The sequence below is a fragment of the Erythrobacter tepidarius genome (assembly GCF_002155695.1).
In the GTDB taxonomy this organism is placed as follows: Bacteria; Pseudomonadota; Alphaproteobacteria; order Sphingomonadales; family Sphingomonadaceae; genus Erythrobacter; species Erythrobacter tepidarius.
Window position 1 is genome coordinate 57,504 of sequence record NZ_MUYJ01000009.1, and the last position, 106,679, is coordinate 164,182.

The 106,679-nt window shown below is 66.6% G+C and carries 113 protein-coding genes, 1 tRNA gene and 1 pseudogene (1 of these 115 only partly in view); 57 read left to right on the plus strand and 58 right to left on the minus strand.

Features of this window, described 5'->3' with window-relative positions; translation table 11 throughout:
* Positions 1-725, minus strand: partial view of a S41 family peptidase gene (locus BZF61_RS10090; RefSeq protein ID WP_086618975.1) — the start only. The gene continues 736 nt to the left of window position 1, outside the view; only the first 725 of its 1,461 coding nucleotides appear in the window; it begins with the start codon at positions 723-725; the stop codon falls past the left edge of the window.
* Between the two features lie 248 nt (positions 726-973).
* Here BZF61_RS10090 and BZF61_RS10095 point away from each other — a divergent pair, with 248 nt between their 5' ends.
* Positions 974-1,561 carry a YbhB/YbcL family Raf kinase inhibitor-like protein gene (locus BZF61_RS10095; protein WP_086618977.1) on the plus strand — a complete coding sequence of 196 codons (588 nt, stop codon included), beginning with the start codon at positions 974-976 and terminating at the stop codon, positions 1,559-1,561.
* 31 nt (positions 1,562-1,592) lie between these two features.
* The gene (locus BZF61_RS10100; protein ID WP_086618979.1) at positions 1,593-1,844 is read left to right on the plus strand and encodes an SWIB/MDM2 domain-containing protein; all 252 of its coding nucleotides are present in this window, start codon (positions 1,593-1,595) and stop codon (positions 1,842-1,844) included.
* 52 nt (positions 1,845-1,896) lie between these two features.
* Here the strand turns inward: BZF61_RS10100 and BZF61_RS10105 are convergent, their stop codons facing one another.
* Positions 1,897-2,292, minus strand: a complete 396-nt coding sequence (locus BZF61_RS10105) for a DoxX family protein (RefSeq protein ID WP_086619141.1) — start codon at positions 2,290-2,292, stop codon at positions 1,897-1,899.
* Positions 2,289-2,768, minus strand: a complete 480-nt coding sequence (locus BZF61_RS10110) for a cupin domain-containing protein (protein WP_086618980.1) — start codon at positions 2,766-2,768, stop codon at positions 2,289-2,291. Before BZF61_RS10110 ends, BZF61_RS10105 begins: the two co-directional genes overlap by 4 nt.
* A gap of 52 nt (positions 2,769-2,820) precedes the next feature.
* On the opposite strand from BZF61_RS10110, the gene BZF61_RS10115 reads away from it, so the two are divergent.
* Entirely contained in the window at positions 2,821-4,122 is a 1,302-nt protein-coding gene (locus tag BZF61_RS10115) for a dipeptidase (protein WP_086618982.1), read from the plus strand.
* Here BZF61_RS10115 and BZF61_RS15765 read toward each other — a convergent pair whose 3' ends face one another.
* The 6 genes from BZF61_RS15765 to BZF61_RS10140 all read right to left on the minus strand — a co-directional run bounded on the left by BZF61_RS15765 (position 4,123) and on the right by BZF61_RS10140 (position 10,416).
* Positions 4,123-4,284, minus strand: a complete 162-nt coding sequence (locus tag BZF61_RS15765; RefSeq protein WP_158094089.1) for a hypothetical protein — start codon at positions 4,282-4,284, stop codon at positions 4,123-4,125.
* Between the two features lie 84 nt (positions 4,285-4,368).
* A complete protein-coding gene (dapD, locus tag BZF61_RS10120; RefSeq protein ID WP_086618983.1) occupies positions 4,369-5,205 on the minus strand; it encodes a 2,3,4,5-tetrahydropyridine-2,6-dicarboxylate N-succinyltransferase in 837 nt (278 codons plus the stop codon).
* Positions 5,206-5,267: 62 nt separating this feature from the next.
* Positions 5,268-6,338, minus strand: a complete 1,071-nt coding sequence (locus BZF61_RS10125) for a phosphotransferase family protein (protein WP_086618984.1) — start codon at positions 6,336-6,338, stop codon at positions 5,268-5,270.
* Complete coding sequence (locus BZF61_RS10130; RefSeq protein WP_086618986.1) at positions 6,338-7,426, minus strand: Zn-dependent alcohol dehydrogenase; 1,089 nt, start codon at positions 7,424-7,426, stop codon at positions 6,338-6,340. Before BZF61_RS10130 ends, BZF61_RS10125 begins: the two co-directional genes overlap by 1 nt.
* 143 nt (positions 7,427-7,569) lie before the next feature.
* Positions 7,570-8,907: an acyl-CoA dehydrogenase family protein gene (locus BZF61_RS10135; protein ID WP_086618987.1), complete on the minus strand. Its 1,338-nt coding sequence runs from the start codon at positions 8,905-8,907 to the stop codon at positions 7,570-7,572.
* A gap of 75 nt (positions 8,908-8,982) precedes the next feature.
* Complete coding sequence (locus BZF61_RS10140) at positions 8,983-10,416, minus strand: MFS transporter (protein WP_051220900.1); 1,434 nt, start codon at positions 10,414-10,416, stop codon at positions 8,983-8,985.
* Positions 10,417-10,631: 215 nt separating this feature from the next.
* Between BZF61_RS10140 and BZF61_RS10145 the strand changes: the two genes are divergently transcribed.
* The 3 genes from BZF61_RS10145 (at position 10,632) to BZF61_RS10155 (ending at position 13,903) form a co-directional block, all read left to right on the plus strand.
* Positions 10,632-11,825, plus strand: coding sequence for an acyl-CoA dehydrogenase family protein (locus BZF61_RS10145; RefSeq protein ID WP_086618988.1), 1,194 nt, complete (start codon positions 10,632-10,634; stop codon positions 11,823-11,825).
* Positions 11,826-11,935: 110 nt separating this feature from the next.
* Positions 11,936-13,075 (plus strand): acyl-CoA dehydrogenase family protein, encoded by a 1,140-nt coding sequence (locus BZF61_RS10150; protein WP_086618989.1) that lies wholly within the window; start codon positions 11,936-11,938, stop codon positions 13,073-13,075.
* A 3-nt stretch (positions 13,076-13,078) separates the two neighbouring features.
* Entirely contained in the window at positions 13,079-13,903 is an 825-nt protein-coding gene (locus tag BZF61_RS10155) for an SDR family oxidoreductase (RefSeq protein ID WP_086618990.1), read from the plus strand.
* Between the two features lie 110 nt (positions 13,904-14,013).
* Here the strand turns inward: BZF61_RS10155 and BZF61_RS10160 are convergent, their stop codons facing one another.
* The 13 genes from BZF61_RS10160 to flgB form a co-directional block, all read right to left on the minus strand.
* Positions 14,014-14,988 (minus strand): flagellar motor protein MotB, encoded by a 975-nt coding sequence (locus BZF61_RS10160; RefSeq protein ID WP_086618991.1) that lies wholly within the window; start codon positions 14,986-14,988, stop codon positions 14,014-14,016.
* Between the two features lie 9 nt (positions 14,989-14,997).
* Positions 14,998-15,861 (minus strand): flagellar motor stator protein MotA, encoded by an 864-nt coding sequence (gene motA, locus BZF61_RS10165; RefSeq protein ID WP_086618992.1) that lies wholly within the window; start codon positions 15,859-15,861, stop codon positions 14,998-15,000.
* Between the two features lie 24 nt (positions 15,862-15,885).
* Positions 15,886-16,806: a flagellin N-terminal helical domain-containing protein gene (locus BZF61_RS10170; protein ID WP_086618994.1), complete on the minus strand. Its 921-nt coding sequence runs from the start codon at positions 16,804-16,806 to the stop codon at positions 15,886-15,888.
* Between the two features lie 16 nt (positions 16,807-16,822).
* The gene (flgK, locus tag BZF61_RS10175) at positions 16,823-18,166 is read right to left on the minus strand and encodes a flagellar hook-associated protein FlgK (RefSeq protein WP_086618995.1); all 1,344 of its coding nucleotides are present in this window, start codon (positions 18,164-18,166) and stop codon (positions 16,823-16,825) included.
* Positions 18,166-18,483 (minus strand): hypothetical protein, encoded by a 318-nt coding sequence (locus tag BZF61_RS10180; protein WP_086618997.1) that lies wholly within the window; start codon positions 18,481-18,483, stop codon positions 18,166-18,168. Before BZF61_RS10180 ends, flgK begins: the two co-directional genes overlap by 1 nt.
* Positions 18,480-19,547: a flagellar basal body P-ring protein FlgI gene (locus BZF61_RS10185; RefSeq protein WP_425429621.1), complete on the minus strand. Its 1,068-nt coding sequence runs from the start codon at positions 19,545-19,547 to the stop codon at positions 18,480-18,482. Before BZF61_RS10185 ends, BZF61_RS10180 begins: the two co-directional genes overlap by 4 nt.
* A gap of 62 nt (positions 19,548-19,609) precedes the next feature.
* Complete coding sequence (locus BZF61_RS10190; RefSeq protein WP_245804579.1) at positions 19,610-20,296, minus strand: flagellar basal body L-ring protein FlgH; 687 nt, start codon at positions 20,294-20,296, stop codon at positions 19,610-19,612.
* Positions 20,297-20,337: 41 nt separating this feature from the next.
* Positions 20,338-21,129: a flagellar basal-body rod protein FlgG gene (gene flgG, locus BZF61_RS10195; RefSeq protein ID WP_086619004.1), complete on the minus strand. Its 792-nt coding sequence runs from the start codon at positions 21,127-21,129 to the stop codon at positions 20,338-20,340.
* A 25-nt stretch (positions 21,130-21,154) separates the two neighbouring features.
* Positions 21,155-21,901, minus strand: coding sequence for a flagellar basal body rod protein FlgF (locus tag BZF61_RS10200; RefSeq protein WP_086619007.1), 747 nt, complete (start codon positions 21,899-21,901; stop codon positions 21,155-21,157).
* 6 nt (positions 21,902-21,907) lie between these two features.
* Positions 21,908-22,723, minus strand: coding sequence for a flagellar hook-basal body protein (locus BZF61_RS10205; protein WP_086619009.1), 816 nt, complete (start codon positions 22,721-22,723; stop codon positions 21,908-21,910).
* 29 nt (positions 22,724-22,752) lie between these two features.
* Positions 22,753-23,076 carry a flagellar hook assembly protein FlgD gene (locus BZF61_RS10210; protein WP_086619011.1) on the minus strand — a complete coding sequence of 108 codons (324 nt, stop codon included), beginning with the start codon at positions 23,074-23,076 and terminating at the stop codon, positions 22,753-22,755.
* A complete protein-coding gene (gene flgC / locus BZF61_RS10215) occupies positions 23,073-23,492 on the minus strand; it encodes a flagellar basal body rod protein FlgC (protein ID WP_086619012.1) in 420 nt (139 codons plus the stop codon). Before flgC ends, BZF61_RS10210 begins: the two co-directional genes overlap by 4 nt.
* Positions 23,489-23,845, minus strand: a complete 357-nt coding sequence (gene flgB / locus BZF61_RS10220; RefSeq protein WP_086619013.1) for a flagellar basal body rod protein FlgB — start codon at positions 23,843-23,845, stop codon at positions 23,489-23,491. Before flgB ends, flgC begins: the two co-directional genes overlap by 4 nt.
* A 251-nt stretch (positions 23,846-24,096) precedes the next feature.
* Here flgB and BZF61_RS10225 point away from each other — a divergent pair, with 251 nt between their 5' ends.
* Positions 24,097-24,771, plus strand: coding sequence for a MotA/TolQ/ExbB proton channel family protein (locus BZF61_RS10225; RefSeq protein WP_086619014.1), 675 nt, complete (start codon positions 24,097-24,099; stop codon positions 24,769-24,771).
* Positions 24,768-25,226, plus strand: a complete 459-nt coding sequence (locus tag BZF61_RS10230; protein ID WP_086619015.1) for a hypothetical protein — start codon at positions 24,768-24,770, stop codon at positions 25,224-25,226. The genes BZF61_RS10225 and BZF61_RS10230 overlap by 4 nt, the downstream gene beginning before the upstream one ends.
* Positions 25,227-25,229: 3 nt before the next feature.
* Here the strand turns inward: BZF61_RS10230 and BZF61_RS10235 are convergent, their stop codons facing one another.
* Entirely contained in the window at positions 25,230-26,324 is a 1,095-nt protein-coding gene (locus BZF61_RS10235) for a GGDEF domain-containing protein (protein ID WP_086619016.1), read from the minus strand.
* Between the two features lie 172 nt (positions 26,325-26,496).
* Between BZF61_RS10235 and BZF61_RS10240 the strand changes: the two genes are divergently transcribed.
* From BZF61_RS10240 to BZF61_RS10270, 7 genes are all read left to right on the plus strand, one after another.
* Entirely contained in the window at positions 26,497-27,033 is a 537-nt protein-coding gene (locus BZF61_RS10240) for a flagella basal body P-ring formation protein FlgA (RefSeq protein WP_245804580.1), read from the plus strand.
* Positions 27,034-27,111: 78 nt separating this feature from the next.
* Positions 27,112-27,411 (plus strand): flagellar biosynthesis anti-sigma factor FlgM, encoded by a 300-nt coding sequence (locus BZF61_RS10245; protein WP_086619019.1) that lies wholly within the window; start codon positions 27,112-27,114, stop codon positions 27,409-27,411.
* A gap of 3 nt (positions 27,412-27,414) precedes the next feature.
* Positions 27,415-27,753: a flagellar protein FlgN gene (locus tag BZF61_RS10250; RefSeq protein ID WP_245804581.1), complete on the plus strand. Its 339-nt coding sequence runs from the start codon at positions 27,415-27,417 to the stop codon at positions 27,751-27,753.
* Positions 27,754-27,859: 106 nt separating this feature from the next.
* The gene (locus BZF61_RS10255; protein WP_245804582.1) at positions 27,860-28,858 is read left to right on the plus strand and encodes a transglycosylase SLT domain-containing protein; all 999 of its coding nucleotides are present in this window, start codon (positions 27,860-27,862) and stop codon (positions 28,856-28,858) included.
* Positions 28,855-30,978: a flagellar biosynthesis protein FlhA gene (locus BZF61_RS10260; RefSeq protein ID WP_245804583.1), complete on the plus strand. Its 2,124-nt coding sequence runs from the start codon at positions 28,855-28,857 to the stop codon at positions 30,976-30,978. Before BZF61_RS10255 ends, BZF61_RS10260 begins: the two co-directional genes overlap by 4 nt.
* Positions 30,975-31,724 (plus strand): sigma-70 family RNA polymerase sigma factor, encoded by a 750-nt coding sequence (locus BZF61_RS10265; RefSeq protein WP_086619022.1) that lies wholly within the window; start codon positions 30,975-30,977, stop codon positions 31,722-31,724. Before BZF61_RS10260 ends, BZF61_RS10265 begins: the two co-directional genes overlap by 4 nt.
* A 404-nt stretch (positions 31,725-32,128) precedes the next feature.
* Positions 32,129-33,091 (plus strand): bile acid:sodium symporter family protein, encoded by a 963-nt coding sequence (locus tag BZF61_RS10270; RefSeq protein ID WP_086619025.1) that lies wholly within the window; start codon positions 32,129-32,131, stop codon positions 33,089-33,091.
* Position 33,092: 1 nt separating this feature from the next.
* Here the strand turns inward: BZF61_RS10270 and BZF61_RS10275 are convergent, their stop codons facing one another.
* The 3 genes from BZF61_RS10275 to BZF61_RS10285 are packed head-to-tail and all read right to left on the minus strand — an operon-like array spanning position 33,093 to position 37,161.
* Positions 33,093-34,379, minus strand: coding sequence for an acyl-CoA dehydrogenase family protein (locus BZF61_RS10275; protein WP_086619027.1), 1,287 nt, complete (start codon positions 34,377-34,379; stop codon positions 33,093-33,095).
* A complete protein-coding gene (locus tag BZF61_RS10280; RefSeq protein ID WP_245804584.1) occupies positions 34,380-35,747 on the minus strand; it encodes a phosphotransferase in 1,368 nt (455 codons plus the stop codon).
* Positions 35,734-37,161: an aldehyde dehydrogenase family protein gene (locus tag BZF61_RS10285; protein WP_086619030.1), complete on the minus strand. Its 1,428-nt coding sequence runs from the start codon at positions 37,159-37,161 to the stop codon at positions 35,734-35,736. The genes BZF61_RS10280 and BZF61_RS10285 overlap by 14 nt, the downstream gene beginning before the upstream one ends.
* 193 nt (positions 37,162-37,354) lie before the next feature.
* Between BZF61_RS10285 and BZF61_RS10290 the strand changes: the two genes are divergently transcribed.
* Positions 37,355-38,059 carry a glutathione S-transferase family protein gene (locus BZF61_RS10290; RefSeq protein ID WP_086619032.1) on the plus strand — a complete coding sequence of 235 codons (705 nt, stop codon included), beginning with the start codon at positions 37,355-37,357 and terminating at the stop codon, positions 38,057-38,059.
* 42 nt (positions 38,060-38,101) lie between these two features.
* Positions 38,102-38,968, plus strand: a complete 867-nt coding sequence (mtnP, locus tag BZF61_RS10295; RefSeq protein WP_086619033.1) for an S-methyl-5'-thioadenosine phosphorylase — start codon at positions 38,102-38,104, stop codon at positions 38,966-38,968.
* 18 nt (positions 38,969-38,986) lie between these two features.
* Here mtnP and gmk read toward each other — a convergent pair whose 3' ends face one another.
* From gmk to BZF61_RS10310, 3 genes are read right to left on the minus strand one after another with little or no spacing between them, the layout of a single operon-like run.
* Positions 38,987-39,637: a guanylate kinase gene (gene gmk, locus BZF61_RS10300; protein WP_086619035.1), complete on the minus strand. Its 651-nt coding sequence runs from the start codon at positions 39,635-39,637 to the stop codon at positions 38,987-38,989.
* 42 nt (positions 39,638-39,679) lie between these two features.
* Positions 39,680-40,066, minus strand: coding sequence for a hypothetical protein (locus BZF61_RS10305; protein ID WP_086619038.1), 387 nt, complete (start codon positions 40,064-40,066; stop codon positions 39,680-39,682).
* Between the two features lie 5 nt (positions 40,067-40,071).
* Positions 40,072-40,551: an SspB family protein gene (locus tag BZF61_RS10310; protein WP_086619039.1), complete on the minus strand. Its 480-nt coding sequence runs from the start codon at positions 40,549-40,551 to the stop codon at positions 40,072-40,074.
* A gap of 146 nt (positions 40,552-40,697) precedes the next feature.
* On the opposite strand from BZF61_RS10310, the gene hisB reads away from it, so the two are divergent.
* The 13 genes from hisB (at position 40,698) to pal (ending at position 49,087) form a co-directional block, all read left to right on the plus strand.
* On the plus strand, positions 40,698-41,306 hold the full coding sequence (gene hisB / locus BZF61_RS10315; RefSeq protein ID WP_086619042.1) for an imidazoleglycerol-phosphate dehydratase HisB: 609 nt from the start codon (positions 40,698-40,700) through the stop codon (positions 41,304-41,306).
* Positions 41,299-41,595: a YciI family protein gene (locus tag BZF61_RS10320; RefSeq protein ID WP_211276761.1), complete on the plus strand. Its 297-nt coding sequence runs from the start codon at positions 41,299-41,301 to the stop codon at positions 41,593-41,595. The genes hisB and BZF61_RS10320 overlap by 8 nt, the downstream gene beginning before the upstream one ends.
* Positions 41,588-42,214, plus strand: coding sequence for an imidazole glycerol phosphate synthase subunit HisH (hisH, locus tag BZF61_RS10325; protein ID WP_086619044.1), 627 nt, complete (start codon positions 41,588-41,590; stop codon positions 42,212-42,214). The genes BZF61_RS10320 and hisH overlap by 8 nt, the downstream gene beginning before the upstream one ends.
* A 13-nt stretch (positions 42,215-42,227) precedes the next feature.
* Positions 42,228-42,959, plus strand: a complete 732-nt coding sequence (hisA, locus tag BZF61_RS10330) for a 1-(5-phosphoribosyl)-5-[(5-phosphoribosylamino)methylideneamino]imidazole-4-carboxamide isomerase (RefSeq protein ID WP_086619045.1) — start codon at positions 42,228-42,230, stop codon at positions 42,957-42,959.
* Positions 42,956-43,720 carry an imidazole glycerol phosphate synthase subunit HisF gene (gene hisF, locus BZF61_RS10335; RefSeq protein WP_086619047.1) on the plus strand — a complete coding sequence of 255 codons (765 nt, stop codon included), beginning with the start codon at positions 42,956-42,958 and terminating at the stop codon, positions 43,718-43,720. Before hisA ends, hisF begins: the two co-directional genes overlap by 4 nt.
* A 15-nt stretch (positions 43,721-43,735) precedes the next feature.
* A complete protein-coding gene (locus BZF61_RS10340; RefSeq protein ID WP_086619049.1) occupies positions 43,736-44,050 on the plus strand; it encodes a phosphoribosyl-ATP diphosphatase in 315 nt (104 codons plus the stop codon).
* Positions 44,051-44,066: 16 nt separating this feature from the next.
* Entirely contained in the window at positions 44,067-44,444 is a 378-nt protein-coding gene (locus BZF61_RS10345; RefSeq protein ID WP_086619051.1) for a histidine triad nucleotide-binding protein, read from the plus strand.
* 200 nt (positions 44,445-44,644) lie between these two features.
* On the plus strand, positions 44,645-45,094 hold the full coding sequence (locus BZF61_RS10350; RefSeq protein WP_086619054.1) for a YbgC/FadM family acyl-CoA thioesterase: 450 nt from the start codon (positions 44,645-44,647) through the stop codon (positions 45,092-45,094).
* 5 nt (positions 45,095-45,099) lie between these two features.
* The gene (gene tolQ / locus BZF61_RS10355; protein ID WP_245804585.1) at positions 45,100-45,804 is read left to right on the plus strand and encodes a protein TolQ; all 705 of its coding nucleotides are present in this window, start codon (positions 45,100-45,102) and stop codon (positions 45,802-45,804) included.
* Entirely contained in the window at positions 45,804-46,247 is a 444-nt protein-coding gene (locus tag BZF61_RS10360; RefSeq protein ID WP_086619057.1) for an ExbD/TolR family protein, read from the plus strand. Before tolQ ends, BZF61_RS10360 begins: the two co-directional genes overlap by 1 nt.
* 12 nt (positions 46,248-46,259) lie before the next feature.
* Complete coding sequence (locus BZF61_RS10365; protein ID WP_086619059.1) at positions 46,260-47,078, plus strand: energy transducer TonB; 819 nt, start codon at positions 46,260-46,262, stop codon at positions 47,076-47,078.
* Positions 47,075-48,484 carry a Tol-Pal system beta propeller repeat protein TolB gene (tolB, locus tag BZF61_RS10370; protein ID WP_086619061.1) on the plus strand — a complete coding sequence of 470 codons (1,410 nt, stop codon included), beginning with the start codon at positions 47,075-47,077 and terminating at the stop codon, positions 48,482-48,484. Before BZF61_RS10365 ends, tolB begins: the two co-directional genes overlap by 4 nt.
* An 84-nt stretch (positions 48,485-48,568) precedes the next feature.
* On the plus strand, positions 48,569-49,087 hold the full coding sequence (gene pal, locus BZF61_RS10375) for a peptidoglycan-associated lipoprotein Pal (RefSeq protein WP_086619153.1): 519 nt from the start codon (positions 48,569-48,571) through the stop codon (positions 49,085-49,087).
* 3 nt (positions 49,088-49,090) lie between these two features.
* Here pal and BZF61_RS15770 read toward each other — a convergent pair whose 3' ends face one another.
* Positions 49,091-49,252, minus strand: coding sequence for a hypothetical protein (locus BZF61_RS15770; protein ID WP_158094090.1), 162 nt, complete (start codon positions 49,250-49,252; stop codon positions 49,091-49,093).
* Between the two features lie 198 nt (positions 49,253-49,450).
* Here BZF61_RS15770 and BZF61_RS10380 point away from each other — a divergent pair, with 198 nt between their 5' ends.
* Complete coding sequence (locus BZF61_RS10380) at positions 49,451-49,984, plus strand: J domain-containing protein (protein ID WP_086619063.1); 534 nt, start codon at positions 49,451-49,453, stop codon at positions 49,982-49,984.
* Between the two features lie 7 nt (positions 49,985-49,991).
* Here BZF61_RS10380 and BZF61_RS15605 read toward each other — a convergent pair whose 3' ends face one another.
* The 7 genes from BZF61_RS15605 to ruvA all read right to left on the minus strand — a co-directional run bounded on the left by BZF61_RS15605 (position 49,992) and on the right by ruvA (position 57,125).
* Positions 49,992-50,192 carry a hypothetical protein gene (locus BZF61_RS15605; RefSeq protein WP_143737005.1) on the minus strand — a complete coding sequence of 67 codons (201 nt, stop codon included), beginning with the start codon at positions 50,190-50,192 and terminating at the stop codon, positions 49,992-49,994.
* A gap of 28 nt (positions 50,193-50,220) precedes the next feature.
* Positions 50,221-51,054, minus strand: coding sequence for an SDR family NAD(P)-dependent oxidoreductase (locus tag BZF61_RS10385; RefSeq protein WP_086619065.1), 834 nt, complete (start codon positions 51,052-51,054; stop codon positions 50,221-50,223).
* Positions 51,055-51,111: 57 nt separating this feature from the next.
* Positions 51,112-52,458, minus strand: a complete 1,347-nt coding sequence (locus BZF61_RS10390; RefSeq protein ID WP_086619066.1) for a cystathionine gamma-synthase family protein — start codon at positions 52,456-52,458, stop codon at positions 51,112-51,114.
* Between the two features lie 167 nt (positions 52,459-52,625).
* The gene (locus BZF61_RS10395; protein WP_086619068.1) at positions 52,626-54,062 is read right to left on the minus strand and encodes an SLC13 family permease; all 1,437 of its coding nucleotides are present in this window, start codon (positions 54,060-54,062) and stop codon (positions 52,626-52,628) included.
* A gap of 194 nt (positions 54,063-54,256) precedes the next feature.
* Positions 54,257-55,387 carry a DUF547 domain-containing protein gene (locus tag BZF61_RS10400; RefSeq protein WP_086619070.1) on the minus strand — a complete coding sequence of 377 codons (1,131 nt, stop codon included), beginning with the start codon at positions 55,385-55,387 and terminating at the stop codon, positions 54,257-54,259.
* A gap of 230 nt (positions 55,388-55,617) precedes the next feature.
* Complete coding sequence (infC, locus tag BZF61_RS10405; protein WP_211276762.1) at positions 55,618-56,097, minus strand: translation initiation factor IF-3; 480 nt, start codon at positions 56,095-56,097, stop codon at positions 55,618-55,620.
* 416 nt (positions 56,098-56,513) lie between these two features.
* Positions 56,514-57,125: a Holliday junction branch migration protein RuvA gene (gene ruvA / locus BZF61_RS10410; protein WP_086619072.1), complete on the minus strand. Its 612-nt coding sequence runs from the start codon at positions 57,123-57,125 to the stop codon at positions 56,514-56,516.
* A 179-nt stretch (positions 57,126-57,304) separates the two neighbouring features.
* On the opposite strand from ruvA, the gene aroC reads away from it, so the two are divergent.
* From aroC to BZF61_RS10455, 9 genes are all read left to right on the plus strand, one after another.
* Positions 57,305-58,381: a chorismate synthase gene (gene aroC / locus BZF61_RS10415; RefSeq protein WP_086619073.1), complete on the plus strand. Its 1,077-nt coding sequence runs from the start codon at positions 57,305-57,307 to the stop codon at positions 58,379-58,381.
* 270 nt (positions 58,382-58,651) lie between these two features.
* Positions 58,652-59,218, plus strand: coding sequence for an alkyl hydroperoxide reductase subunit C (gene ahpC / locus BZF61_RS10420; RefSeq protein WP_086619074.1), 567 nt, complete (start codon positions 58,652-58,654; stop codon positions 59,216-59,218).
* A gap of 215 nt (positions 59,219-59,433) precedes the next feature.
* Positions 59,434-61,023, plus strand: a complete 1,590-nt coding sequence (ahpF, locus tag BZF61_RS10425; RefSeq protein WP_086619075.1) for an alkyl hydroperoxide reductase subunit F — start codon at positions 59,434-59,436, stop codon at positions 61,021-61,023.
* Between the two features lie 169 nt (positions 61,024-61,192).
* Positions 61,193-63,397, plus strand: coding sequence for a catalase/peroxidase HPI (gene katG, locus BZF61_RS10430; protein WP_086619077.1), 2,205 nt, complete (start codon positions 61,193-61,195; stop codon positions 63,395-63,397).
* A gap of 173 nt (positions 63,398-63,570) precedes the next feature.
* Positions 63,571-64,404 (plus strand): cupin domain-containing protein, encoded by an 834-nt coding sequence (locus BZF61_RS10435; RefSeq protein WP_086619078.1) that lies wholly within the window; start codon positions 63,571-63,573, stop codon positions 64,402-64,404.
* Positions 64,401-65,603 (plus strand): GNAT family N-acetyltransferase, encoded by a 1,203-nt coding sequence (locus BZF61_RS10440; RefSeq protein WP_086619080.1) that lies wholly within the window; start codon positions 64,401-64,403, stop codon positions 65,601-65,603. The genes BZF61_RS10435 and BZF61_RS10440 overlap by 4 nt, the downstream gene beginning before the upstream one ends.
* 59 nt (positions 65,604-65,662) lie before the next feature.
* Positions 65,663-66,565, plus strand: a complete 903-nt coding sequence (locus BZF61_RS10445) for an SPFH domain-containing protein (RefSeq protein WP_086619082.1) — start codon at positions 65,663-65,665, stop codon at positions 66,563-66,565.
* A gap of 10 nt (positions 66,566-66,575) precedes the next feature.
* The gene (locus BZF61_RS10450; protein ID WP_086619083.1) at positions 66,576-66,791 is read left to right on the plus strand and encodes a type II toxin-antitoxin system antitoxin; all 216 of its coding nucleotides are present in this window, start codon (positions 66,576-66,578) and stop codon (positions 66,789-66,791) included.
* A complete protein-coding gene (locus BZF61_RS10455; protein ID WP_143737007.1) occupies positions 66,784-67,107 on the plus strand; it encodes a hypothetical protein in 324 nt (107 codons plus the stop codon). Before BZF61_RS10450 ends, BZF61_RS10455 begins: the two co-directional genes overlap by 8 nt.
* Here BZF61_RS10455 and bchJ read toward each other — a convergent pair.
* From bchJ to hppD, 3 genes are all read right to left on the minus strand, one after another.
* Entirely contained in the window at positions 67,104-68,066 is a 963-nt protein-coding gene (bchJ, locus tag BZF61_RS10460) for a bacteriochlorophyll 4-vinyl reductase (protein WP_143737009.1), read from the minus strand. The two genes, BZF61_RS10455 and bchJ, sit on opposite strands and share 4 nt — an antisense overlap.
* A 239-nt stretch (positions 68,067-68,305) precedes the next feature.
* Positions 68,306-68,869, minus strand: coding sequence for a VOC family protein (locus BZF61_RS10465; RefSeq protein WP_086619085.1), 564 nt, complete (start codon positions 68,867-68,869; stop codon positions 68,306-68,308).
* A complete protein-coding gene (hppD, locus tag BZF61_RS10470; RefSeq protein WP_086619086.1) occupies positions 68,866-69,981 on the minus strand; it encodes a 4-hydroxyphenylpyruvate dioxygenase in 1,116 nt (371 codons plus the stop codon). The genes BZF61_RS10465 and hppD overlap by 4 nt, the downstream gene beginning before the upstream one ends.
* 124 nt (positions 69,982-70,105) lie before the next feature.
* Between hppD and BZF61_RS10475 the strand changes: the two genes are divergently transcribed.
* Positions 70,106-70,633, plus strand: a complete 528-nt coding sequence (locus BZF61_RS10475) for a VOC family protein (protein ID WP_086619087.1) — start codon at positions 70,106-70,108, stop codon at positions 70,631-70,633.
* Positions 70,633-71,271: a carboxymuconolactone decarboxylase family protein gene (locus BZF61_RS10480; protein WP_086619089.1), complete on the plus strand. Its 639-nt coding sequence runs from the start codon at positions 70,633-70,635 to the stop codon at positions 71,269-71,271. Before BZF61_RS10475 ends, BZF61_RS10480 begins: the two co-directional genes overlap by 1 nt.
* On the opposite strand, the gene BZF61_RS10485 is transcribed toward BZF61_RS10480, so the two are convergent.
* Both BZF61_RS10485 and BZF61_RS10490 read right to left on the minus strand, forming a co-directional pair.
* Positions 71,261-72,787 carry an acetyl-CoA acetyltransferase gene (locus BZF61_RS10485; protein ID WP_245804591.1) on the minus strand — a complete coding sequence of 509 codons (1,527 nt, stop codon included), beginning with the start codon at positions 72,785-72,787 and terminating at the stop codon, positions 71,261-71,263. The genes BZF61_RS10480 and BZF61_RS10485 overlap by 11 nt on opposite strands.
* A gap of 1 nt (position 72,788) precedes the next feature.
* Entirely contained in the window at positions 72,789-74,057 is a 1,269-nt protein-coding gene (locus tag BZF61_RS10490; RefSeq protein WP_086619092.1) for an acetyl-CoA C-acetyltransferase, read from the minus strand.
* An 88-nt stretch (positions 74,058-74,145) separates the two neighbouring features.
* Here BZF61_RS10490 and BZF61_RS10495 point away from each other — a divergent pair, with 88 nt between their 5' ends.
* Both BZF61_RS10495 and BZF61_RS10500 read left to right on the plus strand, forming a co-directional pair.
* Complete coding sequence (locus tag BZF61_RS10495) at positions 74,146-74,946, plus strand: crotonase/enoyl-CoA hydratase family protein (protein ID WP_086619093.1); 801 nt, start codon at positions 74,146-74,148, stop codon at positions 74,944-74,946.
* Positions 74,947-75,007: 61 nt separating this feature from the next.
* A complete protein-coding gene (locus tag BZF61_RS10500; RefSeq protein WP_086619095.1) occupies positions 75,008-76,171 on the plus strand; it encodes an acyl-CoA dehydrogenase family protein in 1,164 nt (387 codons plus the stop codon).
* A gap of 94 nt (positions 76,172-76,265) precedes the next feature.
* Here the strand turns inward: BZF61_RS10500 and BZF61_RS10505 are convergent, their stop codons facing one another.
* A complete protein-coding gene (locus BZF61_RS10505) occupies positions 76,266-78,824 on the minus strand; it encodes a TonB-dependent receptor (protein ID WP_245804586.1) in 2,559 nt (852 codons plus the stop codon).
* Positions 78,825-79,211: 387 nt separating this feature from the next.
* Here BZF61_RS10505 and BZF61_RS10510 point away from each other — a divergent pair, with 387 nt between their 5' ends.
* The 4 genes from BZF61_RS10510 (at position 79,212) to BZF61_RS10525 (ending at position 83,599) form a co-directional block, all read left to right on the plus strand.
* A complete protein-coding gene (locus BZF61_RS10510) occupies positions 79,212-80,720 on the plus strand; it encodes a flavin-containing monooxygenase (RefSeq protein ID WP_086619096.1) in 1,509 nt (502 codons plus the stop codon).
* Positions 80,721-80,880: 160 nt separating this feature from the next.
* Positions 80,881-81,642 carry a competence/damage-inducible protein A gene (locus BZF61_RS10515; RefSeq protein ID WP_086619098.1) on the plus strand — a complete coding sequence of 254 codons (762 nt, stop codon included), beginning with the start codon at positions 80,881-80,883 and terminating at the stop codon, positions 81,640-81,642.
* 67 nt (positions 81,643-81,709) lie between these two features.
* On the plus strand, positions 81,710-82,687 hold the full coding sequence (locus BZF61_RS10520; RefSeq protein ID WP_086619100.1) for a polysaccharide deacetylase family protein: 978 nt from the start codon (positions 81,710-81,712) through the stop codon (positions 82,685-82,687).
* 12 nt (positions 82,688-82,699) lie between these two features.
* Positions 82,700-83,599: a GNAT family N-acetyltransferase gene (locus BZF61_RS10525; protein ID WP_086619102.1), complete on the plus strand. Its 900-nt coding sequence runs from the start codon at positions 82,700-82,702 to the stop codon at positions 83,597-83,599.
* Here the strand turns inward: BZF61_RS10525 and BZF61_RS10530 are convergent.
* The 6 genes from BZF61_RS10530 to BZF61_RS10555 form a co-directional block, all read right to left on the minus strand.
* Entirely contained in the window at positions 83,588-83,875 is a 288-nt protein-coding gene (locus tag BZF61_RS10530) for a hypothetical protein (RefSeq protein WP_086619103.1), read from the minus strand. The genes BZF61_RS10525 and BZF61_RS10530 overlap by 12 nt on opposite strands.
* A gap of 289 nt (positions 83,876-84,164) precedes the next feature.
* The gene (gene rplA / locus BZF61_RS10535; RefSeq protein WP_086619104.1) at positions 84,165-84,857 is read right to left on the minus strand and encodes a 50S ribosomal protein L1; all 693 of its coding nucleotides are present in this window, start codon (positions 84,855-84,857) and stop codon (positions 84,165-84,167) included.
* Positions 84,858-84,861: 4 nt separating this feature from the next.
* Entirely contained in the window at positions 84,862-85,293 is a 432-nt protein-coding gene (gene rplK, locus BZF61_RS10540) for a 50S ribosomal protein L11 (protein ID WP_086619105.1), read from the minus strand.
* A 371-nt stretch (positions 85,294-85,664) separates the two neighbouring features.
* Positions 85,665-86,201: a transcription termination/antitermination protein NusG gene (gene nusG, locus BZF61_RS10545; RefSeq protein WP_086619107.1), complete on the minus strand. Its 537-nt coding sequence runs from the start codon at positions 86,199-86,201 to the stop codon at positions 85,665-85,667.
* Between the two features lie 53 nt (positions 86,202-86,254).
* Positions 86,255-86,485 carry a preprotein translocase subunit SecE gene (secE, locus tag BZF61_RS10550; protein ID WP_086619109.1) on the minus strand — a complete coding sequence of 77 codons (231 nt, stop codon included), beginning with the start codon at positions 86,483-86,485 and terminating at the stop codon, positions 86,255-86,257.
* 269 nt (positions 86,486-86,754) lie between these two features.
* Positions 86,755-86,830 (minus strand) — tRNA-Trp (locus tag BZF61_RS10555).
* A gap of 93 nt (positions 86,831-86,923) precedes the next feature.
* On the opposite strand from BZF61_RS10555, the pseudogene aat reads away from it, so the two are divergent.
* Positions 86,924-87,514 (plus strand): annotated as a pseudogene (aat, locus tag BZF61_RS16005) (leucyl/phenylalanyl-tRNA--protein transferase); the annotation flags it as partial.
* Positions 87,515-87,579: 65 nt separating this feature from the next.
* On the opposite strand, the gene BZF61_RS10565 reads toward aat, so the two are convergent.
* The 4 genes from BZF61_RS10565 to BZF61_RS10580 all read right to left on the minus strand — a co-directional run bounded on the left by BZF61_RS10565 (position 87,580) and on the right by BZF61_RS10580 (position 89,979).
* The gene (locus tag BZF61_RS10565) at positions 87,580-88,209 is read right to left on the minus strand and encodes a DUF2155 domain-containing protein (RefSeq protein WP_086619112.1); all 630 of its coding nucleotides are present in this window, start codon (positions 88,207-88,209) and stop codon (positions 87,580-87,582) included.
* An 8-nt stretch (positions 88,210-88,217) separates the two neighbouring features.
* Positions 88,218-88,646, minus strand: coding sequence for an NADH:ubiquinone oxidoreductase subunit NDUFA12 (locus BZF61_RS10570; protein WP_086619113.1), 429 nt, complete (start codon positions 88,644-88,646; stop codon positions 88,218-88,220).
* A 182-nt stretch (positions 88,647-88,828) separates the two neighbouring features.
* Entirely contained in the window at positions 88,829-89,344 is a 516-nt protein-coding gene (locus BZF61_RS10575; protein WP_245804587.1) for a DUF192 domain-containing protein, read from the minus strand.
* Positions 89,338-89,979, minus strand: coding sequence for a regulatory protein RecX (locus tag BZF61_RS10580; protein ID WP_086619115.1), 642 nt, complete (start codon positions 89,977-89,979; stop codon positions 89,338-89,340). Before BZF61_RS10580 ends, BZF61_RS10575 begins: the two co-directional genes overlap by 7 nt.
* A 143-nt stretch (positions 89,980-90,122) precedes the next feature.
* On the opposite strand from BZF61_RS10580, the gene BZF61_RS10585 reads away from it, so the two are divergent.
* The gene (locus BZF61_RS10585; RefSeq protein WP_086619117.1) at positions 90,123-91,856 is read left to right on the plus strand and encodes a fatty acyl-AMP ligase; all 1,734 of its coding nucleotides are present in this window, start codon (positions 90,123-90,125) and stop codon (positions 91,854-91,856) included.
* 418 nt (positions 91,857-92,274) lie between these two features.
* Here BZF61_RS10585 and BZF61_RS10590 read toward each other — a convergent pair whose 3' ends face one another.
* A complete protein-coding gene (locus BZF61_RS10590) occupies positions 92,275-93,792 on the minus strand; it encodes a TIGR00341 family protein (RefSeq protein WP_086619119.1) in 1,518 nt (505 codons plus the stop codon).
* 175 nt (positions 93,793-93,967) lie between these two features.
* Here BZF61_RS10590 and BZF61_RS10595 point away from each other — a divergent pair, with 175 nt between their 5' ends.
* The 5 genes from BZF61_RS10595 (at position 93,968) to BZF61_RS10615 (ending at position 99,598) form a co-directional block, all read left to right on the plus strand.
* Positions 93,968-95,179 (plus strand): toxic anion resistance protein, encoded by a 1,212-nt coding sequence (locus BZF61_RS10595; RefSeq protein ID WP_086619120.1) that lies wholly within the window; start codon positions 93,968-93,970, stop codon positions 95,177-95,179.
* A complete protein-coding gene (locus tag BZF61_RS10600; RefSeq protein ID WP_086619122.1) occupies positions 95,180-95,986 on the plus strand; it encodes a hypothetical protein in 807 nt (268 codons plus the stop codon).
* A 3-nt stretch (positions 95,987-95,989) separates the two neighbouring features.
* A complete protein-coding gene (locus BZF61_RS10605; protein ID WP_086619124.1) occupies positions 95,990-96,289 on the plus strand; it encodes a polyhydroxyalkanoic acid system family protein in 300 nt (99 codons plus the stop codon).
* Positions 96,290-96,467: 178 nt separating this feature from the next.
* On the plus strand, positions 96,468-97,055 hold the full coding sequence (locus tag BZF61_RS10610; protein WP_086619125.1) for a biliverdin-producing heme oxygenase: 588 nt from the start codon (positions 96,468-96,470) through the stop codon (positions 97,053-97,055).
* A complete protein-coding gene (locus BZF61_RS10615) occupies positions 97,052-99,598 on the plus strand; it encodes an HWE histidine kinase domain-containing protein (protein WP_086619126.1) in 2,547 nt (848 codons plus the stop codon). The genes BZF61_RS10610 and BZF61_RS10615 overlap by 4 nt, the downstream gene beginning before the upstream one ends.
* Positions 99,599-99,625: 27 nt before the next feature.
* Here BZF61_RS10615 and BZF61_RS10620 read toward each other — a convergent pair whose 3' ends face one another.
* From BZF61_RS10620 to BZF61_RS10630, 3 genes are all read right to left on the minus strand, one after another.
* Positions 99,626-100,435, minus strand: coding sequence for a class I mannose-6-phosphate isomerase (locus BZF61_RS10620; protein WP_245804588.1), 810 nt, complete (start codon positions 100,433-100,435; stop codon positions 99,626-99,628).
* Entirely contained in the window at positions 100,432-101,475 is a 1,044-nt protein-coding gene (locus BZF61_RS10625; protein ID WP_086619128.1) for a mannose-1-phosphate guanylyltransferase, read from the minus strand. Before BZF61_RS10625 ends, BZF61_RS10620 begins: the two co-directional genes overlap by 4 nt.
* Positions 101,476-101,579: 104 nt before the next feature.
* Complete coding sequence (locus BZF61_RS10630; RefSeq protein ID WP_245804589.1) at positions 101,580-102,326, minus strand: energy transducer TonB; 747 nt, start codon at positions 102,324-102,326, stop codon at positions 101,580-101,582.
* 171 nt (positions 102,327-102,497) lie between these two features.
* Here BZF61_RS10630 and BZF61_RS10635 point away from each other — a divergent pair, with 171 nt between their 5' ends.
* On the plus strand, positions 102,498-105,362 hold the full coding sequence (locus tag BZF61_RS10635) for an ATP-binding protein (RefSeq protein WP_158094092.1): 2,865 nt from the start codon (positions 102,498-102,500) through the stop codon (positions 105,360-105,362).
* Between the two features lie 66 nt (positions 105,363-105,428).
* On the opposite strand, the gene BZF61_RS10640 is transcribed toward BZF61_RS10635, so the two are convergent.
* Entirely contained in the window at positions 105,429-105,860 is a 432-nt protein-coding gene (locus tag BZF61_RS10640; protein ID WP_086619131.1) for a hypothetical protein, read from the minus strand.
* Positions 105,861-105,927: 67 nt separating this feature from the next.
* Between BZF61_RS10640 and BZF61_RS10645 the strand changes: the two genes are divergently transcribed.
* Positions 105,928-106,679, plus strand: a 752-nt coding sequence (locus BZF61_RS10645) for an IS5 family transposase (protein WP_086616887.1), incomplete at its 3' end; no start/stop codon positions are given.

Consider the following 106,679-nt stretch of genomic DNA (forward strand, 5'->3'; position numbering starts at 1 on the left):
CGCAGGTTGATGTAGCCAACCCGCTTGCCGCCATCATTGAGCACCAGCGCACCATAGCGATCGGAGACCGGATCGAGCGCAAACTCGGTCTTGGTCACGGCGCGCTCGATCGTCGGCCCGCCGGGCTGCGGGATGAAGCGCAGCACCCGGGTGGTGCCGGCGGTCGAAGGGCCGAGAGCATCGACCACCGCCTGCGGCCCGCCGCTCGCCATCAGGCTTGCGACGCTCTGGAGATTGTTACTGGCGGTGCCGATGGCGACAATCTCTGTGCCGCGATCAAGCCCGGCGGCAAGGCCATTGGCGCCTTCGAAAGCCTCGGTCACAAACACGCGGTTGGCATTGGTGTCATAGAACAGACGGATGCCGAAGCCTGCCGAGGCACCCGAATTGATCAGCGCGTTTTCTTCCGCGATCGAGGTGGCGAAGGTGAAGAAGCGGTCACGGTTCTGGGCGCGGGCCGGGGCGACCCGGGCGTCGAGATAGGCCTGGAGATCGTTGAAGCTCGCCGGATTGACGGGCGCGAGCAGGTCCGGGAACAGGTACCATTCATTGAGCACCCGGTCGGCGAAGTCTTGCTGTGCGCGCAGGGAACATGCCGAACTGGTCGGGGTCGGGGTCGGATTCGGGGTGCCGCCACCGGTTGGTGGCGGTGCCGAACCGCCCCCGCCGCAGCTCACCAGCGCGCAGGCAATGATCGTACTGAGCACGGTGCGGGCGGCGTTCATGGCAGAATACGACTCCGGCAAAGGCAAGGCGGGCAACGGTGGCACCGGCATAATCCGGCACCCCGCCATGGATGCAATGTCTTGGCGCCGATAGCAAGCCGCGCGAATGCGCGGCTGCAAAACCCGTTTCCGTGCTGTTTTTGCCTGCATTTGCAGGGTTTTCCTCAGAATCCGGCGAAAACCGCCCGGCCAAGCCTCGTCTCGCGCTGCCGAAAAGACTAGCACGGGCAGCATGAAGCGACAGAATCATGATTGACTTTCCCGCCTGGCTCGCCGCCCACGTTCCCGCGCCCGCACGCCATCCCGGCCTTGCGGTGGCAGCGCTTGGCTCGGCCCAGACACTCGGGCGCGGGGGGTTTGCGCTGACCAGCCCGGCCTTTGCCGCGGGTGAGGAGCTGGATGGCAGCTTCACCGCCACGGAGGAAGATGCGGTCGCGCCGCCGCTCGAATGGAGCGCGCCGCCACCGGGTTCGCAGGAGCTGGTCGTCATCGTCGAGGATGCATCGGCGACGAACCCCGAACCGCTCTGCCACTGGCTGGTCTGGGGCCTCGCCGGTCAGCGCGGCAAGCTGCTTGAGGGTGAGGTGCCCCCGCGCACGGGCAAAAACGCTTTCGGCAATTCCGAATGGCTGCCGCCCGATCCCCCCGAAGGCGAAACGCGCCATTACCTGTTCCAGGTTTTCGCTACCGATCTGCCACTGGTGCTGATGCCGGGTGCTGGTCGGGCGGAGCTGCTCGCATCACTGCAGGGCACGATTACGGCTTGCGCGGTGCTCCATGCCACCTTTACCGGGAGCATGGACGAAGATGCGGACTGGGAAGACGACGATTTGTGATCAACCTGCCATCAAGACAAGGGAGTAGAAAATGGCTGGATCGACCAACGCACTGCAGAAGCCGGTAAAGCTTTCGGGGGAACTCGAAGCGCTGATCGGCAAGGGCCCGATGACCCGCGCCCAGGTGACCTCGAAGGTGTGGGATTACATCAAGGCCAATGGCCTTCAGGACAGCAAGGACAAGCGCCAGATCAATCCCGATGCCAAGCTCGGCGCGGTGATCGGCAAGGATCAGATCTCGATGTTCAAGATGACCGCTGCGGTCGCAAAGCACCTGAGCTGAAATTGACGCCCCGCCGCTGGGTGGGATGCGCGACAAACGGCGCGCGGGGTGCTCAGCCCTCGTGCGCCGTTTTGCTTTCGCGTGACACCCACAGCGCGAGCCAGATGATCACCGGCTGCGCGATCATGCGCGGGACGTGGTAGGCAAGGCCAAGCCCGCCATCGTCGCGCGCCATGTCGATGATGAAGTGATTGATGTTCGCCGGCCACACGCACAAGGCATAAAGCGCCAGCCCCCAGCCCGCCGCGCGGCGCAGGGGCGGCGAGAAAGGCTGTACCAAGCCGATCGCGCCCAGGATTTCGGCCACGCCGGTCCACAGCACCACCGCCTCGGGCGCGGGCACCCATGCCGGCATGATCGCCAGGAAAGGCGCAGGCCGCACCAGATGGATGACACCGGCAACGAGATAGAACGTCGCCAGCAGCCAGCGCAGGGCAGTACGGGTCACCTGATCGGTTCCTCGCCCGGCTCCCACCCTGGCGGGGCGAGGGTGAAGCCAGCGAAGTCGAAACCCGGCACCACCACACAAGACACCAGGCTGTAGCCATGCACCGGCGTGCCGTGCGGGCGGGCCGCTTGCCATTCGTGCGGCGCCACAAGGCCCTGCAACCGTTGCCCCGCTCCCACGTCCGCCCCCAGCACCACCGACCGCACCGGCCCGGCATCGCTTGCCGCCAGCCGCAGTTCGACGGGATCGCCCGCCTGCCACAGCCACAGCTCGGTCGCATCGACCCGGTGCCAGTGCGAGGCCTCGTCGGCCTTGAGCAAGAAAATGATTGCAGTGCCCTCGGCCCGGCCAGGCGCACCGGCATCGCCCTGCCCCGCAGCGCAGGCCGCACCACGCCAGGTCTCACGATACCAACCGCCTTCGGGGTGCGCGGCAAGGCCCAATTGTTCGATCAGGTTTTGCGCGCTATCGCTCATCTTGGCCTCGCTTAAAGCCCTTCGGCCTGCCTTACCGGGAGTTTTTCCAGACATGCAAGCCACTGCCCCGCGCGTTTTCCTCGCTCTTGCCGCCGCGCTGATGCTGGCCGCGCCCGCCGCCGGGCAGAAGAAGGTCAGCGAGGAGCAGGCGGTCGCCACCGCACGGGCCGCGCTCGAGGCGGCGCCGGTGTTCGACGGGCATAATGACACTCCCGGCCAGCTGCGCACGCGGCGCAACAACCAGATCAACGACTTCGACTTCACCGACACGACCGCCACCGCCGATCCGGCGACCGGCAAGGGCGCGATGCATACCGATCTCACCCGGCTCAAGGCGGGCAAGGTCGGGGCACAGTTCTGGTCGGTCTATGTCCCGCACAACGCCAACGAGGCCGCCGCGGTTCAGCAGACCATCGAGCAGATCGACGTCACCAAGCGCCTGATCGCGCGCTATCCGCAGGCGATGCGCTATGCCGAGACCGCCGATCAGGTCGAAGCCGCGATGCGCGACGGCCGCATCGCCTCCCTGCTGGGGATGGAGGGCGGCTATTCGATCGGCTCCAACCTTGGCGTGCTGCGCCAGTTCTATGCGCTGGGCGCGCGCTACATGACGCTCACCCACAACAGCAACACGGCTTGGGCCGATGCCGCAACCGACGATCCCAAGCACGGCGGGCTGACCGATTTCGGCAAGGACGTCGTGCGCGAGATGAACCGGCTGGGGATGCTCGTCGACCTCAGCCATGTCAGCGAAAAGGTGATGCACGACGCGCTCGATGTGGCGCGTGCGCCGGTGATCTTCAGCCATTCGGGCGCACGCGGCGTGACCCCGCATCCGCGCAACGTGCCGGATTCGGTGCTGGCGCGCCTGCCCGAGAACGGCGGAATCGTGATGGTGGTGGCGCTGCCGCGTTTCATCAATGAGGAGCTGCGCCAGTGGGACGCACGCCGCAACGCCGAGATCGCGCGGCTGCGGGTGGTGCACCTTGGCAATCCCGAGGCGGCGGCGGCGGCGATGGACGCGTGGCTGGCGAGCAATCCCGAGCCCAAGAGCACCATCAGCGATGTCGCTGATCACATCGATCACATCCGCAAGGTCGCCGGCGTTGAACATATCGGCATCGGCGGGGACTATGACGGGATGCCGATCGGGCCGGTGGGGATGGAGGATGTCAGCGGCTACCCTGCGCTGTTCGTGGAACTGGCGCGGCGCGGCTATTCGCAGGCCGAGCTGGAAATGATCGCGAGCCGCAACGCGCTGCGCGTGCTGCGCGCGGCCGAGGCCTATGCTGCGAGCGTGGCGGACGAGCTGCCGATCGAAACCCCGATCAACCCGCCGACCAAGCCGGAATAATCAATGGCTGGCCCGGGCCAGCGCGGGGATGATCCACACGAGACTCATCGCGATCACCGCAAAGCCGAGGCTGAAGGCCAGCACATAGCGCAGGCCGGTATTGCTGACAGCCCCGCGCGCGGCCTCGTCCTTGATGCGGATCGCTTCGTTCTGATCGGCCATTCGGCGCACTCCCGACAATTGTTGACGTTACGGAAACACCTTCCGTAACGGCAATCAACTACACAGGCGCCAAATGGTTCCGCGTCAGTCCCTGAGCAGTTCGTTGATGCCGGTCTTGGAGCGGGTCTGGGCGTCGACGGTCTTGACGATCACCGCGCAGTAGAGACTGGGACCGGGGCTGCCGTCGGGCAGGGGCTTGCCGGGCATCGAGCCGGGGACGACGACGGCATAGGGCGGGACTTCGCCCATGTAGACCCGACCGGTGGCGCGATCGACGATCTTGGTCGATGCGCCGAGATAGACACCCATCGAAAGCACCGCGCCTTCGCCCACACGCACGCCTTCGGCGACTTCCGCGCGCGCGCCAATGAACGCGCCGTCACCGATGATCACGGGCTCGGCCTGAAGCGGTTCGAGCACACCACCGATCCCTGCGCCGCCCGAAATGTGGACATTGGCACCGATCTGGGCACAGGATCCGACCGTTGCCCAGGTGTCGATCATCGTGTTCTCGCCAACGTAAGCGCCGATGTTGACGAAGCATGGCATCAGCACCACGCCCTTGGAAATATGCGCGCCGCGACGGACAACCGCGCCCGGCACCACCCGGAAGCCGGCTTGCTTGAAACGGTTCTCGCCCCAGCCGGCGAACTTCAGCGACACCTTGTCATAGGCCGGCGCGCCTGCCGCGCCGCCATCCATGACGCGGTTGTCACTGAGCCGGAAGCTCAGCAACACCGCCTTCTTGAGCCATTGGTTGACAGTCCAGCCGCCTTTTCCGTCAGGCTCGGCCACGCGCGCCTCGCCGCTGTCGAGCAGCGCCAGCGCATCGGCAACCTGATGGCGCACCTCGTGCCCCGGCGTAATCTCGGCGCGGTTCTCCCAAGCCTCTTCGATGGCAGCGATCAGCGTATCACTCATGGCGTTCTCCGGCGGACAATTGCGCCAGCGCGCCTAGCCGCGCAGGAGAGCCTCGGCAAGCGTCACGCAGGCATCCCCGCCGCCAGCGCGAACTGGTAGGCGCGCTCGGCCAGCGGTCGCACGCGATCGCTCATCGCTTGGGCGTGGGCGCTGGAAGCGGTGCCGTCGATCACCCGTTTCTTGATGCCCTGCATAATCCCGGCGAGGCGAAACAGGTTGTAGGCGAAGTACCAGTCCATGGGCGGCACCGGAAAGCCGGTACGCGCCACGTAGCGATCGACCGCTTCCTGCTGCGAGGGGATCCCGAGCGCGGCGATATCCAGCCCCAGCAGCCCCGCGCGGCCATCGGCGGGGTTGTGCCAGTTGAGCATCAGGTAGCTGAAATCGGCAATCGGATCGCCCAGCGTCGACAGCTCCCAGTCGAGCACGGCGATGATGCGCGGTTCGTGCTTGTGGAAGATCACGTTGTCGAGCCGGTAATCGCCGTGGACCACGCTGGAACGGTGCTGCGGCGGGACGGTCTGCGGCAGCCATTCGATCAGGCGCTCCATCTCAGGCATGTGCTCGGTTTCGGAGAGCTTGTACTGCTTGGTCCAGCGGGCGATCTGGCGTGCGCAATAGTCGGTCGGCTTGCCATAGTCGCCCATCCCGATCGCGTCGGGCTGGTGGAGATGCAGATCGGCGATGGTGTCAATCAGCGCGTTGTAGATCGCGCGGCGCTCGTCCGGGGTCATGCCCGGAAGCGCGCCGTTCCACAACGAGCGGCCATCGGCCATGCTCATAACGAAGAACTTCGCGCCGATGACATCGACATCCTCGCACAGGCCATAGGTGCGCGGTACCGGGAAGCCGGTGGGATAGAGCCCGGTCATCGCGACATATTCGCGATCGACCGCGTGGGCCGAGGGCAGCAGCTTGCCGAAGGGCTGGCGGCGCAGCACGTAGGACGTCTTGGGCGTGTCGATCCGGTAAGTCGGATTCGACTGGCCGCCCTTGAACTTGGTATAGCTGATCGGCCCTTCGAAGCCTTCGACATTGGCCTCGAACCAGCGGGTCAGTGAAGCGAGGTCGAGCGCGTCCTTCCCGGTCACCTCGACCGTGCCGACCATCTCCTTGTCGAAATCGATTTCCATCAGTCGAACACCACAACAGTGCGGGCCGAATTTCCGGCGCGCATGGTATTGAAGCCTTCATTCACCTGGTCGAGCGCAATGCGCTCGGCGATGATTGTGTCGAGATCGAGCAGTCCGCGCAAATAGAAGTCGACGAGGCGCGGCAGGTCGACCGGGAAGTGGTTCATCCCCATCAGCGCCCCCATCAGCTTCTTGCCGCTCAGCAGATCGAAAGCCGAAAGCCCAACCTTGCAATCGAGCGGCATCATGCCGAGGATCACGGCCGTGCCCCCGCGCCGCAGCGAGGCGACAGCAAGATCGGCGGAGGCCGGCCGACCGACCGCCTCGATCCCCCAGTCGACCCCGCCGTTCGAAATGGCGATGATCTGCTTGGCCGCATCCGGATCAAGCGCATCCACGGTGTGGGTCGCGCCCAGCACTTCGGCCAGCGCACGCTTCTCGGGCAGCGGATCGGCGGCGATGATCTTGCCTGCTCCGGCGATCTTGGCCGCGTTGATCGCGGCCAGACCCACGCCGCCGCAACCGACCACCAGCACGGTTTCGCCGGGGGTCACCTTGCAGGCGTTGAAGATCGTGCCCGCGCCGGTCGTCACCGCGCAGCCGAGCAGCGCGGCGCGATCGAACGGCATCGCCTTGTCGATCGCGACGCAGGCGTGCTCGTGGATCAGCATTTGCTCCGACAGGGCGGAGAGGTTGAGCATCTGGTTGACCGGCGCCCCATCGGCAAAGGCGATGCGCGGCGTCTCGCCCTTCTGACGACGGGTATCGCCACCAAGGCACAGCGCCATGCGGCCCGTCACGCAGAACTCGCAGTGGCCGCAGAAGGCCGAAAGGCACGAGACGACGTGATCACCCGGCTTCACGGTGCGAACCTCGCTGCCGACCGCGCGCACGATCCCCGCCGCCTCGTGCCCCGGAATGCAGGGCAGAGCGTGGGGATAGTGTCCGTCGATGAAGTGCAGATCCGAATGGCACAGCCCGCAGGCCTTGGTGTCGATCAGCACCTCATGCGGGCCGGGCTCGGCATAGGTCACTTCGGCAATGTGAAGGCCCTGGCCAGGGGTTTCGAGGATTGCGGCTTTTGCCATGTCATTTCCTTGTCCATTCCCGCCTGCGGGAGGCGAGCGAGACGTGGGCCTGCCTCGCAAGTCCTGTTCGCTGCGGGGTGGTCCCTTGCGGGCCCATGCCCACCCCCGCCCCTTCCCGCACAAGGGAAAGGGGAGACTCTTGCCTAGCGCGCCACGCCCATGTCGCCCGAGCTGAAGCTCTGGCCGTCATTGGCGGCGCGCCCGTGGTTGCCCCGCAGGGCGTTGGCGGTCGGGCCGGGGACGGGCGCGTGCTTGGCGAATTCCATCTGGGCGATCGAGCGAGCGTGGACTTCATCCGGCCCGTCGGCAAGGCGCAAGGTGCGCTGGTGGGCATAGGCCGAGGCGAGGCCATAGTCCTCCGACACGCCGCCGCCGCCATGGGCCTGGATGGCATCGTCGATGATCTTCAGCGCCATGGTGGGCGCCTGCACCTTGATCATCGCGATTTCCTGCTTGGCGGCCTTGTTGCCGACCTTGTCCATCATGTCGGCAGCCTTAAGGCACAAGAGCCGGGTCATCTCGATATCGATGCGCGCGCGCGCCACGCGCTCCTCCCAAACCGAGTGCTTGTAGATCGGCTTGCCGAAGGCCTCGCGCTCCTGCAGGCGGCGGCACATCTTGGCCAGCGCCTCTTCGGCCACCCCGATGGTACGCATGCAATGGTGGATGCGGCCCGGCCCGAGCCGCCCTTGCGCGATCTCGAAGCCGCGGCCTTCGCCCAGCAGCATGTTGGTGACGGGGACGCGCACGTTGACCAGTTCGACTTCCATGTGGCCGTGTGGTGCATCGTCATAGCCGAAGACCGGCAGGTGGCGGATGATGTTCACACCGGGGCTGTCGATCGGCATCAGCACCATCGACTGCTGGGCGTGGCGCTGGGCGCTGAAATCGGTCTTGCCCATCACGATCGCGATCTTGCAACGCGGATCGCCGAGGCCCGAAGACCACCACTTGCGCCCGTTGATAACGTAGTGATCGCCGTCGCGCTCGATCCGGGTCTCGATATTGGTCGCGTCCGACGAGGCGGTGTAAGGCTCTGTCATCAGGAAGGCCGAACGGATCTCGCCGTTCATCAGTGGGCGCAGCCAGGCTTCCTTCTGCTCACGGGTGCCGTAGCGGTGGAACACCTCCATGTTGCCGGTATCGGGCGCCGAGCAGTTGAACACCTCGCTCGCCCAGCCGATGCGGCCCATCTCCTCGGCGCACAGGGCATATTCGAGATTGGTCAGGCCCGGCCCTTCGAATTCGAAGCTGTCATCGACATGGTGATGGCTGTCGTTGCGCGGCGGCATGAACAGGTTCCAGATGCCTTGCGCCTTGGCCTTGGCCTTCAGCTCCTCGACGATCGGGAGCACCTTCCAGCGCTCGCCCGCGCGGTCCTGTTCCTCATAGGTCTTCATGTTGGGGCGCACATGCGCCTCGATGAAGTCGCGCACGCGGTTGCGCCAATAGACCTGCCGCTCGGTAGGCTCGAAATCCATGAAAAGTCCTCTCGTCCGTGATTGCCATCGAATCCGCGCCCGAGCGTGGCAGAGCATCCGCCGGGCGCCAAGCTCTCATTTGTGCGGCGGCGCCCGCGTCGCCCCGAGCCGGGCGAGGCGATCGGCATGGTCCGCCTCGCCCAGCGGAAAGCGCAGGAACACCAGCACCGCCCCGCTCACCAGCATCGCGGTGAGCAGGGTGTAGAGCAGCATCAGCCGCTCGATCACCGTGCCATCGACCGCGCCGGGCTGGGCATTGGCGGGAAAGCCCACCGCGCTGATCAGGCTGCCGGCGGCAAAGGTGCCAAGCCCGGTGACGCATTTCTGCATGAACAGCATCCCGGCAAAGAACAGGCCTTCCTCGCGGTGGCCGGTCTTGATCTCCGAATCCTCGACCACATCGGCCAGCATCGATCCGGTGAGCATCATCGGGCACACGCCGATGCCGGTTGCCAGCGTGGCAAAGCCGAGGAACAGCGGCAGCGTGGCCGGCTCGCCATTGGCCGGAAACAGGCCGGCAAGGCGCAGCACATAGGGCGCAAGGCCGATGGCCATGGCCAGCGCCGCCATGATCGCCGCGGCGTTCTTCTTGCCCCAGCGGCGCGAGACGATCGGGGCGAGCACGAAGCCCATCACCACCCCGGCAAGCAGGGTGACCGGCCACACCGCCAGCGCCCAGCCGGGAAACTCCCACACATAGGTCTGCATGTAGGTGCTGGTGGCAAAGTTCAGCCCCTGGTTGGCATAGGCAAACACCCCGGCGCCCATCAGCGTGAGGAAGGCGGGGTTGCGCAGCGTGCGGCGCATCGCCTTGAGCTCCTCTGCCAATGGCAGGCGCGGGGGCAGCTTGGCCGGGGGCCGGGCGAGCGCGCGATGGGTGCCGAGCGAGACGGTGAGGATCGCCACGGTCATCAGGATCACGCCGGCCCAGGCATAGGCATCATAGCCCTCGCGCCGCAGCAGCCCGGCCGGCTGCTCGGGCGTGGGCGCGAGGAACACCCCATAGGCGAGGAACAGCAGCAGCAGCCCGCCCGCCCAGCCGAACAGGAAGCGGTAGCGGATCACATCGGTACGCTCGTGATAGTCCTGGGTGATCTCGGGCAGCATCGCGAGCGAGGGCACCTCGTTCAAGGCGATCGCGGTGCGCACCAGGATTGCCGCGCAGGTGAGATAGACCAGCATCGCGGTCTCCCCCCAGGCGGGGGGGTGCCAGAGCATGAACCACGACAGGCCCACCGGAAGGATCGAGGCATAGAGCCAGGGGTGGCGCCGCCCCCAGCGGGTATTGGTGCGGTCGCTCAAATGGCCGATCACCGGATCGATGAAGGCATCGATCACCAGCGCCACCATCACCGCCAGACCCACGAGGTTGGCGGGAAGGCCCATCACCTGATTGTAGAAGATCAGCAGGAACACGGCAAAGCCGTTGTCCTTGATCCCATAGGCAACGGCCCCGGCGCCATAGGCGAGCTTGAGCCGATAGGGCACCTTGGCATCAGCCGCGCTCATCCGCGCGCCGCCCCACGGCCCTGTGCCGCCCGTGCGAATCCTCTCACCATTCCCTCTCCACTTTCGGTTGCAATGCTAGACCGATTGACCCCCGCGTCAATCGCGCCGCGCCTGACGCTACGGCATCGCCGGGCGGGAGATCGGCGCTTGCAGCCGCCGACAAATTGCCACTAACGTAAGCGTCAAGTGAGGCCCGAGAGAGAGGAGAATCGGCCATGGCCGACCTGGAGACGTTCCGCGCCGAAACCCGCGCCTGGCTCGAGGCGAATTGCCCGCCGGAAATGCGCGAGCCGGTGCGCGACGAGGATGACATCTATTGGGGCGGCCGCCGCGCGCGCTTCAAGAACGCGGCGCAGCAGGCCTGGCTCGAGGCGGCGATCGCCAAGGGCTACACCGTGCCCTCGTGGCCGAAGGAATATGGCGGGGCGGGGCTTTCGCCGGCCGAGGCCAAGGTGCTGCGCGAGGAAATGGCGCGCATCAATGCCCGCCCACCGCTCAGCTCCTTCGGCATCTGGATGCTTGGCCCGGCGCTGCTGCATTTCGGCACCGAGGGGCAGAAGCGCCGCTTCCTTAACGAGATTGCCCGCGGCGAAATCCGCTGGTGCCAGGGCTATTCCGAGCCCGGCTCGGGCAGCGACCTGGTCAGCTTGCAGACCTTTGGCGAGGACAAGGGCGATCACTGGGTGGTCAATGGCCAGAAGATCTGGACCAGCTATGCCGATCAGGCCGACTGGATCTTCTGCCTGGTGCGCACCGACAAGACCAACAAGTATCAGGGCATCACCTTCATGCTCTTCGACATGGCGAGCGAGGGGGTGACGACCAAGCCGATCAAGCTGATCAGTGGCTCCTCGCCCTTCTGCGAGACCTTCTTCGACAATGTCAAGGTGCCCAAGTCCTATGGCGAGGACGTGCCGGCCTATGTGGGCGAGATCAACCGCGGCTGGGACGTGGCCAAGTATCTGCTCGGGCACGAGCGCGAGATGATCTCGGGCGCCGGCGGGAGCGAGCGGGCCGCGGCGATCGGCGCGGCGATGAAGCGCCTTGCGGCAAAGAACGGCGATGAAATCGATCCGGTCTTGCGCGCCGAGCTCGCCATGTTCGATGTCGATGCGCTGGCCTATGCGGCGATGGGCGAGAAGTTCCTGGACGAGATCAAGGTCGGCAAGGCCCATCCGGCCCAGCCCAACATGATGAAATATGTCGGCACCGAGCTGAACAAGCGTCGTCACGAGCTGATGATGGCCGTCGGGGGTTCGCGCTCGCTCGAATGGGAGAGCGAGGAGACCGGCGGGGGCAAGCCGGCCCGTAACTGGCTGCGCACCAAGGCCAACTCGATCGAGGGCGGCACCTCGGAAATCATGCTCAACGTGATTTCCAAGCGCATCCTCAACCTGCCGGGTGCCTGAGACAACATAACAGCAATTCGTCATCCGCGCCGGCGCGGGGATCCATTCTGCCGAGCAAGTGCGAATGGCCCCCGCCGGAGCAGCGCTGACGCAACCAGAGGAGGGAACCAGTGCCCCTGTATCACAACGAAGACCAGGCGATGCTCGCCGACACTGCGCGCAGCTTCATGGCCGAGGAAGGCAATATCGCCAAGCAGCTGCGCCACTGGCGCGACCTGGGCTGCAAGGACGGCTTCGGCCACGCCCTGTGGAAGCAGATGGCCGAAATGGGCTTCACCGGGATATTGGTGGACGAGGCCGATGGCGGGCTCGGCATGGGCCATGTCGAGGCGGGGATCGTGCTCGAGGAAATCGGCCGCAACCTCACGCCCTCGCCGTTCCTGACCTCGTCGGTGCTGGCCGCGACCGCGCTCAAGCACGCTTCGGCGGAGTTGAAGGGCCGTTATCTGCCGGGCCTGATTGCCGGCGACAGCGTATTCGCGGTGGCGATCGACGAGACCGCCAAGCACCGCCCCTCGCGCATCGCCACCCGCGCCGAGAAGTCGGGCAACGGCTTCCGCCTGACCGGCTCCAAGAGCTTCGTCATCCACGGCGGCAGTGCCGACATGATCGTGGTCGCCGCGCGCACCTCGGGTGCGGATGAGGATGACGAGGGCATCACCTTGTTCGCCGTGCCCAAGGACGCGCGCGGCTTGTCGCACGATCATGTGCGTCTGGTTGACAGTTCGATGGCAACCCATACCAAGTTCAATGGTGTCGAACTCGATGGCGATGCCGTGATCGGCGAGATCGACGGCGGGCGCGCCGTGCTCGACGCGATGCTGCTCGCAGGCCGCGTCGGCGCGGCGGCAGAAGGGGTGGGCGTTGCCCGCGGCGCGATGGACATGACCATCGACTATCTCAAGCAGCGCAAGCAGTTCGGGCGTTTGATCGGCGAATTTCAGGCGCTCCAGCATCGCGCAAGCCACCTCTATTCCGAGGTCGAGATTGCCCGCGCGGTGACAATCAAGGCGCAGCAACTGCTCGACGCCGGCGCCGAAAGCGCCGATCTGATGGCCAGCGTCGCCAAGGCCAAGGTCGCCAAGGCCGCGCGGCTGGCGGTGCAGGAAGGTGTGCAGATGCACGGTGGCATCGGCATGACCGACGAATACGACATCGGCCTTTACATGAAGCGCGACCGCGCGCTGGCCGAATTCCTGGGCGATGCCTATTTCCACGCCAACCGCGTGGCGACCTTGAGCGGATACTAAATCATGGACATTCAATCACTTTTCAGCCTCGAAGGGCGCATTGCCCTCGTCACCGGCGGCAGCCGCGGGATCGGCAAGATGTTCGTCGAAGGCCTCCTCGCGGCAGGCTGTGCGCGAGTCTACATCTCGGCGCGCAAGATCGAGCAGATGCAGGCAACCATCGATGAGTTCGGCGCCGACGCCCAAGGAAATCCAAGGGTGATCGGCATCCCTGCCGACCTCAGCCAGATGGACGGGATTGTCAGCCTCGCCAACGAAATGAAGGCGCGCGAAAGCCGGCTCGACATCCTCATCAACAATGCCGGGGCGGCCTGGGGCCAGCCCTATCTGGAGTTCAGCGAAGCGGGCTGGCACCGCACCATGGACCTCAACGTCAAGACCCCGTTCTTCCTCACGCAGAAGCTCCATGATCTGTTGGTCGAAGGTGGCAAGCAAGGCCATCCGGCCAAGGTGATCCACGTCTCCTCGATCGACGGCCTGCGCATCAACCCTTGGGAAACCTATGCCTACCAGGCCAGCAAGGCGGGCGTGATCCAGCTCACCCGGCGCATGGCCGCGCGGCTGATTCAGGACAATATCGTCGTCACCTCGATCGCGCCGGGGGCCTTCCCGTCCGAGATGAACCGGGCCGCCAAGAACGCACCCGAGACCAGCGCCGCCGGAATCCCGGCCAAGCGCATCGGCACGCCGGAGGACATGGCCGCGGCCGCGATCTACCTGTGCAGCCGCGCAGGCGACTACGTCGTGGGCGAGACGCTGACGGTCGACGGCGGGGTGGTCAACGCCCACCTACCGAGCCACTTCGCCGATCCTTCGGGCGGGCATTGATTCTGCTTCCGGAGGCGCAGGCCACCACGGGCACCGGACATTGCGGAAGGCGCCTGGGCATTGCCAGCGCGTGACACGATTCGATTCTGGCGCGCTGGAAAACGGCGTGGCTAGGGCTCCTGCGGCCGGGCGGGGGTGACCTGCGCGGGGCGCTTGGTGATCGCTCCGGCTGCGGCGCTGCGCACGGGCCCGCTTCGTCCGCCGCCACCCGCTGCGCCGTCGAGCAACAGCAGCGAGATGCGGCGGTTCCTCGGATCAGCGGGATTTTCGGCGACAAGCGGCTCCGTGTCGGCCACGCCCTCGATCCGGGCGATGCGCGTCATCGGCACGCCGCCCAGCACCAGCGCCTGCCGGGTGGCCTCGGCGCGGCCGGTCGAGAGCGACCAATTGTTCGCCGTGACCCCGCTGCGCCATGGCAGTGAATCCGTGTGGCCGCGCAGGATCAGCGGCGCGCGCTCGTCCGCGAGGGTCTCGGCCATGACCTCCAGCAGGCCGCGCGCTTGCTTGGTCAGGATCGTCGTGCCCAGTTCGAACATCGAGAAATCGGCATTGTCCATCAGGTCGATGCGGATCCCCTCGGGCGCGCGCATCACCCGCACCTGACGCGCAAGGTGCGAGAGCTGGCGGCGCTGGACCAGCTTTTTGTCGATCTTGTCCCGCAATTCCCTGAGCTTTTCGGAGTCGAGTTCACCGCGACCGCCGCCCTCCACCGGCCCGCCGGTGACCCCGCGCGGGATCGTGATCGCGCGCGTGCCGGTCTGACCCATGGCATTGGGATAGTTGTCGGCGTCGGTGATCGAGGATCCGCCCAGCAGCCCGTCCGAACCAGCGCTTTCCTGACGCAGCTTCACCAGCGTGGGCGTAAAATAATCGGCGATGCCCTTGCGCTGTTTTTCCTCGGTCGCACCCAGCAGCCACAGAAGCAGGAAAAAGGCCATCATTGCGGTGACGAAGTCGGCATAGGCGACTTTCCACGCCCCACCGTGGTGCCCGCCCGCGACGATGGTCACTTTCCTGACGATGATCGGCGCCGGAAGCGTGGCCGCCGCGCCCTCGCCGGATTGAGTGGGATCGGACAGGGCCATCGTGCCGCCCTAGCGCCCGCGCATCATGTCGAGCAGATCGGTCAGCTTCGGGCGATGCGCGGGCGGCAGGCCCGAGCGCGCGGCCTCCAGCACCAACGGCTGCGGATAGCCGTGCAGGTTCGCGATGATCACCTGCTTGATCGAATGGAAGATCTGCTGGTCATGGGTGTTGATCTGCCTGAGCCTGCTGCCCAGCGGCGAGGCGAAGCCATAGGCGAGCAGCACGCCGAGGAACGTCCCCACCAGCGCCGAACCGATCATGTGGCCGAGGATCTCGGGCGGCTTGTCGATCGCGCCCATGGTCTTGATGATCCCCAGCACCGCTGCGACGATCCCCAGCGCGGGCAGCGCGTCAGCGAGCGACTGGATCATGTGCGCCGGTTCGTCCAACTCGTGCAGCTGGGTCTTGATTGCATTGTCGATCACCTCTTCCACCGCATGGGTATCGAGCGTGCCGGATGAGACCACTATCAGCGTCAAGGGATCGCAGATCATCGCCGTCACGGCGGGATCTTTCTGCAAGCGCGGATATTCGGAGAAGATCGCCGAGGAACCCGGCTCGGTGACATGGCTTTCGAGCGCCACGGCCCCTTCGGCACGCAGCAGCTTCATCAGCTTCGATGTCAGCGCGATCGCATCGATGTGATCCGCATCGGTGTATTTCGGCCCTTTGAATACCTTGACCAGACCTGCACCCAGCAGTTTGATTTCGTGCATCGAATTGCCGATCACCGTCGCACCGACCGCGGCACCGCCGATCATCATGAATTCGAACGGCAAGGCCGCCAGCACCGGGCCGATCGCGCCCCCCGCAAGCAGGAAGCCGCCGAACACCATCACCAGCAGCACGACAATTCCGATGGCTACGAACACGTGTGACTTCTCCCTTGCAACCTGTCAGCGCAGCGCGTTGAACAGCGAGAGCGAACTCACCCGCGCGAAGGCGGCCTGGCTCGCCTCGAGTGCGGTGAGCGATTGCTGGAGCCGCGCGATCGCTTCGGCGATCTCGGTATCGCCCACCCGGCTGCGGCGCTCGGCCAGCGTCACGCCGCGATCGGCCTGCTGCTCCTGCACCTGTTCGACCCACGCCATGCGGGTGCCGAGGATCGTCTGCGCGCGACTGGTGGTATCAAGCGCGGCATCGATCCCCTCTAACGCGGCGAGCGCAGCCCCGGCCGGATCGGGCGAGCCGCCATTGAGGGCCGCGACGAGTCCGCCAAGCACGGCAAAAGCGCTGGTGGGCATTCCGCCTGACACGAATTCGAACACCTCGCTGCCGGGCAGGCCGCGCTCGATCGCTGTGCCAGGTGCAACCGGCACCGCCCCGCTTTCGGGCGTACCGGCATAGCTGACATTGCCGGAGCCATCCCGGACAAAGGCCGGATCAGAGGACTGGCCGGCAAACAGCGGCTCACCCGTCAGCGTCGTGCCATTGGCGCGGCTGAACAGCTCCTCGTTGAGCTGCTGGAGTTCGAAGGCGATCGCCCGCCGCCCGTCCGCGCCGGTGGGGGTGCTGGCCGCCTGTACTGCCAGCTCGCGCGCGCGCTGGAGCAGTGCCGTGACGGCTTCGACTTCGGTCGAGGCAGCGGCCAGATCTTCTCCGAGCCGCGCGGCATTTTCGCGTTCCATGGCGGCCAGCGCATCGCGCCGCGCGAGGCTGCGCAGTTGCGCGGCAGCGGCGGGATCGTCCGAGCCGCGTTCGAGGCGCTGGCCAGTGGCGATCTGCGTTCGGGTGCGTTCGATTGCCCCGCGCAGCTCGGCCATCTGGGCGAGCGAGCGGTTGAAGAAGGATACGGTCGAAGTGCTGACGAAACTCATGGCGCGCGGCTCCCGATCACCTGAGGCCCAGCAGGGTGTCGAAGATTTCGGTGGCGACCTGGATCACCCGGCTGTTGGCCTCGAAGGCCTGTTGCAGCCGCACCAGATTGGCGGCCTCGGTATCGAGATCGACCCCGGTCTCGCGCAGCAGCTCGGCCTCGGCGCTGGCCGCGACGACGCCGAGGCCTTCGCGGCGCGTGTCGAGCGCGGCGACGCGGCTGGAGAGCCCCAGCAGCAGCGCGTCGGCTCCGGCGGCGGGACCGGTTTCGGCCCCGAGCGCCCCGAGCAGCGCGCCAAGATTGGCGGTATCGCGGCTGCCTGCGGGCGCCCCTGCGGGTGCTGTGGCAAGCCCTTCGGCCGTCGTCAGCGCAAGGTCGATATCGGCCGCGCCCGAACCGGAAAAAAATTGCCCGCCCGGGTTGCCGGCCGCGTCCACGCCCGCGGCTTGGGCGGCATTGGCGATGGCGATCACCGAAGCGGCGAGGCCATCGATCCCGCCCTGGAGCCTGGCCATCTCCGTCAGCGCCGCCGCGCGTCCGGCCATGGCCCCGCCCGCAGGGGCAAAGGGGGTGCCGCCCAGATCGAAGGCAAGCGTGCCGTCAGGATCGAGACCGAGGGCAATGTTTGCAGCCACGCCGCCGGTCACCAGCGCGACTGCCGGAACGCCATCGATGATGACATCGGCGGTGCCGTTGGGGTTGATGGTGGTGGCGATGCCAAACTGTTCGGCCAGCCCGCGCAGCGCCTTGTCGCGCGCATCGAGCAGCGCCGCGTGCCCCGCCGTGCCCTCGCGCGCGGCAACCAGCTTGCGGTTGACCTCGGCCAAATCGGCGGCGCGTGCGTTGACGCTCAGCACTCCGGCCGCCGCCTCGGCCTGCACGAGGCTGCGGGCATTGGCGAGCGTGCCGCTGGCGACGCGGAAATTGCCCGCCATCTGGCGCGCGCTTTCGAGCGCGGCAATCCGCAGCGCAGGTTCGAGCGGATTGCCTTCCAGCCGAGTGAGCGCAGCTTCGAATTCAACGAGTCCGGTGAACAATCCTGATGTTTCAAGCGCGCTCTCGGCCTCGCGCAGGGCGAAGAATTCGGCTTCGGCTGCGGCCAAAGCCGCGGAGGCATCGCGCGCTTGGCGCTGCACCAGCGCGCTTTCGGCGCGTATGACCACGCCGGGACGGATGCCGCCGAGCGAATCCGCCGAGGCGCCGATGCCGATATTGCCGGTCATCACCAGCTCGCCCTGGGTCAACGTGCGCCGCGAATAGTCAGGGTTGACCGCATTGGCGATGTTCTGCGCGGTCAGCTCGAGGCTGAGGCGAGATGCGGTGAGGCCCGAGCGGCCGATGGTGAAGATCGCAGAAGGCATTAACCGTCACCCCTGGCAGGAAGATATTGCGCGAGGCTCGCCTCGATACTGCGGGCAAATCCGAAGGCGCCGCTGGCGGCGGCGAGATCGGCAAAGTGTTCGTCGCGCATCGCCTCGAACTGCTGCATCCCCCCGCCGGTGAGCGGGGTTTCCTCGGCGAAGCTGGCCGCGCGCGCGCTGGCGAGCAGCGTGCGGATCATGATCGCCTCGAAGCCTTCCGCGGCCTTACGCAGCTCGGCGCGCTCTGGCGAGAGCGCCGAGCTGCTTGCGGGGCCAAGCGCACGAGAAACGGGGAGGGAGGCGAACAGGCCGGTCATAGCACCACCATTTCGGCCTGCAACGCGCCTGCCTGCTTGAGGCTTTCGAGGATCACCACCAGATCGGACGCGCCGACGCCCAGCAGGTTGAGCGCATCGACGATCTCGGAGAGCGAGGCTGCACCGGGCATGTAGGCAACCCTTTGGGCGGTTTCCTCTACGGTGATGTCGGTCGCCTCCTCCACCACGGTCTGACCGCGGCTGAAGGGGGCGGGCTGCACCACCACCGGGTTCTCCTCGATCCGGATCACCAGCTTGCCGTGGCTCACCGCGGCAGGCGAGAGTTGCACCGCATCATTGATCACCACCGTGCCGGTGCGGCTGTTGACGATCACCCGCGCCGCGACGGGTGCGGGGGTGACGGCGAGCATCTCGATCTCGGCCATCACCGCCGAACGCGGATCATTGCCCTGCGGCAGGGCGAGTTCGATGCTCACCCCGTCGGCGATGGTGGCAATGCCCGGATAGCGCGCGTTGATCGCATCGCGGACGCGCGCAGCGGTGAGAAAATCGGCCTGGTGCAGGTTGAAGCGCAAGGTGGGGGACTGATCAAACCCGGTTGATACCGCGCGCTCGACCGTGGCCCCACCGGCGATCCGGCCAACGGTTGCGACATTGACCGAGACCTGCGAGCCGTCGCGCCCGGTGACGCCAAGCCCGCCGACGGCGACATTGCCCTGCGCCATGGCATAGATCTGCCCGTCCGCGCCATAAAGCGGGGTGAGGATCAGCGCCCCGCCCCGAAGGCTCAGCGCCTGACCCAGCGTCGAAACGGTGATGTCGATCCGCTGCCCCGGCTTGGCGAAGGGCGGCAATTCAGCGGTGACGATCACCGCGGCGGCATTGCGCAGGATCGGGCTGATCCCGGGCGGCAATTGCAGCCCGAGCCGGCCCGAGACGCCCTTCATAGCCTCGGTCACATATTGCAGGTTGTTATCGCCCGTGCCCTGAAGGCCGACGACAACGCCGTAGCCGGTCAGCTGGTTGGCGCGCAGCCCCTCGAACTGGCCGAGGTCGCGGATGCGCTCGGCCGCGGCAGGCGCGGGGACCTGCCCGGCGATCATCGCGATCAGCAGGTAGAGGATCGGGGCGAGGATGCGGATGCGGTTCATGGGTTGCGGCTCCCTCAGAACGGCGAGATCATGTTGAAGAAGCGGCTGAGCCAGCCCGGACGGCTCGCCTGCTGCACCGCACCCTTGCCCGAATAGATGATCCGCGCATTGGCGACCTGCGAGGAGGCGAGGCGGTTGTCGGCGTCGATGTCGATCAGGCGGATGCGTCCGGCGAACTGCACCCATTCATCGCCCTGACTGAACATCATCTGCTTTTCTCCGACCACTTCGGCGGTGCCGTTGGGGTATATCGCGGCGATGGTCACCGCGACGGCACCGTTGAGGCGGCTTTGCTGCGCGGCATTGCCCCCACCACTGAACGACCCTTCGGCCGCGGCTTTAAGGGCTTCGGGGTTGAGGAAATCGAGCGGGCCAGCGGCAGGCGGCGTGATTCCGAAGCTGCCCGAGCGGTTGGTGGCGCCCGAGGTGCTCTTGGTGGTGGTGGTCGCCTCGGTGAGGATGATCGTCACCATGTCCCCGAGCTGGCGCGCGCGGGTGCCGGTGACGAGTCCGGCATAGCCGCTGCCAGCCTGGAAGATCGCGCCTGGGCTTGTCGCTGGAGCCACCGGCCGAGGCCCGACGACCAGCAGCGGATCCCCCGCACTTGCGGCCACCAGCGGCGCGCCGGGCGGCGGCGGGGCGGCAAAGCCGGCCTGCGGCCCCGGCCCACCCAACCCGGCGCAGGCGGCAAGCCCCGGCACAGCGACAAGGAGGCAAAGATTTCGGCCCTGCATCATGTCCCTCACAGCGTCTGGTTGGCGTTGCGCAGCATCTCGTCGACCGCGCTCACCATCTTGGAATTGATCTCGTAGGCGCGCTGGGCCTCGATCATCTCGACCAGCTCCTCGACCACGTTGACGTTCGATTGTTCGAGCATCCCCTGACGGATCTGCCCGCGCCCGTTCTCGCCCGCAAAGCCCAGCTCCGCAGGGCCGCTCGCGGCGGTTTCGACGAGGAAGTTGTCGCCGATCGCGCGCAGACCCGCCGGGTTGACGAAGCTCGCCACGGTCAGCTGGCCGAGCAGCGTCGGCGCGGCATCGCCGGGGGTCAGCGCGCTCACCGTGCCGTCAGGGGCGATGGTGATCGATTGCGCGCCGGCCGGGATCTGGAGCGGCGGCTGGAGCGCATAGCCCTGCGCGGTGACCAGTGTGCCATCGTTCGAGAGGGTGAAATTGCCCGCACGGGTAAAGCCCATCTGCCCGCCCGGCGGCAGCTCGACCTGGAAATAGCCGGGGCCATCGAGCGCCAGATCGAGCGGGTTGGCGGTGTTGTTGAGCGTTCCCTGCGCTTCGATCCGGGTGGTGCCCAGCAACTGCACCCCGGTGCCGAGATTGAGACCAACGGCAAAGGCGGTCTGTCCGGTGGATTGCTGTCCGGCGACACGCTGCTCCTGATAGGCGAGCGTGGCGAAGTCCGCGCGGTCGCGCTTGAAGCCAGTGGTGCCGATATTGGCGAGGTTGTTGGCGATCACGCGCATCCGTGCGTCCTGGGCCTCAAGGCCGGTGCGGGCGACGTGCAGGGCGGAGGTGGGCATGGGCGTTCTCCTGTCAGGTCAAAGGTCAGCGCAGCGTCATCAGGCTGCTGGAGGCTTCATCGAGTTCGCCCGCGGTGGCGATGATCTTGGCGCGCTGTTCGAAGGCGCGTTGGGCCTCGATCATCTGCACAAGCGTGTCGGCGGTCTCGACATTGGACATCTCGAGCGCGCCGGGTTTCAGCCGCGCGGTCGGATCGGGGGGCAGGACGCCGCCACCCGGCACCTTGAGGAAGCTGTCGATGCCCTTGGCGAGCGGGCTGCCCTCGGGATCGACCAGCCGCAGCTTGTCGATCGCCTCGGCGGGCGCGTTGGGGGCTGCCGGATCGCGCGCCATGATCGTCCCGTCGGCAGCAATCGTGATGCTGAACCCGGGCGGCACGGTGATCGGGGCGCCGCTTTCGCCCAGCACGGCCAAGCCCTCGCCATTCTCGATCACGCCCGAGGCTGCAACCTTCAGATCGCCGCGGCGGGAATAGACTTCCCCCTGCCGGTCGGGCGCCTGGAAGGCGAGCAGCGCCCTGCCTTCGAGCGCGACGTCGAGCGGATTGCCGGTCGGCACCGTGCGACCTGCGCGCATGTCCGCGCCGCGCACATTGCCGCGCGCCATCGCGCGGGCTTCGAGCGAGCCGTCCTTGAGCGTCGCCGGAGTGACCGCGAAGACTTCCTGGCGAAAGCCCGGCGTGCTGGCGTTGGCGAGATTGTTCGCCACGACTCGCTGCCGGTCCATCGCCGCGTTCATCGCGGTCATGGCGGTATAGATCAGCCGGTCCATCGAGGATTACTGCTGCCGCAGGTTGATGACCGTGGTGGAGATCTGGGTCGCCGTGTCGATCGCGCGGGCGTTGGCCTGGAAGTTGCGCTGCGCCGTGAGCAGCGCGACCATCTCCTCGGCCAGATCGACATTCGAGCGTTCGAGCGCCCCGCTGATCATCTCGCCATTGTTGCCGATGCCGGGATTGCCGAAAATCGGCGGGCCGGATTCACCCGAGGCCTGCCACTTGGTCTGGCCGATCGCGCGCAGGCCACCGGTCGCGGCGAAGGTGGCAAGCGCGATTTGGCCGACCGGGGTCGTGGTGCCGTCGGCATAGGCCGCTCTGACGATCCCGCGGTTGTCGATCGTGACATTCGCCAGCGCCAAGCCCGATCCGTTGGTGAGCGGCACGACCACGCTGGCCGGCACCGTCGAGGTCGGCACGCCCGCCCCGTCCACGGGAAAGGCCTGCAGCCGGTTGCCGCCGGAATCCTGCAACTCGCCATTGGCACGCAGCTGGAAATTGCCATTGCGGGTGAAGCTGAGATCACCCGACAGGGGGTTTTCGAGCGCGAAGAAGCCGTCACCGTCGATCGCGACATCGAGGCTGCGGCCAGTCTGTTCGAGCGGGCCAAGCGCGAAGTCCTGGGTGATTGCCGCCACGGTAGCGCCTATGCCCGGCGTGCGGCGCGGATCGCTCGGCGCGCCGCTGGCGACGAGATCGGCGAATTGCGCCGAGCTCTTCTTGAAGCCCACGGTTTCCGCATTGGCGATATTGTGGGCAATCACCCGCAGGTCGGTGTCGGCGTTCTTAAGGCCGCTGAGGGAGGTGTAGAAAGACATGGCTGGTTGATCCTTGTGTTGGCAATGGGTCAGGGTTGAGCGGAGCTGGTGGACGCGGCCGGCTGGAGCGCGGCCTCTTGCACCGCGATCAGCCGATCGAGCTTGGCCGAGATGGCCTCGAGCGTGGCCCCGCTCGCGGTGGTCGCGGCGAGCGATGAGAATTGCGCCATCTGCGCCAGCATGGCCTCGTTATCGGCCGGCTCGAGCGGGTCCTGAAATGTCAGCTGGGTGGTCAGCAACCGCAGGAAATCGCTGCCGTCGAGCGTTGCCAGCCCCCCGCCCGACAGGCGCGAAGGCGTGTTCAGCCGGTCAAGCGTCGCCTGCGTGCCGGGGGTGATGGGGGTATCGGTCATGACTGGCTCCTCAGGGTTTCGAGCATCAGCTGCTTGGCGGTCTGGAGCGCCTGAACGATGTTCTGGTACTGGCGTGCGCTGTCCAAGATCTCGACCATCTCGGCGGTCTCATCGACCGGGGCTTCGAACACGTTGCCTTGCGGATCGGCGAGCGGGTGCGAGGGATCGTAGCGCTTGGTCGGGGCAGTCTCGGCGCGCACCAGCCCGCTGGCGGTCACCCCGGCAAGGCCCGAGGCGCGATCGAGCGCGACCGCGAACACCGCGCGGATCGGGCGATAGGCCCCTTCCGCGGTGGAGGAGACCGAGCCGGCATTGGCGAGGTTCGATGTCGCCGCGTTCATCCGTACCATCTGTGCGCTCATCGCGCGGGTGGTGAGCGAGAAGAGCGTCATGGGTTCGCGCTGGGGCATGGTCATTCGCCCTTCAGCGCGCGGGTGATGGTGTTGACCTTGCCCTGCACGAAGCTGAGCGTGGCCGAATAGGCGACCGCGTTCTCGGCAAAGGCCACCTGTTCGCGATTGAGTTCGACGGTGTTTCCGTCGAGCGAGGGCATGGTCGGCGTGCGCCACACCAACCGCACGTCATCTCCCGCGACCGTCGCATCGCCGCGCGCGCGGGCGAGCCGGGCATCGAGCGCGGCGTTGAAGTCGATGTCGCGCGCCTTGTAGCCGGGGGTCGTGGCGTTGGCGATGTTGGACGCGATCAGGCCCATGCGCTGCGAACGCAAGGTCAGCGCCGCGCCGTGGATACCGAAAAGTCTCTCGTTCATGCGGGTCTCCGCTGGTTCGTGCAGCCATCCCGCCGGCCGGGGCGCGACGGGTGCGTCGCCGGTGCAGCAGGAAGCGTGCCAATCTGCGCGGCGCGGGGGGCAGGGCCTGGGTGAGCGCGGCAGGGCGGCAAGCGCTTGCCGCAAGACCGGCAAACCCCTGCCGAAACTACGTAAGTCCGGGCGCCACGCTTAATCGGCCCGGATCGCGGACGTTCTGGCAGGGCAAAGACCGCATCTGCGAGGGGTTCACGATGCCGACGACTGCCAGCTCCCTGTTCGACCCGGGGGCCTTGACCATCGTGGTTTCGGGGACCGTGCTTGCCTGCGCCGCACGCTGCGGCTGGCGCGATTTCGGCGCGGCGCTGCGCGAGGCGAGCAGGCTGCTCCAACCCGCCTTCGACGAGGAGGCCAACCGCAAGGCGCTGGCGCAGGCGATCACCGCGATCCGCCGCGACGGATCGCATCGCGCCAACCCTGCCTTGCCGCCCGATCGCGCACTCGGCTTGATGCTGGAAACCTATCTGCGCCACGGCACGCTCGAAGCGCTGGGCCGTGTCCGCCGGGCCGAACGCGCGCGGGACGAGGCGCGGCGGGTCTCGGCCACGCAGGTGTTCGTGTGGGCCGGAGAGCTGGCGCCGGTGTTCGGGCTGATTGGCACGCTCTACGGCTTCACCCGGCTCGCCCCGGCAAGCGGCCCCGAGGCGCTCGCGGCAACCATGGCGGCAATTGCCACGGCGGTGCTTTCGACGCTCTACGGTGCGCTGCTTGCCCACCTGCTGTGCCATCCGCTGGCGGGCGCGATCGAACGCCGCGGACTGGCGCGCGCGCAAAGCCGCGAGGCTTTGGCCGACTGGTTTGCGGAAGAGATCACCGCGTCCTCACTGTCGCTGGGGGATGCCCGTCCGCACCTGCGGGGTGTGGCATGAACGCGGCAGCGCCGGTGCATCCCAAGGGCGGCAGCGGGAGCAGCAGTTGGCAGCTGATCCTTGCCGATCTGGCGCTGATCCTGTTCCTTGTCACTCTAAGCGCGCTTCCTCGGACCGCGGCCGACGCTGCACCGGGCCTCGCCGACCGACTCGCCCCGGCCCAGCGGCCCCGTGCCGAGATTGCCGCCGCGCAGGCGCTTTATCGGCCCGTGGCGGGCGGGCCGAGCCTCGGCGAATGGCTCGCGAGCCAGCCGCACGATCCGCGCGCGACGCTGACGATATTCGCGCTGCATCCGGCAGGCGGCGAGGCGGCGGCATGGGAAGCCGCGCGCCGGCTTGCAGCTTCTGCCCGCAGCAGTGGAGTGCCGGTGCGCACAATCATCACCAGCGCCGCAAGGGCCGATCTTTACGCCAGCCTCGCCTATGACGCCGAGGTCAGCACGACCGGCGGATAGGAACTAACCCATCATCACCCGGTTGCGACCTTCCTGCTTGGCCCGGTAGAGCGCGGCATCGGCCCGGGCAAGAGCGCTGCGGGTATCGGCATCCTCGGTCACTTCGGCGACCCCGGCAGAAAAGGTCACCCGCCCGAACGGCTTGCCGGTCTCGCGGTTTATCAGCTGGCGTGCGGCCTGCGCGCGGCGGATCGCATCCAGTCTCGTGCATGCCGCCGCCTTGTCCATGCCGTAGAACAGCATCACGAACTCCTCGCCGCCGTGACGGGCAACGAAGCAGGCGTCACCCGCGTGCTCGTTGAGTGTCGCCGCGACTGCGCACAGCACGCGGTCGCCGGCGCTGTGGCCATGGGTATCATTGATGAGCTTGAAGCGGTCGACATCGCAGAAGGCAAGGCTCAGCGCCTCGCCCTTGGCGCGTGCCTCGAGCGCCGCCGAAACCAGCCGGCGTTCGAAAGCGCGACGGTTGGGCAGGCCGGTGAGATGATCGATATCGGCCTCCATCCGCGCCTTGGCGAGGTTTTCGCGCAGGCGATCGGTTTCCTCCTGGCTGCGCGCCATCGCGGCTTCGACCTGCTCGATCCGCGCCAGCATCGCGCGCGACAGATCGAGCACCTGCGCCAGTTCGCCGGCGACGGCCGGCGGCACCGCGACTTCGGCAATCGCCTCGATCTGTGCGCCCAGCGCGCCGCGGTGATCGCTGGTCTCGCTCTGCGCCGAACGCGCGGTCTGGGCAAAGCGCATCAGTGAATACTCGAGCTTGTCCATCAGCGCTTCAAGCGCGGCGATGCGCGAGTGGTTGTCAGGATCGAACCGCCCGAGCGTGTCGAGCCAGCGCTGGTCGATCGGCTCGCCGGCGATCTCGCGCGCGGTGAAGGCCTGCGCCAGTTCGGGGTGTGATCCCGACAGGCCGCCGCAGATGGTGGCCAGATTGCTGGCGGTGACGGGAAGATCATGCGTCTCCACGAACTGTGCGATCCGGGCCAGCAGCGCACGGCGCGCCTCCTTGGCGCGGCTTGGACCGGTGCTGTCCTGCGCCGCGGTATCAGCCTCGGCAAAGCGCGCGGGACGGGCAAGAATGCGGGAAGCGAAGGTCATGGCGAACCCCTGATGCAGGCCTGTGGTGTCTGCCTGTGGCGATAGCGCAGCCCATGCTTAATCCGGGCCATGCGAGGCCCTCGGGAAACTGCCTAGGCGCCAAAAGTCGCTGCTTGGCATGGCCCTTGCTGTGCCGAGATCATGATCTCTGGTGCATCACAGGAGTACACCGATGGAACTGACCAACCCCTGGGCCGATGGCTGGCGCCTTGCCCCGCTTGCACTGACCATGCTGCTGCCGCTGTGCGACAGCCCGGCGCGGGCCTCGGACTTTACCGATCCGGCGATGATTGACCGCGCGGTGGCGGCCTTTACCGGCGCCGAGCCCGGCACGCCAGGTGGCGCGCGGATGCCGGTTGACCGGCGACTGCGGCTGGCCGTCTGCGCCGCGCCGCTGGCGGTGGCCTGGCACGGCACGGCGCACTCCGCGGTCAGCGTCGAATGTGCCGGCCCGCACAGCTGGCGGATTTTTGTCGCGGTGAATGGCGCAGGGTCTGCCGCGCCGGGACATGCCGCCGCCCCGGCGGTCAAGCGCGGCGATGCGCTTACCATCATGGTGCGCGGGCGCGGGTTTTCGGTGCAGCAGGCGGGCGAGGCCATCGAAGGCGGGATGGTGGGCGACTGGATCTTCGTGCGCACCGCGCGCAAGGCCGAGCCCGTGCGCGCCCGCATCGAACGCCCCGGCCTCGCGGTGATTCCCGTCAGCTGAGAAATTCCTTGCAAGGCTCTTAAAGCCGGCCTCCGTCTGCCGTTCTGCCTGACACGAATTCCACGAAGGACAACTGCCATGCCCTCTGTCGAACTGAGCAAACTGCAAGGGATCGCCGCGCCGCGTGCCGTCTCGACCAGCGAACGCGCGCAGATCGAGACCCGCGCGGGCGCTGCCTCCCGTCCTGCGGCCGCTCCCGCTGGGGTAAGCGTCGAGGTCGGCGGCGCGGTGGATGTCGTGCGCCCCCCGGTCGATGCCGAGCGCGTCGCCGAAATCCGCGCCGCCTTGCAGGATGGCTCTTACCCCCTCGTGCCGACCAAGATCGTCGATGCGATGATCGCGGCGCAGGTGAGTTTCTCCGTGCCGGTGAAGGCCTGATCCGTGGCTGGTGCTGCCCTGCCCGATCGCAGCGCGCTCGTCGCCAGCCTGCGGCAGATGATTGCCGTGCTCGAAACCGAGCGGCAAGCGCTTGCCGCGCTCAATGCCGACGCATTGATCTGTTCGGCGCGCGACAAGCAGGCGCTGTGCGATGCGCTGGCCATGATCGACCCGCAGGCGCTTGATGCCGAGACGCGCGGTCTCGCCGAGACCGCGCGCCACCTCAACGAGGTCAATCGCCGGGTACGCAACCTGCTGGCCGCCAATGTCGCCGCGCGGCTCGACGCGCTGGGCGGTGTGCGCCGTGGGCCGCGCGCGACCTATGCGCCGCTGCGGGTTTAGGTATTCGCACTAGGGTTCGAAGGCCGCCCATCTGGCATGGCGCTTGCTGTCTTTCGCCTGAAGGCGTCGCCCCCGCGGCGCACGAGCAATCAGGCGGAACCACGCATTGAGCACCTCTATCCCTACCTACTTGCCCTCGGGCTCGATCCGCAGCGGCTTTGAAGCTGCCGCGCGCGCACACGAGGCGGCGCGCGGCGGCACGGGCAGCGCGGTGCGCCAGATCGCGCCGCAGCGCGCCCCAGGCAGCCCGGTCGAAGCTGCAATCGCCCGCGCGGCCGAGAGAACCAGCGTCGATTTCGGTTACCTGCTTGCGCAGGCGGAGGTCGAGTCCGGCATGGATCCTGATGCCCGCGCCAGCACCTCGAGCGCGACCGGGCTCTACCAATTCATCGAAAGCACCTGGCTCGACACGCTGAAGAAGCACGGTCCGCGCTTCGGTCTCGGCGCTCTGGCAGACCAGATCGGCGTGACCGCCTCGGGCAGGGCCTATGTCGCCGATCCGGCGCAGCGGCAGGCGATCCTCGCGCTGCGGGCCGACCCGGAGGTTGCCGCGCTGATGGCGGCAGGCCTCGCCGAGGACAACCGCGCGCAGCTCGCACCGATCCTTGGCCGTCAGCCCGGTCACGCCGAGCTTTACCTCGCGCATTTCCTCGGTGCGAGCGGGGCGGCGCGGTTCCTTTCGGAAATGCAGGCCGATCCCTTGCAGAGCGCCGCCACGCTGTTCGCGCGGCCCGCGGCAGCCAACCGCGCGATCTTCTACGCCCCTGACGGCTCCCCGCGCAGCCTTGCGGGTGTGATGGAGGTGTTGGCGGGCCGACTCGAACGCGCGCTCGACCGGGCTGGGCGCGGCCAAACCTTGCGCTTCGCCCGCGCCGACTACGGCCCGCCCGCCCTGCCCGCGGCATCGCCCTCCCCGATCGCGGGCGAGGCCGTGTTCGGCTCCGGCCCCGCGCCCGCGCTCACCGTGCCGCTGCGCTCCGCCGCCTCCCCGCAGCGCCGCGTGCCGATGTCGCAGGTTCTGGGTGCGGCGTTCGGCCATGATGCCAGCGCCACGCCCGCACAGGTCCGCCGTGCCTATCAACAGCTCAGGGCGTTCGGACTATGAGCGCCGCCACCCGCTCCGCGCCGCTTTCCCGGCTGACCGCCATGCCCTCGGCGATGGCATTGCCGGTCGGCATCTTCGCGCTGCTGGCACTGATGGTGCTGCCGATCCCGGCGCTGCTGCTCGACGTGTTCTTCGTGCTCAACATCGCGATTTCGATCGCGGTGCTGATGGTCGCGCTCAACGCCCGCCGCCCGCTCGATTTCTCCTCCTTCCCCTCCGTGCTGCTGTTCGCCACCCTGCTGCGCCTGGCGCTCAACGTCGCCTCGACCCGCGTGGTGCTGGTCCACGGGCACGAGGGCGGTTCAGCGGCCGGGCACGTGATCGAAAGCTTCGCGGCGTTCCTGGTGGGCGGCAATTTCGCCGTCGGCCTGTTCGTCTTCGCGATCCTGATGATCATCAACATGATCGTCATCACCAAGGGCGCAGGCCGTGTATCGGAAGTCTCTGCGCGCTTCGTGCTCGACGCACTGCCGGGCAAGCAGATGGCGATCGATGCCGACATCGCCGCCGGGCTCATCACCGCCGACGAGGCGCGCGAACGCCGCCGCGAGGTGACAATCGAGGCCGATTTCTACGGCTCGATGGATGGTGCCAGCAAGTTCGTGAAGGGCGATGCGATTGCCGCATTGCTGATCCTCGGGGTCAACATCATCGCCGGTTTCGCGCTGGGGATGATCAGCCATGGCCTGACGGCTGCCGAGGCAGGCGAGGCCTATGTGACGCTGGCGGTGGGCGATGCGCTGGTGGCGCAGGTGCCCGCGCTGCTGCTCTCGATTGCCGCCGCCGCGATCGTCACCCGGGTCGCCGACAACCGCGACCTGTCCGGGCAAATCGGCGGCCAGTTCGCCGATCCGCGCGGGTGGTTGCCGGTGGCGCTGATCCTCGGCGCGATCGGCCTCGTTCCGGCCATGCCGCAGACGATCTTCCTGCCCGGTGCCGCGATCACCGGCGCGATCTGGTGGCAGCTGAAGCGCCGCGCCGATCGGCCCGCGCCCCCGCCCCAACCAGTCGCCGAACCCGCCCCCGATGCCATCCAGCTTGCTGACGTGTCGGATCACACCCTTGTCACCATCGAGCTGGGCTTCGGTCTCGTCGGCCTCGTCGACGAAGCCCAGGGCGCCCCGCTGATCGCGCGCATCACCGGCATCCGCAAGCAGCTGTCGCGCGATCTCGGCTTCGTCCTGCCGCAGTTCCGCATCCGGGATTCGCTCGATCTGGGGGCGCAGGACTACGTCGTCCTGCTCGGCGGGGTAAGCATCGCGCGCGGGGCCGTGCGCCCGGGCAAGCTGCTCGCCATCGACGCGGGCGAGGTGCGTGCCGGCCATGGGCTTGCTGGCGAAGCAACCCGCGACCCTTCCTTCGATTGCCCGGCCCTGTGGATCGCACCCGCAGCCCGCGACCACGCGATTGCCGAGGGCTTTCTGGTGGTCGACCCGGCCACCGTCATCGCCACCCACGCCAATCAGGCGCTGACGGCCGAGGCGCACCAGTTGCTCGGGCCCGACGAGGTGCGCGAATGGCTCGACGGATTGAAGGCCCATGCGCCCGCGCTGGTCGAGGCGGTAACCCCGGATCCGCTCGCGCTGCCCGCGCTCACCCGCATCCTGCGCGCGTTGCTGGCCGACGGGATCGGGCTTGCCCATCCCCAGCCGCTGTTCACCGCGCTGGCGCTGGCGCTGCAGAAGACCCACGATTTCGAGGCGGTAATCGATGCCGTGCGCGCCGACCTCGGCGCACGGTTGATCGCCCGCATCGCCGCGCCCGGCGAGCCGCTTAAGGTGGTGACGCTGGATGCCGGACTCGAGAGCGCGATCCTTGGCGGGATGGTGGACCCGGCCACCGGCCAGCCGCTGATCGAGCCGGATTGCGGGACGATGATCGTGCGCGAGATCAACCGGATCGCCGATGCCGAAAAGGGCGCAGTGGCGCTGATCGTCCAGCCGCCCGCCCGCCGTGCGCTCGCCGCACTGTTGCGCCCGCGTGCGCCGCGCTGCCTTGTCCTGTCGATTGCCGAACTCCCGCCAACCCAACCTATCGCCGTGGTCGGCGTGATCGGTGACGCAGGCCAGCGCGAAGCCCCGGCGCTGCCCGTTCCCGAAACGATGGAACCTGCCCGATGAAGCATGATCATACCGCCTTTGCCGCGTCCTATGTGGCGCCCTATTCGCCCGACCGCGCCGCAGTGGAGGACCGGGTGCGCCGTTTTCTCCCGCTGGTGCGCCGCGCCGCTTGGCATATTCACGGCGGCGGCCGGGCGGAGGGGCGCGGCGGGCTGGAGATCGACGATCTGGTGCAGGCCGGAATCGTGGCGCTGACCGAATGCGCCCAGCGGCATACCGGGCCGACCGAGGACGGCTTTGCCGCCTATGCCAAGATCAGGGTGCGCGGGGCGATGCTCGACGAGGTGCGCCGCGCTGCCCAAGACACCCGCACCACCCGCCGCAAGCGCGCCGCCTACGACCGCGCCTGCGAGACCCTGCGCGGCCAACTGGGGCGCGAGCCGAGCCGGGCGGAACTGGCCCGCCTGCTGCAAGTGGACGATGCCGAACTGCTGGCGATCGAAAACGCGATCGTCACCATCGCCCCGATTTCGGAGGAGTATGACGATACCTCGATCGCCTTCGCCAGCGAGGATCCCGATCCCTTCGAGGCGCTGTGCGCCGCCGAGGACCGTGAACGGCTGGTGCGGGCGATGCTCCAGCTCCCCCATCGCCTGAAACTGGTGCTCCAGCTGTTCTTCGTCGAGGAGCTGAACCTCACCGAAATCGCCGCCGTGCTCGACGTCAGCGTGCCGCGCGTTCACCAGCTGCGCGCCAAGGCGCTCAAGGAGCTCAGGGCGTTGATGATGTTGGAGGAAGCGGACTAGACGCTGGCCCGCAGCGCCGGGGCCTTGATTGGAGAGGCGCGGCGATCCGCCAGCGCCGCCCGCGCCCAATGCGGTAGATGCGGCAATTTTCGAAGCAGTCGGGCGAGGTAAGATGGCGACCCTCACGCTGATCGAGGGCGAGCATCGTGCCCTCGGACGAGACGCCAACATCCGGTCAGGTTTCCTCTCAGGTCGTTATCGGCACCAGCTTCGCTACTGCGCCCTTGGGCGCCTCGACGCTCGATTTCTCCTCCGCCTTGGCCCGCGTACCCCTGGTCTGGGCAGCGGCGAGATCGGGCATGGAAAGGCTCCCGGTGTCGCTGCGACAGACTGGCAGCGCGCAAGGATATTGCTAGGGGAGGCAATGGCGCTGGTCGATAAAGGACGGCTAACCGGGGGACAAGATGCTGCGCACCATCACCAACAACTTCGCGCTGCTCACCGTGCTGGGCGTTGGCTGCGCGTGGTTTTTTCCGCCCGCTTTCACCTGGATGACCGACGGCAGCATCCGCGTGGCCGGCCAGCCGCTCCTCAGCCTCGCGCTTGGCACGATCATGCTGGCGATGGGACTGACCTTGCGGTTCGAGGATTACCGCAGCCTCGTGCGGATGCCGCGCGCGCTGGTGGCGGGCGTCGCACTGCAATTTGCGGTGATGCCGCTGTCGGGCTTCGTCATCGCCCGCGCGCTTGATCTGGAGCCCGGCTTGGCAGTGGGCCTGATCCTTGTCGCCTGCTGCCCAGGCGGAACTGCTTCCAACGTGGTCAGCTTCATCGCGCGCGGGAACGTCGCGCTGTCGGTGGCGATGACCATGGCCTCGACGCTCGCCGCGGTGGTGCTGACCCCGGTGCTGACGGGCGTGCTGGCGGGGGCCTATGTCGAGATTGACCGGCTCAACCTGTTGCTCAACATGCTGGCCATCGTGCTCGTGCCGGTGGTGGCGGGCACGCTGCTCAACCGCCTGCTCCCGCGCGCGGCGGAGAGGGTCAATGCCGTGCTGCCACTGGTGGCGATCGTGCTCGTGATCCTGATTGTCGGTGGGATTGTCGGCGGTTCCAAGGCGCAGATCATGGAGCACGCGGGCCTCCTCTTGCTGGCGACCTTCCTGCTCCACGCGGCTGGCTTTGCGCTGGGCTATGGGCTGGCGCGGGGGCTGAGACTTGGCGAGGTGGAGGCGCGGACGATCAGCATCGAGGTGGGGATGCAGAACTCTGGCCTCGGCTCAGGGCTGGCCAAGACCCCCGCCTTCGCCGCGCAATTCGCCGATGCGACGCAAGCCGCGCTCGCCCCGGTGCCAGCGGCGATTTCGGCGGTGTGGCACGTGCTGATCGGGACTTTGCTGGCAGGGTGGTGGAGAAGGCGAGGCTAGCCTAGCCGTACATCCCCCGCTTCGGCCCCAGATAGCCGAACAGATAGGCCCCCACCTTGCGCATCTGGATTTCTTCGGACCCTTCCGTGATCCGGTAGCGGCGGTGGTGGCGATAAATGTGCTCGAACGGCTTGTGGCGCGAATAGCCGATGCCGCCGTGGACCTGCATCGCCCTATCGGCCGCCTCGCACACCAGCCGGTTCGCCCAGTAATTGCACATCGAGACCTTGTCCGAGATTGTCCGCTCGATCTCCTCGTGGGGCATGTTGTCCATCTCCCATGCGGTCTTGAAGATCAGGAGCCGCAGCATCTCTGCCTGCGTCGCGAGTTCCACCAGCGGGAACTGGATCGCCTGATTGCGCGCAAGCTCCTCGCCGAAGGGCTTGCGCTCGCGGGCGTATTTCACGCTCTCGTCGATGCAATAGAGCGCCGCGCCGCAGCTCGACGCCGCCTGGCGGATGCGGTTCTGGTGGACGAAGCTCTGCGCCAGCGCCAGGCCGCGCCCTTCCTGCCCAAGAATCGCCGAGTCGGGCACCCAGACATTGGTGACGCTGAGGCGCGGGTGATCGGTGGGCATGTTGAAGGTCCACATCCACTCCTCGATTTTGAGACCGGGGGTGGGGTTGGGGACGAGAAAGCAGGTGATCCCGCTGGCATCGCCCGCCTTGCCGCTGGTGCGCGCGAACATCGCGCAGTGGGTGGCGACGTGCATGCCGGTGATCCACATCTTCTCGCCGTTGATCAGCCAGCCATCCACCCCGTCGCGCATCTCGCGCACAGCGACCGTTTCCATGTGGGTCGCATCCGATCCGTGGTGCGGTTCGGTCAGCCCGAAGGCAACGCGGCGCGTGCGCTCGAACCCGCCGAGGATGAATTCCTGCTTCTGTTCTTCCGTCCCCCACTGCTCGAACATGGCAACGAAAGGAAAGTTGCCAACGATCGAGTGTTCGTTCTGCAGATCGTTGTGCAGCCCAAGCCCCTTCCTGGCAAAATGCTCGCGGATCACCGCCATCCACAGGTTGCTGCCGTCCTTGCCGCCATAGCGCTTGGGGGCGGAAAAGCGCCAATGCCCGGCCTTGTCGGCGCGGCGGGTGGCCTCCTGGAGCAGTTCCTCCCATTCGGGCCGGGGCAGTCCGCCGCGTTCCCAATCGGTGCGGGAATGCTCGCGGCGGTGGTCGAAGAAGCGGATGTTGTCGTCCTGGTTCTCGAGCGGTTTGATCTCGGCTTCGATGAAGGCGTCGAGTTCATCGAGATAGGCCTGAAGGTCGGGGGGAAGCGCGAAGTCCATCTATTGCTCTCCGGTCCATTTTCGGCGCGCGTGATCGAGCGCGGGATATTTCGGGATGTCGACCGCCAGTTTCATCAGCGCGAGGCGCTTGAGTTCGGCAAGCAATCCGGGCGCGTTCAGTCCCTTGCCCGCAAACAGCACGGCGCGGGCGAGATCGCGGTTCTCCGCAAGGTGCGCCGCCCCGCTGTGTTCGCGCCCGATGATGCGCAGGGCGTTGCGGGCGACCGCCCATTGGAAGCGGTCGTGCCCCTCCATGCGATCCCTGACGGTGTCCAGCCATTCGGCAACCGCAATCGCGATCTCCTGGGCCGAAGCCTCGCCGCGTGGCGCAGGCGCAATTGCCCCCACAAGCGCGGGCCGCGCCCGCTCCGCCTCGGGGGCATCCTCCTCCAGCAGCAGCAGCAGATCGAGCTCCTGCTCGCTCGTGCGGCGCGAGATCACCACACGTTCGAGCATCCGGTCGGCGCCCGAGCGCCATTGCGCGGCCATCTTGAGACAGCCCAAAGCCCACCACACGGTGCGGTAGATCGTCCAGAAGCGGAAACGCGCGGGGTCGATAGCGATACCCGCCTCGGCCTCGTAAGCGGCGATGTAATCCTCGATCCGCCCCAACCCCAGCGCAGGCCGATCATAGCGAGCAAAGCGCCACACCGCCATGCAGCCGAAAGCGAGGTCCTCGTGGGGATCGCCGAAATGGGCGATCTCCCAGTCGAGCACGCCGGTCAGCGTCGATCCTTCGACCAGCAGGTTGCCCATCCGGTAGTCGCCGTGGTTGAGCACCGGCTCCACCTCTGGCGGGCAATTGTCCTCAAGCCACTTCAGGCCCAGCGCAATGATCGGGCGATCCCCGCCCGCGTCCATGAATTGCTGCTTCAAGTCTGCGATCGCGGCGCGGTAGTCCATCACCGGCACGCCTTCCGGCACATCTGCCGGCCGCAAGCGGTGAATGCGGGCGAGGTCGCGGGCGATGCCGCGCAGCAGCCCGTCGGGATCGTCGCAAGCCAGAATGACCTTGGGATCGGCCGTTCCCGGCAGTGCGCGCATGACGAAGCCGGAACCCAGACCGTCTGCCTCCTCCAGCACCGCCACCACTTGCGGTGCGGTGACGCCCCTCGCCCGCGCCGCCTCGATCAGCGCGGCCTCGGTGGAATGCCCGTAAGGCCGCCCTTGCATGAAGGCGCGGCTCGGCGCGCGGCGCAACACGTAATCGCAGCCGCTAGCGGCAAACCGCCAGCTTTCCATCACCGCCCCGCCGGTCAGGCGCTGCGGCGCAGTTGACAAAGCGCCAAGGCCAGCGCGGGCACATACCCGCGCCAACCCGGCGCTCAGTTCCTCGACCGAAATCCCCACGGTCTTACGCGGGGACATTGTCCTTCTTCACGGTGATCACCTGCGCATAGGTGAACTCCTTCAAGCCTTCCTTACCATATTCGGTGCCGAAGCCGGACTGCTTGTGACCGCCGAAGGGGGCGAAGGGCGAGAGGTGGAGATATTCGTTGATCCACACCGTGCCGGTTTCGAGCTGCTCGGCGATCTCGACCCCCTTCTCGGGATTGCCGGTCCACACGGCCCCTGCCAGCCCGTATTCGGAGTTGTTGGCGCGGGCGATGACTTCCTCTTCGGTCGAGAACTTCATCAGCGGCATGACCGGGCCGAACTGTTCCTCGGCGACGATGCGCGCGTCTTCGGGCGGATTGTCGAGGATGGTCAGCGGTATGAAGTAGCCGGTTCCGCTCGGATCGACATCGCCGCCGAGCAGGAACTTGTAGCCCTTTTGCTTGGCGTCCTCGATCAGCTCGATCACGCGCTCGTACTGCTTCTTGTTCTGGATCGGGCCGACGCCGGTGCCCTGCTCGCTGCCATCGCCGACCTTCACGGTCTTGGCATATTCGACGATCGCAGCGGCGAGTTCGTCATAGATGTCCTCGTGGATATAGACGCGCTTGGCCGCGACGCAGATCTGCCCCGCGTTGGAGAAGCTCGACCAGAACAGCTGCTCGGCGATCTTCTTGGGATCGACATCGGGGAGCACGATCGAGGCGTCGTTGCCCCCCAGTTCGAGCGTGATGCGCTTGAGATCGGCCGAGGCACCCTCCATGATCTTCTTCCCCGTCGCAGTCGAACCGGTGAAGGTGATCTTGTCGATATCGGGATGGCTGGTCATCAGCGGGCCGAGATCGTCCTCGCCGGTGATGATGTTGACGACACCGGCGGGCACCTTGTCGGCGATCAATTCGGCGATGCGCAGCGTGGTCAGCGGCGTGAAGGGCGAAGGCTTGAGCACGATGGTGCAGCCCGAGAGCATGGCAGGCACGATCTTCTGAATCGCCATCATGACGGGGAAGTTCCAAGGCACGATCCCCGCCACGACCCCCACGGGCACGCGGCGGGTGCGGCTCAAGCGGGTCTCGCTATCCTCGTTGATTTCTTCTTCGAGGCTAAGAGTCGATTGCGCTGCCGCCATGCCGGCCGCGCCGTAGATCTCGCCCCGGGCCTGATCATGCGGCTTGCCCTGTTCGCTGGTGAGCAGGCGGTAAAGCTCCTCGGCGTTTTCCTTGATCGTGGCCGAGATCGCCATGATCGCCGCGCGGCGTTGCTCGATGGGCGTGTTCTTCCAAGTCTTGAACGCCGCGCGGGCAGCGGCGACCGCCGCGTCCAGCTCGGCCTTGCCGCAGGCCGGCACCTGACCGATCACCTGCTCGTTGGCGGGGTTCACCACGTCGAGCCAGCGGTCGGTGTGGACCAGCTTGCCGCCGATGAGGTTCTTGTACTGGGTGACCATGATTGTTCCTCTCTCGTCCTGTAAATTGGGGAGTCGTCTTGCGCCCGCGCAGACTGGCGCGTTGCATCCGAAAACGCAATCGCTGGCGTGGCCCCTTGTGTAAGCCGAACGCCAACCTTCATCGCCTAGCGATTGCGCTATTGCCCGTGCGGCTTATGGAGGCAGAAGACATTTGCCAACAAGAGAGCCTGCGATGCGTGATTCCCGTCCCGATCTGGTCGTCTATGGCAGCCCCGTCTCGCCCTTCGTGCGCAAGGTGGCGGCGGTGTGTCTCGAAAAGGGCCTAGATTACGAAATCGAGGCGGTGAACGTGTTCGATCCGCCGGCATGGTTCCGCGATATCTCGCCGATGAAGCGCATCCCGGTGCTGCGCGACCGATCGGTGGCCGAGGAAGGCGTCGCCGGCACCATCGCCGACAGCTCGGCGATCTGCGCCTTCCTCGAGAAAAAGCACCCCGCCCCGGCGCTCTATCCGGCCGATCCGATGGCGCTGGGCGAGGCGCTGTTCATCGAGGAATATGCCGATACCGCATTGGCGATGGCGGGCGGCCTCGGCATCTTCCGGCCGATCTTCTTCGCGCTCAGCAAGGGCGAAGAACCGGGGCTAGACAAGGCGCGGGATGCCTGGGCGAATCAGCTGCCGCCGATCTTCGATGTGCTCGAAGCGCGGCTGGATGGCCGCGCCTTCTTCGCCGGGGATGCTTTCTCCATCGCCGACATTGCCGTCGCCTGCGTGCTTATGCAGGTGTCGCTGGTGGCCGAGACGCCGCTCGACAAGTGGCCCGGCCTTGCCGCCCACTTTGCCGCGATGCAGGTCCGACCGTCGATCGCGGCGCCTTATGCAGCGGCGGAAAAGTTGATCGGCCAGACCTTGCCGACCCGCTTCGACCTGACTTAAGCCCCCACGGCCGACAGCGAACAAGGGAGCAGGCGAGCGCGCATGGCGAGCGAATGGTGCATCGGGATCATTGGCGGGTCCGGCCTCTATGCGATGGATGGCATCGAGGAAGCGCAGTGGATCGCGATCGACACGCCGTGGGGCGATCCCTCGGACGAGATCCTTTGCGGCCGGATCGGCGCGGTCAAGGTGCGCTTCCTGCCCCGCCATGGTCGGGGCCACCCGATCAGTCCGACCGAGCTCAATTCGCGCGCCAATATTGATGCGCTCAAGCGCGCCGGATGCACCGATATCCTCGCGATCGGCGCGGTCGGCTCTTTGCGCGAAGAGCTGGAGCCGGGGCGCTTTGCCGTGGTCGAGCAGTTCATCGACCGCACCGTGCATCGTCCCAGCACCTTCTACACCAGCGGTTTCGTCACCCACGTCTCGATGGCTGATCCGGTCTGCCCACGCCTGTCGGAGATGGCGGCCAAGGCAATCGCCCAGGCCAAGGGCAAGGTCGCGGTGGGCGCGACCTACCTTGCCATCGAAGGCCCGCAATTCTCGACCCGCGCCGAAAGCCGAATGTATCGCCAATGGGGCGCGGACGTGATCGGCATGACCGCGATGCCCGAAGCCAAGCTCGCGCGCGAGGCGGAGCTGCCCTATGCGCTGGTCGGCATGGTCACCGACTATGACTGCTGGCGCGAGGGCGAGGCGGTCGATGTCAGCCGGGTGATCGCGCAGATGCAGGCCAATGGCGCGCTGGCCCGGGCGATGATCAAGAACTTCATCGCCGCTCTGCCCGAAACCCGCGAGCCTTCGCCGATCGACACCGCATTGGACGATGCGGTGATCACCGCGCCCCAGGAGCACGATCCGGCCTTGCTGGCCAAGCTCGACGCGGTGGCCGGTCGGCTGTTCGCCTGACGGCCGGCGCCCAGCCGGTTAGCGCATCAATTCGCGCACGAAGGGAATGAGCCCGGTCTGACGGGCGCGCTTCATGCGCTCGGCCTCGAGAATCGCGCGGACCTTGGCGAAGCAGACATCGACATCGTCGTTGATGATGACATAGTCGTAGCCGTCCCAGTGGCTGATCTCGGCGCGGGCCCGCTCCATGCGGGCGGCAATCACTTCGGCACTGTCGGTGGCCCGCCCCTTGAGACGGCGGTGAAGTTCCTCGATCGAGGGCGGGAGGATAAACACCCGCACCACGTCCTGCTGATCCTTCTGATAGAGCTGCTGGGTGCCCTGCCAGTCGATATCGAACAGGAAATCCTGCCCTTCCTTCAACCCGGTGCGGATCATCCCCTTGGGCGTGCCGTAGCGGTGGCCGAACACCTCGGCCCATTCGTAAAAATCGTCCTCGTCGATCATCGCCTGAAAGCGTTCGGGAGAGACGAAGTGGTAATGCACGCCGTCGATCTCGCCCGGACGGGGGGGACGGGTGGTGACCGAGACCGACAGCCTGATCTCGCTGTCATTGGCCAGCAGCATCCGCGACAGTGTCGTCTTGCCCGCGCCCGAGGGCGAGGACAGAATGAACATCAGACCGCGGCGCTGGAGCTTGTCGGCTGGATTGTGCGTAGCATCGCCCATAGGGCCCGTTGCACCATCGCGGGGGGTGAAATCAAGGGGCGCTCAGGATTCCTGAGCCTCGGCCTTGCGCGCAGCCCTTCTGGCGCGGCGCGTTGCCTCGATCTTCTTGCCACGATCATAGAGCACCTTGGCCGCCAGACCGCCCGCCACCAAGGCAAGGCCGACGGGCGAGCGGGTGGCCAGCCGGCTGGCCCCCCACAGCGCCAGCGCGCTCACCATGCCGCGGCCTTCGACCAGCCGCCTGGCCTTGTCGCCTTCAAGCTGACCGGTGAGCAGGCCCTTCTCCAGCCGCTGGCGCAGCAAGGAACCCGCGCCGCGCAGCACGATATCGGCAATCACGAGATTGGTGACGGGATCGGGCGACGGCAGGCGCGACCCGCCGGTGCCATCGGTGTCCTCGCGCGCACGCCTCGCCTTGCGCCGCGCCATAGGGGCTATTTCTTGCGCCCGAAATCGATCGACACCACATTCGAACCATCGCCATCGCCATCGGGGCCGTCATTCTCGGCATCTTCGTGCGCTTCGGGCGCGAGTTCCTCGACCGCGGCCTGGAACTGCAGCCCGAAATCGACCGCCGGATCGACAAAGGCGGTGATCGCAGCAAAGGGGATGGTGAGCTTGGCCGGCACCTGGTTGAAGGTGAGGCTGACCGAGAAGGAATGCTGCCCGACCTCGAGATCCCAGAACTTGTTCTGCAGCACGATCGTCATCTCGTCGGGGAAGCGTTCGCGCAGGTGCTGCGGAATCGACACCCCTGGCGCGCCGGTCTTGAAGGTGATGTAAAAGTGGTGTCCGCCCGGCAGCGTGCCACCAGCACTGACGATCGAACCCAGCACCCGGCCGACCACGGCGCGCAGGGCCTCCTGCACGATCTCGTCATAGGGGATCAGGCTGTCGGGCGTGTCATTGCTCATGGCGTGGCGAACCGTGGCGGGCCGCGCGGGCTTGGTCAAGCCTTTCCGGTGTTGCGGCACGCGTTTGGCAGGGGATAGCACAGCAGCGCCGGAGCGCTTGTGGCAAGCGCTTGTCAGCGTCGCCGAGAGGACTATAGCGCCCCGCTATGGCCACCATTCCCGCCCGCACCGGCTCGGTTGAGCGCAACACCGCCGAGACCAAGATCGCCATTGCCGTCAATCTCGACGGGAGCGGCGCCTATGACGTTTCCACCGGCATCGGCTTTCTCGATCACATGATCGAACAGTTCAGCCGCCATTCGCTGATCGACGTGACGATGAAGGTGAAGGGCGACCTGCATGTCGACCAGCACCACACCACCGAGGATTCGGCGATCGCGCTGGGGCAGGCGATCGCGCAGGCGCTGGGCGACAAGGCCGGGATCGGGCGCTACGGCGCGGCCTATTCGCCGATGGACGAGACGCTGAGCCGCGTCGCGCTCGACATTTCCGGGCGGCCCTACCTTGTGTGGAAGGCCGGGTTCACCCAGGAACGCCTCGGCGAATGGGACACCGAGCTGATCGAGCACTGGTTCCATTCGGTTGCCCAGGCGGCGGGCATCACGCTGCACATGGAACTGCTCTACGGCACCAACAACCACCACATCTGCGAAAGCCTCTACAAGGGTTTCGCCCGCGCGATGCGGCAGGCGGTGGAGCGCGATCCGCGCAAGGGCGGAGCGATCCCGAGCACCAAGGGGCAATTGGGTGGCTAGCATCTTCATTGCCTCGCTGACCTATACCGTGCCCATCGAACAGGTGGACGCGGTGCTTGCGGATCACCTCGCGTGGCTCAAGGCGGGCCACGAGGCGGGGCACTTCCTCGCCTGGGGGCCAAGAGAGCCGCGCGATGGAGGGCTGATCTTCGTTAGGGCCAACAGCCGCGAGGCGGCGGCGAACCTGCTGATGAGCGACCCCTTCATGCTCCACCAGCTGGCCGATCTCACCATCATCCAATGGACTCCGCGCTTCGTCGGCCCGGGACTGGAGGCCTTCGGTGGCTGAAGTTGTCGCGCTCGTGGATTACGGCGCGGGCAACCTTCACTCGGTTCACAATGCCTTGAGGGCAGCCGGGGCCGAGGTCACCGTCACCGCCGACCCCTACGTGGTGCGCGCGGCCGACCGCATCGTGCTGCCCGGCGTCGGCAGCTTCAAGGCCTGCGCCGAGGGGCTGCGCGCCATTCCGCACATGGTTGAGGCAATGCAGGAGCGCGTCCATATCGGCGGTGCGCCGTTCCTCGGGATCTGCGTGGGGATGCAGCTGCTGGCCGACAAGGGGCTGGAACACGGCGTGACCCCTGGTCTGGGCTGGATTGCCGGCGAAGTTCGGCTGATCCAGCCCTCCGACCCCGCCATCAAGGTGCCGCACATGGGCTGGAACGATGTCGCCATGCTGCCCCATGCCAGAAACCATCCGGTGATCGCGGAGGGCGAGGCCTATTTCCTGCACTCCTATCACTTCGCCGCGGCCGATCCGCGCCACATCGCCGCGTTGACCGATCACGGCGAGGGGCTGGTGGCCGCCGTCGCCCGCGACAACATCCTCGGCGTGCAGTTTCACCCGGAAAAGAGCCAGGCTTACGGTCTGGCGATGCTCCGGCGCTTTCTGGAGTGGCGTCCATGATTGGGAGTTTGGCGTGATCATCTTCCCCGCCATCGACTTGAAGGGCGGCCAGGTCGTCCGCCTTGCCGAAGGCGACATGGCCCGCGCCACTGTCTACGGCGATGACCCGGCCGCGCAGGCGCTGATCTTCGCCGAGGCCGGTGCCGAGCATCTCCATGTCGTCGATCTCGACGGCAGCTTTGCCGGTGAAAGCCGCAATCGCGCAGCCGTGGAGGCAATCGTCAAGGCCTTCCCCGGATATGTCCAGCTCGGCGGCGGCATCCGTGACGCCAAGGCCGTGGAGGACTGGTTCAACCTCGGCGTGGCGCGGGTGGTGATGGGCTCGGCGGCGCTTAAGAACCCTCAGTTCGTCAAGGACATGGCCCGCGAATGGGAGAACGGCATCGTCGTTGCGGTGGATGCGCGTGACGGGATGGTGGCGACCGAGGGCTGGGCCGAAGTCTCCGACGTCCCCGTCGCCGACCTCGCCCGTCGTTTCGAGGATGCGGGCGTTGCCGCGCTGCTGTTCACCGACATTGGCCGCGACGGCCTGCTCAAGGGCGTCAACATCGAGGCCACGGTTGACCTCGCCCGGCGGGTCGACATCCCGGTGATCGCCAGCGGCGGGGTGAAGGGGCTGGACGACATCCACGTCCTCTCGCTCCACGCGCATGAGGGGATCGAGGGGGTGATCACGGGCCGCGCGCTCTACGAAGGGCGGCTCGATCTCGCCGCGGCGATCGCGATGGGGGCGCGCGCGGCATGACCGTCCGCATCCGCGTCATCCCCTGTCTCGACGTGGCCGATGGCCGCGTGGTCAAGGGGGTCAATTTCGTTGACCTCAGGGACGCGGGCGATCCGGTCGAGCAGGCGCGCGCCTATGATGCGGCAGGCGCCGACGAGCTGTGCTTCCTTGATATCTCCGCCAGCCACGAGGGGCGCGGGACGCTGCTCGACATGGTGCGGCGCACGGCCGAGGTGTGCTTCATGCCGCTGACCGTCGGCGGCGGGGTGCGCAGCGCTGAGGACGCGCGCGCCTTGCTGCTCGCGGGGGCGGACAAGGTGGCCGTGAACAGCGCCGCGGTCGCCCGGCCCGAACTGGTGGGCGAGATCGCGGAGCGCTTCGGGAGCCAGTGCGTGGTCGCCAGCGTCGATGCGCGCCGCACGCCGCGGGGCAACTGGGAAATCTTCACCCATGGCGGACGCAAGCCGACCGGGATCGACGCGGTGGAATACGCCTTGCAGGTCGCGGGTCTTGGCGCGGGGGAATTGCTCGTCACCTCGATGGATGGCGATGGAACCCAGCGCGGCTACGATCTTGCCCTCACCCGCGAAATCGCCGACGCGGTCGGCGTGCCGGTGATCGCCAGCGGCGGAGTCGGGAGCCTCGAACACCTCGTTGCGGGCGTGACCGAGGGCCATGCCAGCGCGGTGCTTGCCGCGAGCATCTTTCACTTCGGCCACCATACCATCGCCGAGGCTCATGCAGCATTGCGGGCGGCAGGCTTGCCCGCACGCAGCGTTTGATGGAAAAGCAGGCGCATGGACACCCTGACCCGCCTCGAAGCGACCATCGCCCAGCGCCTCACGGCCTCTCCCGAACACAGCTATGTGGCGCAGCTCCACCACGAGGGCCTTGCCAGGATCGCCCAGAAGCTCGGCGAGGAAGCCACCGAGGCGGTGATCGCCGCGCTCGCCGGAGACGAGGCCGAACTCGTGGCCGAGGCGGCCGACCTCTTGTTCCACCTCATCGTGCTGCTGTCGCACAAGGGCGTGAAGCTCGACCAGGTATTCGCCGAGCTCGATAGCCGCGAAGGGCTGTCCGGCCTCGCTGAAAAAGCCGCGCGAATGGAATGACCTCGCGGAGGAGAGAATGCCGATCGACCCGACCTTGCCTTATGACGACAACAACATCTTCGCGAAGATCCTGCGCGGCGAAATTCCCTCACGGAAGGTCTATGAGGACGACTGGGCCTATGCCTTCGAGGATATCAATCCCCAGGCCGAAGTGCACACGCTGGTGATTCCCAAGGGCCGCTATGTCAGCTGGGACGACTTTTCGGCCAAGGCCTCGGACGCCGAAATCGCAGGCTTCGTGCGCGCCGTTGGGGAGGTAGCGCGCATGAAGGGTCTGGTCGAACCCGGCTACCGTTTGCTTGCCAATATCGGCCGGCACGGCGGGCAGGAAGTGCCGCATCTTCATGTCCACATCTTCGGTGGCCAGCCGCTGGGACGAATGATTTGCAGGTGACGCAGCCCCTGCGGGCTGCATCATCCTCGCTCACACGCCCAGAAGGCCGCGTCGCTGCGGGCGGCCGTTCGGCCTGGCGGTCGCTTTGCGACCGATGATCATGCGGCGTTGACCGCTCGCGGGACTCGTTCCACCGCTGTTCATCCAAAAATTGGAACACCTGTCTTTGCAGCGATTCCCCGGTCGGCTAGGTGGCACCCATGACCTCTCCCCATCCCCCCGACGGCATCCTCGACGGTGCGCGGCATCTTTATGCGGTGCGCGTCTATTACGAGGACACCGATCTGTCGGGGATCACCTACCACGCCAATTACTTGCGCTGGTTCGAACGTGCACGCAGCGATCTGCTGCGCCTGCTCGGGATCGACCAGCGCGCGGCGATCGAAAGCGGGCAAGGCGCCTATGCCCTGTCCGAGGTGAACCTCAAATACCTGCGCCCCGCCAGGCTCGATGATGACGTGCTCATCGAGACCCGCTGCACCGAACTGGGTGCGGCCTCGTGCCGGATGCACCAAATCGCCCGCCGCGGGCACGATCTGCTGTGCGAGGCGCTGCTGCGGGTTGGCTTCATCACCTTGGACGGCCGCCCACGCCGCCAGCCGCCCGAATGGCGCGAGGCTTTCCGGAATTTCATGGACAAGGACAACTGACCCCCGTGACCTTTGCTCTGCTCAGCGCCGCTGCCCCCGCCCCCCCTGCCCGGCTCGATCCGGTCGAGCTGTTCCTGCAGGCCGACATCATCGTGCAGGCGGTGATGCTGGGCCTGATCCTCGCGAGCGTGTGGGTGTGGATGATCATTGTCTCCTTCTCCTTGCGGATCGCCAGGCTCGACAAGGCCACGCGCGAATACGAGGGCGCGTTCTGGAGCGAGAGCGATGCCCAGGCGCTGGTGGGCAAGCAACAGCGCAAGGAAATCCCCGCTGCGCGGGTGGTGGGCGCGGGGCTCGACGAATGGAAGAAGTCCACGGCCAAGCAGCCGGTCGACCGCGAGGCCACCCGCCAGCGAATCGGCGCGGCGATGGAAAGCCAGGTGGCCGAGGAAGCCGACGAACTCGCCAGAAGGCTCAACTTCCTTGCCACGGTCGGCTCGGTCGCGCCCTTCGTCGGCCTGTTCGGCACGGTGTGGGGGATCATGAATTCCTTTTTCCAGATCGGCGCGCAGCAGAGCGCATCTCTGGCCGTGGTCGCCCCCGGCATTGCCGAGGCGCTGTTCGCCACCGCGATCGGCCTGTTCGCCGCGATCCCCGCGGTGATCGCCTACAACCGCTTTTCCGGCCTGGTGAACCAGTACGAGGCCAAGCTCCAGCGCTTCGCCGACAAGGTGCACGCCGGCCTCAGCCGCGAGCTGGACCGCGTCTGATGGGGATGGGTGTTTCATCAGGCGGGCGCAATCGCGGTAAGCGCTCGCGCCGCGCGGCGATGGCCGAGATCAACGTGACGCCGCTGGTCGACGTGATGCTCGTGCTGCTGATCATCTTCATGGTGACGGTGACCCTGCCCGCGGTCGGGGTGCCGGTGGAACTGCCCGAAAGCCACGCTGCGCCGGTCGAGGAGAAGCCCGATCAGATCACCATCTCGATCGACCGGCAGGGCGTGATCTACATCGAGGACGCGGCCGTGCCGGCGGGCGGACTGCCTGGCGCGCTCGAGTCCTTGAAGCGCGGGGGCGAGCCGCCGCTGGTGGTGCTGCGCGGCGATCGCAGCCTTGATTATGGCCGGGTGATGCGGGTGATGGGCGAGCTGGGCCGCGCGGGTTTCACGTCGATTTCGCTGGTCACCGACGGTTCAGTTTCGGCCCCATAGTCCGGGACCATCATGGGAGACATCGCCCTTCGCCAAGAGGAAAAGATCGGCCTGCTGGCCGCACTGCTGCTGCATGGCGCGCTGGTGGCGGTGCTGCTTATGCAGACCGTGCGCTCCGAGGTTTCGGTCTTCCCCGAGCGCATGATGGTGAGCCTGGTGAACGAGGTCGGACGCGAGGCCGCGTCGCCCGAACCGGTGGCCGAAAGCCGCGCCGCGATCGCCCCGACCCTGTCGGAGCAACCTGCCCCCGCGCCGCGACCGACCGAACCAGAGCCTGCCGCGCGCGTCGCGCCCACCCCGCCCAAGCCCCCCGCGCCCACCGCGACCAGCCAGCCTGCACCCTCCCGCGAGCGCTCCCGCCCCGACCGCACGCCGCCCGCCCCGCGCCCCAGCGCCACACCCGCCAAGGCAGCGGAAAAGGGCGGCGGCAGCCGCGTCGGCGACGATTTCCTCGAAGGCCGGGGAAGCTCCACCTCCACCCGGGAAACCCGCATCCCTGCCTCACAGATCGGCGCGAGCGCCAAGGCCTCGATCGCGCAGGCGCTGGCCCGTCAGGTCAAGCCGCACTGGACCGCACCGCAGGGACTGGATGTTGACGAGCTGGTCACTCTGATCGATTTTGATCTCAATCCGGACGGCAGCCTGAAAGGCCGCCCGCGCGTGCGCAGCCAGAGCGGGATCACCGATTCCAACCGCGCTCAGGCCGCGCGCCATGCCGAAAACGCCATCCGGGCGGTGCAATTGGCCGCACCGTTCGACCTGCCGGAAGAGTATTACGAGGCGTGGAAGTCCGTCCGCGGCGCTCGATTTGACAGGAACACCGCGCAATGAAATCGCTTTTCGCTACCGTCCTGCTGCTGTCCACCACGCTCGCCGCCACTGCATCGGCACAAGATCTCGGCGCGCCGATCGGCGAGGATGGCGCGGTCGAAAAGGCCGCCACCGATGCCTCGGCCGCGCCGGCCGAGGAGGGCATTTCCTTCACCGTCACCGATGAAAGCGCCTGGCAGGACATCGGCATTGCCATCCCCGCCTTCGCCACCGACCGCGAGCGGGCCACGCCTGCCAACGAGGCCGGAACCGGCGCGCTGGGGCGCGAGATTGCCCGCGTCATCACCGCCAATCTCAGGAACAACGGGCTGTTCAAGCCCGTCGGCCCCGACAGCCTGCCGCAGCCGACCTTCAGCCAGATCACCGCGCCGGCCTTTTCCACCTGGAGCGGACGCAGCGCCGAGATGCTGGTGCATGGCTATGTCCGTGCGCGCGACGATGGCCGGCTGGTGGTCGGCTGCTACCTCTACGATGTCGCGCTCCAGAGCGAGCTGGCGCGCGAAGGCTGGGTGGTGGGCCCGGCCGACTGGCGGCGCGCGGCGCACAAGTGTTCCGACCTCATCTTCTCCCGCCTGACCGGCGAGAGCCCCTTCTTCGACAGCCGAATCGCCTATATCGCCGAGACCGGCCCCAAGGACCGCCGGGTCAAGCGCCTCGCGGTGATGGATTCTGATGGCGCGAACCACCGTTTCCTGACGCTCGGGAGCGCCACCGCGCTCACCCCGCGCTTTTCGCCGGACTATTCGAAGATCCTCTATCTCTCCTATGTCGACGGCAATCCGCGCATCTATGTCTATGACATCGGCACCGGCAAGCAGACGCTGGTGACCGAAAACCGCAACCCCACCCTCGCTCCGCGCTGGTCGCCCGATGGCAAGTTCATCCTCTATTCGATGGCGGTGGCCGGGAATACCGAGATCTACCGCGTGCCGGCGACCGGCGGGCCAAGCATCAAGCTCACCAATTCGCCCGGTATCGATGTCGGCGGCTCCTACTCTCCCGATGGCAAGAAGATCGTGTTCGAAAGCGACCGCTCGGGCAGCCAGCAATGCTATGTGATGGATGCTGACGGATCGAACCAGAAGCGCATCAGCTTCTTCGGCGGGCGCTGCGCCACGCCCGAATGGAGCCCGCGCGGCGACCAGATCGCCTTCACCCGGATCGCGGGCGACTTCAACATCGCGGTGATGAACACCAGCGGCGGCAACATGCGCGTGCTGACCCGCGGCTGGCAGGACGAAGCGCCGACATGGGCGCCCAATGGCCGCATCATCCAGTTCTTCCGCACCGAGAAGAACACCGGGCGCTCGAGCATCTGGCAGGTTGACCTCACCGGCCAGAACGAGCGTCGCCTGCCGACCCCGGTCGACGCATCCGACCCGGCCTGGGGCCCGATCCGGCCGTGACGACGGAGCGACCACAATTCCGCCGCGTTTGTTTGCATGAGATTTTCTTTCCCAATTCCCCGCAATAACCAGAAAGGAATGGCGATGAATCGGAACCTTACCACGATCGTGCTGCTCGCCTCGGTCACCACGCTGGCGGCCTGCGCCAAGAAGGCACCCGAGACCCTGCCGCCACCGCCCTCGCAGACAGTCACCCCGAGCCAGCCCAGCCCGCAGGTGCAGCCGGCTGGTCCGATGGTGGGTACGCAGGCGCATTTCGCCGCCGCGGTCGGCTCGGCCACCACGATCTATTTCGACACCGATCGCTACAACATCGATTCGCAAGACGCCGCCGCACTGCAGGCACAGGCGCAATATTTCGCGCGCTATCCGCAGATCACCTTCACCATCGAAGGCCATGCCGACGAGCGCGGCACGCGCGAATACAACATCGCGCTGGGCGAAAAGCGCGCCAACGCGGCCAAGAACTTCCTGGTCAGCCTCGGGGTCGATCCGGGGCGCATCGCGGTGGTGAGCTACGGCAAGGAACGCCCGGTGGCGCTCGGTTCGGACGAGGCCTCATGGGCGCAGAACCGCCGCGCCGCGAGCGTCATCATCAACTGAGCTTCAGCTGTTGCCAAGGTCGGGCGCAAGCCCGGCCTGCAGGGCGTAGGGCGCGGGCCGTGCCGCAACCTCGGCCCCGGCCCGCTCCCGCACCGACGTGGCAATGCACAGCCCGACCAGGGCGATCACGGAAAACAGGCTTGCAAGGGTAAGTTGCGGGCTCATGCGGCGGTCTTTCTGGGATCGGCGGAAAGTCTGCCTTCACCCGAGGTTTATTGCAATGCAACATTTCACATTGCAACCGGTTCCCGTGCTGGCATGGCTTTGCTTTGCGCGCCATCTTGCCTAGATTGAACGCGTGATGGTTTCGACCAACGACATTTGCCCGGCTGACGGGGCTGGCCCGATAATCGGGCGGCGCGCATGAGCCGCGCACGCCGTTCGATCGACTGGGGCTTCCCGCGCTGGCGGGGTTATGGTGCCTCGCAAGAGGCGGCCAATGTTCGCATCTGCGATCGCCACGGCTGCAACGAGCCCGGCGATTGCCCTGCGCCCAAGGCACCCAACAGCCGCGAGCGGTGGTATTTCTGCCAGAAGCACGCGGCCGAATATAATTCCCGGTGGAATTACTTCGAAGGTCTGGAGCAGGCCGAAAGGGACGAACGCGTCCGCGCCGAGCGCCGCCAGAACACCGGCTATGCTGAGGCGGCGCATTATGGCTGGGCGAGATCGGGCGACGGCTCGCGCTCGGCCGATGAAATGCGCGCATTGGAAGTGCTGGGACTGGAGCCGGACGCGGATTTTGGCGCGGTGAAGAGGGCCTATCGTGCCCGCGCCAAGGAGGTGCACCCCGACGTGAAGCCCGGCGATGCCGAGGCCGCCAAACGCTTCCTGTTGATCCAGACCTCTTACGAAGTCCTGCGCGCCGCCGAGGAACGGCGCGAATGGCGCGGGTAGGGTGGTTTCAGAACGCCAGCGGCGCGCCCGCCAGCGGGCCGCTCATGCTGCCTTGGAAACTGGCACCTTTCGCCTGGCGATCCAGCCACAGGTAGCGGTAGCCCGCTGAAAGCGTGAAGTTCCTCGCCGCCTGCGGAGCCTCCCTGACGTGATCAGACCCGCAGCATGCCAGTCCCGTTACTTGCTTTCCCCCAATCAGATTGCCCAAGGACCGTTTCCTGTAAGGCCTGCGCCTCCTAGTTCTTTGGCCCGGCAAAGCCTTTCCCGCGCGCGTCGATCTGGGGATCGGGATTGTCGTTCCACCACGCGACATCGGTCCAAGGGCGGACATCGATCTCGTGGCTCCAGCAATTGCGCGGCTGGTGGGCAAGGTGCCAGTAGGTCTCGGCCAGCGCCGCCGGATCGATGATGCCATCGGGGCCCTTGTTTGCCTTGAAGGTCTCGTAGCGGTCACCCAGCAACTTGCCGAGCGTGTCGGGCGCATCGACCGCGCCGTCGACCACCACGTGCACCACGTGCACGCCTTGGGGGGCGAATTCGGCGTTGAGCGTCTGGCACAGCATCCGCCGCCCGCCCATCGCCGCGGCATGGCTGTGCTGTCCGGAATTGCCGCGCATCGCCGCGGTCGCCGAGGTGACCAGCAGCGTGCCGTGCGCACCGGTCTTCGCACGCTCCACCATCGCCGGAAACAGCGCATGGGCGAGCCGGAACACCCCGAAGGTCGCCAGTCGCCAGCCAAGCTCGAAAATGCGGTGCGGGGTCTGATCGAGGCTGCGGTTCCCGATCTGCGCGCCGAGATTGTAGAGCGCGCAACGGATCGGGCCGACATCGCGTTCGGTGCGCGAAACAAGCTCCTCGATCGCCCCGTCCTCGGCAGCGTTGAGCAGGGTGCCGCTGGCCGAACCGCCCGCCGCCTCGATCTGCCCGACGAGCCGCGCCAGACCGGCCCCGTCGCTGCGCCGCGCAAGCACCGCATGGTAGCCCCCGGCGGCAAAGCGCAGCGCGGCATGGCCCCCGATCCCGGCCCCTGCGCCGATGACAAGGAACACGGGCTTGCGGTTGTCGGTCATGTCGGCCTCCTTTTCCCCTCCCGCTTGCGGGAGAGCTCCGGGATGGGCAAGTCTCACTTACACCTGCTGGAGCGCCTGCGCGAAGTCGGCGATCAGGTCGTCGGCATCCTCGATCCCGATGCTGATGCGCACGAGATTGTCGGTGATGCCGAGCAGATCCTTGCGCGCCCGCGGCACCGACAGGTGGGTCATCGAGGCGGGGTGGCTGGCCAGCGTCTCCGTCCCGCCCAGACTTACGGCGAGCTTGGCGATGGTGAGGTTGTCGAGGAAACGGAAGCACTCCGCCTCGCCGCCCTTGATGAACAGCGAAAAGGTGCTGCCCGCGCCCAGACAATGCCGGTCATAGATGTCCTGCTGGCGCGGATCGGTAATGAAGCCGAGATAGCCGAGGCCTTCAACCTTGGGGTGATCGCGCAGAAACGCGCAGACCTTGGCCGCGTTCTCGCCCGCGCGCTGCATCCGCAGCTCGACCGTCTCGAGCGAGCGCAGCAGCATCCATGCGGTGTTGGGATCGACGATCCCGCCCATGGTGTTGCGCAGCGCGCGCACCGGATCCATCCAGCGCTTGGCCCCGGCGATGCTGCCCGCGACGAGATCGGAATGGCCACCGACATACTTGGTCAGCGAATAAACGACGATGTCCGCCCCGTGCTCCAGCGGGCGCTGCCACAGCGGGCCGAGGAAGGTGTTGTCGATGGCGATGGGGCATTCTTGTCGGCTACCGCCTTGGGCTGCTTGAGCCGGAGGCAGGGCCGCATCGCGCGCATCGCGCACGGCTTCGATATCGACGAGCGCGTTGGTCGGGTTGGCCGGGCTTTCGAGGTAGATCATTGCCACCTTGCCGCCCTGCGCACTCGCTTGTGCCTTGGCCCTGGCCAGCACCACGTCGAGTTCCGAGCGGGTCGCGCCGGCGGGGAAATCGACATAGGTCACGCCGAAACGGCTCAGCACCCTGGCGACGAAGCCTTCGCTGGCCGCATAGAGCGGGCCGGAATGGACGATCACGTCGTTCTGGCCGCAATAGGCCAGCATCAGGATGCAGATCGCCGTCATGCCGCTGGAAAAGGTCAGCGCGTCCTCGGCCCCGTCCCATACGGCAAGGCGATCCTCGAGGATCTCCTGATTCGGCCCGTTGAAGCGCGAATAGACAAGGCCTTCCGCTCCGCCTTCGCGCAGGCCGGTGATGCCCTCGAAATGGCGCTTGCCCGCGGCCGCGCTTTCGAAGGCGAAGGTGCTGGTGAGAAAGATCGGCGCCTTGAGCGAGCCTTCCGAGAGCACCGGGTCATAGCCGTAGCCCATCATCAGGGTCGATGGCTTCAGCGGACGACCACCGATCTCGCGTCTGGCGGGCTTGGGCTTGCGGCGGGGGGTGGGGGTTTCGACAGCATCGACAGCGTCAGGCATGAGCCATGTCCTTCCTGTGCTCACGCTCCCAGGAAGGCGGGAGCCGGTCGGCGGCGGGCAGGGCACCCGTTCCTAACCTCCGCAGGAACGCCTCTCCGCTGCCACCGCGCTGCTGGGCGGAAAGCTAGCGCACGCGCACGATCCTTTCAAGCACGGCAGCAAAGGTTTCACGCCAGCGCAGCAATCCCCCACACGATCCCGACCAGCAGGAACACGCCCGCGATGTCGAGCAGCGCCCCGGCGATGACCATCCGGTCGATCCGGATACGCCGCGTGCTCCAGGCAATCACGTTGGGGCCGGTGCCGGCCGGCAACATGAAGCCCCAGCTTGCCGCGAGCGCCGCCGGCAGGGCGAGCAGCACCGGATCGACCCCAAGCGCCACCACCAGCGCGGCGACGACAGGAACGATCCCGGTCGCGGTGGCGACATTGCTGGCAAATTCGGTGACCGCGATGACCAGCGCGGTCACTGCCAGCGCGACAAGGATCAACGGCCAGCGTTCGAGCGGCAGCAGCGCCTCGCCAAGCCACGTGGTGAGGCCCGAGGCCTGCATCCCGCCTGCCAGTGCCAATCCGCCGCCGAACAGGAAGATCACGTTCCACGGGGCGGCTTTTGCCTCGTCCCACACCAGCAGGCTGCGCCCCGTGCCGTCAGGCAGCACGAACAGCGCCAGCGCGGCGATCGCGGCGATCGTGCCGTCGCCCCACGCTCCGGGCGGAAACAGCGGCGCCACCAGAGGCTGGGTGACCCATCCGGCCACCGTCAGAGCCACAAGCACCGCCAGCCGCTTTTCGGCACTGCTCCACTCCGTCTGGCCGGCAATCGCCGCGCGTGCCCGGTCGACATCGAAAGGATGGCGGGCGACATGCTGCACCCGGGCAATGATGAAGGCCGCCAGCGGCACGCCCAGCAGCACCAGCGGCACACCGTAGAGCGACCATTCCAGGAAGCTGATCCGCACCCCGGCAATCTGGTCGAGCAGGCCCACCGAAATGGCATTGGTGGGCGAGCCGACCAAGGTGCCAAGCCCGCCAATGCTGGCCGCAAAGGCGATCCCCATCGGCAGCGCGCCGGCCAGCCCCTCCTGCGGCGGGTGTGGCTGCGGCGCTGTCGCCGTGCTGCCCGCGCGCTCGCCTCCTTCGAGCACGGCCAGCGCCATCGGCATCATGATCAGCGCGGTCGAGGTGTTCGAGATCAGCATCGACAGCAGTCCCGCCGCGATCATGAATGCCAGCAGCAGCCGACCCGGGCCGCCACGTTTGCCCGCCAGCCGGAGGATTGCGAGGCTCAGCCGGCGGTGGAGCGCTGTGCGCTCGATCGCCAGCGCGATGAAAGCCCCACCCAGCAGCAGGAACAGGATCGGCGAGTAGTAGTCGCTCGCCGTGTCCTCGGCGGAAGAAATGCCCGCCAGCGGCAGCACGAGAAAGGGCAGCACGGCGGTGACCTCCATCGGCACGGCCTCGGTCATCCACCAGGACGCCATCCACACCACCAGACCGGCGACCAGCCAGGCCGCCGCAGTCATGCCCGTGGGCGGCGCAAGCACCGCCGTGAGCGCAAAGACCGTCGGGCCAAGTCCAAGGCCGATCCGGCGCGCTGTCATGCCGTATTCCTGATCCCCGCCTCGGGGCGGATGTAGCAAGCGAAGCTTGCCTCCACAAGCTTGCGGCGGATCACTCCACCACGGTCTTCTTCAGACTTTCCCCTGGCAGAGGAGCCATGCCCGTCCGAAGAAAGGGCGCATATCAATCGGATAGACCGATCACGAACGGCCAATCAACGCGGCGCAGCGCGCGTTTACTCGACTTCGTCCTTGCTGTCGGGATCGCCCGGCAGGTCGATGTTGCTGAAGGTCACCGTACCGGTGCGCCCTTGGCGAATAAGCTCCTGGAACTTGGCCTCGCGCTCCTTCAGCAGGGCGGCGATGCTCTGCGGTATGCGGAAGCTCACCGGCTGCCCGTTCGAGGTGACGTTCTGGTAGGTCGGCTCGCGCACGCCGCCTGCGAGATCGGCAATGTCATGCTCGGCGAGGACCGGCTCGGCCCCGGTGGTCTTGGCCAGCAGCGCGGCGGTCGGCGCGTCGGCATAGCGGGCGAGGTGGGCGCGCAGATCCGCCTCGAAATTGGGGAAATAGTAAGGTGCCGCCTCCTTGTAGAGTTCGGACACCTGGAGACGGTCGCCCAACTCCTGCGTGCCGCGCAGCGAATTGATGAAGTCGACGGCGCCGCGGGTCAGCAGCCGCCCGACATTATCGGCATTGAAGGCCTCCCGCTGGAGCGAGGGCCCGCCGATCTCGCCGCGCCAGAAGCCATAGATCACCGCCGGATCCTTCCAGTGGCGATAGACGATCTTCTCACGGATATCGCGCGGGCTGAGCTTGATGCCTTCGACCGTGATAAAGCGCGCTTCATCGAGCGGAACGCCGTCGATCCTGATCTCGCGCGGCTGGCGCACCGGCCAGGCTTTCGCGATCTGCTCGACCAGCGCGACATTGTGGAGATTGATCCAGTAGGCCAGCTGTTCGTTGCGCGCGAGCGACTGGATATCGACAATGTTTGCGGTGTTCTCCAGATCCTTGCGATATTCGCCGAAGCTCGCGATCACTTCGGGGTCGAAGAAGCTGAACATCACCCGCGTTCCCTCGAGCCGGTAGCGGGAGACATGGCCGTACTGCCGGCGAGTGCCCAAGCTGGGATCGGGGCGCGGCGCGCCTTCGCGCAGGGACGGGCCCATCGACACGACAATGTTTTTCATCGCCTCGTCCCAGATCGAATAATCGATCTTGTCGTTGTTGGGGGTCTTGGAGGGGGCGAAGGTGGCCAGTTCCGCTTCGCCAAGCGGCGGTTGGGCGGCTGCGGGCGCGGCGCCGGCGAGCGTCACCGGGGCAAGGATCGCGGGCAGAAGGAAGGCGCGGGGGAGAGAGGGCATGGTCGCGAGGTTTCCCGAGATGCTCGCCCCTCGGCCGGGGCTGGAGAGGGTGCGGAACAGGTTGATGGGGCAGGGTTTCAATAGCACCGACCTGGCCAACGATGTCGCCAGCAATCGGTTTCCATCAGCGTTTTGTCGAGCCGCCTAGCACTCATCCGCCGAGCACAATCGACAAGGGGCGAGCCCTGCGGCCCGCCCCCTTCGATCTGGTCACGCTGGGCGCGCTGCCCCTACTTCGGGGCGAGCACCATCAGCATCTGGCGGCCCTCGAGGCGCGGGAAGGCTTCGACCTTGGCGATCTCGGCAACATCGTCCTGCACGCGCTTGAGCAGGTCCATGCCGAGGTGCTGATGCGCCATTTCGCGGCCGCGGAAGCGCAGGGTGATCTTCACCTTGTCGCCATGGTTGATGAACTTCGTCACGTTGCGCATCTTCACGTCATAGTCGTGCGTGTCGATGTTCGGACGCATCTTCACTTCCTTGATATCCTGCGTCTTCTGGCTCTTGCGCGCGAGGTTGGCCTTCTTCTGGGCCTCGTAGCGATACTTGCCGACATCGAGGAACTTGCACACCGGCGGGTCCGCATTGGGCGACACCTCGACCAGGTTCAGGCCCTTTTCATTGGCCCGTTCGATCGCTTCGCGGGTGTACATCACACCCAGATTCTCGCCTTCGTCATCGATGACGCGGACCTTGGGAACCTGGATCATGAAATCATAACGAGGGCCGCTTTTGACGGGCGGGGCCAACGAGCGCCGAGGTGGACGTGATATGGGGTATTCTCCTTTTGTGGCTGCGTACCGCAGCGCTCCTTAATCCGAAACCACCGCAGGCGCTAGGTGGAGAATATTTCCCCGACCGCCCCGACCTGCGCGCGGCGAGGATTGGCCAGATTTGCGCCTTCCCGCATTTTTCCCCCAGTCTCGACTGGTGCGCCGCAGCGGCGGCAAGCGCGCCCAGGCACGGCTCAAGCGCACAGGCCACATCCCCTGGCCAGCGCCGATCCGTGCTTGCCAGGGCAACACCCCCTTTTCGATGCGGGAAGACTGTGGTGCGCGCCGAAAGATCGTGAAGGCAACGGGCGAGAAACAGCCTGAAACCATATTGGCCATGCGCGGCCGTCCGGTCACCCCGCCGCCTTTTTCAGCGCCACGCGGATCAGCTCGCCCTCGCTCGCGCCTTCGCCCAGTTCCTCGAGCGCCCGCGCAACCGCCTGCGCCGCGACGGCGGGCTTGAAGCCGAGGTTCTCCAGCGCGCTCGCCGCGTCTGCGCCCTTGCTGCCAAAGGGAGCGGATGCGAAGCTGGCCGCAAACCCGCCCGGCCCGGATGCCGGCATCGCGCCCGCCTTGTCCTTCAGCTCGTTGACGATCCGGCCAGCCAGCTTCGGCCCCACGCCCTGCGCCCGCGCCACCATCGCCGCGTCGCCGCGCCCGCAGGCATCGCGCAATTCCCCGGTCGAAAGCGCCGAGAGGATCGCCAGAGCAACCTTGCTGCCCACGCCCTGCACGCCCGTCAGCAGCCGGAACCAGTCGCGCTCCGCGCTTTCGGCAAAGCCCAGCAGGCGCATATCATTCTCGCTCACCTGGAGTTCGGTGTGGACGGTGCATTGCGCGCCAATCTCGCCCAGCGCGGCGAGCGTGCGGCGGGAAGCATGGACGAGGTAGCCCACCCCGCCGACATCGACCACCGCCCAGTCCTCGCCGGTCGCATCGAGCCTGCCTGAGAGCTTTGCAATCATGAATCCTTGCCGCGCCACCGCTTCGCTGCTTGAGCGCAAGGCTCCTGACCTAATCTGTCCGGCTTGGCTAGTGTTCTGCGGCACAAATCCCCGTTGGCATCGGGCGAAGCCGAGATGCATCCGTCAAGGTGTCTTGACTGCGCTCGACACGAACGGGACTTTGGGTAAAAGCACCGCCGATGAGCTGGAACACCTTCGGGCGCGTGCTGCGCTTCACCACCTGGGGAGAGAGCCACGGGCCCGCGCTGGGCGCGGTCGTCGACGGGTGCCCGCCGGGGCTGACGATTTCGGAGGACTCGATCCAGCCCTTCCTCGATGCCCGCAAGCCGGGCACCAGCCGCTTCACCACCCAGCGGCGCGAGGATGATCTGGTGCGCATCCTGTCCGGCGTGTTCGAGGGCAAGACCACCGGCACGCCGATCAGCCTGATGATCGAGAACACCGATCAGCGGAGCAAGGATTACAGCGCCATCGCCCGGCAATACCGCCCCGGCCATGCCGATTACGCCTATGATGCCAAATACGGCATCCGCGACTATCGCGGCGGCGGGCGCTCCTCGGCGCGCGAGACGGCGGCGCGGGTCGCGGCGGGCGCGGTGGCGCGGCTCGTCATCCCGGAAGTCACCATCACCGCTTACGTGTGCGAACTGGGCGGCGACCGGATCGACCCGGCGAACATCGATTATGGGGAGATCGCCAAGAACCCCTTCTTCTGCCCCGACGCACAAGCCGCGCAACGCTGGGAGAAGAAGGTCGATGCCGCGCGCAAGGCCGGTTCCTCGCTCGGCGCGATTGTCGAGTGCGTGGCGGAGGGCGTCCCCGCGGGCTGGGGCGCGCCGATCTATGCCAAGCTCGACAGCGACCTGGCGAGCGCGATGATGAGCATCAACGCGGTCAAGGGCGTCGAGATCGGCGACGGCTTCGCAGCCGCGCGCCTATCGGGCGAAGAAAATGCCGACCGGATGCGCCCTGGGCCGGACGGCAAGCCCGAGTTTCTGACCAACCACGCAGGCGGCACCGCGGGCGGCATTTCGACCGGGCAGCCGGTGGTATGCCGGGTCGCGTTCAAGCCGACCTCCTCGATCCTCATCCCGGTGGAATCGATCAACTCTGCCGGAGAGGCGGTGGAAGTCGTCACCAAGGGCCGCCACGATCCCTGCGTCGGAATCCGCGGCACACCAGTGGTCGAGGCGATGATGGCGCTGGTGCTGGCCGATCACAAGCTGCTGCACCGCGGTCAGATAGGAAAGCCCTAGCGCGAGGAAAACGCACGCACATTGGGTAAGCCGGGCGCGTCGCGGACGGGCGGCGTTGAGGCAAGAGTTACTTCCGCCTTGCCGTCACGTCGCAGGTGCATTTGGCGGATTGCGGCAAAACATCGTCAAATCCGATTGGTTCCCGCGCCCATCATTGAAAAAAGCGATTTTAGCAATCGCAACAATCATCTTTTGTGCAGCGCAATAATCCCTATTTCAGCGGCGTCGGTTTTTCACCATCCTCTCAACCCAACCAAAGGACAAACTTCCATGGGTATCATCGGTTCGACCATCAAGCCGTTCACCGCCACCGCCTACCAGAAGGGCAAGGACTTCTTCACCGTCACCGAGGCCGATCTCGCGGGCAAGTGGTCGGTGTTCTTCTTCTACCCGGCCGACTTCACCTTCGTGTGCCCGACCGAGCTTGAGGACATGGGCGAAAAGTACGCGACCCTCCAGGCGATGGGCGTTGAAGTCTATGCCGTCTCGACCGACACGCACTTCAGCCACAAGGCCTGGGCCGACACGTCGGACAAGATCGGCAAGCTGACCTTCCCGTTCCTGGGCGACCAGAACCATGTGCTGTCGAACAATTTCGGCGTCCTGCGTGAAGGCTCCGGGCTTGCCGACCGCGCGACCTTCGTGGTCGATCCGGACGGCGTGATCCAGATCATGGAGATCACCTGCGAAGGCGTGGGCCGCAATGCCAACGAACTGACCCGCAAGATCAAGGCTGCACAGTACGTACGCGCCAACCCGGGTCAGGTCTGCCCGGCGGCGTGGGAAGAAGGGGCTGACACCCTGGTTCCCTCGCTCGATCTGGTCGGCAAGATCTGAGGTCTGACCTTACCGAACCGACCGGCCGGGGCTTCTCCCTCCCCCCCCCTCGGCCCCGCGCCGGTCGTAAAATCCCGAGGCTCTTTTATCCCTCGGGTCGTAGCCGGGACCGGATGCCCGCCCCTCCCCCCTATTGGGCAAGGCTGTCCGGTCCCGTGTTGCCCGCATCAGGATAATCCCATTCTCGCGCGCTCATCCGCGCCCGGAGGACACCCATGCTCGACGCTGCCCTGCAGGCCCAGCTCAAGACCTATCTCGGCAATCTGCGCGAAGGCGTGGAACTGGTCGCCAGCCTCGACGACAGCGAGAAGGCGCGCCAGACCCGCCAGCTTCTCGAACAGATCGCTGCGCTGCATGATCTCGTCACCGCCCGCTTCGACGGCACAGATGCGAGAAAGCCCAGCTTTGTCATCCGCCGCGCGCGCGATCCGGAAAAGTGGGTGCGCTTTGCCGGCCTGCCAATGGGCCACGAATTCACTTCGCTGGTGCTCGCGCTGCTGTGGGCTGGCGGCCACCCGCCCAAGGTCGATGCCGACCTGATCGAGCAGGTGCGTGCACTCGAGGGCGATTATCACTTCGAGATGTTCTTCTCGCTTTCGTGCCACAACTGCCCCGACGTGGTGCAAGCGCTGACCCTGATGGCGCTCGAAAACCCGCGCATCACCGCGACCCTGATCGAAGGCGGCACCTTCCAGGAGGAAGTCGAGCGCCGCGAGATCATGGCCGTGCCGGCGACCTTCCTCAACGGCGAGCCGTTTTACAACGGCAAGATGGAGCTGGCCGAGATTCTGGCGAAGCTCGACAAGAACGCTGATGCAAAGCAGGCCGAAAAGCTCAGCCAGAAGGCCCCGTTCGAGGTGCTGGTGATCGGCGGCGGCCCGGCGGGCGCGGCCGCGGCGGTCTATACCGCGCGCAAGGGCTTTCGCACCGGTATCGCGGCAGAGCGCTTCGGCGGGCAGCTGATGGACACGCTCGGGATCGAGAACCTCCCCGGCACCCCCTACACCGAAGGCCCGAAGCTCACCGAGAGCCTCAGGCGGCACGTGGGCGAATACGAAATCGACCTGATGGACCTTGCCCGCGCGGTCGAACTCAAGCCCGCCAGGGATGGCGGCGGCTATCACGAGGTGAAGATGGCCAACGGCGCAACCCTGCGCGCACGTTCGCTGATCCTTTCCACCGGCGCGCGCTGGCGCAATCTCGGCGTGCCGGGCGAGGCCGAGTATCGCAACAAGGGCGTGGCCTATTGCCCGCACTGCGATGGCCCGCTGTTCAAGGGCAAGCGCATCGCGGTGATCGGCGGCGGCAACTCCGGCGTCGAGGCGGCGATCGACCTGGCCGGGATCGTCAGCCACGTGACGCTGATCGAGTTCGACACCAGGCTGCGCGCCGACGAGGTGCTCCAGCGCAAGCTGCGCTCGATGCCCAATGTCGAGATCATCACCAATGGCCAGACCACCGAGATCCTCGGCGAAAACGGCAAGGTGACGGGCCTCGTGCTCAAGGACCGCGCCAGCGGGGACGAACGCCGCATCGCGCTGGAAGGCGTGTTCGTGCAGATCGGCCTTGTCCCCAACACCGAATGGCTGCGCGAGACCGGCCTTGAACTGTCGAAGTTCGGCGAGATCGTGATCGACGGGCACGGCGCAACCAGCATCCCCGGCATCTATGCCGCGGGCGATTGCACCACCGTGCCGCACAAGCAGATCGTCGTCGCAATGGGCGAAGGCGCGAAGGCAGGGCTGGGGGCGTTCGACTTCCTGATCCGCAACGAGCCGGTCGAGGACATCGCTCAGGCAGCCTGACAGCCGCACGCGCCCACCCTCTGCGTCACCCAACCAATAATCGTCTCTCTCAATCAATCACCGCGCATTAATCGATTGGACGCGCCATCCTGAAAGCGTCATCTTCCTCGCATAGACCTGCCTCTGACGGGGGCGAGTCTCAATGGACAATGCACAAGAGGAGAGAGACATGGATGCCAAGACCGGAGACTTGAGCGGCGGCTGCCCGTTCCACGGCAGCGTGGAAACGCGCAGCCTGCTGGGCCGCACCAACCGCGACTGGTGGCCCGAGGCGCTGCAGCTCGACATCCTGACCGAAGGCGGCCGCAGCGCGAACCCCTATGGCGAGGACTTCGACTATGCCGAGGCCTTCAACGCGCTCGACTACAAGGCGCTGAAGGCCGATCTCAAGGCACTGATGACCGACAGCCAGCCCTGGTGGCCAGCCGATTATGGCCATTACGGCCCCTTCTTCATCCGCATGGCCTGGCACGCGGCGGGCACCTATCGCACCGGTGACGGGCGCGGCGGGGCCAATTCGGGTCAGCAGCGCTTTGCGCCGCTCAATTCGTGGCCCGACAACGGCAACCTCGACAAGGCCCGCCGGCTGCTGTGGCCGATCAAGCAGAAATACGGCAAGAACATCAGCTGGGCCGATCTGTTCATCCTCGCCGGCAATGTCGCGATCGAGAGCATGGGCGGACCCGTCTTCGGCTTCGGCGGCGGGCGCGCGGACGTGTTTGAGCCGGAGAGCGTCTATTGGGGAACCGAAGAGCAGTGGGTCAACGAAGGCGTCGCCACCCGCATCCGCCCCAAGGACGGCGCGGACCTCGAAAACCCGCTCGCCGCGATCCAGATGGGGCTGATCTACGTCAACCCCGAAGGCCCTGGCGGCGACCCGCATGACGCCGAGGGCATGGCCCGCGACATGCGCGAAACCTTCGCCCGCATGGCGATGAACGACGAGGAAACCGTCGCGCTCACCGCCGGTGGCCATGCCTTCGGCAAGGCCCATGGGGCTGCCCCGTCGGCCACCTTCTGCGGCCCGCCCGAAAGCGGCGACCTGCACCTGCAGGGCTTCGGCTGGCTGGTCGACGAGAACGAGATTGCGGCCGGCAACATCACCACCTCGGGGATCGAGGGCAGCTGGTCGAACAACCCGACGAGCTGGAGCCACGACTACTTCCGCCTGTTGTTCAAGTATGACTATGAACTGGTGAAGTCGCCGGCGGGCGCGTGGCAATGGACGCCGATCAACCCCGAACCGGAAGACCTTGCCCCCGATGCGCGCGATCCGAACAAGCGCGTGCCGACGATCATGACCACCGCCGACATGGCGCTGAAGCTGGATCCGGAATATCGCAAGATCTCCGAGCGTTTCCTCGCTGATCCCAAGGCGCTCGACGATGCCTTTGCGCGCGCGTGGTTCAAGCTGTGCCATCGGGACATGGGGCCGAAGATCCGCTACCTCGGCCCGGAAGTCCCGGCCGAAGACCTGATCTGGCAGGATCCCGTGCCAGCGGGCACCATGCCTTCGGATGCCGATGTCACCGCGTTCAAGCATGCGATCCTCGGTTCGGGCCTCACCATCTCGGAACTGGTCAAGGCGGCCTGGGCCTCGGCCTCGACCTACCGCAATTCGGACCATCGCGGCGGCGCCAACGGCGCGCGGGTGCGGCTGGCCCCGCAACGCGACTGGGCAGCGAATGATCCCGACGAGCTCGCCAAGGTGCTGGGCGTGATCGACGCGCACCGCGGCAACCTCTCGATGGCCGATGCGATCGTGCTGGCGGGAAGCGCAGCGGTCGAGAAGGCGGCCAGGGATGCGGGTTTCGACGTTACCGTGCCCTTTACCGGAGGGCGCGGCGATGCGACCGAAGCGCACACCGATGCGGCGAGCTTCGAACCGCTCGAACCCTTCGCCGACGGCTTCCGCAACTACCTCAAGACCAAGTCGGTCGTCCGCACCGAGGAACTGCTGATCGACAAGGCGCACCTCCTCGGCCTCTCGATCCCGGAAATGACCGTGCTGGTCGGCGGGATGCGGGCGCTGGGCGCGGTCAGCGGCAACCGCAAGCACGGGGTTTTCACCGATCGGGTCGGCACGCTCACCCCGGATTTCTTCCGCAACCTGCTCGACATGAACACCAAGTGGACCCCGGTCGAAGGCTCGGGCGATGAGGAATATGTCGGCACCTGCCGCAAGACCGGAGCGGAGAAGTATCGCGCCACCCGCGTCGACCTCGTGTTCGGCTCGAACTCGATGCTGCGCGCTCAGGCCGAGGTCTATGCCGAAGCCGGGAACGAGGAGAAGTTCGTGCGCGACTTCATTTCGGCCTGGAACAAGGTGATGAACGCCGACCGCTTCGACCTCACTTACGCCAAGTATCACTGAGCCTTTTGGCGAGGCGTGAGCGACTGACAGAGGGCCTCCGGTAGCGATACCGGGGGCCTTCTTCGCGCCTGCATTCGGCCCGTCACCTGCCCGAAAGCGTTAACGGGGCTTTCACCAGTTCCTGATTAAAGTCCTGATACTAGTATCTAATTTTACGCATCAGGGCCGCCGAAATGTCGCTCGTCGATCCCGCATCGCTGTCGCTTCTGGCGGACAGTTACCCCCATCGTGCGGCAATGATCCGGCACCATCTCGCTGCCGAACCGCTGCTCGGCCATGCCGCGCTGGCGGCGGCGGCGCGCGATCTGCCGTCGGGAAAGGTCGAACGGCGGGTGCACAATGCCACCGATGGCGCGGGCTTCCGCCACCGCGCTGACGGCCGCGACCCGGCCGCCGCGATTGCCGAGGGTGGCGACGCCGCGGCGTGGATCATGCTGCGCGGGATCGAGCAGCTGTCGGACTATAGCGCGCTGATTGAGCGCCTGCTGGCCGAACTCGCCCCGGTAATCGTCCCGGCGACCGGGCCGGTGCGCGACATCAAGGGCTTCGTCTTCGTCTCCGCCCCTGGCACCCACACCCCGTTCCACTTCGATGCCGAATACAACATCCTGTTCCAGATCGCCGGGACCAAGCTCTTCGCCACCTGCCCGCCGGTGCCACCCTTTCTCGACCTGGGGCAGCGCGAGGCCTACCATCTGGCCGGCGAGAACATGCTGGCCTGGCAGCCCGACTTCGCGCAGGCCGAGCAGCAGCACCAGCTGACGCCCGGCGATGCGCTATTCGTGCCTTTCGCGGCGCCACACCGCGTGCTGGCGGGCGATGCGCCTTCGGTGTCGCTGTCGGTCACCTGGCAGAGCCGCGCCAGCCGCGCCGAGGCCGATGCGCTGGCGCTCAATCCGGTGCTGCGGCGCTGGGGACTGCCCGCGCATGATCCGGCGGCCGCGACGGGTGCGCCCTGGCTGCGGGCGGCGGTGCGCCGCCTCGGGCAGCGGATCGGTGTGCTATGACGAAGCAGCCCGACACCGCCTTTGTCGCGGCCCCGAACCCGACAAGCTGGCTGCATCCCGATCGGGGCGGGACTGCGCTGACGGTCGATTTCCTCCATCCGGCCGCACTGCCAGCGGCCGAGCGCGCCCGCTGGGCGCGGCTCAGCGCGCGCGCCGCACCGGGCAATATCTTCGCGCAGGACTGGTTCATGGAGCCGGCCCTGCGCCATTGCGGTGAGGCGGCCACGCTGCGCTTAGCGGTGGTGCGACAGGCCTCGGGCGAGTGGCTCGGCGCCTTGCCGCTGGTGTTCGAGCCGAAGGTCGGGCGTTGCCCGCTGCCCAGCCTCCACAGCTGGCGCGCGAGCAACCAGTTCCTCGCCACTCCGCTGGTGTTGCCGGGCGCGGAGAAGGCCTTCTGGACCGGCCTGCTGGCGCGGCTTGACCGCCGCCCGGGGCTGGCGCTGGCGCTGTGCTGCAAGGATCTGCCGCTGGACGATCCGGCGACGCTGGCGCTGGTCAGCCTATGCGCCGAACAGGGGCGGATGATCGAGACGCTTGCCCGCTTCGTGCGCCCCGCTCGCCTGTCGGGTCGGCAGCGGCTGGTCGACCCGCGCGGACTGCACCGGCTCGACCAGCGGCTCGACGGATTGGAGCGCCGGCTGGGGCAGGCGCTCGGCCCGGTCAGCACCGTGATGCACTCCCCCGGCGAGGACTGCGAGGCATGGATCGCCGCCTTCCTCGCGCTCGAACGGGCGGGCTGGAAGGGCCGGGCACGCAGCGCGCTGGCCTGCGCGCCGGGAAACACCGCGCTGTTCCGCGAGGCGATCCGCCACGGCCACCGAATCGGTGCGGCGCGCCTCGCCAGCCTGCGCGCGGGCGACCGGATCGTCGCCATGTCAAGCTGGTTCGTCGCCCACGGACATGGCTTCGGCTTCAAGATGACCTATGACGAAGCGTGGCGGAAATTCGCGCCGGGGCGGCTGCTGATGCGGCAGGTCGCGCGGCTGAGCAAAGGCGAAGCAGAGCTGCTGTTCGACACCTGTGCCCCGGCAGGCAGCCCGACTGACGCGCTGTGGCCGCAAGCGCGCACACTCGGCTGCTTTGCGGTGGCGATTGGGGGCAGCGCCCGGCGCCGGGGCCTGCGCGCGCTGATCGAGGCCCGCACCCGCTGGCACCGGCGCCGCACGCCGCGCACAGAAGAGCTTCCCGAATTCGCTTGACGCGCTCCTTCACCGGTATAATTATGATATCATAATTATATCGTTTTCGGAGAATCGTCATGTCCCATGCTGATACCCCTGCCCTCAATCGTAGCCGCGAAGTCCCGGCCAACACCCAGAGCGGCTATGTGATGCTGGTGGTCAGTCTTGCGCTGGTCGGCCTGGCCGGGTGGCTGTTCATCAGCGCGATCGCGCCGGAGAAGGCTGACGTCCTGCAGGTGATCGGCGCGGGCCTGACCGGCGTTGTCGGCCTGCTCATCCTTACCGGCTTCTACATGATCAACCCCAACGAAGCCGCGGCGATCCAGCTGTTCGGCGCCTACAAGGGCACCGACCGCAATGAGGGGCTGCGCTGGGTGCTGCCGTGGCTAGGCAAGACCAAGATCTCGGTGCGCGCCAACAATGTGATTTCGCAGACGATCAAGGTCAACGACGCGCGCGGCAACCCGATTGAAATGGCTGCCCAGGTGGTGTGGCGCGTCACCGATACCGCGCAGGCGCTGTTCGACGTCGATGATTACCGCGAATTCGTCACCGCCCAGATCGAGGCCGCGGTGCGTTCGATCGGCTCGCGCTATCCCTATGACGACATCGAGCATCTCGAAGTCACCCTGCGCGGCAATCACGACGAGATCAGCGCCGAACTGCGCCTGGCGCTGATCGAGCGGCTGTCGGTAGCGGGAATCACGGTCGACGAATGCGGCCTTACGCACCTCGCCTATGCCCCCGAGATCGCCGGTGCGATGCTGCGCCGCCAGCAGGCCGAAGCCGTGATTGCGGCGCGCAAGAAGCTGGTCGAGGGCGCCGTGTCGATGGTCGAGATGGCGCTCCACCAGCTCAGCGAGAAAGACGTCGTCCACCTCGACGACGAGCGCCGCGCGACGATGGTGTCGAACCTGATGGTCGTGCTGTGCGGCGAGCGCGAGACCCAGCCGGTGGTCAACACGGGGTCGCTCTACTGACGATCCCGCGATGTCGGCCAGGAAACCCTTTCCTCTGCGTCTCGATCCGGCGCTGCACGATGCGGTCCAGCGGCTCGCCGATGCCGAGCTGCGCAGCGTGAACGCCGAGATCGAGGTGCTGTTGCGCGAGGCGCTGGCGCGGCGCGGCGTGAAGGTCGCCCGCAGCACCACGCCCCGCCGCGGCCGTCCGCCGGGCACCACAGGCAAAGGAGGCGATGATGCGTGATGGCGACAAGCCCTTCCTCATGTTCCGTCGTAACTGGTTCATCCACAATATCACCCCGCGCAATGCTTCGGGCTGGATGCAGATGGGTGTGTGGATGGCGCTGTTCGCGGCCATGACCGTCGGCTTCGCGGCGTTCGACAGCGCCCGCCCGGCGGACAGCACCTTCGGGGCGCCCGACGCGGTGTTCCTCGTGGGCTTGCTGGTCTGGACGGTGGGCGGCATCTGGTGGATGAAGTCCCGCGCCGAGGTGATCGACGCCAACGAGGTGATCAGGCAGAAGCGCGAGGCCGAGCGCAAGAGCCGGCGCGGGCGCTAGTTGCCACGAGCGATCTGGTAGGCGAGCTGCTGGCGCAGGCCTTCGGCCCGGTCGATCATCCGGCAGGTGCAGTCGCCCGCGACCAGACGGCGATAGAGCCGGGTGAACACCGCCGCATACCAGTGAAACAGGCTATCGGGCAGCGGGATGATGTCCTCGGCCGCGCTGCGATCGGTGGTGAAGCCCCACGCCTCGCGCGGCACGAAAACGCCTGCACCCGCGAAGGTCCAGGCGTGCTTGCGGATCGCCGCCATCAGCACCGGCGCGGCGAGCAGCGCGGGCAGGTGCCGCAGCAGCCAGACGACCGCCGGGGGGATGCGCTTGGCAATGATGTAGTCCGCAGTGCGTGCGCCGGCTTCCTCGGCGATGGCATAGCACCCCATCGGCTCGCGCAAGGACAGCCAGCGATGCAGCCGGAGTGCCTGAATTTCATCGACCACGTCCCTGGGATCGCGCACGCGGTAATCGCGCCAGAACTTCCATTGCGTGCAGAAGGAACAGGTGAAGGGGCAGCCGCGCGCGAGGTTGGGAATGGCGACCCGGGTGCCGAGCGGAATATAGGTGAACTGCTTCCAGTCGAGCACGTCCCAATGGGGCTTGATCGCGGCCATGTCCTTGATCGTCTCGGCCGCCTGGGTGGCGATCACGTTTTCACCTTCCCTGAAGGCGAGGCCCTTGATGGTGCGCGCATCGGCGGGCCAGCGGCCCTGCTCGATGGCGGTGAATAGCTCAACCGCGATTTCCTCGCCCTCGCCGCGCACGATCACGTCGATATGCGGGGCCTCGGCGAGCACCTGCGCATACATGAAGGTCGCATGGATCCCGCCCAGCACCCGCACCGCCCGCGGCACGTGGAGCGCGGCGATCTCCAGCGCCCGCTCGGCGGCGTAGATCGAGGGGGTGATCGCGGTGGTGCCGACCACGTCGGGCTGGAGCGCGCATCCGCCCGGCCAGATCATCGTCCGACAGCCCCTCGGTCATGGCGTCGATGAAGGTGATGTCGGTGAAGCCAGCGCGCTTGAGCGGGCCGGCGAGATAGGCGACCCATGCGGGGGCCAGGTTCCGGCAATCTCGGCCCCGCCGGAACGATAGTTGGGATGAACGAACAGAATGCGCATGGGCCAATCCCCCCTCCTGATCTGGCTCAAGATGGGGGAGCGGGCGCAATCACGCCTTGCGCTGAATCAAGAAAAACGGATCACCCTTTGGCCGCGTGCTGCGCCCTTGCAATCTCGTGGAGCCAGTCAGCATGGCGCGGGGCTTTCTTGGTCTGGCTCCATTCCTCCAGCATCAGCGGCGCGACGCGGGCGAGTTCTTCATATTGCTCGGCCGTGCCGATATCGGCGGCAAGTTCGACCCGGTGGCCGTTGGGATCGAAGAAGTAGATCGACTTGAAGATGCCATGATGCGTCGGCCCGAGCACGTCGATCCCTTGCGCCTCGATATGCGCCTTGGCCGCCAGCAGCGCCTCCTCCGAAGGCACCTTCAGCGCGAGGTGCTGCACCCATGCGGGGGTGTTCGGGTCCTTGCCCATCTCCGGCTGGCCCGGCAGCTCGAAGAAGGCGAGGACATTGCCGTTCCCGGCATCGAGAAAGACGTGCATGTAGGGATCATACGCGCCGGTCGAGGGCACATGGTCCTCGGCAAAGGCGGTGGTGTAAGTCATGCCGAGCACGCGGGCGTACCATTCCACCGTTTCTTTCGCGTCCTTGCAGCGATAGGCGACGTGGTGGATGCCGGAAAGGGTGACGGGGTGGGTCATGCGGCCGGTTCCTCGACCTGGAGCACGCCGCGGATGATCTGGTCGCGCTCCATGCTCTCGAACAGCGCCTTGAAGTTGCCCTCGCCGAAGCCTTCGTCGCCCTTGCGCTGGATGAACTCGAAGAACACCGGCCCGATCTGCGCCTGGGCGAAGATCTGGAGCAGCAGGCGGGGCTGGCCGCCTTCGGTGGTGCCATCGAGCAGGATGCCGCGCATCTTGAGCGCCTCGACATCCTCGCCATGGCCCGGCAGGCGCTCGTCCAGCATCTCGTAATAGGTTGCGGGCGGCGCGGTCATGAAGGGAACGCCGCGCTTTTGCAGGCGGTCCCAGCAGGCCACCAGATCATCGCAGATCAGCGCGATGTGCTGGATCCCCTCGCCGTTGAAGGCTCGCAGGAACTCCTCGATCTGGCCCTTGCCGCCCTCACCCTCCTCGTTCAGGGGAATGCGGATCTTGCCATCGGGCGCAGTCAAGGCCTTGCTGGTGAGGCCAGTATATTCGCCCTTGATGTCGAAGAAGCGAATCTCGCGGAAGTTGAACAGGGTTTCGTAATAGTCGGCCCAGTATTTCATCCGCCCGCCATAGACGTTGTGGGTAAGGTGATCGATGGTGTGGAAGCCCGCGCCCACCGGATGCCGCTCCACGCCGGGGAGGTATTCGAAATCGATATCGTAGATGGTCAGGCCGTTGCCGCCTGCAGCGCCCTCGTAGCGATCGACCAGATAGAGGATCGCTCCGCCGATGCCGCGGATCGCGGGGATGCGCAGCTCCATCACCCCGGTCTGGACGGCAACCGGCTCCGCGCCCTTGGCCATCAGATGGTCATAGGCCTTGGCCGCGTCCCGCACCCGGAACGCCATGCCGCAGGCCGACGGGCCGTGCTCGCGCGCGAAATACCAGGCGGGCGAGCGCGGCTCGTAATTGGCAATGAGGTTGATCCCGCCCTGCCGCCACAGGTGCACGTCCTTGGAGCGGTGCCGGGCCACAAGGGTGAAGCCCATCGCTTCGAACACGGGTTCGAGCACGCCCTTCTCGGGCGCGCAGAATTCGACGAATTCGAACCCGTCGAGACCTGCCGGATTGTCGAACAGGTCTTTGCTCTGGACGTTCATGGTGATGATCCCTTCGCCAGCGAGATAGTTTCAGTTGAAACCATCTATCCGAAACGACCGATTCTTGCAAGCAATTGCCAGCCGCGCGCGAAGCGGGCAGTCTGGGGGCCGGAGGAAAGCGACGATGATCAAAACCAAGGGTATCAACCACGTTGCGCTGGTGTGCCGTGACATGGCGCAGACCACCCGATTCTACACCGAGGTGCTGCACATGCCGCTGTTCAAGACGGTGGAGTTGCCCGATGGCGGCCAGCACTTCTTCTTCGATTGCGGCGGGGGCAATGCGGTGGCGTTCTTCTGGTGGAAGGACGCACCGCCTGCGGCCCCGGGCATTGCCTCGGTCAGGAACTTCCCCTTCGATGCCAAAACCGCGGTCGGCTCGATGAACCATCTGGCCTTCCACATGGACGAGGCCGAGTTGGAAGCGGCGCTGGAACGGCTGGAGGAAGCCGGGGTTCCGCACACCCACATGGTGTTCAACCATGACGACAGCCCCTCGGGTTATGCGAAAGAGACGCATGAGGGGGTGTTCGTGCGCTCGGTCTATTTCACCGATCCCAACGGAATCATGCTCGAATTTGCGGCCACAACCCGCAGTTTCGGGCCGCAGGATGTGCGTCACGCGCCCGCGACGGTGGCGGAGGACGCCTGATGCCCCGCCTCAGGCAAGTTCCTTTGGCCGAGGCGGACGAGAAGGTTGCCCTGCCGCTCTACCGGCTGCTGTTCGGGAGCCGCGATCCGGTGGCCGAACCCGGCACCGCCACCGGCACGCCGGGCGACTGGTGGACGGTGTTCGCCAACTCCCCCGACACGCTGCGCCACACCGCTCAGGGCTTTGCCTATTACCGTTCGCCTGCCCGCAAGCTTGATCCGGTGCTGCGCGAACTGGGTCAGACCTGGGCAGGCTGGGCGACCGGGTCGCAATTCGTCTTCTCGCAGCACTGCAAGAGCTTGCGCGGGCTGGGGGTCAGCGAGGCAAAGATCGAAGCCCTGCCGGTGTGGCAGACCTCGGATGTGTTCGACGCAAAGGAGCGGCTGGTGCTGGCCTATGCCGATCGGCTGGTGTGCCACGGCGGGCGCGTGCCCGACGCGCTGTTTGCAGAAGTGAAAGCGGCCTTCAGCGACGAGGAAGTGCTCGAGCTGACCTACATCACCTGCCTCTATCACATGCACGCGATCATGAGCCGGGCGCTGCGCACCGAGTTCGACGACAGGGATGATCCCATCGTGGAAGTGCCTGCGCCCGAGGGCTTCGACGCGCTCGACTTCCTGGGCGGGACTAGGCGATAACCCGCCCGATGGTCCGCCCGCGCTCGTCCTGCGTCAGGCTGAGGCGCTGGCCGAAAGGCTCGCCGCTTTCGAAGGCCGCAGCGGTGGCGGCATCCGCCAGGTCGGCATTGCCCACCACCCGCGCGCCCGCATCGCTGCGCCCGATGAAGATCGCCTCGGCGCCCTTCGGGCCGCGGTTGATAGTGTAGGTTTCGACCACCGCGCTCTCCACCAGGCCCTCGGCCAGCGGCACCTTGTCGGTCGCCTTGGGGAGCACGGCAAAGCGATCATTCGCGGACCAGTCTGCCGGTTCGGTCGAGTAGATGCCGGTGGCATATTTGCTCATCCAGCCGCCATTCGCGCCCACCAGCGCGAAACTGCCGCGATCCCCCCGCACCCGCTGCACGGCCTCGGCAATGGCGTGGGCCGAGTAGTTGTTCCCCGCCCCGCCGAAGAAAGGCAGGCCACCGGTCAGCGTCAATCCGCGCGGGTCGTCAAACGCCAGGCCGAAATGGTCGCACTGGTTGAACACGGGAATCGCAAAGCACGAATAGAAGTCGAGATAGCGCATCTCGCCGATCGACTTGCCCGCCCGCGCCAGCGCCGCATCGACGCTCGCGAGCGAAGCGGGATTGGCCGCCAGATCGGGCCGCTGCGACAGCTTGATTTCGGTCGCGGCGGTGACGGCGTGGATGTGCACCCACTTGTCTTGCGGCACGCCGAGTTCGCGCGCCAGCCCGGCCGAAGCGAGGATGATCGCCGCCGCCTGGTTCACCTGATCGCGCGCCACGGTCATGCGCGGATAGGGTTCGGCGACGATGCGGTTGCGGTCGGTGATGGTGGCGAGCTCCTGTGCCGTTCGCTCGACCGGCGCGGCGGAATGCGGGTTGGCCGCCGCCACCTTGGTGAACGGAGCAAACAACCGGCCAATCTCCAGCCGGTATTGCTCCAATCCCATGCCCAGCTTGTGCCGCCGCGCGTTCTCCGCCAGCGCATAAAGCGGGATCGCCCCGCTTGCGCCGTGCATGAACAGCGCCGGCTCCAGCAGTTCCTCGACCCCGAAGCCCTGATCCTCGAAATCACCGCCGATTTCTTCCGACCAGTCGGGGATCTCGCCCTTGGCGGTAAGCGCAAGCACGGTCGAGATCGCCTCGGAACCGACGATCACCGCGCAGCGGCTGTCGCCCGCCGCGATAGTCTGTGCAAATTCGCCCACCAGCTGCTGGTTGGTCTGCCCGCCGGTGGTGGTCAGGATCGCGCGGGCCGGGTTCGCCCCCACCCGCTTGGCGATCGCCCGCGGCACATTGTCCGCAGCCCCGAAAGGCGGCTTCCTGTCGGGCCGCGACATCTCGAAGGCGCGGATCGCGGCGAGGGTGTCGATGGCCTGCGCGACCGACCCGGCCGCGCCGCTATCGGCAATCGCCGCCCCCAGCGCCCGTCCGGCCAGGTCCATGTAGGAGAGGGCTTCGTAGCCCGGCTCGCCCACCCTCTCCGAATATTGCCCCACGCCGATGATGACGGGGGTGTTGTCAGGCACCTCAGTCAACGAAATCATCCACCCGCTCAACGATGATCGCCGGGGCCATGCCGCCCGCCGCGCACATGGTGACAAGACCGTAACGCCCGCCGCGCCGCTCAAGCTCGTCGACGATGGTGCCGATCAGGATCGCACCGGTCGCGCCGATCGGGTGGCCGAGCGCAATCGAGCCGCCATTGACATTCACCTTGTCCCAGTCGAGTTCGAGATCGCGCACGAACTTGGCGGCGACCACGGCGAAGGCCTCGTTGATCTCGTAGAGGTCGATATCGTCCTTCGACAGGCCGGCCTTGGCCAGCACCTTCTTGGCGGCGGGCACCGGCGCGTTGAGCATCAGCGTCGGATCATCGCCCATGTTGGCGGTGGCGACGATCCGGGCGCGGGGCTTCAATCCGTGCCTTTGCGCATAGCCCTTGGAGGTGACCAGCACCGCCGCAGCGCCATCCACCACGCCCGAGGAATTGCCCGCGTGATGGAAATGCTTGATCTCGAGATCGGGATACTTCTGGTTGATCAACTTGCGGAAGGTGGTGCCCTTCTCGTCGAGTGGCACGTCGGCGATCTTGGGGAAGGCGGGTTCGAGCTTGGCGAGGTCTTCCATCGTCGTCTGCGGGCGGGGATATTCGTCGCGGTCGAGCAGCACCGTGCCGTCATCCGCCACCACCGGGACGATCGACCTGGCAAAGCGGCCCTCGGCAATCGCCTCGGCGGCGCGCTGCTGCGAGCGGTAGCCGACCTCGTCGAGCTGCTCGCGGGTGAAGCCTTCCATGCTGGCGATGGCATCGCCGCAGATACCCTGGTGCGACTGCGGGTGCACCTTCTGCAGGCGCTCGTTGTAGCTGCCCATCATCGGCGGCTTGATGCCCGCGCGCATCTTTTCCTGGCTCATCGCGGCGGTGAGGCTCATCATCTCGGTGCCGCCGGCCACGATGCAGTCTTCCATGCCGCTCATCACCTGCGCCGCGGCGAGCGCGACGCTGGTGATTCCGCCGCCGCAGAAGCGATCGATCGTAGTGCCCGACGAGGTGATGTCATAGCCCGCATCGAGCGCGGCCATGCGGCCCATGTCCCCGCCCTGCAATCCGTCTTGGGTCGAGACCGACCAGATCACGTCGTCGACCGTGGCGGTGTCGAGCTTGTTGCGCTCGGCAATCGCCTTCAGCACGGTCGCGGCGAGATGCTGCGGATGGCACGCGGCAAGCGCGCCCTTGCCCTGCTTGCCGATCCCACGCGGGGTGCGGACGGCGTCGATGATGTAAGCTTCAGCCATGGTGTACCTCTCCCAGGTAGCGAAAATGCGGTTGACGCGTCCGTAAACCCACTGCACCACTCGCACAAGAATTGCGTTTCAAATTGCAATGGCAAAATCGATAGGAGAGAGATTCGTGAGCGATACCGCTGCCCCTGAAGTGCTGACCGAAGTCGAGGACGGCGTCCTCATCGTCACCATCAACCGGCCCGATGCCAAAAACGCCATGACCCGCGCGGCAGCAGAAGGGATTGCCGCGGCGATGGACCGGCTCGACGCCGATGAGACCTTGCGCGTCGGCATCCTCACCGGTGCAGGCGGCACCTTCTGCTCGGGCATGGACCTCAAGGGCTTCCTGCGCGGCGAGCGGCCGACGGTGGAAGGCCGGGGCTTTGGCGGCGTGGTCGAAGCTCCGCCCAAGAAGCCGCTGATCGCTGCGGTGGAAGGCTATGCGCTGGCCGGCGGGCTCGAGCTGATGATCGCCTGCGATCTGGTGGTCGCCAACGCGGGCGCGAAGTTCGGCATTCCCGAAGTCAAGCGCGGCCTGGTGGCGGCGGCGGGCGGGGTGATGATGCTACCTGACCAGATTCCCCAGCGCGTGGCGATGGAACTGGCACTGACCGGGGACTTCATCGACGCCGCGCGGGCCTACAGCCTCGGCCTGATCAACGAAGTCACCGAAGGCAGCGCGCTCGATGCCGCCAAGGCGCTGGCGGCGCGGATCGCGGCCAACGGGCCTTTGGCGGTGCGGGTGTCGAAGCAGATCATCAAGGAATCGCGCGGCTGGGCGATGAACGAACGCTACGCCAGGCAGGCCGAGCTGATCGCGCCGGTGTTTACCTCGGCCGATGCGCGCGAAGGCGCCGCGGCTTTTGCCGAAAAGCGCAAGCCCAACTGGACCGGGAAGTAAGCCTTAGGGGACGGGGCGCAAGCGATGCGCGCCGCCATCATGGGATCACAAGGAGAGAGCAATGTCCATCCTCAACGTGCCGCCGCCCGCCTTCATGCAAGACGAGGAAATCGCCATTTTCGCCGACGCGGTCGGCAAGTTCTACCAGCAGCACGCCCCGCAGAAGCGGGTCGAGAAGTGGCGCGAGGAAGGTCAGGTCGAGCGGGAGTTCTGGCGCGAGGCCGGAGCGGCAGGCCTGCTTGGCGTTTCGGTCCCGACCGAATACGGCGGCCACGGCGGCGATTTCCGGCATGATCTGGTGGTGATCGACCAGCAGTCCAAGCACGGGGTGGACGGCTTTGCCGCCTCGCTCCACAACACCGTGATCCTGCCCTATCTGGTGCGCCATGGCACCGAGGAGCAGAAGCAGAAATATCTGCCCCGCCTGGTCAGCGGCGATCTCGTCAGCGCGATCGCCATGACCGAGCCAGGCGTCGGCTCCGACTTGCAGTCGATCACCACCACCGCGGTGAAGGACGGTAACGGCTATCGCATCAGCGGCTCGAAGACCTATATCTCCAGCGGCCAGATCGCCGACTTCATCATCGTCGTCGCCAAGACCGATCCAAACGCGCGGGCCAAGGGCATCTCGCTGATGCTGCTGGAGACCGAAGGCGCCGAAGGCTTCAAGCGCGGGCGCAAGCTCGACAAGATCGGGCTCGATGCAGCGGACACTTCGGAACTGTTCTTCGACAATGTCTTCGTGCCGGCCGAAAACGTGCTTGGCGGAGTCGAAGGCAAGGGCTTCTACCAGTTGATGGGCGAGCTGCCGCAGGAACGCCTGATCATCGCCGTGGGCGCAATGAACGCGATCGAGAAGGCGCTCGAGACGACGATGGACTACGTCAAGAGCCGCAAGGCCTTCGGCCAGACCATCTGGGACTTCCAGAACACCCAGTTCGTGATGGCCGACCTCAAGGCCCGCAGCACCGCCGCGCGCGTCTTCGTCAACGACTGCATCGCCCGCCATTTGAAGGGCGAGCTCGACGTCGCCACTGCCTGCATGGCCAAGTACTGGCTGACCGAGCTGCAAGGCGAAGTGGTCGACAAGTGCCTACAGTTCCATGGCGGAGCCGGTTACATCAACGACTATCCGATCGCGCGGATGTACCGCGACAGCCGCATCACCCGCATCTTCGGCGGTTCCAACGAGGTGATGAAGATGGTGATCGCGCGGGGCATGTGATCCGGCCTGCATTCCTGCCCCCCGGCGGGCGGGCAAAACAAAAAGGGGCGGCTCGCAGGAGCCGCCCCTTTTCTTTGGCCGAAGCCGCCTGCAGCTAGAACTTGGCGCGCAGGGTCACGCCGTACTGGCGCGGCGGCAAGGTGAAGGCCGAACGCGAGTTGGCCGCGCCGCTCCCGCGCAGCGTGGTGTTGAAGGTCACCCCGCGCACCACTTCGTCGGTCAGGTTGTTGACCCAGCCTTCGATCGCATAGGCGCCGTCGCCAAAGCGCAGGCCCGCGCGCAGGTTCACGAAGGCCTTGCCGTCCTGCACATCGGCCACGATCAGCGGTGCGGCGTCGATCGCCGCCTGCACCTGCGCAGCGGTGGAGCCGGCCGGAACGGTCGGCGGCACGATCGCCTGGGTCGAGGTGCGCTGGTCGCTCTCCATGCGGACCTGGCCCGCGATGAAGAATTCCATCGAATCGTTGAGCGGCTTCTCCCACATCCCGCCGATCAAACCGATGATTTCCGGGGCATTGGTGAGATCATTGCCGCACAGCGACGCGACCGTCACCACGGTCTCCTGCCCGACATCGCAATCCTCGGGGTAGCTCGCATCGAGAATTGTCGCACCCAGATTGAAGGTCAGTTCGCTGCTCGGGCGGATCAGGCCTTCGATTTCCACGCCGCGGGTTTTCGCCTTGGGCACGTTGAAGGTCTGGAACGCGGTGCCGGTGAATTCGAGCACCTGGAAGTTGCTGAAGTTCTCGTAGAAGCCGGCGATGTTGAGCGTTACCGCATCGTCGAGCATCTTCGCCTTGAGGCCGATTTCATAGGCATCGACCTCTTCCGACAGGAAGCGCGGATCGGCGCCGTTCACCGCAGCGGTGGTATCGAGGTTGATACCGCCCGCCTTGTAGCCGTGGGTGAAGCTGGCATAGGCATTCACCGAGGAGCTGAATTCATAGCCCAGCTTGACGGTGTAGATCAGCTCTTCGTCGTCGAAATCGGTCTGGAAGGTGCGCACCAGCGGCAGCACAGCCGCCTGCGGCAGATCGGCCGGCGCGGTGAAGCCGAAGCAGCCGAGGCCGATGAACGAAGGCCGCAGCGCCGCCGGAATCACCCCCAGCGCACCCAGCGTCGCCGGGCAGATCTGGTTGTTGACCGCGGTCTGGCTGAAGCCGCCCGACTTTTCTTCCCACGAATAGCGCGCACCCAGCGTCAGTTCGAGGCCATCGGTGATCTCGAGGGTATTATGGGTGAAGATCGCGTAGCTCTTGGCATCCTGCTGGAAGCGGTTGGTGTTGGTGGTGCCCGCCGGGTCGCGCCCGGTGAACAGGGTGAGCGGGTTGGGGCCGAGCGCCCCGCCGGTCGGCACGAACAGCAGCGCGCCGACGTTTTCGCCGTAATCCTGGCCCAGCGCGAAGCTGACCGACTGGTCGATCGTCTCGTCGGAATAGAACCCGCCGATCATGTAATTGAGCCTGCCGCCCAAGGTCTCGCCCTGCAGGCGCAGTTCCGCAGTCCAGGTCTCGAGGTCGAGGTTGAGGCCGGTAACGTTGAAGATATCGAGCCCGGTGAAATCGGAATCGTAGGCCTCGAAGCTCTCGTACTTGCGCCACGAACCGATGAAGATCAGGTCCGCATTCTCCCCGACCGGGATCTCGATCTCGCCGGTAACGCCGTAGTTGTCGATATCGGCACGCGGGGCGAAGTTGGCCGAGACGATGCGGTTGTCCATCGCCCGCTCGAAAGTGCGCTGGTCGCGCGGCGTGGTGGCCACCACCGGCTGGCCATTGCCGCCGTTAAGCCCGAGCCCCACCGCAGCATAGGCCCCGCCGGTCACCAGCGGCGACTGGTAAAGCTCGATCGCGCCGCAGCAGCTCGACTTGCTCTTGGAATAGTCGGCGATGATGCGCCCGCGCAGCCCGCTATCGGTGTCCCAGCCGATCTGGCCGCGCACCAGCCACTGATCGACATCATTGGTCTCGCCGACCTTCACCCCGTTGCGGTTGACCACGTCGAGAAAACCGTCGCGCTCGCGCCAGGCCCCGGTCAAGCGCAGCGCCAGCGTGTCCTGCACCAGCGGGACGTTGATCGCGCCCTGCAGGCTGATTTCATCGAAATTGCCATATTCCGCGTTCACGAAACCGCCGAAAGCGGTGACATCGGGGCGGACATTGGTGATGTTGAGCGCGCCGGCAGAGGTGTTGCGGCCGAACAGCGTGCCCTGCGGGCCGCGCAGCACCTCGACGCGTTCCACGTCGACGAATTCGGACAGTGCCACGCCGGGACGCGACTGATAGGCGCCGTCCACGAAGATGCCGACCGCGCTTTCGAAGCCGATATTGTTCGAGGTCGTGCCGATGCCGCGCACGCGCAGCACCACCGAGCCCGAGGCAAGCTGCGCCTGGCTGGCGGTGAAGGATGGCGCGAGGGCCGAGACCTGCTGGATGTTGACGACGCGCTGCGCTTCGAGCTGCTGCGGGGCGATGGCGGTCACCGCGAGCGGGATGTCCTGCACGTCCTGGGCACGGCGGGTCGCGGTCACGATGATGACGTTGTCATTGCGTGCCTGGGGCGCCTCGCTCTCGGCGTCCTGGGCAAAGGCAGGGGTGGTAAGCGCGCTGCAGGCCATCAGGCCGCCAGCAAAGGCTGCAAGCTTGCGTGTCATATTGTCCCTCTCTCCACAACACGGCCGGTTTGGCACCGGTCCAGTCATTGCAAAGTGAAACCTATCAGCCTTGCGCGTCCTAGCAAGAGTCCTAGCGAAGTTCCGGACGGAAGTAGCAAAAATGCAACAGCTCATGCTCCGGCGCAGCCTTGGAGGTGCCGTGCGCGGAACTTGTGAAACTTTGTTGCGCATTGCTGCGGCAGAGGCCGGAACCGCCAGAACCCGTAGCGCTCACCGAGCCACAAGGGGCGCGGCACGGCGAGAAAGCGCGGGACAGCGATGCACGCGCCTTGCCCAAATTCAGTTGCAGATTGCTATTCAAGACTCGCTTTTGCCCCGATGCTGTGGTTACATCCCTGTCAACAAGGGAGAGAGAGAAGGCCCGCCATGCTTGCTACACCGCCAGACTTCGACGTGCTGATCGTTGGTGCCGGGATTTCCGGCATCGGGATGGCCGCCCACATGGGGATGAAGGCGCCGCACCATTCCTATTGCATCGTCGAGCGCCGCGACAATCTCGGCGGCACCTGGGACCTGTTCCGCTATCCCGGCATCCGCTCGGACAGCGACATGCACACGCTGGGCTTCGATTTCGAACCGTGGCGGCACGAAAAGAGCATCGCCGATGCGCCCGCGATCCTCGAATATCTCAACCGGATCGTCGACGAGCGCGGCATCCGCCAGCATATTCGCTTCGGACACAAGGTGATCCGCGCCGACTTCCACCACGATGACGCGCGCTGGCATGTCGAGCTGGAAAAGGCCGATGGCAGCCGCACCCGGATGACGGCGAATTTTCTCTACCTCGGCGCAGGCTATTACGATTACGACGAGCCCTATGATCCCGGCTTCGACTTCGGCGAGTTCGAGGGCCAGATCGTCCACCCGCAGTTCTGGCCCGAGAACCTCGACTACAAGGGCAAGAAGGTGGTGGTGATCGGCTCGGGCGCGACCGCGGTCACCATCGTCCCATCGATGGCGAAGGACGCGGGCCATGTGACCATGCTCCAGCGCACCCCGACCTGGATGTTCACGCGGCCCGCCAAGGATGCCATCGCCAACTTCCTGCGCGCCGTGCTGCCGGAAAGGCTCGCTTACCGAATCACCCGGTTCAAGAACATCAAGATGCAGGACTTCAGCTTCAAACTGGCGCGCAACAAGCCGCAGAAGGTGAAAGACGCGCTTTTCAAGAAGATCGAGGCGGCGCTCGGGCCGGATTACGACAAGGACAGCTTCACCCCGCCCTATAATCCATGGGAACAGCGCCTGTGCCTGGTGCCCGACGCGGATCTGTTCAAGGCGATGAAGGCTGGCAAGGCGAGCGTCGTGACGGGGCACATCGCAAGGTTCGAAAAGGGCGGCGTGCGCCTGACCGACGGGCGATTCCTCGCGGCCGACATCGTGGTGACCGCAACCGGCCTCAAGCTGGCGGTGGCGGGCAAGATCGACGTGCGCGTCGACGGCGAGCCGGTGAAGTTCAACGAGCGGTTCTACTACAAGGGCTGCATGTTCTCCAATCTGCCCAACCTTGCGGTGGTGTTCGGCTACCTGAACGCCAGCTGGACGCTGCGGGCCGACATCAATTCGGACTATGTCTGCCGCCTGCTCGAACATATGCGCAAGACCGGCGCCAGCATCGTCACCCCGGTGCTCACCCCGGAAGAGGAGGCGAAGATCATTGAAGATGACGTGTTCGATTTCTCCTCGGGCTACATCCAGCGCGGCAAGCACATCATGCCGAAGAATTCGATCGCCTATCCCTGGCGGCTCAATCAGGAATATGTGGTCGATCGCAAGCGGATGAAGGAAGACCCGCTGCTCGACGGCATCCTGACCTTCACCAGGCCGGGCGCGAATGCGACGCGCGGGGTAGAGCAGCTGGAAGCGGCTGAATGAATTGCGCAGCCCATCCGGGCTGCGATGTCCTTGCGCGGGCGACCTGAAGGTTGCATCTGCGGGTGGCCGGTCGGCCTTACGGTTGCTGAGGCAACCGGTGCTCGTGCCTCGGCTGCTCTAGCTGCTTGAGACCATCGCACGAAGCGCCTACTCATCCCCCATGACCTCTCCCGAAAAGATCTGGACCGCAGGACTTGTCGTCATCGGCGACGAAATCCTCTCCGGCCGTACGCAGGACAAGAACATCGCCCAGGTGGCAAGCTGGCTGCAGGTGCAGGGCATCCGCCTTGCCGAGGTGCGGGTGGTGCCCGATGTCAAGGCGCGGATCGTCGAGGCGGTCAACGCGCTGAGGGTCGCCTATGACTACCTGTTCACCACCGGGGGGATCGGGCCGACGCATGACGACATCACCGTCGATGCGGTGGCCGCGGCGTTGGGGGTGCCCGTCGTGATCCACCCCGAGGCGCGCGCGCTGCTGGAACGCTATTACGCCACCCGGGGCGGCCTCAACGAAGGGCGGCTGCGCATGGCGCGCGTGCCGGAAGGTTCGGAACTGATCCCCAACCGCATGTCGGGCGCGCCCGGCATCCGGCGCGGCAATGTCTTCCTGATGGCCGGCGTGCCGCACATCACCGCCGGGATGCTCGACGCGCTCACCGGCCAGCTCGAGGGCGGCGCGCCGCTGCTCAGCGAGACCATCGGCTGCTGGGTCGCTGAAAGCGAGGTCGCCGACCTGCTGCGTTCATGCGAGGCGGCACATGAAGGCTGCCAGATCGGCTCCTATCCCTTCTTTCGCGAGGGCCGCGTCGGCGCCAATTTCGTGGTCCGATCGACCAGCGCCGAAGCGCTCAAGGCCTGCTGCGCGAGCCTGATCGAAGACCTGACGCGGCTCGGCTACGCCGCGATCATCGGGGGCATCTGAACGCCGGCGTCACGGCTCAGGAGACAACATCACCTACGATTAACCTTTGCCGTTTAAGCCAAGCGGCATGACTCGCGTGTTCATCACGATCGACACCGAGTATTCCTCGGGGCTTTACACCGGGCCGGGCGCGGCTGACCGGGCCGACAACTTCGCCCGTTCGATCTCGTGCGACACGCCGCAGGGCCCAGCGGGGGTCAGTCACAAGCTCCACCTGCTGCGCGAGACCGGGCAGAAGGCGGTGTTCTTCGTCGATCCCATGCCCGCGCTGGTGTGGGGTGTGGCCGCGATCGCGGATATCGTCGAACCCATCCTGGCCGCCGGGCAGGACGTGCAGCTCCATTGCCATACCGAGTGGCTGGCGCTGGCGGGCAGCGCCAGCCCGCTGGCCTCGGGGCGCACGGGGCACAATCTCGCCGATTTCCCGTTCGAGGAACAATGCGCGATCCTCGACTATGCCCGCACCACGCTGATGGCGGCGGGCGCGCCTGCCCCGGTTGCCTTCCGCGCCGGGAACTACGGCGCCAATGACGATACGCTGCGCGCCCTCGCAGCGCTCGGCATCACCCATGACACCAGCCACTGCCCTGCACTTCCTGGCGGAGCATGCCGCATCAGCCTGGGGCCGGAAGCGCGCGATCCGGTCGCGCATATGGGCGTGATCGAAGTGCCGGTCGGCAGCATCGGCGCGCTGCGCGGCAGGCAGCGCCATGCCCAGATCACCGCGCTGACGCTGGACGAGATGCTCGCCGCCATCCGGCATGCCCGGCAGGCGGGACGCGAGACATTCACGCTGGTGAGCCATTCCTTCGAGCTCATCAACCGCCGCAAACTGGCGGTGAACCACATCGTGCGCCGCCGCTTCACCAATCTCCTCAAGGCGATCACCACCATGCCCGGCGTGAGCACCGGAACCTATGCCGAAAACCCGCCACAGCCGTCCGCCACTCTGCAGTCCAGCCCCTTGCTGCCGGCCAAGGCGCTGCGCACCGGCTGGCGCATCGCCGAGCAATTCGCCTCGAACACGCTCTACGGGGCGCTTTAGGATCGGCTGGGGATGGGCTGTGCCACGATCGACTTCACGATCGGCACGCGCCGCCTGCTGCGCGTGCCGCGCGCGCTCTCGACCTGGAGCTTCACGCTGGAGCAGGTGCTCGCGTCCAGCCTGCCCGATTCTCCCGCGGCCGGGGCCGACGGCTTGCGCGTCCTCTCGGCCCCGGCCGACCGCCTCGCCGCGATCACCGCGCGCTATCCCGGCTTGATCGCGGGCGGGCGGCAGGACTACCGCCGCCACTATATCGACATGAGCGGCAGCTTTGCCGACTACATGGCGCGCTTCTCGGGCAAGACCCGTTCGACCCTGCGGCGCAAGGCGCGCAGGCTGGCCGAGGAGAGCGGCGGCTATCATGTCAGCGAGCACCGCCGTCCGGCCGAGATCGAGGCCTTCCTCGCCGCCGCCCTGCCGCTTTCGGCGCGCACCTATCAGGCGCGGCTGCTCGATGCCGGCCTGCCCGATTGCCCCGAGGCGCGCCGCGCGATGCTCGAAGCGGCCGAAGATGACCGGCTGCGCGGCTTCCTGCTGCACGCGGGCGGGCAGCCGATTGCCTATCTCTTGCTACCGGTGGTCGGCCGCACGCTAGTCTATGCCCATGTGGGTCACGACCCGGATCATGCGCGGCTCTCGCCAGGGACAGTGCTGCAACTCGAGGCGCTCGCGCACCTGTTCGCCGAAGGACGCTTCCGCTGGTTCGATTTCACCGAGGGCGAGGGCGCACACAAGGCGATGTTCGGCACGGCCAGCGCGGCCTGTTCGAGCCTCGTGCTGCTGCGCCCGACGCTCGCCAACCGCGTGCTGCTGGCCTCGCGCGGGGCCTTTGATGCGGGGGTGGCACAGGCGCGGGCGCTCGCCCGGCAATCCGGCGCGCTGGCGCAGATCCGCGCCCGCCTACGCGCCTGAGCGCTCGGCCTCGGTGGTGGCGGCCTTGCGCCGGTTTCGCAGCTGCTGGCGGACGCGGTCGATCAGCAGGCGGCGCTCGGACGGGCCTTCCTCCGCAGCAAGGCGGAACTTGAGCACGAAATAGAGCCACAGCGCGGCAAAGCTGCCCAGCAGCGCGCCAGCCGCGATGCCGAGCCGCGGATCGTAATGGGCGATCAGCCCCAGTGCGACGAGCGCAAAGCCGAGGACGAACCATTTGGGATAGAACAGCGTCCCGTCATCGGGGGAAAGCGGCATGGCTTGTCTTTGTCCTTTGCACGTGCACGCGGGAAGGGGGGAGAGGCGCGTGCGGATGATCGCAAGGTGGCCACGCTGTGCGGAAAATCAAGGGGCTAAACGACGAACAGCCATGGCAAAGGGCCGGATCGCCAGCGCGGCAACCCGGCCCTTGATCTTATGCAACGCCTGATTTTCAGCCCCATCGGTTCTGAAGAACCGCAAGGCCGACCGGCCGCCCGCCACAAGGCGGCCTTCAGGCCCCGTGTGCGAGGAAGCAAAGCCGCGGATGCGGCTTTGCCCCATCAAATCACGCGCCTTCGACTTCGGAAAGATCGAGCTTGAGGCCCGGGCCCATCGACGAGGTCATGGTGACCTTGCGGACATACTTGCCCTTGGCCCCGGCGGGCTTGGACTTCACCACGGCATCGGTCAGCGCCTTGAAGTTGGCCTTGAGCGCGTCATCCGAGAAGCTGAGCTTGCCGATCCCCGAGTGGATGATGCCCTGCTTTTCGACGCGGAACTCGACCTGGCCGGCCTTGGCATCCTTCACCGCCTGCGCCACGTTCGGAGTGACGGTGCCGAGCTTGGGGTTCGGCATCAGGCCCTTGGGGCCGAGCACCTTGCCGAGCCGGCCAACCACGCCCATCATGTCGGGCGAGGCGATCACGCGGTCATAATCGAGGTTGCCGGCCAGCATGTCTTCCATGAGGTCTTCCGCGCCGACCTTGTCGGCCCCCGCAGCCAGCGCCTTTTCGGCATTCTCGCCGCGCGCGAAAACCGCGACGCGCACGTCCTTGCCGGTGCCCGCAGGCAGCGACACCATGCCGCGCACCATCTGATCGGCGTGACGCGGATCGACGCCGAGGTTCATGGCGACTTCGACGGTCTCGTCGAACTTGCTCTTGTACTGGCGCAGCGTGGCCAGAGCTTCCTCGACCGAGTAGAACTTCTCGCGATCAAGAGCCTTGAGAAGCTTCGCCTTCTTCGTCAGCTTGGCCATCGCTTCAGCCCTCCACCACTTCAAGGCCCATCGAACGGGCAGAGCCCTCGATGATGCGCATCGCCATGTCGACATCATTCGCATTGAGATCGGCCATCTTGGCTTCGGCAATCTCGCGGATCTGGCTCTGGGTCACCTTGCCGGCGACAACCTTGCCCGGCTCCTTTGAGCCGGATGACAGCTTGGCCGCCTTCTTGAGGTAGTAGGATGCCGGCGGGGTCTTGGTGATGAAGGTGAACGAGCGATCCGCATAGACCGTGATCACGGTCGGGATCGGCATGCCCTTTTCCATCTCCTGCGTGGCGGCATTGAACGCCTTGCAGAATTCCATGATGTTGACCCCGCGCTGACCCAGCGCCGGGCCGATCGGCGGTGACGGCGTGGCAGAGCCGGCGGGCACCTGCAGCTTGATATAGCCTTCAATCTTCTTGGCCATGAGGCCTTACTCCTATCGCACTGTTGCCGCGCCGGTTCGAGCGCGGCTCATGTTAAGCGGTCGAGCGCCCCGGCCTGTTGGATGGCCCGGACTTCCGCACGGAATCGCCCGCCCGCAGGGCAAGCGAAGCTGCGCGCCTAGTCGGGCGCGAGGGGAAAATCAATCGAAACCGCGCGCCCGATCGCACGGCGGGCGCAGCCTCTTGGCGCGAGCGGTGCGGGGAGCGTGGCGGCACAACGCGCACCGCCTCGGGCGCTAGCGCGCCTGCGCCGCCTTCCCGGATGCGCAGCTGTGCGCCCAGCGAAAGCTGGCGGGGCAGGTGCGCAAGGCCCGATCGCAAGGGCGCGCCAAGGCACCCTCGCCCCCGGAGATCACTTCACCAGTTCGACTTCCTCGAAGCCCAGTTCGACCGGGGTGGCGCGGCCGAAGATCGACACCGAAACCTTGACCTTCTGCTTGTCGAAATCGAGCTCTTCCACGATCCCGTTGAAGCTTGCGAAAGGTCCGGCGTTGACCTTGACCGAATCGCCGATCTCGTAATCGACGCTGATGTCGCGCTTGGGCGCGGCCTTGGCCTCTTCCACCCCGCCGAAATAGCGCGCGGCCTCTTTCTCGGAGATCGGCTGCGGCTTGTTGCCCGAGCCGAGGAAGCCGGTCACCTTGGGGGTATTCTTGATAAGGTGGTAGATATCGTCGGTCAGGTTGAGCTTGGCGAGCACGTAGCCGGGCATGAACTTGCGTTCGACCTGCACCTTCTTGCCGCGCTTGACTTCGGTGACGGTCTCGGTCGGGACCTGCACTTCCTCGACCCCGTCGCTGAGGCCGAGCCGCTCGGCCTCGGCAATGATCGCGTCGCGGACCTTGTTCTCGAAACCCGAATATGCGTGGATGATATACCAGCGAGCCATGGGAAATCCTTGGAAATGCGTCTGACGGGGACATGCCCCGGGAAAGGATGTGCTTATTCCAGCAGGCCGATCGCGTAGCGCACGATCAGGCCGAACACGCTGTCGATGCCGAGGAAGAACAGCGACAGGATCATCATGAAGATGAACACGAAGATCGCCGTGCGGACGGTCTCCTCGCGGGTCGGCCAGACGATCTTGTTCGTCTCGGCCTTGACCTGGTTGAAGAACTCGCCGGGCGAGGTCTTGCGCTTCTTTTCTTCTGCGACTTGCTTGTGTTCAGCCATGATAGCTGCGTTCCTTCGGTTCAAACCTGCATCCTCGCCGGCCGGCTTTCAGGTAGGGGTCCGCGCCGCCCGGGACAAGGTCGCCGGAGGGGCTGGATGATTGCCGATGTCGGGAAGACAGATCGCCCTTACGCCGGAGCCGGGCGGATTGCAAGATGATGCAGGCGTGGCAAGGCGCCAGCCTTCTCCGACAGCGGGCCGAACAAGGCATCGCAAAGCGGAAATGCGCGAGGCGGGCGAACCCGCAGAGGCGGGCCGATAAACGGCCGTGGCAGGGGTGACAGGATTCGAACCCGTGGCCCTCGGTTTTGGAGACCGATGCTCTACCAGCTGAGCTACACCCCTGCACTCGCGGCAGGCGGGCCTTTAACGAAGGGCCGGGCGATAGGCAATCCTCTTTGCCTAGGGGGCCGGGGCGATGTATTGTCGGGTGCGACCATGCACGCGCCGCGTCACCCCCCGATCCCGGTCGAGACCCTGCTGCTCGCCTATCGCAGCGGCATATTCCCGATGGCCGACCGACGCGAGGACGCCGACATCTTCTGGGTCGAGCCGCGCGAGCGGGCGATCCTGCCGCTGGGCGGGCTGCATGTCTCAAGGTCGCTGCGCAAGGTGCTGCGCGCCGATCGCTATGCGGTGACGGTGGATCAGGCCTTCGAAGCGGTGATCCGCGCCTGCGCCGAGCCGCGCACGGATCACCCCGAAACCTGGATCTCCGAGCGGATCGTGCAATCCTATCTCGGCCTCCACCGCGCCGGGCACGCCCATTCGGTGGAATGCTGGCGCAACGCGCCGGGCGGCGGACGCGCGCTGGTCGGCGGACTCTACGGCGTATCCTTCGACCGGGTGTTCTGCGGGGAATCGATGTTCAGCCGCGCCGACAATGCCAGCAAGGTCGCTCTGGCCTGGCTGGTGGCGATGCTGCGGCAGGCCGGCTTCACCCTGCTCGATTGCCAGTTCATGACCGAGCACCTGCGCTCGATGGGCGCGGTGGAGATCCCGCAGCGCGAATACCGGCGGCGGGTCGAACAGGCCCGGGGGCAGCCGCGCACCAGCCTCGGCGCGGCATGGCGGCACTTTGCCCAAGACGCGGCTTATCCAGCCGGAGCCGGACTCGCAGCAGGCGCGGCGGCAGGGTCTGCTGCCGGTGCAGCAGGCACGACCGGAGCGGCGCTCGCCGCAGGACGGGGCGAGGCACCGGAGGTGGAGGACTTGGCAGCGCTCGGATCGGCATCGCCCGGCCAGCGCATCGCGCAGTTCTTGACCCAGACGTCATAGACCGGGTGCTCGACCACGTTGAGGCTGGGCGATTCGCGGAACAGCCAGCCCGAAAACACGCGGCGGTGCCGTTCGGCGCCGCGCTCGCGAATGTCGACTTGGACGAAGGCGCCCACTTCCTGGGGCAGTTCCCACGGCGCGGTGCGCTCGCAGGCCGACAAGCGGATGATCACCGGGCCGATCTCGCGCGCCTCACCCGGCTTCAAGGTGATCTCTTCCGAGACATTGTTGCGCTTGTTGAGCAGGCCGAGCGTGGCGACCCGATCCCGCATCGGGGTCGCGCCGTTATCGCTGGCTCCGGCGGCAGGGGTGGCAGGGGCAACAGGGGCGGGCGAATCGAGCGGAACACCCTTGGTCTGCGGCTCACCCGCGCTGTCGCAGGCAGCCAGCGCCAGCGCGCAGCCGAGCACGCAGGCCAGCGGCGCGCCAAGGCGGGCAAACCCCATCGCCCGCCTCAGCCCGCGGTGCTTTCCGGGGTCCAAGCCTCGTAATCGCCGACCGCCCGCGCCCGCTTGCCGCCGCGCTCGAGCGAACCTTGCGGGAAATAGGCCTGCGCGGTGCCGGTGGCGTTGGGGGTGTAGTCGGCCTCCCACACCTTGGGCGGGGGCAGGTGGCTTTGGGGCACATCGTCATAGGTGCCATGCAGCCAGCCATGCCATTCGGCCGGCACGCGGCTGGCATCATTCGCGCCATTGTAGATCACCCAGCGCTTCTCGCGCTGCGTGTAGGAGCCGGTGTTGGCCCCGTCCTTGGCGCGCAAGCGGTAATATTTGTTGCCTGCCGCGTCGGTGCCGACATGCTCGCCGCCGACGCGGCGGGCCCACAGGTGTGTGCCGATGGTGGCACCATCCCACCAGGTGAAGATCTTTGCGAGGATTCCCATGGGCGCAGCGCCTAGCGGAATTGGCGGTTAGCGCCAATATTTGATTTTCGAATCGGCCGGTGCAGGTGCATCGCCTCGGCAATGCCATATCCTTGCTCACGCGGGCTGACGGCCGCATCGCTGCCGGCGGGCGATCGGCCTTGCGGCCCGTCCCGCGGCGAGCCGCGCCGGCACCTTACCGCTTACCTCGGCAACTTGTATGACACGCGATCGCCTGCCGCGATGCCAAGCGCCTTGGCCCGGCCGGCGCGCAGTTCGAGCACCGCGCTCACCGGCCCCTCGGATGGGATCACCTCGAGCGAATAGGGCACGGTGTCGGCGGCGATGTTGCTGATCCGCCCGTCCGGCCCGATGAAGATGATGTCGAGGCTGAGCGGCGTGTTCTTCATCCAGAAGCTGCGCGGCTGGGGTGTGCCGGAGGGGAAGATCATCCCCTCGAAATCGCCCAGCTCGGTGCGGAACATCAGCCCGCGCGCCTGGGCTTCAGGCGAGGCGGCGAGTTCGACCTTGAAGGGGATTTTCCTGTCCCCGCGCTCGACCACCAGATCGATCACTTCCAGCCCCGAGACCGGATGCCGCGCCGCCGGCGCAGGGGCTGCTGCCGGCGCCTGGGCCCGCGCCGTTGCGCCTTCGCCCGGCGAGCACGCCGCCAGCACCGCCACCCCTGCCAAGCCTGCCACCAGCCAAAGTCTCACCACGATCCGTCTGCCCCTTCCTCGTCTGCGTCTGCGGCTCCATCGCACCAGGCTTCCACCTCGCTGACACTCTCTGCATCGAGGATGAACCGCACGTGGGCATAATCGTGGCCAGCGCGCAGCATTGCTGCAACGGCTTTTTCATGCGCCTTGCGAATGGCCAGCGGATCGCCTTGGGGTCCGGGGCCGAACGGGCCGAGCCGGCGCTTGCGCGCCATCAGCACCGCCGCTCGCCGCCGCGCGGCCTCGCCGGGGGCGGCGGCGGCGCGGATCTCCTCGTCGACCCCGGCGGCGCGCAGGGCCTGCTCCACCCGCCGCGCGCCATAGCCGCGCGCGCCGAGATCGCGGGCGCGCATCCGGGCATAGGCGGCATCGTCGACATAGCCCAATTCGACCAGCCGGGCGACCAGCGCGGGGACATCCACCGCCCCCATGCGCCCGTCGCCATCCTCGGCCATCCCGCGCGCGCGCAGCTTGCGCATAAGATAGGCCTCCAGCCGCGCGCCGGTGCTGGCAAAGCGCGCCGCATAGGACAGCGCAAGGTCGCGCAACTCGGCCTCGCCCAGCGGCGGCTTGGCGGGCTGGCGCCGGTCCCGATCACGACCTCGGGATGACGAATTCGCTTTACCTGAAACCATTTCGCCTTATTCGTGCCACCTTGCCAACTAAAAGCGGACCTCACCATCGCGCCGAACTATGGCTGGCGAAACGGGGCGACGCTAGAGCGCAAGCGAGGCATGGCCTTGGAACGCGCCGCAACTGACGGGTATCGTTGAACAATATGACCGACGCCGTTTTGACGCCGACGCCGAATGACTGCGAACTGCCGCGAATCCGTGCGCAATTTGCAACTTTCAACCAAGCGATCGACTACGCCGCGAAGAGCCGCAAGGGGCTCAATTTCCATGACATGCGCGGCGTGTTGGCGCGGGTCTATCCCTATTCGCAGATGCGCGAGGATGCGCTGGTGATGGCGCGGCGGCTGGTCGCGGCCGGGATCGGCAAGCAGGATCGCGTCGCGCTGATCGCCGAGACCGGGCCGGAATTCGCTGCGCTGTTCTGCGCCTGCGTCTATGCCGGCGCCTGGCCGGTGCCGCTGCCGCTGCCGACGACTTTCGGGGGCAAGGAAAACTACATCGATCAGCTCGCGGTGCAGCTGCTGAGCGCAGACCCCAGAATCCTGCTGTTCCCCGAAGAAATCGCCGAGATGGCCGAGGCCGCCGCCGCGCGGCACGGGTGCGAGGCGGCTAGCTGGCAGGATTTCAGCCAGCGCCCCGCGCCCGAATGCGATCTGCCCGAGGCCTCGCCCGACGATATCTGCTATCTGCAATATTCCTCAGGCTCGACCCGCTTCCCCACCGGGGTCGCCGTCACGCACCGCGCGCTGCTGCACAATCTCTACGGCCATGCAACCACGATGAACCTCGGCGAAAATGACCGCTGCGTCAGCTGGCTGCCGTGGTATCACGACATGGGCCTGGTCGGCTGCCTGCTGTCGCTGATCGCCAACCAGGTTTCGGGCGACTATCTCAAGCCCGATGCCTTCGCCCGCCGGCCGCTGGCGTGGCTCGACATGATCAGCCGCAACCCTGGCAACACGCTCTCCTATTCGCCGACCTTCGGCTACGACATCTGCGCGCGCCGCATCTCTAGCCAGTCGAACGTGGCCGAACGCTTCGACCTATCGCGCTGGCGGATCGCGGGCAACGGCGCGGACATGATCCGCCCGGACGTGATGCAGAACTTCGTCAACGCCTTTGCCGAAGCGGGCTTCAAGGCCTCGAGCTTCACCCCCTCCTATGGGCTGGCCGAGGCGGTGCTGGCGGTGACGGTGATGCCACCAGGCGAAGGCATCCGCGTCGAACTGGTCGAGGAGGAACGCCTTTCGGGCGCGCCGCGCGATCTGTCGCGCCCGGCGCGCTACCGCGCGATCGTCAATTGCGGCAAGCCGCTGCCCGACATGGAGGTGGAGATCCGCGGCGAAGATGGCGCGGCCAAGGGCGACCACCAGATCGGCAAGGTGTGGTGCCGCGGCCCCAGCGTCATGCACTCCTATTTCCGCAACCCCGAAGCGACCGCCGACTGCTTGCAGGACGGCTGGCTCGACACCGGGGACATGGGCTACACCGCCAATGGCTATTTGTTCATCGTCGGCCGGGCGAAGGACATGATCATCATCAACGGCAAGAACCACTGGCCGCAGGACATCGAGTGGGCGGTGGAACAGCTGCCCGGCTTCAACCACGGCGACATCGCCGCCTTTGCGATCGAAACCGAGAACGGTGAGGAAGCCCCGGCGGTACTGGTGCATTGCAAGGTCTCCGACCCGGAGGAACGCATCAAGCTGCGCGACCAGATCGCCGACAAGGTGCGCTCGGTCACCGGCATGAGCTGCATCGTCGAACTCGTCCCCCCGCGCACCCTGCCGCGCACCTCGTCGGGCAAGCTCAGCCGCGCCAAGGCGAAGAAGCTCTATCTGGCGGGTGAGATCGTGCCGATTTCGCTGGCGGCATAAGGTATTTGCCGTCCCGCGCGGGGGCGGCTTTGCAGAAAGGCGCGGCGCTGCCTGGATGCCGCAGATGGGTGGCTTGCTGCGACCGTCGTCAGCCCGGCAAAAGCCGGGCCTGCGGACGGCAGGCACTGCCCCAAGCGGCCCCAGGCCGCAGCCTTGGCAGGGGGGCAGCGCGCAGATTGCCGCCCTTTCCTACACCCGAGCAGACGCGTAGCCTGCGCGCGGCTTTTTCGCCCCGGCTGATCTGCTTGCCCCTTTGCGGGGCGTTTCGCGCGCAAGGCCCAGGTGTCCGTCCGGCCTGCCTTGTTCATGTAAAACGTTGGAAATACGAAAAAACTTCCACATTCAGAAAGGTGACGCGGTGTCACCTTTGTCAACTTTGTCATTTTGTTGCGCGCAGACCAGAGCGGCTTTTCCGGCCCTAGCCGCCCACTTGCGCCCAGCCCACCCTGAGCACGCCGGTGCCGGGACGGATCGTGGTGGCGACGCCGGCCTCGCGCAGAATAGCGGCGGCGGCTTCGGCCTCGTCGGGATTGCCGGTGAGCACCACCCCGCGACCGAGGCGCGCGGCAGCCCAAGCGGTGAGTTCGAGCGCGCGCGTCCCTGCCTCGTCGGGCGCGCCGCCGGCAAAGGCGATCGCGGCCGGCAGCGCGGCTTCGGGCGGAATCAGCTCGATCGTCCAGTCCGGCTCGCTCGCCGCGATCCGCGCCTCGAGCGCGCGGTAGGTTGCCAGGCTCGCGCCATCGAGACGCTGCGCCCGCACCAGCGCGCGGCGGCGGGAGGGGTCGATCAGCACCTCGTCCTCGGCCACGCCCGCCGCCAGCGCCAGCCGCACAGCCAGTGCCTGAGCGCGCGAGGACGCCCGCGCCTCCTCGCGTTCGCGGGCGGCGGCAAGCTGGGCGCGCTCGGCAGCGGTGGCGCTGGTGCCGACCTCGTATTGCACCAGCTCGAGCGCGACCGGCTCGCCCAGCCGTTCGGACAGGGCGCGTTCGGCGGCGCGCTCGGCATCGGGACGCAGGGCAGGGGTGAACACCACCGCGCTCACCGCCACCGGGACGGCGGAAAAGTCGATCTCGAGCGCATCGAGCTGCGAGCCGTCAGCGAACTGGTCGCGCAACGCGCTCCTGACGATCCGCTGGGCGTTGGTTTCCCACGCGATCTGCTGGAGCGAATAGCCCAACGGCACCGCCAGCCCGATGAACACCGTCAGGAGCGCCACGTTCTGGAACATGGTGTTGCGCGCGCTCAACGAATTGGTGAAGCCGTAGAGCTTGGCCATGGCAAAGGCCGTGAGCGCGATCGTCAGCAGGTTGGTGACGAACAGCAGCAGCGCACCCGAGAACACCGTCCAGTTCCAGGTCGCAAGGCCGAAACCGACCGTCGCCAGCGGCGGCATAAGGGCGGTGGCGATGGCCACACCGACGATTGTGCCTTCGCGCCCGCGGATCATCGCATAGGCCCCGGCGAGCGCGGAAAACAGCGCGACGAACAGATCGAACAGGTTGGGCCGAGTGCGCGCGGCGATTTCGGAGGTGATCGTCTGGATTGGCGAGAGGAACACCAGCACCGCACACAGCACGATCGCCATCAGGCTGCCCGCCAGCAGGGTGCGCCCCGACTGCTTGAGCCAGTTCCAGTCGCCGATCGCCAAGGCAAAGCCCAGCCCCATGATCGGCCCCATCAAGGGCGACAGCAGCATCGCCCCGATCACCACCGCCGGGGAGGACAGCAGCAGGCCGAGAATCGCGATCCCGCCCGACATCGCGGTCATGAACAGATAGCGCTCGGACAATTCGCAGTCCTCGCGCCGCCGCGCGATCACTTCGGCCTGATCGACCTGCCCGATCACCCGCTCGTTCCACCAGGCTCTCAGGTCGGCGAGTGTTCGTGCGAGGTTGGCAGTCAAAGACGGCGGCGGAGATGCGGAGGTGTCGTTCATCCTGCCTGCCTAATCCGCCAGGCACGGGCTTGCCAAGCGCTTGCGCAGCAATGGACGAACACAGGCATGAGCAGTAGCGTGCCGCACGGGCTTGCAAGACGTGTTTTAGACTACTAATACAGTAGGCATTGCCGCGCGCTCCGGGGCGCGACATTTGAGGGAGCACGAGACAGGCATGAGCACCGAAACCACGACGGCGACCGCCACGGACTTCACGCTCACCCCGCCCGATCCGGTGCCGCAGGTCGCGCCGGAACAGGCTGCCGGCCTCGTGCCGGTTACCCCCGAGCAGAAGTCCAAGCTCGACGCCAAGGTCGATGCCTTTGTCAACGAACTGGTTGCGGTCGATGCCAATTCGCCGCAGTTCGGCGAGAAGGTGGATCAGATCACCCGCATGGGGCAGGAGCAGATCCGCGCCGCCGCGGCGATGTCTAACCGCTTTCTCGACCGTCCGGTGCGGGCGATGGATGCCGATGGCAGCGTGGGCAAGGATCTGGCCGAACTGCGCCGCACGGTCGAAGAACTCGATCCCGGCAGGCAGGGCAAGCTCTCGGGGCCGCGCAAGATCCTCGGGATCATTCCTTTCGGCAACAAGATCAAGAACTACTTTGACAGCTACACCTCGGCGCAGGGGCACATCGCCGCGATCCTCCAGCGGCTCGAAAGCGGCAAGAAGGAACTGCACCTCGATAACGCCGCGATCGATACCGAGCGCCAGAAGCTGTGGGCGGCGATGGGCGAGCTGGAGCAGATGATCCACATCGCCAAGCGATTGGACGAGCGGCTGGAGGCCAAGGCGCTCGAACTTGACAGCATCGATCCGGCCAAGGCCAAGGCCTTGCGGGAATCCGCGCTGTTCTATGTCCGCCAACGCACGCAGGATCTGCTGACCCAGATGGCGGTGAGCGTCCAGGGCTACCTCGCGCTCGATCTGGTCAAGAAGAATAATGTCGAACTGGTCAAGGGTGTCGAGCGTGCCAGCACCACCACCGTGGGCGCGCTGCGCACCGCGGTGACGGTCGCGCAGGCGATGACCAACCAGCGCCTCGTGCTCGGCCAGATCACCGCGCTCAACAAGACCACCAGCGACATCATCGATTCGACCAGCACGCTGCTGCGCGAACAGACCGCGCAGATCCACGAGCAGGCGGCATCGAGCACCATCCCGCTGGAGACGCTCCAGCGCGCCTTCCAGAACATCTACGACACGATGGACGAGGTCGACAATTTCAAGGTCCGCGCGCTGGAATCAATGAAGCAGACCGTCAATGTCCTCACCTCCGAGGTCGAAAAGTCCAAAGGCTACATCGCCCGGGCCGAAGGCCAGGCCCAGGCCCAAGCCAAGGTCGCCTCGCAAACCCCGTCGCTGCTGGCGCTGGACCGTTAGATGCCCGACAGCACCTGCGATTCGGAACGCATCCTGCGCGAGGCGAAAATCAGCCTCGCGATGCAGCGCGACGGCGGCACGCACCGGCTAGCGCGCGGCAGCATCGGGCGCGGATCAGCGGAACTGAAGCGGAAGAACCTCGTCAAGCGCGCGAAAGGTCTGGGCTTGACGCTGCTGGCGATCATGGCCGCGGCTATCGCGACGGGTTTGATCATCGACGGGATTGGCTTTGCCGGCGTGATGCTAACGGCTGCCGCGGTGATTGCCGCGGTGCTGTTCTTCGCCTTCGTGCCCAGGCCCAAGGTTCCGCGACGCGCCGAATTGAAGCTCGGCAATCCGCAGCAGATGGTCGCGCGCACCGAGCTGTGGCTCGAAGCCCAGCGCCCTGCGCTGCCCCCGCCGGCGCAGGTGATCGTCAATCAGCTTGGGGTGCAGCTCGACGCGCTCGGACTGCAACTCAAGGGTCTTGGCGACAACGAGCCGGCGCTGGCCGAGGTGCGCGAGCTGGTGGGCGAATACATCCCCGAGACGATCGACAATTACCGCAAGATCCCGGCGCATCTGCGCAGCGAGCAATATGCCGGCAAGACCGCGGACGAACGCCTGATCGAAAGCCTGACCAAGCTTTCGGGCGAGATCGACCGCGTGACCCGGCGCCTGGCCGAGGGCGCGCTCGATGATCTCGCGATCAAGAGCCGCTATCTCGAATACCGCTATGGCGGGGCCGAGGCGCTTCAAGGGGCGATGCCCGACACCGGCGTGCCGCTGCCCGATTTCTCGGCGATCCCCAGCAAGCAGGAGCGCTGAACCATGCGCGTCACCCTCCCCCACGATCTCACAAAGGAAGAGGTGCGCGCGCGGATGCACAAGCATGCCGACGAAATCGCGGATTTCTTCCCGCCCGGCTTGGCTAGGGTAACCACCGGCTGGCCTAACGAAAACCGCATGGACATAACCGCCGAAGTCATGGGCATGCGTATCCCCGGCGGGGTCGAGCTGCGGGATGGCGAAGTGGTGATCGAAATGCACCTGCCGATGCTGCTGTCAGTGATGAAAGGCCCGCTTGAGGCGGCCGTGAGGAAGGAAGGCGGGCGGCTGCTCGCGCCCTGATCGCCTTCCGCAACGCCTCGGTGCGGCTTGTCTGCAATTCTTTGCAGATTCTTTTGCCATCAGCGATTTGATCTGTCACAATCAGCTGACAAAGAATCGCGCCTAACTTGCTTTACGCGAAGGGCACACTAGTCAGACCGGCATTCTGCCCTCGCAGGGGTAGGGAAGGACAGGTCGCATGGCGGGGCAAGGGCATCAGCCGGCATCGGACGAGAGTCTGCGCAGCCATCTGCGCGCCGCGACCTTGGCCGCGCATGATCTGCTCGATCGCGCCATGCAGGCGGCGAGCGGGTGGCGCACGCGCGAGGATTACGCCCGGTTTCTCGAACTCCAGCACGCCGCCCGCGCCCCGCTCGAGGACTGGATCGATGCCCATGCGCCGGAGGATCTGCGCCCCCCGCGCCAGACCCGGTTGATTGCGCACGATCTGGCCGCGCTCGGCAAGGCGCCCCCCGCGCCAGCCCATCTGTTTTCGCTGGGCGAGGCTGGAACCGGCCATGCGCTCGGCGTTGCCTGGGTATTGGCCGGATCGGCGCTCGGCAACCGCAGCATCGCCCGGCAGGTGCGCCGGATCGGCGGCGGCGCATGGCCGATGGTCTTCCTCGGCGACGCGGCAATGCTCGGCTTCTGGCAGGCGCTGCGCGCGCGGATCGAACAGCCGACGCCGCCGGGCGAGGCCGAAGGCGCAACAGATGCGGCAATCGCAGTCTTCGCGCACTTCCTCGCCGTGGCCGAACAGGCCGAAGCACCAGAGACGGCGCTATGAACCTCCACCAGCGCGAGGATTCGCTGACCGAGTGCGACCGCGAGCCGATCCACCACATCGCTGCGGTGCAGCCCTTCGGCGGGCTGATCGCCATCGATGCGCAAGGCGCGCTCGCCCACGCCTCGGCCAATTGCGCCGAACTGCTTGGTCTTTCCGCGCTGCCCGAGCCGGGTACGCCGCTTTCGGCGATCATCGCCCCCGATGCCCTGGCGCTGATCGAGCAGGCGCGCGCCAGCCTCGCCGCAAGTGACCTTCCTGAACGCCGCTTTGGGCTGGATTTGGTCGGCAAGGGCACCCTGTTCGACTGCGCCATGCACCGCAGCGGTGCGCTCTTGGTGATCGAGTTCGAGCCGCATGCGCGCGCCGACTTCGCCGATCACGTGGCGATGATCGTGCCGGTCATCGCCAAGCTGGAATCCCTGTCCGATCCCCAGGAGCTATGCGAGACAGCCGCCAAGCTGGTACGCCAGATGCTCGGCTACGACCGGGTGATGATCTACCGCTTCCACCCCGACGACAGCGGCGAGGTGGTGGCAGAAGAGCGCGCCGAGGAGATGGAGCCCTTTCTCGGCCTGCGTTTCCCCGCTGCCGACATCCCGCGCCAAGCGCGCGAGCTGTTCCGCCGCAACCGCTTCCGGGTGATTGCCGACATGGATGCCCCGGCCGTGCCGATCATCCCCGCGCTCGGGCCGCAGGAAACGCCGCTCGACCTGTCGATGAGCATGCTGCGCGCCCATTCGCAGATGCATCTCGCTTACATGCGCAACATGGGGGTGGGCGCCTCGCTCGCTATCGCGATCGTGCGGCATGACCGATTGTGGGGCATGATCTCGTGCCACCACCGCAAGCCGCGTCTGCCGCCCTATTCGCTGCGTACCGTTGCCGAACTGCTCAGCCAGACCTTCTCGCTGATGCTCGACCGGATGCTGGTTGCCCGCTCCGAGGCCCTGCGCGAGCGGGCGCGCGATTTGAACGACCGGTTGCTCTTGCGGCTGGCGGGGGGATTGGCGCTTGCCGACAGTCTGCCGCTGATCGAACAGATACTGGTGCAAGCGGTTCCGCACGACGGGCTGTCGCTGCTGGCCGGGGGAGATTATCACGCCAGCGGTGCGGCCCCGGACGCGGCCGCCTTCCGCACCATCGCCCCGCTGCTCGCCAGCACGCTCGGCGGGACCACCCATGCCACCACCCGCCTCGCCGATGAGATCCCCGAGGCCGCCGCCTTCGCCGATGTGGCCACCGGCGCCCTGGTGCTGCCGCTGTCGCGCGGGGGCCGCGATTGCCTGGTGCTGTGGCGCCGCCCGCTCGACCGCACGATCACCTGGGCGGGTGATCCGGCCAAGGCCCGCGCCGCGCCCGGCCAACTGCTTCATCCGCGCGCCAGCTTTGCCGCCTGGACCGAGACCGTGCGCGGCCGCAGCGCCGAATGGACGCCCGAGGAATGCGAAATCGCCGCGCGCCTGCGCCGCACGCTGATGGAGGTGGTGCTGCGCATGAACGAGGACATCGCCCGCGAAAGCGCGCGCGCGGCGGAACAGCAGAATCTCGTCATCGCCGAACTCAATCACCGGGTGCGCAACATCTTCGGGCTGATCCGCGCGCTGGTGTCGCAGTCACAGCACGAGGCGCTTTCGGTGCCGGGCTTTGCCGCGATCCTCGGCGGGCGGATCGCAGCCCTTGCCGCCGCGCACGAGAACCTCACCCGCAAGAACTGGGGGCCTGCTTCGCTCAGGAACCTGCTCGAAACCGAGCTTGCGCCCTATTGCGGAAGCGATCGCGCACGCCTGCGGCTGGTGGGGGATGATGTGCTGCTCGGCCCGGAGGCCTATACCGTGCTGGCGCTGGTGGTGCATGAACTTGCGACCAATTCGGCCAAGTACGGCGCGCTCTCGGCACGGGCAGGCTCGCTCGAGATCCGGCTGGCGCGGACCGCTTTCGGCGATCTCGCGCTCGGCTGGCGCGAGGCAGGCGGACCGCCCGTGAGCGCGCCTGGGCGGCAGGGTTTCGGTTCGACGATCATCAGCCGCGCGGTGCCGCATGACCTTGGCGGCGAGGCCGATGTGCGCTTTCGGCTCGAAGGGCTGGAAGCCGATTTCCTGATCCCGCAGCGCCATCTCGCCAACGGGCAAGAGACATCCTCGGCACCGCTTGCCGCACCCCCCGCCACGCCGACCGCCACCCCGGCGCCCGCGTCCGGCAGCCTGCCGGCACGCGTGCTGTTGGTGGAGGACAGTGTCATCATCGCGCTCGATACCGAAGATAATCTCAAACGCCTCGGCGTGGCAGAAGTGCAGGTGGCAAGCAGCGTGGAGGGCGCTCTCGCCGCGATTGCCGAAAGCCCGCCCGATTTCGCGCTGATCGACTTCAACCTCGGCGGAGAAAGCTCCGAACCGATTGCCGAGGCGCTGCGGCTTGCGGGTGTACGCTTTGCGCTGGCGACAGGTTATGCCGAGGGCGTCAATGCCTTTGAACGGTTCGGTGCACAAGCGGTGCTGCGCAAGCCCTATGCCCTGGGCGATATCGAGCGGCTGTTCGGGGGTTAGAAGTCGCATCGGGCGTCAGCGCGACCGTTACGAAAAAGCACGCACCAGCAGCGTTACCTCGGCTGCGCTGAAATCGAGGCAGCCCAGCCCGCCGGCGACAAGGCACTCACCCGCGCCGACGCGGGCCGCACCGCTGTCCGTGACGACGGTGCCCGCCAGCGGCAGGACGAGCAGCGCAGCCTCGCCATAGGCAGCCTTGGTCGCTGCATCGGGCGCGCCTTCGATCCGGTCGAAACGGAACAGCGGACCCTCAACCAGCGTCGGCCCATCGCTCACCGATCGGCGATGCGCAAGGTCATAAGGCTCACCCCGCGCCACGGCCAGCGCGCGATCGAGATGCAGCTCGCGCGGGCGGCCATAGTCGTAGAGGCGGAAGGTGGTGTCCGAGTTCTGCTGCACCTCGACCAGCGCCAGCCCCGGGCCGATCGCATGGACCGTTCCGGCCGGCAGATAGAAAAGATCGCCCGCGCGCGCCGGGTGCCATTCGAGCAGCTGCTCGATCGTACCGTCCTGGGCCGCAGCGGCAATCTCGTCTGCCGAAACCGCGCGCCGGAAGCCGATCGCCAGCCGTGCGTCGGGTGCGGCATCGAGCACCAGCCAGCATTCCTCCTTGCCTGCCTCGCCCGGCAGCGCCTCGGCATCGGACGGATGCACCTGCACCGAGAGCTTTTCCGAGGTGAACAGGTATTTGACCAATAGTTGCGGCAGTTCGGGCGGCGGTTCGAACCAGATCTCCCCGATCCGCTCACCCGGCGGTGCGCGGAATGGCGCAGGCAGCGCGTCCCGGCCCCAGACCTTGGCGACCATGCGGGTAGGAAGCTGGCGGGCGAAGGTCATTGGTTCACCGCACCCGGCAGCTTGCCCACGCCTTGCGCACCCTCGCGAGTGGTGACGAGCACCTCGTTGCCGCAGACGATGATGCACACGTCCTCGAGCCCGACCGCCGAGATGCGCGGCCCGTCGGTGAACGCGAAGACACCCCTGCACGCGGCCAGATCGACCGTGCCGCGCCGCACGATATTACCCGCAGCATCGGCCTGATCGGCGAGGGCATCGGCGAGCGCGGCCCAATTGCCGATATCGGACCAGCCCATGCTGGCCGGCACCATCGCGGCGCGGGCGGTGTTTTCCATCACTGCATAATCGATCGATTCCCCGTCGATCGCAGCGAAAGGTTCGGCGGCCGGGTGGAAGCACAGGCCCTCGTTCCGCCCGCCGGCAACCGCCGCGGCTACAAGCTGCGCCATGGCAGGCCGGTAGGCGGCAAGTTCGGCCAGCAGATACCCGGAGCGGAAGGCGAAGATCCCCCCGTTCCAGCTGAAATTGCCGCTCGCAAGATAGGCTTGTGCGGTATCGAGATCGGGTTTTTCGACGAAGCGGCGCAGCACATAGCCGCCCGCCAGCGGCTCGCCCCTTTCGAGATAGCCGTAACCGGTCTCCGGCCGATCAGCCGCGATGCCAAAGGCGACGAGATAGTCCTGCCGCGCCAGTTCCGCCGCGGCGAGCGCGGCGCTGCGGAAGGCGGCGCTATCGGCAATGTGATGGTCGCTCGGGCACACCAGCATGATCGCGTCTTCGGGAAGGAGCGCGGCGGCAAGCGCGACCGCGGGGGCGGTGTTCTTCGCCGCCGGTTCCACCACCAGCCTGGCCCCTGGCCTATCGCCGAGCTGCAGCGCGATAAGTTCGGCATGGGCGGCGCCCGCCACCACCAGCGGCGGGGCGAAGCGATCATCCCCGGCCACCCGGCGCACTGCCTGTTCGAACAGGGTTTCCTCGCCCACCAGCGGCAGGAACGGCTTGGGCACCGCCTTGCGGCTGAGCGGCCAGAGACGCGTCCCGCTGCCGCCGCACAGGATGACCGGATGGATCGCTTTCACTCGAAAATTCCTTGTATTCCCTTGGGACTATAGCAGATGCCTGCCGCGAAACGAGTCACAAGGCGCACCCATTGGCGGCAATTGCCACCAGAGCGGAGCCATCGTCAGAACCAGCGCTGGCGCCAATAGAACGGCGCGGCAACCGGATTGCCTTCGCTGTCCATCGCGGGGCGGAATCCCAGCCGGCTTTCGACCAGCTGGCAGGTGATCCGGTCCGCCTCGGGATCGGGACTGGGCCGGTAGATCGTGCAGTCGTGCGCGCGCCCATCGGTGCCGACGGTGACGCGCACGATCACCTCGGTGCCGCGCCGCGCCCCGCGCCCGCCGGGCGGAACGGGAAAGTCGCGGGCATTGTCGATGCTGCCGGAAATGTGCACCGGCCTCGTCACCGCCACCCCGCCGCGCCCGCCGCCGCGATTGCCGCTGCCGGTGCCCAGCCCGCTGCCGGCTGCGCCCGTGCCGGCACCGGCCTCGGCGGCACCCGACTGACTGGCGGCGCCGGTCGATGAAGCACGCGGGCGCGGTTTATCCTCGCGCAGGTCGCGCGGCGGCTTGGGCTGCGTGACCGGTTGCGGCACCGCCTTCTTGCCCGGATCGCCCTGCGCGCCTTCATCCGGTTCGGGCTGATTCTCAGGCGGTGGGGGCGTGGGCGGAGCCGTAACCGTCACGGTAAAGGCAGAGACCACCTGCTCCTCGACCGAAGCGGTCAAGTCCGGCGCGAGCGCGAGCCCAAGGCCGTAGAGCAATGCCACATGCAGCACCGCGATGCCGACGAGCAGGGGCAGGCTGGGCCGCCGACGGCGGTGCTTGAATCCGCTTTGCCCCGTCGTTGCGCCCCTGGTGTCAACCACGATTGCCTCCATTCCGGGCGAGATTCCGCCGGAAACCCCTCGCGATTTCTTATAGCACGGCAGGGCATTTTTTGCGATGGAGCGCAAGGGATCGAGCGAGAGCAGCTCTCGATTGAAGGCTCCGGGGGTGCTGCGCCGGATGCCGCTGCCGATCCTGCCCTTTATGGCGGGATGCTCACCCCTGCGCGCCTGATAGAGAGGCTGGGGATCGCCTCCGGATCGCTCGACCGTCCGACGCTCTTGGCTTCTCTCGCCGGCGGCGCGGCCTATCTTGCCTGTGCCTGCCTGAGCCTGCTGCTCGCCCGCATCGGCGATACGGTGCTGCCGGTGTGGCTGCCCAATGCGCTGGCGGTGGTATGGCTGCTACACGCGCGGCTATCGCATGAATGGCTGTTCCTCGGCCTCGCCTTCCTCGCCGGCCTCGCCGCCAACCAATTCGCCCAACAGCCGTGGAGCGTGGCGCTGGTGTTCTCCTTCGCCAACGCGGTCGAGATCGCGGTCGTGCTGGTGCTGGCGCGGCAGGCGGGGGGCGGGCGCTGTGACATGACCAGGCTCAGTCATCTGGCCCGCTTCGTGTGGGCGGGCGGACTGGTGGGCCCCTTGGTTTCGGCGCTGATTGCGGCCACGGTCATGGGCCGCGATCTGGCCACTTTGCGCGAAGGGATCGTCACGTGGTTCCTGACTGACAGCATGGCGATGGTGCTGTTGGTGCCCTCAGGGCTGCTGCTGCTCGACCGTCTGAGCGGGCGGCTGCCGCCCGCGCCCGCGCGCCCGCTGGAAAGCACCGCATTGCTGATCGGCGGGATGACCGGCGCGCTGGTGGTGTTCAAGCAGGCGCATTTCCCGCTGATGTTCCTGATCCAGCCGATTACGCTCCTGCACGCTTTCCGGCTCGGCAGCCTCGGCACGGCCATGCACGTCACCGGCGTGGCGCTGGTCGCGGGTGCGATGACCTGGGCAGGCTTCGGCCCGATCGCCGCTGCATCGGACGCGGACATTGCCAAGCTGCACCTTTTGCAGGCCTTCATCGCCGCCAATTTCCTCACCGGCCTGCCTGTCGCGGCGATTCTCGCCGGGCGCGACCGGATGACCCGCGCGCTCCAAGCCGGCAAGCAACAGGTCGATCTGCTCGCTGACAACATCACCGATGCGGTGCTGCGCTATGATCTGACGGGAGTGTGCACCTATGCCTCGCCCTCGGTGCGCGAGGTGATGGGGGTGCCGCCCGAAGCCTTCGTCGGCCAGCCACTCACCGCCCGCCTGCATCCCGATGCGCATGACCGGGTAGTGCTGGCCTTCGGCCGCTTGCTCGACGGCACGTCAGACAAGGAGCGCGTGACCTACCGCCGCTTTCAGGACAACCCCGATGGCACCCCGGTGTTTCTCGAGGCCGACTGCGCGATCATCCGCAATCCGGCCACAGGGGAGCGCGAAGGCGAGGTGGTGGCCGCGCGCGACGTGACCGAGCGGGTCGAGCTCGAATTGCTGCTCACCCGCGCGCGCCGCCACGCCGAGAAGGCGGCGCGGGCCAAGAGCGAATTCCTCGCCAACATGAGCCACGAGATCCGCACGCCGATGAACGGGGTGTTGGGCTTCGCCGAGATGCTGCTGCAAGGCGAGCTTGATCCCGCGCAAAGGCGCCATGCCGAGATGATCGTGGAATCGGGCCGGTCGATGATGATGCTGCTCAATGATGTGCTCGATCTCAGCAAGATAGAGAGTGGGCAGTTCACCATCGATCACGCGCCGGTCGATCTGCATGCAACCTTGTCGGAATGCGCCGCCCTGCACCGGCAGACCGCAGAGAAGAAGGGCCTCACGCTCGAATTCGCCGGGGATGTCGAACCGGAACACCGGCCCTGGTTGATCACCGACGGGTTGCGGCTGCGCCAGATCGTGCTCAACCTGCTCAGCAATGCGGTCAAGTTCACCGAAGCGGGGACGATCCGGCTGGAATGGCAGCTGCGCGAAAACGAGGTGCGGATCGCCGTTTCCGACACCGGGATCGGGATCAGCAAGGGGCGGCTGGAGACGATCTTCCAGCCCTTCATTCAGGGCGACAGCAGCACGGCGCGCCGCTTCGGCGGAACCGGACTCGGGCTGTCGATCAGTCGCCAGCTGGCCGGACTGCTGGGCGGGCGGATCGAGGTCGAAAGCCATCCGGGCCAAGGTTCGCGCTTCACGCTGCTGCTGCCCGCGCGCCTCACCTCGCCCGAGCGCGCCGCGCCCGAAGCCGCACCGGCCGATCCAGGCGATCTGCCGCGTGCCTCGCGCATCCTGCTGGTCGAGGATCACGACATCAACCGCGAGCTGATGACCGGGATGCTCGAACGCTGCGGGCAGGAGGTGGCGGTCGCGCATGACGGGAACGAGGCGATCGCGATGGTAATCGATGCCGCGATCCGTAACCGGCTCTATGACCTGGTGCTGATGGACGTGCAGATGCCGGGCTGTGACGGCTATGCCGCCACCCGCGCGATCCGGGCCGAAGGCATCGGTCCGGACCTGCTGCCGGTGATCGCGCTGACGGCCAATGCCTTTTCCGAGGACATCGCCGCCGCTCGTGCGGCGGGGATGCAGGCGCACCTTGCCAAGCCCGTCGCGCTGGGCGATCTGGTGCGGGTGCTCCAGCGCTGGCTGCCAACCCGGATCGTCGAGAATGCAGGCGCAGTGCCGGTGGCTTCAGCGGGCAAGACAGTCTCCCCCCGGCTGGTGGCGCGCTGGGAAGCGCGACGGCACGAGGCCGTCGAAGCGGTGCGCAGCGCCTTGTGCAATGGGACGCTCGCCGCGCCGGGCACGGCGTCAGGCGCGGTCGGAGAGATTGCGAGGCTGCTCCACAAGCTTGCCGGAACCGCCGCAATGTTCGGCGAACCGGACCTCGGCATCGCAGCCGCCGCGCTCGAACGGGCGCTGGCGAAAGCGAGCGCAGGAGAGAATGCGGATACGACCTGCATCACTCTCGCGCGCGAGCTGCTGGCCTTGGCCGATCGACCCGTTCAGGCACCCCGACGCAAGCTCGGCGGCACCGCCGGCTAGGACGGCGACGCAAAAGGGCGGCCCGTTGCCGGGCCGCCCTCTCGATTGTCAGAATCCTTGTATTGATCAGAAGGCGACACGCACCCCGAAGCGCACGCCCCACAGCGAACCGTTGATCTGCGTCGCCTCGATCGGGGAGCGGAAGTTCGAGTAGCGGTATTGCGCGCAAGGCTGACCGGGGTTCGTCGCCGGCGTACCGCCAGGGGTCTGGAGGCACGTCACATTGACCAGCGGCGCCGTGTAAGGGAAGCCAACCTGACGGATGGTGCCCCAGTCGCTGTCGATGAGGTTGAGCACGTTCTCGACATCGGCCAGCAGTTCCAGCTTGCCGCCGAACACGAAGGGCACTTCCTGCCGCACCGACAGGTCGAGCTTGTGCACCCACGGGGTCTTGCCGATGTTCTTCGGCGCGATCTCTCCCTGGTAGTCGGCCAGCTCCGAGTTCTGCACGAAGGCCTGGAATGCTTCGAAAGTGGCCTGCGAGTCGTAGGTGGACACCTCGAAAAACCCTCGCCTTTGATGCGCTGATCTGATTCACTCTGCGCTGCGATGAGCGGAGGCGATGATGGTTGGTCAGCCGGGTTTCTTTGATTTGTCGGATCGGTATGCGGCGTTGAGCGCGGCGGGCGATCCGCTGGAGCGGTTGGCGGGGGTGGTGGATTTTGAAGTGTTCCGCGGGCCGCTGATCGTGGCGCTGAGGCGGAGCGATCGTGGCAAAGGCGGCCGGCCGCCGTTCGATCCGGTGATGATGTTCAAGATCCTGGTGCTGCAGGCGCTCTACTCGCTCTCGGACGAGGCGGCAGAGTTCCAGATCAAGGACCGGCTCTCGTTCCAGCGGTTCCTGGGGTTAGGGCTCGATGGCAAGGTGCCTGATGCCACCACGGTGTGGCTGTTTCGTGAGCAGCTTGTGAAGGCCAAGGCGATCGACAAGCTCTTTGCGCGCTTCGATGCCGTGCTGACCGATCGCGGCTATCTGGCGATGGGCGGGCAGATCATCGATGCGACCGTGGTGCCGGCGCCCAGGCAGCGCAATAGCGATGAGGAAAAGGCCGCGATAAAGGAGGGCAAGATCCCGGAGCGCTGGAAGGAGAAGCCCGCCAGGATCCGCCAGAAGGACCGCGATGCGCGCTGGACGGTCAAATACTCCAAGGCGAAGGTGAAGGAGGGTGCTGATCCTGCGGCGTTCAAGCCGGTCGATCTTGCCATCCCGATGTTCGGCTACAAGAACCACATCGGCATCGACCGGGCGCATGGGCTGATCAGGACCTGGGATGCCAGCGCGGCCAACGCCCATGACGGGGCGCGGCTGCCAGACCT

What these genes read in the sequence shown, in the direction of transcription:
- BZF61_RS10610 (WP_086619125.1), top strand. Translation starts at nt 96,468, where the DNA reads ATGGCGGGGCAAGGGCATCAGCCGGCATCGGACGAGAGTCTGCGCAGC.
- BZF61_RS10230 (WP_086619015.1), top strand. Translation starts at nt 24,768, where the DNA reads ATGAACGCGGCAGCGCCGGTGCATCCCAAGGGCGGCAGCGGGAGCAGC.
- BZF61_RS10115 (WP_086618982.1), top strand. Translation starts at nt 2,821, where the DNA reads ATGCAAGCCACTGCCCCGCGCGTTTTCCTCGCTCTTGCCGCCGCGCTG.
- BZF61_RS10395 (WP_086619068.1), bottom strand. Translation starts at nt 54,062, where the DNA reads ATGACAGCGCGCCGGATCGGCCTTGGACTTGGCCCGACGGTCTTTGCG.
- BZF61_RS10125 (WP_086618984.1), bottom strand. Translation starts at nt 6,338, where the DNA reads ATGGAAATCGATTTCGACAAGGAGATGGTCGGCACGGTCGAGGTGACC.
- nusG (WP_086619107.1), bottom strand. Translation starts at nt 86,201, where the DNA reads ATGGCTCGCTGGTATATCATCCACGCATATTCGGGTTTCGAGAACAAG.
- BZF61_RS10600 (WP_086619122.1), top strand. Translation starts at nt 95,180, where the DNA reads ATGCCCGACAGCACCTGCGATTCGGAACGCATCCTGCGCGAGGCGAAA.
- BZF61_RS10590 (WP_086619119.1), bottom strand. Translation starts at nt 93,792, where the DNA reads ATGAACGACACCTCCGCATCTCCGCCGCCGTCTTTGACTGCCAACCTC.
- BZF61_RS10265 (WP_086619022.1), top strand. Translation starts at nt 30,975, where the DNA reads ATGAAGCATGATCATACCGCCTTTGCCGCGTCCTATGTGGCGCCCTAT.
- BZF61_RS10615 (WP_086619126.1), top strand. Translation starts at nt 97,052, where the DNA reads ATGAACCTCCACCAGCGCGAGGATTCGCTGACCGAGTGCGACCGCGAG.
- BZF61_RS10180 (WP_086618997.1), bottom strand. Translation starts at nt 18,483, where the DNA reads ATGACCGGCCTGTTCGCCTCCCTCCCCGTTTCTCGTGCGCTTGGCCCC.
- BZF61_RS15765 (WP_158094089.1), bottom strand. Translation starts at nt 4,284, where the DNA reads ATGGCCGATCAGAACGAAGCGATCCGCATCAAGGACGAGGCCGCGCGC.
- hisF (WP_086619047.1), top strand. Translation starts at nt 42,956, where the DNA reads ATGACCGTCCGCATCCGCGTCATCCCCTGTCTCGACGTGGCCGATGGC.
- BZF61_RS10570 (WP_086619113.1), bottom strand. Translation starts at nt 88,646, where the DNA reads ATGGGAATCCTCGCAAAGATCTTCACCTGGTGGGATGGTGCCACCATC.
- BZF61_RS10580 (WP_086619115.1), bottom strand. Translation starts at nt 89,979, where the DNA reads ATGGTTTCAGGTAAAGCGAATTCGTCATCCCGAGGTCGTGATCGGGAC.
- BZF61_RS10450 (WP_086619083.1), top strand. Translation starts at nt 66,576, where the DNA reads ATGTCGGCCAGGAAACCCTTTCCTCTGCGTCTCGATCCGGCGCTGCAC.
- BZF61_RS10445 (WP_086619082.1), top strand. Translation starts at nt 65,663, where the DNA reads ATGTCCCATGCTGATACCCCTGCCCTCAATCGTAGCCGCGAAGTCCCG.
- BZF61_RS10100 (WP_086618979.1), top strand. Translation starts at nt 1,593, where the DNA reads ATGGCTGGATCGACCAACGCACTGCAGAAGCCGGTAAAGCTTTCGGGG.
- BZF61_RS10605 (WP_086619124.1), top strand. Translation starts at nt 95,990, where the DNA reads ATGCGCGTCACCCTCCCCCACGATCTCACAAAGGAAGAGGTGCGCGCG.
- BZF61_RS10380 (WP_086619063.1), top strand. Translation starts at nt 49,451, where the DNA reads ATGAGCCGCGCACGCCGTTCGATCGACTGGGGCTTCCCGCGCTGGCGG.
- ruvA (WP_086619072.1), bottom strand. Translation starts at nt 57,125, where the DNA reads ATGATTGCAAAGCTCTCAGGCAGGCTCGATGCGACCGGCGAGGACTGG.
- BZF61_RS10305 (WP_086619038.1), bottom strand. Translation starts at nt 40,066, where the DNA reads ATGGCGCGGCGCAAGGCGAGGCGTGCGCGCGAGGACACCGATGGCACC.
- BZF61_RS15770 (WP_158094090.1), bottom strand. Translation starts at nt 49,252, where the DNA reads ATGAGCCCGCAACTTACCCTTGCAAGCCTGTTTTCCGTGATCGCCCTG.
- BZF61_RS10390 (WP_086619066.1), bottom strand. Translation starts at nt 52,458, where the DNA reads ATGCCTGACGCTGTCGATGCTGTCGAAACCCCCACCCCCCGCCGCAAG.
- hisB (WP_086619042.1), top strand. Translation starts at nt 40,698, where the DNA reads ATGGCCACCATTCCCGCCCGCACCGGCTCGGTTGAGCGCAACACCGCC.
- BZF61_RS10435 (WP_086619078.1), top strand. Translation starts at nt 63,571, where the DNA reads ATGTCGCTCGTCGATCCCGCATCGCTGTCGCTTCTGGCGGACAGTTAC.
- BZF61_RS10440 (WP_086619080.1), top strand. Translation starts at nt 64,401, where the DNA reads ATGACGAAGCAGCCCGACACCGCCTTTGTCGCGGCCCCGAACCCGACA.
- BZF61_RS10290 (WP_086619032.1), top strand. Translation starts at nt 37,355, where the DNA reads ATGCGTGATTCCCGTCCCGATCTGGTCGTCTATGGCAGCCCCGTCTCG.
- BZF61_RS10130 (WP_086618986.1), bottom strand. Translation starts at nt 7,426, where the DNA reads ATGGCAAAAGCCGCAATCCTCGAAACCCCTGGCCAGGGCCTTCACATT.
- infC (WP_211276762.1), bottom strand. Translation starts at nt 56,097, where the DNA reads ATGATCCAGGTTCCCAAGGTCCGCGTCATCGATGACGAAGGCGAGAAT.
- ahpF (WP_086619075.1), top strand. Translation starts at nt 59,434, where the DNA reads ATGCTCGACGCTGCCCTGCAGGCCCAGCTCAAGACCTATCTCGGCAAT.
- BZF61_RS10135 (WP_086618987.1), bottom strand. Translation starts at nt 8,907, where the DNA reads ATGGATTTCGAGCCTACCGAGCGGCAGGTCTATTGGCGCAACCGCGTG.
- BZF61_RS10585 (WP_086619117.1), top strand. Translation starts at nt 90,123, where the DNA reads ATGACCGACGCCGTTTTGACGCCGACGCCGAATGACTGCGAACTGCCG.
- BZF61_RS10480 (WP_086619089.1), top strand. Translation starts at nt 70,633, where the DNA reads ATGCCCCGCCTCAGGCAAGTTCCTTTGGCCGAGGCGGACGAGAAGGTT.
- ahpC (WP_086619074.1), top strand. Translation starts at nt 58,652, where the DNA reads ATGGGTATCATCGGTTCGACCATCAAGCCGTTCACCGCCACCGCCTAC.
- BZF61_RS10095 (WP_086618977.1), top strand. Translation starts at nt 974, where the DNA reads ATGATTGACTTTCCCGCCTGGCTCGCCGCCCACGTTCCCGCGCCCGCA.
- BZF61_RS10240 (WP_245804580.1), top strand. Translation starts at nt 26,497, where the DNA reads ATGGAACTGACCAACCCCTGGGCCGATGGCTGGCGCCTTGCCCCGCTT.
- BZF61_RS10475 (WP_086619087.1), top strand. Translation starts at nt 70,106, where the DNA reads ATGATCAAAACCAAGGGTATCAACCACGTTGCGCTGGTGTGCCGTGAC.
- BZF61_RS10565 (WP_086619112.1), bottom strand. Translation starts at nt 88,209, where the DNA reads ATGGGGTTTGCCCGCCTTGGCGCGCCGCTGGCCTGCGTGCTCGGCTGC.
- BZF61_RS10365 (WP_086619059.1), top strand. Translation starts at nt 46,260, where the DNA reads ATGGGAGACATCGCCCTTCGCCAAGAGGAAAAGATCGGCCTGCTGGCC.
- BZF61_RS10140 (WP_051220900.1), bottom strand. Translation starts at nt 10,416, where the DNA reads ATGAGCGCGGCTGATGCCAAGGTGCCCTATCGGCTCAAGCTCGCCTAT.
- bchJ (WP_143737009.1), bottom strand. Translation starts at nt 68,066, where the DNA reads ATGATCTGGCCGGGCGGATGCGCGCTCCAGCCCGACGTGGTCGGCACC.
- BZF61_RS10385 (WP_086619065.1), bottom strand. Translation starts at nt 51,054, where the DNA reads ATGACCGACAACCGCAAGCCCGTGTTCCTTGTCATCGGCGCAGGGGCC.
- BZF61_RS10235 (WP_086619016.1), bottom strand. Translation starts at nt 26,324, where the DNA reads ATGACCTTCGCTTCCCGCATTCTTGCCCGTCCCGCGCGCTTTGCCGAG.
- flgC (WP_086619012.1), bottom strand. Translation starts at nt 23,492, where the DNA reads ATGACCATGCCCCAGCGCGAACCCATGACGCTCTTCTCGCTCACCACC.
- BZF61_RS10525 (WP_086619102.1), top strand. Translation starts at nt 82,700, where the DNA reads ATGGGCTGTGCCACGATCGACTTCACGATCGGCACGCGCCGCCTGCTG.
- BZF61_RS10280 (WP_245804584.1), bottom strand. Translation starts at nt 35,747, where the DNA reads ATGTCCCCGCGTAAGACCGTGGGGATTTCGGTCGAGGAACTGAGCGCC.
- BZF61_RS10455 (WP_143737007.1), top strand. Translation starts at nt 66,784, where the DNA reads ATGCGTGATGGCGACAAGCCCTTCCTCATGTTCCGTCGTAACTGGTTC.
- BZF61_RS10340 (WP_086619049.1), top strand. Translation starts at nt 43,736, where the DNA reads ATGGACACCCTGACCCGCCTCGAAGCGACCATCGCCCAGCGCCTCACG.
- pal (WP_086619153.1), top strand. Translation starts at nt 48,569, where the DNA reads ATGAATCGGAACCTTACCACGATCGTGCTGCTCGCCTCGGTCACCACG.
- dapD (WP_086618983.1), bottom strand. Translation starts at nt 5,205, where the DNA reads ATGAGTGATACGCTGATCGCTGCCATCGAAGAGGCTTGGGAGAACCGC.
- BZF61_RS10530 (WP_086619103.1), bottom strand. Translation starts at nt 83,875, where the DNA reads ATGCCGCTTTCCCCCGATGACGGGACGCTGTTCTATCCCAAATGGTTC.
- tolB (WP_086619061.1), top strand. Translation starts at nt 47,075, where the DNA reads ATGAAATCGCTTTTCGCTACCGTCCTGCTGCTGTCCACCACGCTCGCC.
- hppD (WP_086619086.1), bottom strand. Translation starts at nt 69,981, where the DNA reads ATGAACGTCCAGAGCAAAGACCTGTTCGACAATCCGGCAGGTCTCGAC.
- BZF61_RS10495 (WP_086619093.1), top strand. Translation starts at nt 74,146, where the DNA reads ATGGCAAAATCGATAGGAGAGAGATTCGTGAGCGATACCGCTGCCCCT.
- BZF61_RS10595 (WP_086619120.1), top strand. Translation starts at nt 93,968, where the DNA reads ATGAGCACCGAAACCACGACGGCGACCGCCACGGACTTCACGCTCACC.
- BZF61_RS10160 (WP_086618991.1), bottom strand. Translation starts at nt 14,988, where the DNA reads ATGGCCCTGTCCGATCCCACTCAATCCGGCGAGGGCGCGGCGGCCACG.
- BZF61_RS10505 (WP_245804586.1), bottom strand. Translation starts at nt 78,824, where the DNA reads ATGACACGCAAGCTTGCAGCCTTTGCTGGCGGCCTGATGGCCTGCAGC.
- BZF61_RS10110 (WP_086618980.1), bottom strand. Translation starts at nt 2,768, where the DNA reads ATGAGCGATAGCGCGCAAAACCTGATCGAACAATTGGGCCTTGCCGCG.
- flgK (WP_086618995.1), bottom strand. Translation starts at nt 18,166, where the DNA reads ATGCCTTCTGCGATCTTCACCATCGGCCGCTCGGGCCTCACCGCATCT.
- BZF61_RS10465 (WP_086619085.1), bottom strand. Translation starts at nt 68,869, where the DNA reads ATGACCCACCCCGTCACCCTTTCCGGCATCCACCACGTCGCCTATCGC.
- rplK (WP_086619105.1), bottom strand. Translation starts at nt 85,293, where the DNA reads ATGGCCAAGAAGATTGAAGGCTATATCAAGCTGCAGGTGCCCGCCGGC.
- BZF61_RS10360 (WP_086619057.1), top strand. Translation starts at nt 45,804, where the DNA reads ATGGGGATGGGTGTTTCATCAGGCGGGCGCAATCGCGGTAAGCGCTCG.
- flgB (WP_086619013.1), bottom strand. Translation starts at nt 23,845, where the DNA reads ATGAACGAGAGACTTTTCGGTATCCACGGCGCGGCGCTGACCTTGCGT.
- BZF61_RS10260 (WP_245804583.1), top strand. Translation starts at nt 28,855, where the DNA reads ATGAGCGCCGCCACCCGCTCCGCGCCGCTTTCCCGGCTGACCGCCATG.
- BZF61_RS10210 (WP_086619011.1), bottom strand. Translation starts at nt 23,076, where the DNA reads ATGACCGATACCCCCATCACCCCCGGCACGCAGGCGACGCTTGACCGG.
- BZF61_RS10510 (WP_086619096.1), top strand. Translation starts at nt 79,212, where the DNA reads ATGCTTGCTACACCGCCAGACTTCGACGTGCTGATCGTTGGTGCCGGG.
- aroC (WP_086619073.1), top strand. Translation starts at nt 57,305, where the DNA reads ATGAGCTGGAACACCTTCGGGCGCGTGCTGCGCTTCACCACCTGGGGA.
- BZF61_RS10270 (WP_086619025.1), top strand. Translation starts at nt 32,129, where the DNA reads ATGCTGCGCACCATCACCAACAACTTCGCGCTGCTCACCGTGCTGGGC.
- rplA (WP_086619104.1), bottom strand. Translation starts at nt 84,857, where the DNA reads ATGGCCAAGCTGACGAAGAAGGCGAAGCTTCTCAAGGCTCTTGATCGC.
- BZF61_RS10225 (WP_086619014.1), top strand. Translation starts at nt 24,097, where the DNA reads ATGCCGACGACTGCCAGCTCCCTGTTCGACCCGGGGGCCTTGACCATC.
- BZF61_RS10345 (WP_086619051.1), top strand. Translation starts at nt 44,067, where the DNA reads ATGCCGATCGACCCGACCTTGCCTTATGACGACAACAACATCTTCGCG.
- BZF61_RS10520 (WP_086619100.1), top strand. Translation starts at nt 81,710, where the DNA reads ATGACTCGCGTGTTCATCACGATCGACACCGAGTATTCCTCGGGGCTT.
- BZF61_RS10285 (WP_086619030.1), bottom strand. Translation starts at nt 37,161, where the DNA reads ATGGTCACCCAGTACAAGAACCTCATCGGCGGCAAGCTGGTCCACACC.
- gmk (WP_086619035.1), bottom strand. Translation starts at nt 39,637, where the DNA reads ATGGGCGATGCTACGCACAATCCAGCCGACAAGCTCCAGCGCCGCGGT.
- BZF61_RS10145 (WP_086618988.1), top strand. Translation starts at nt 10,632, where the DNA reads ATGGCCGACCTGGAGACGTTCCGCGCCGAAACCCGCGCCTGGCTCGAG.
- BZF61_RS10620 (WP_245804588.1), bottom strand. Translation starts at nt 100,435, where the DNA reads ATGACCTTCGCCCGCCAGCTTCCTACCCGCATGGTCGCCAAGGTCTGG.
- BZF61_RS10200 (WP_086619007.1), bottom strand. Translation starts at nt 21,901, where the DNA reads ATGGACCGGCTGATCTATACCGCCATGACCGCGATGAACGCGGCGATG.
- BZF61_RS10515 (WP_086619098.1), top strand. Translation starts at nt 80,881, where the DNA reads ATGACCTCTCCCGAAAAGATCTGGACCGCAGGACTTGTCGTCATCGGC.
- BZF61_RS10490 (WP_086619092.1), bottom strand. Translation starts at nt 74,057, where the DNA reads ATGGCTGAAGCTTACATCATCGACGCCGTCCGCACCCCGCGTGGGATC.
- secE (WP_086619109.1), bottom strand. Translation starts at nt 86,485, where the DNA reads ATGGCTGAACACAAGCAAGTCGCAGAAGAAAAGAAGCGCAAGACCTCG.
- mtnP (WP_086619033.1), top strand. Translation starts at nt 38,102, where the DNA reads ATGGCGAGCGAATGGTGCATCGGGATCATTGGCGGGTCCGGCCTCTAT.
- BZF61_RS10500 (WP_086619095.1), top strand. Translation starts at nt 75,008, where the DNA reads ATGTCCATCCTCAACGTGCCGCCGCCCGCCTTCATGCAAGACGAGGAA.
- BZF61_RS10170 (WP_086618994.1), bottom strand. Translation starts at nt 16,806, where the DNA reads ATGAGTTTCGTCAGCACTTCGACCGTATCCTTCTTCAACCGCTCGCTC.
- BZF61_RS10310 (WP_086619039.1), bottom strand. Translation starts at nt 40,551, where the DNA reads ATGAGCAATGACACGCCCGACAGCCTGATCCCCTATGACGAGATCGTG.
- flgG (WP_086619004.1), bottom strand. Translation starts at nt 21,129, where the DNA reads ATGCCCACCTCCGCCCTGCACGTCGCCCGCACCGGCCTTGAGGCCCAG.
- BZF61_RS10275 (WP_086619027.1), bottom strand. Translation starts at nt 34,379, where the DNA reads ATGGACTTCGCGCTTCCCCCCGACCTTCAGGCCTATCTCGATGAACTC.
- BZF61_RS10155 (WP_086618990.1), top strand. Translation starts at nt 13,079, where the DNA reads ATGGACATTCAATCACTTTTCAGCCTCGAAGGGCGCATTGCCCTCGTC.
- katG (WP_086619077.1), top strand. Translation starts at nt 61,193, where the DNA reads ATGGATGCCAAGACCGGAGACTTGAGCGGCGGCTGCCCGTTCCACGGC.
- BZF61_RS10185 (WP_425429621.1), bottom strand. Translation starts at nt 19,547, where the DNA reads ATGATCGCCGGGCAGGTCCCCGCGCCTGCCGCGGCCGAGCGCATCCGC.
- BZF61_RS10635 (WP_158094092.1), top strand. Translation starts at nt 102,498, where the DNA reads ATGCTCACCCCTGCGCGCCTGATAGAGAGGCTGGGGATCGCCTCCGGA.
- BZF61_RS10205 (WP_086619009.1), bottom strand. Translation starts at nt 22,723, where the DNA reads ATGTCTTTCTACACCTCCCTCAGCGGCCTTAAGAACGCCGACACCGAC.
- BZF61_RS10245 (WP_086619019.1), top strand. Translation starts at nt 27,112, where the DNA reads ATGCCCTCTGTCGAACTGAGCAAACTGCAAGGGATCGCCGCGCCGCGT.
- BZF61_RS10350 (WP_086619054.1), top strand. Translation starts at nt 44,645, where the DNA reads ATGACCTCTCCCCATCCCCCCGACGGCATCCTCGACGGTGCGCGGCAT.
- BZF61_RS10400 (WP_086619070.1), bottom strand. Translation starts at nt 55,387, where the DNA reads ATGCCCTCTCTCCCCCGCGCCTTCCTTCTGCCCGCGATCCTTGCCCCG.